Below are 115,343 nucleotides of genomic sequence, written 5' to 3' on the forward strand. Positions count from 1 at the left end.
GTTCCTTTTTACCGTGTTTAAACATATGTAGCACCGCCCTGTGAAGAATTGTATAGTTACCTTTATTATAACGTAGTCTTGGTATATTTTGGACACTTTTTTACCCTTTTTGGGGGCTAACCATTAAAATGTATTTTACAATATTCGATTAACGTTATCATATCAGTGTTTTACAGGGTTGTTTTTATTAAATTGTGTTTTTTTGTATCTGATTATAACCTTAACTATTCATAATTTACGGTGGCGGGACGGTGGCAGAATAAATTAATATATCCTATACTTCACCCCAAATTTCTCACACACAGACCTTAATTTCTGTTTCCGAACATCCGACGACGAATACCAAATCAATGTCGGTGTATGATTGTAATTTTGAAAAATTACTTGGCTTAACGTTTTGTATTTCTCAATCTTTTTATAATTCCTAACCATTGCCTGCCGGTTGTCGATTTCCACAAAATGAAATTCGCCTTTACTTTTGAACATAGCATCGGGTATTAATTTATCGTCATTAAATTTAACAGGAACCTCTTTTCGCCAATCATCCGGCATACCTAAACGAATATACAAATCATTACGCATTACCGTATGGGCTATCCATGATTTTTTCGGCTCCGGTTCACTGCTGCCTATATTCCGTCTTCCGCCGTTGGTCAGATAGTACACTTTTTTATCATAACGTATGGAGCCAATTAATTTATCCTTTTCCATGCGTGACAGGATCCGTTGCGCGTTTCTGTCGCCGGCCAATTTGTTTATAACCTGCAACTGCTCCCTGGTTGCATAAACCAAGTCATCCAATCTCAATAGTATTTGTTCTTCTCTCGCCCGTTTGCGCTCCTGTTGTGCTAACATAATCACTCAACCTTTCCAAAATTTCGTTATCACTGACATATGGAACTTGTAAAGTTTCCTTGTGAGTTGACCGATAAATCGCTCTGCCTACTTGTTCAATATCTTCTGCTCCCTGCTCGTCGATAGCAACGCGGGAAGCAACTTCAGTAGGTAGCCGGAAAGTAATTTTAGCGTCTGCATTTTGCTTAATCTCGCGTGGCAATGTATCTGATGTGGGATACTGTGTCGCAAATATCAACCGATAGCCTAACGCTCCAGATATACGCGCTATTTCTGACAAAGCATATTGGCAATATTTATATGGTTTCTTTTCGTCTTTATCTAAGTGAGACGGAGGCACTAATTGCGCTCCTTCATCCACAATGATAAACTTTCGCTTGCTTATATTCGTATCTAAAATGTTTGTATACCCGTTTTGTCTAAAATAGGTATAATCACCCTCGATTGATTTTAAAACGTCCAGGATCGTATCTTGTGCTTCAGATACATCGCTTGCCACTTGTTTCACTTGTTTCAACTTTTCATACTTGCTAAATTCCAGACCACCTTTTAAATCAATGATATAAAATTCAGCGTCATCTGGATGAGAATGTATTAAATGGGAAAAGATTAGTTTTAATAATGCGGTTTTTCCGTGACGAGTCATTCCTGCAATCGTCATGTGTGGTATTTCATCGAAAGAATGCAGCATTGTTTTAGAGTGGTTTTGACCTATAGGAATAGTCCAATCGTTTGTAGGCTGCCAGTTGTATTTTAAGCGACGCGGTAAGTTGTTTTTGTATACCTTGATGTGCAGTTTACCTTTAGCAAAAGAAACGCTAACAGGCTTATTTAACGTCTTTTCGAGTACATTTAATTTGTCGTCGTCAATCAGTCCATAAGGAACGTGATAGCTATATAATGTGTAAGTATCTGATTTATGTTTTTTAAATAATTTCGGTTCATGATCCCCGACTGTGTACCCGATATTTTGAAACGTGTGTTGTATCTTTTCCTTGTCATTCTTAGACCATTTAGAAGCAGCATAAATAACAAACGCGGACAACCCAGCACCGATAATCGTTTCCAATTTCGCACCTCCTATATAGTGACGAATATGCGGTTGTTGGTGTATCAATAGTTTGATAGTTATGGATAAGCATTAAAAATATAGGCAATAAAGGGAAAGAATGAACGTAAGTGAATGAGTGACCGGGCGAACTTAAGCGCGTACGCCCACCTGTATACCGATGCGCATATTCGTTTATCTATTCTTAGTATATACAGATAAAGCTGAAATTATACATTTATTTTAGATTTTTTTCTAATTTATTTTAGAAGGAAATTAAAACAAATTGTGGAATACTAAGTATAGGTGATGCTGAATGGAATTATTGATTGCTAAATTAATTGAGGACTCAGGTTTTAAGAAACGGTACATAGCAAAGCAAATCGGTGTGAATGAAAATACTTTGACCAATTGGATCAACGGTAAGTCTTTCCCGCGCCTAGACAAAGCCGTCCACCTAGCCGACATACTTAATTGTGATATCAAAGATTTGTATGGGAAATAAAATCTTGAAAAAAAGTGTTGACATGTAATGACAGTTAGTATATAATGAACTTAACAAATCAAACAAGGAAGATGTCAAATGGCAAACCTGAATATACGAATAGACAAAGAATTACGCGATCAATTCAAAGAAACAGCTAAGAAAAACGCACATAACTCATCTGAATTAATACGACAGTGGATTGAACAATACGTCAAAGGAGGTTTAAAATGAGCTTGAAATCACTACTCTACAAACTGCTCAAATACTCAAACGATGCCAACGCTGTCAAGAAAGGCAAAGTCGGCAGACGTATTGGCAGACGCGCGGCGGGTAAAGCAACTGGTAAGGCATTTGGTAAGATATTTAAATGAGGTGATAAATCGTGATTAAAGTTGGCAAACAATATAAAATCAGTGAAGATAAGCAGGAGTTTGCTCCACAGTTTCATGATATTTTAGGCGAGAAGGTTATAGTGACTGGTGAGAAGGAATACGGAAAATATCCAATAAAATTTGTAGATAACCCGAATTTGTATGAAATCGCTCAAAGAGTACGTGGTGATTTGTTGGAATAAATAACCCCGGGATAGCACCCGGGGACTTTATTTACTTAGCTTTTAGTAAAGCCTTTCTTGTCGAAGGTCCGTATATTCCATCTTGCGTCAGTCCGTGCATCGACTGAAAACGCCGCACTGCATCTTTTGTATTAGCGCCATAGATACCATCGATGCCATGATTTTTAGCTGATTTATTCGGATAAAAATAAACGCTCGCCAGTGCTTTTTGCACCTTGCGAACGTCTGAACCGCGATCACCAACATTCAATACACCTGTTGGCAGACCGCTTGATTTGCTATTTGAACTGCCGCCAGACGATTTGTTACCAGCCAAAGACTTATATACCTCTTTGCCCGCTAATCCGTCCACAGCTAGCCCATAATAGGACTGATAACGTGTGACAGCGTCTTTAGTGTTTGCACCGTAATAACTGTCTACGCCATTATTTTTAGCGCCTTTATTCGGATAAAACGGCGGGTTGTTGCTTGCCAGTTTGTTTTGACATTGCCGGACTGGTTTGCCGTATTCACCGCGGCCTAATGTTTGGCCAGTCCAGTTGCCGGTGACTTTTGTCCATTTGCTATCTTTTTCCACTGTGTGCGATTTTTCCTTGTGGTCTGGCGTGTGGACTTTTCCAGTGTCTGCATTTTCAAAGTCCTCATTCAAATAACGCTGTATAGCCTTTACATGCACCTTTGCCATGTCGTCTGTATACTCGTCCTGTTTACTGCCAAATACCAATTCAAAATCAGCGTCCGTGTCCATAAATCCGTTTTCTGTCAAAACAGCCGTCATATTTGTTTCACGGTTGATGTGAAGGTTTGTCCAACTACCAACTTTACCCGCGTGCAGTCCGTTTCCGTGTGTGGAATAGCCAGCCTTTTTTACTTCATCGACATACAATTCAGCTAGTTTTTTAGAGTCGTTTGCGCTATGCCAGTAAAAAGCACATCGTCCATTGCCGCCGCCAGCGTTTGCATGAATTGACCATACTAAATCAACGTTTTCGCGATTATATAGATCGGTACGTTGAATAAGCGGTACGTCGTTTCGCTGTGCTTTTTGTCCTTCGATAATAGTATGACCTTGTTCTTTTAATAGCTTTTTAACTTTAAGTCCTAGCTTCGTATTAAAATCGTGTTCCGGGTATCCCTTTCCACCATGATATACACCTTTGTCTGGCGGAAACGTATCGACACCATGCCCATAGTCTAAACCTATTTTTGCCATATTATCTCACATCCTTTTTAGCCGTATTCTTACCCAACTCAAACAGCCCGGTTGCCGCCAGCCCGCTTACCGCGCCAGCCCACAATCTCATACCCATTTCTGCGTCTATAAAATAAGCAGCCGCACCGAGTAGTACCCCGACACAAACTGCTGCTAGTGGTGTATATTTTTTATCAATGCCCGTTGATTTCTTGATTGCCTCAACTACCGCCGCTGTGATAGGTGCAATGATTGTTGCGATTGTTAATATTTCTTGCATAAATAGTACCTCCTAAATAAGTAATATGGCGGTCACCACACCGCCGATAATCGTAACAGCGAGACCACTACCAAATTTCCATGCAAAGTCCTGCATACGGTCCAACTGTTCGTCTTTGTCGTCTCGCAATTCTTGGCGCAAATCTTTGACATCTTTTTTTAAATCGCCAACGCTGTCGTTTAACGTTTGCAGACCATTTTTGGTAATTTCTTGATTGGTCTTCAAGTCGTTCATTTCCCGATCGACATTAAACCGCCATTTTTTTAAATCGCGAATATCCTCGGTATTGTTCTTGACGTTTTGCTCAATGAGTTCCACGTTTTGTTCACCCACTTTATACCTCCATTCGGAGGGTATTTGTAATTGACCCCCATAAATGTAAGACTTTCTGCGTATACTTTTGACTAACTCGCTCATTTCCCCATAGTGAGCGAGCCAGAGGGAGCCATTATCTCCCTCGCTATCCCCAAAATAAAAACGCCTTATTCGGCGCTGTCCATTTCCTTAACTTCTTCTTTTCGATAGCCTTCTAATTCCTGATGTAATTCCGTTATGACTGCATCCCGATTGGCTATTTGCATCGACAAATCCGCAATCTGATTGACTAGCGATTGATTGATGTAATCTTTATTGGGTTGTTCCATTAACTTACCTCCAATTTATTTTCTAAATTATCAATTCTTTGTTGCTGATATTTTAAAGCCCCCGCTATAACAGCGATATAATTACCTTCATTTATTGACTTTTTATCCGAATCAGTTATTTCATCGGGGGAATCTTCGGCTATCTGTCCGTAACTTAAAACATTATCAACATAGCTTCCATCGCCCGAATTAATTATTCTGTTAAAACTTTTTAAGTTTATTTCATCAAAAATTGCTTGAAAGTCAGAAGGATTCATATCTGTGATATTAGTTTTTCTCGATCTCGTCGATTCTTCATGCTTGTAAACGTAATGAATGTGATTTGTGTGCACCCTCCACAAACGAGCCGAACTCACCCCTACATAACCTTTTCCACTGGTATCTGGTTCTATAATAGGATGCTGGCTTCCATCTGAATCATACCTGCTCGTTAACTTCCAGTATCTGCTGCCGTCATCCATTACAAATCGATGTTGCTGTGCGTAATAAAGAGTATTTTGACCGGAATGAAGTTCCATAGACACTGCGTTGCTGTCGCTACCGATTATGAAATGGTCGTTAACGTTCATGCCAACGCCAGCAGATATATCCCCATTTCCGCTGAAAAACCTAATTGTAGCCGGGTCTGATTGTCCTTTTCCGGCTAAGTCTCGTATGCCAAGATGAATTCTGGTATTCCCGTTACTGTCAAGTGACTGAAACCCGGAATCATTAATCCCGATTGTCTGAATTCCATTATAAGCGCTAATACGAACCCTGTTAGCATCAAGACTTCCGGTTGTAACCACACTCGCATTAATCCCCATTCCAGTAATCGCATTTTTAAATGTCGCCCCGCCGTCATCACTGACGCCAAGTCCAGCCGAATTAAACAATGTAACTAAATTCGGATCGTTCTTATCAACCGCCAATATCCCGTTATCACTAAATTTCAATTCCGTTTGTGCGGATTGTAGCGCTTCTGTCGCTTCTGCTACGGCATTATCTAACACGCTGTAAGGTAGCTTAATTTTACCTTCCAACAACTGATTAATGCTATCCGTCGCCGCTTGCAAATTAGACTGATAACGTTTCGCCAATCCTTGTGAGCCAAACGTCAAATTTAGCGCTGTAACTTCACCTTCCCAATTCTTAGTTACGGACATATTGACAACGCGCACTTCCTCGTCCAGTCCGATGCGTTCGTCAATAAGGAATGTCCTGTCACCTAATTGTGGTTGGGCTAATGCGTAACCTTGTTTCCGCAAATCGTGTATGTCAGCAGAGACTGATATTTTCAGAGATTCATCGACTAATATTTGTAGTTGCTCGTCCATCGTTTCCACTGTGGTTATACTGCCATTTTTAATCGGCGGCGCTTCACGTATACCGATAATGTCAGCCAGTGGAGAAGTGTATTCCCGTATCAATCCGGCGTTATTTTCCGCATCCTCATTTCCGCCTTCTTCATAATCACCGTAACCCTTGGCATAGGTATACATTTCAGCTGCGTCTATCTCTTGTACGATATTTGAAGCGTTTAATTTATACCGATATTGAAACTGCGTATCTCGTCCGATTTGATTTTCAAGGTATATCGTATTGCCAGATATTCGGAATTCCGCTTTGTAGCGTTCTAATCCTTTCTGGAACATACTCAACCGCGTTACGCCGTCGCCCAATCCCTCGAAGTCCTGCGCATAAAATGTGCCGTTAAGGATGTAATTATATCCGCTGCCATTAAACACTAATGAAAAGTATTCAACGTCCGTCATGTGAGTGTCATATCTCTCATAGATTCGCTGTGTGTCAAAGTCATCAAAAAACAGGGGTATTGCTTTTATATCGACTTTCAGCAAATCCCCTGTTCCTTGACGCTTGGAATATATGATTTTGTATTCTGTTCCATCATGATCGGCAATAACCCACATTTCAGCTATATCATGTATAAATTGACGATTCACTTTTGACGGCAGAATTGTTGCGCTGAATTGCTGATTGCTGTTCAGTTCTCCCTCCCATGTGTAGGTGAGTTGCGCGGCGTATTCGTTGCCGGATAAGTCACGTACATACATTTATTCACCTCCAAACAAAAAGACCGCCAAAATGGCAGACTTTATATTTTGTGTGTCGTTTTTTGTTCCTAAGCCGTCATTTTTTTTAACACCCTTTTTATCAGCATAGGCTGTGTTTTTTACCTTCCCAACAACATAAACTCCAATACGTGATTTGTTCAATAAGAAAGTCAAAAACACGGCAGTTGACACAGTGACTAAAAATGTAATCGCAATATAAAGAATCAGGTTATCGTTAGGAACTAAACCATATTTCACAATTAAAGATATTAACAACGGATGGAGTAAGTAAATACCAAACGAGTATCTGCTGATCAACATAACCAGGTTAGGTACTTTATTCATCTTTGATGCCAAGTAAATCAAAATACCTATGATCGACATAGTGTAGAAGACAATATCAAACCTTTTTGAGTGTATACTCTCAAATCCTAGTATAAAATAATCAAACATTAATAATGAAACGGATAAAGCTAGAACGGTTATTATTTTTCCGGCATTTCTGGTAACCTTATGTTTTATCAGATCGTAATTCCTACCACAATAAAAAGCAACAGCAAAATAAAAAATCCAACCAAAGAACAATAATTTAAATCCATCGTTCCAAAAATTCAATATATGTTCATTTGCTGATGGAGGCAAGCGCAAAACATTAAATATACCTAAATAACCAATATTGATAATTAGAGATACTCCTAATATTAACCACGGTGAATATCTGTGAGCAATATATTTTTGAAAAATAAAATGTAAAATATAGAACTGAAATATGATTAATACAAAGTATCCGTGATAACCGCCCAGTACATTACCAATCACATCTGATACAAATGAAGATATAGTAAGCTGATTTGCATTCCATAAATTAAACCAAGCATAGATTATGGCCATAATAATATAAGGGGTCAATATAAACTTAACTCTCTTGCTGAAAAACCCATTCGGTATTTTATCCTGATAGGAATTGGCAAGCAGTAATTCGGAAATAAAAACGAACGTTGGTGTACCAAACATGAGAAAAAGTTGCACTATTCTTAACATGGTCTCGTTGTGTCCATCAGCAAATAACAATGAACTGGATATAGCATGTAGAAAAACTACAGCTAAACAAGCAATAGTTCTTAAAAAGAATATTTCATTAATTACTTTCTTGCCCTGTCCCACTATTACGATCTCCTTCTGTCACCAAACTATGCGTTTTTTAAAGAGAGGTTTTGTTTTTGTTTTAACAGGATCTTTTATTTTGACATTAATATAATGAGCAGTAATAATTATCCCAAAAATTATCCAAGTATATTTCTGCGCTTCGGCATGACTAGCAATTGATAGTATCATCCAAGTGGTTATTAGTGTTAGGCACAACCATCTGTATGGGTTTCTTTTTTCCAATTTGAACGAAAAGGCCAAAAGTATGGATAGCATGATTACAAATATCCCCATGCCAATCAAACCATTCTCAGTTAAAATTGATAAATATGAGTTATGTGATGACATCTCCTCACCATATACCGCAGCTGCCTCTTGATAAGAACCCGCTCCCGCCCCTAAAACAGGTCTTTGAGAAAATGTCTCTAAGCCGGATTCCCATATAACAGTTCTACCGTTGAGGGTTCCACCTGCAAGTTCATCACTAACAGTAGAAAACCTTTCTAGTTGTCCTGGAGGTAATTGTGAAACAACAAACCAGCCAATAATGACTAATGATAATGTAATTATTTTACGAAATCTAATCCGGTATTTGAACAATAGCCAAAAAGAACAAATTGCCACAAAAATCAATAACACCATAGCTGTTCTTGAACCGGTAAGAAGTATCGCGAAAGCCCCGGCCGGAATAAACAAAGAGTATAACTTTGAACCATTTACGGTCAAATACATCGCCATTGCTAATCCCAAAGACCATATTATCCCTAATGAGTTAGGATTGTAGCCTTCTATAAAGAATCTAGTCGATACACCCATTTGAATACTGCCGGTTAGGTATTGATAGATTGATTGTATTGCGATGACAGAACAACCCAACACAAACGATTTAATCAATCCGTCAAGCCTTTCTTTAGTACAGGCAAACTCATATATAGCCCAAGCGATAAAAGCAAGCTGCAAAAACAATACGCTTTTATCTAATGCATCCGCAGGAACTGATGCCCAAAAGTACGAAGCAATGTTCACAAAGATAAACAATATCAACAATACAAAGAACAAGGGCAACTTTTTAAACTCTTTTTGTAACAATACAGTAAAAACAGCAAGACCTGCTAGCGCTATCCCGACTGCTTTATTTAAACTACCTATTCCTGGGATAATAAAGTGTTTTTGAATTGGCATGGTGAAAATAGTCAACCATAAGAGTACATATGTTAATTTTTGAAATAAAACAATCAAATCAATGACTCCATTCTGATAGAATATATACTTGATTCTACCATACTATTTCCGGAATAGGAATGACGTAATTCTTAATTGATTAAGTTTTGATAACCCATATATAGCCAATTCAATTGTGCTTCTGTCCCAAGTGTGACCACTTCAGAACTATATTGTGTATCACTTTCTTTCGGATGCATTGTGTGGCTTATCTCAAATATACCTCCGGTAATACCTAGACTGTTAACAAATGGGGGTGTGGATCCTCCAGTACCGGGACTTGAATGCCCAAAAAATATATCATTTCCTTGTGGGAATGATTCATCTGCTATTTTCCATTTTTGAGACAGATGGGAAAAGTAATAACTTGCCATATTTAATTCACGTTGACTTTCGACAATGTTCCACATAAATATATTCTGATCAGATTGTGAACTGAAATTATGAAAATCGGCATAAAAGTCGACTTTGTTATTATTTAAATAATCCGCAATAGCAATGCTTTCCGGCTCTGTCAACGGTTCACTTCCTCCATACCCTATATCGCCCGGTGTTCCTACGGTAAACCCTGTAGGGAAATTTCGGTTAATGTCCACGCCATTAGAGTTTATTTTGCCGTTAAAAGTAACTGGATCATCTGAATTATCAATACCGTACACATTGACAAGAGGGACAACCGTGAACTCAACATTCCAGCGAAATACTTCTAATACATCGCTATTCCGCCAGTTCTCACATATTTGCTTCATAGTCTCATACAAGCACCACCAACCCGCTTTTTCACTCCCATGCACACCAGAGATGATGAAAAATTGCAGGAGGTCCGTTTCCATATCAGTACGGAAAATATTCGGTTGCTCAGGTCCAAAGGTGTATTTATAAATTTCCTTCCCTGTTGACTCGGTAGCGAACAATTCCTTTGTGATATAAGTCGGATAAGCACTCATTAATGCATCGTATAAAGCATACATACTCGCCGAATCTTGCTCGTGTATTTTATGTGTGCTGTCAGGGCTGTTTACGCTTTCCAGAGCAGGAACGTCATACATTTCTTGGCTTCGCAATGTTTTTACTGGTTTATCTTTTTCTACTGAATCGTCTATTGTTCCCGGTAAATATTTTTCATTTATCTTCGGTTCAATACCAGTAGAGGTATCTCCTTTTTCCACTTTCAAACGGGGTTCCTTTCCCGTTTTGGACACATAAATAAAAGCGAATTGGCTTTCAGACGTTGTTGTAAAAGTATATTCTCTTTCCGGAACAGTAGTATCGCCCATGACGATATTACTGTCCAAATTAAAAATGTCGAAATCACTAAATTCAAAGGGTCTGTTCGACAACCCAATCCTAAAAGCGTCCGTTATATCAACATTATAGCTTTTGGCAGTATACGTTGTATCCGGTTCAACAGGAATTATCGCAAGACTCCCTTCTTCCCCAGATAGAGTTCTGCTTACACGCATACCGCCACCTGTAATCGGGTATAATATCCACGGTTCATAGTTGCCGTCGAAAATATTGTTATCGGCGAACATGTCGGTCAATATATCGTTGTTTTCTTTTGACAATTCGCTGATGCTAGTTAATTCATCAACAACATCAGGTTTAATATTTTTTATAGCCTCATCAATAGCCAGCTGGCGAACATTATATAGTTCTTTGAAGTTTTCATTAATGGCATTTCGGTTGTCCCTATCCCATTGTGTGCTTATATTCTTACGTGCCATGCCTTCACTCCCTTATAGGTAGTAGAACCTAAAGTCAAATTCAAATTTGGCAAACCCCTCGGATATTTCAAACTCATTCCAACCGGGATCTAATTCAATATATTGCCTATTTGTTTTTCTAAGATATTGCAGCCCATTTTTTGTGATATTCGGCCCATCCATAACAATTCTGTCAGGCCTCTTCAATTCGTAGTCTGACACACTAAACGTTGTTCCATTCGTCACATTTTTTAGTTCCATGCTAGAAACATCATCACCAGGATATGGCTCATAAGGAGTTGCTTCATCACCGGATTCAACCTGCACCATTGTTGGCGGTGTTTGGTCTTGTGCTATCATTGCATATAGATAATGGTCGCCTTCCGGGATTGTCAAAGTATATTCCCGTTCCGGAATAGTGTATTTACCTTGAACGTGAATAGGCCTTCCCATATCAAATATGCCGGCATTATCGAACTCCGGCACTGTTGGTGCTGTTGCAACAGTGAAATGATTTGAGTTTTCCGTATCATGAACCTTGATTGTGTAGGTTTCGCCAGGCGTGACAGGAACCATTAATGTGTGTTCTGCCCCTTGATAATTTCTTCTTAAATAAGCCGTGGTTTCCGAACCTGAACCATAATTGTATATATACCAATCGTGGTACGTTCCGTCGAATAGATTATTGCTTTCATTTTCTGCAATCTCACTAATCGTTATTTTCAAGTCCTGCTTAAACGGATGTATCGCCACATTACCGGCATTATAAATCCGAAACGACGTGCCTGTGTGGGTGTAGATTAAACTGTTCGGGTCTGTGATTAACCCCATACCAAATCCCCATAATTCATCATTAGCATCAATTCCGTTTTGGTGTATGTCTTGCGTTGTACCGATTGATTCGGCGTAGGGTAATTCTGTTGTTTCAAGCGACATTTCACCTTCACCCATTGTTAATGTCTGCTCAATGTCAAAGCTGCCAGAAACACGAACTAAATAACGCTTACCACCTACGTAGACGTTATGGCTGTCTTGACTGATGATACGATCACCCACACCGTCTACAGCACTTTCATTTATATCCACAAAGTCATATTGCATCGGCTTTGGTCTACGCAATTCGCGTATAAAAAAAGAATCGGTATCAAGTACCAATTCATACAGCTTATCCCTTAATAATGGATAATCGAGTAAGTCATCCGCTCGTATGTGGAATGGCAATGTGATTGTTCTAGTACCATGTGTCGCACCATAATCCACCCTGCCCGCTCTACCTTCGACTGTTCCATATTGGCTGTCTATCGTGATTGAACCAACTCTAAAATCATCAATCTCAATGTTAAAATCAGAAAGCAAAAAGGAAGTGCCATCTGATTTTGTTATTTCTGCATCCATATGACACCTCCCTAGAATTTGTTTATCGTGCTGTCTATTGCGTTACCTTCGTTTACATATGTGCGTATCCATTCGGCATCTGCTTCATTGCGGACAATGATTTGAATAGGTTGTTTCTGCACTTGCACATCAGCATTAACAGCACTCTGTACTTGCGCGGCGCTCCCGCGTCCCAAACTTCTTAGGCTCGATGTTATTTGTGATGATCTCACCTGTAGTTTAGGGTTATAAGCGTTTCTTGTTGTTGCTGCCAATCTCTCACTCGCCCGCATAATCGGTCGTTTTGCGCGATTTATCGACTGGCCAATTGGTCCTGCAAAGTCCATTTTATGAATATCTTTTAATGGGCCGCGTTTTGCAGGAGAAAACGGCCATAAATCTCGGACCCTTCCAACGATTCCCTCAACTTTGCCGACAATCTTGTCTTTCATATTCATGATGCCGTCGATCGCAGACTGGATGATAGCCTTACCGGAATCATATAAGTTGAGTCCACCAAAAAAGTCAAGTATGCTGCCGCCTATATCTTTGACCTTTCCAAGCGCATCCTTCATTTTTTGGCGTATAGAATTAACGATATCCGTGAATTTGTTTTTGACTGTGCTAACAATGTTTCCAACGATATTCGAAAAGAATGACTTAATGCTTCCCCAGATATTTGAAATCAAGTCTCTCGCTCGCTGCATCTTATTGCGTATGTTGCTGACGATTTCTAAAAATTTATTGATGACCGCCGAAACAATAGATGACAGTAAATTGACAATAAATGACTTGATTGTAGACCAAATATTTTTCAAGAAATTCCACGCAGCCGTGATCTTGTCCACTATCGCCTGACGTATTTCAGCAAATTTTTTAGCTACGTTTTTTGCAATTTTTATGGCCGCATTAATCGATGCAGACTTGATTTTTTGCCATGTTGATTTTAACCAGTTCCAAATTTTTGAAAAGGTTTTCTTTGTCCACGCCCAGATTTTATCCCAATTTTTAATGATGATGGTTGCTAAAGCGATAACGATTGATATGACAATACCAACTGGGTTTGTAAACCTAATAAGAAAACTACCAATACGTACGATCATCGGACCGAGTCTGGTAAAAGCCGAAAGTAGTTTTGTGCCGACACTCATCCATAATCTCTTGAAGAAAGGCAGTACTTTAGAAATAGCCCCGCCTATACGGGAAAAGAACGGCCCAATTTTAGAAATAACCTTTGTCACACTCGTAAAAGCCTGTCCCACAAGCAAAATAATCGGTGTCAGCGTCGTTATGACACCCATAAGCGATATTCCCAATGCAATTAACTTGCCGACAATGGGATTGCCCTGCATAAGCCCGTTTATCCATGAAAAGAAGCTGTTGGCCATGTCAAGTATCTTGGAACCTAATGGCGCCATACCTTTACCTAATTCGATAATAAAGGTAGTCAAGTTTCCGATAAGTGACATGACTTTCGGTGTGTTCTCTTTGACAAAATTAATAAATTTATTGAAAGCCTCTGATTCACTCAGACCAGCCGCCCAATTGGCAAATTGTTCAGTCATGCCAATTAAGCCTTCTTCCATATCCTCACCAAGCGGGCCAAAAGCTTTCATGAGCTCCATAAAGCCGTTTAGCACATTGCCTGCTATTGTACCCCAATTTGCGATAGCTGAAGTGCCGCGTGTAGCAAAGAAGTCTATGAAGCTTTTAAATTGGTCTGTTTTAGCAAAAGCATTGAATCGATTTAATAAATCTGTCAGAACGTCTGCTACCGGTTGAATGATCGGTTTCAGGCTGTTTAGTAGAGTTGTCGCTGTTTTAAGTCCTGCTGTGAACACCTGAAAAACAGGCTCCTGTGTCACTTCAAGAAACTCAGACCACGCGGATTTAAACTTATTGACCTGTTCCATGGCCGACCGTTGTGCTTTGCTCATGCTGTTTAATATGTTTTTGCGCTCGTTAAGAAGTTCATTAATTTTTTCTTGATTCGGATCCAACGATGCCTTTTCTTCCTGGATCTTCTCGTTGACTTTATTGACTTCTTCCATGCTTTCGGCCAGCTTTTGAGCATTACCTACCGCCGCTATGCCGAATGCCCCAGCTGCTCCACCTGCTGCCACAAAAGAAGAGGCCAGTGCACCGATGCCACCGGTTAGCACGGCAATAATAGGTGATAGGGCGGGGATGGCTGAAATAAAACCTCCCATGAAGGTACTTCCTGCCACTTCACCAATCGAGCGCATGGTCGTTGCGATACGATTCATTTTGTTCATGAATTTTTTAAATTCTGCGTCTATATGGACAACAATTCTATCCCGTGCAAGGTCTCTGGATTTTCGGGCGACCTGCTGGGCTTTTCGGAAAAAACTGGTTGTGTCAGCATCAATCTCTTTTTCGGCTGATTGCTGTGTAAACGTCTGCATCATTTTCCGCGCTTTTTTTATATTCCGCTGTAACGGTTTGGTATCTGCGTCCAGTTCAGTGTCTTCAACACTTTCAGATTCACGTTTGAAGCGCTGTGTCACATCGCGCGCTGTCTGTATCGCTTTTCTGTACTTGCTGACGTTAGCTTTTAACTCAGCTTCAATTGAATAATTCGCCAAATCCTCACCCCTTTCTGTTTCGTTTTGCAGCTAGTTCAGCAGGGGATAGACTTTTGCTTTCGGGCTTTTTCTCTTCCTGCCTTGTAAAACCTTCGCTCACTTCTCTCAACGCTTTCTCATAATCAAAGAAATCTTTAAAATCCTTGAATACATATTCCTCTCTCGGCTTCTTTTCTGTCCCTTTATTTTCTGTGGCGGATGCGTTACGGTTCAGAAATGCAGACAAGTGCATGTTGTACAGTTCATCGACTTCTTTATAATCCTGTGCGTAGCGTTTGTAGTGGAATTCTGTCAGCGTCATCATTTCTGCATCACGCAATCGATCTATACCTTCAAACTTACGCAAGGCTTCAATGATGATTTCGTTGTATGTTAACCCTCTTCCTTCACCGCTTGAATTGTCTGACCCGCTTCCTTCTCCTTCGTTTCGTCCGGTACGAGGTTTCGGGTCATAGGTCGCTTCCCCAATTCTTCAATGATTTGTTCACCAAATGCTTCAAAGCCTTCATTTTCAGCAATACTGTCCAACACCTGTTCCAGATCCTCATAGGTTTTAGGGGCTTTTTTATCGTGTGAAGAGGCTGCTTTAATTACCTTTGACAGTCCGATAATATTACCGGATTGTAGTTTCGGCACTAGCATTTCAAGACCTTCGCCAAGATTAGCGCCCTCGATTTCAAAACCTAATGCTTTATCAATTTCAGTTAATGTGCGCAGGCCGAATGATAGCTCAATTTCGCGGCCATTAAAGTTAATATGCATATATTAATCCTCCTGTTCATAAGTAAAAGAGCAGACTTTCTAAGCCTGCTCTTATGCCACTGTGGTTGTTGTAGTGGTGGAAGTGTCTCCGTCTGCCAGCCCATCATCTGCCGGGTCAGATTCCAGTACATCGTGGAATACATACGACAGAGTCTCCAGGTCGCCTTCCGGTAAAGTGACGCGGCCTTTTTGCCGCCTGCCATACGCTAGAAATGTGCCGGAAATTTCAGGATTGTCTTCTGATCCGTCTGTAGTTTCCCATTCTGTAACATACCCCTGCCGATATTCAGCGCCAAATGTCGGGTCGCCCGATCCGCTATCTTCTTTGTCAGACAAGTCAACCTCCCACATTTCTACCGGATATCCGTCCGGTTCTTCATCAGTTCCGTAAATAGAATCGTCCAGCATCTCAAATGTCGGATCGTCAGTTGATTGAAGCGCTGTGATGCTGATTTCATCCTCTAAAGCCGCTGAGCCTTGAACATTACCATCTTTCGTCGGCGTGGATTCCCTGTCACGGGAAGCTGCTTTTGAGTGTTCTGTCTGAAAAACCAGTTTAGCCGCTTGCGCCGCTTCACCGAGTTTGCGAAAATATAATACTTTGTGTACGCCATTTGCAATTTCAGGCATTTCATAACCTCCTAATAAATTCTGTATTCTGCCGTAATAATGCTGTGCAATAAATCGTCGTCTGTGCTGTTATCGTAAATCGTGTTGGCATTAAGTGTACTGTATTTCAAATAATAGTTTTCTAGCTTTGAGAGCTTCCTTAAAGCCATTTTCAGCGCGTAAACCATACTGGAATGTTCAGCCCGATTGTTTGCATAGCCCCACACATGAATTGTTTGGGCCAGTGTACCGGTGATGACTTGTTTATTATCTACCACATCGTCTTCTGTTGTCTCTGCTACATGAACAAAAGGGTATGCTGTCTCAGCATTGGGGAGATAATCATACGTATCGTACCCCAGTGCCAGTGATGCACTGAAAATAGCGTTGTATAGCTGTATATCAGGTGCTTGCATTTACTTCACCAACCTGTCCAAGTCAGCCAGAAACTGTTTCCTTTGCTGATTATAAGCGTCAAATAAAAATAGGGTACCGCTCATAAAGCGTGTTCCCCATTCGATAAATCCACTGTGTCCGGACTTGGATAACGTTGTATATTGCATTTTGCCCGTTTTCTTTGTTTCTAAGTTGCGGACAGTGAAACCTGTAGCATAGCCTTTATTGAACCGCTGCTGACCGTTCTTTTTTGCCTGTCCTGTCATTTCAATCGTGTTATTCCTTGTGATTGTGTCGACATCATCTTCTATTTCATCGTCCATGCGATCCAGTTTTGCCAGCAACGCATCCAGTCCGTCTAAGTCCATTCTGACACCCCTTCCAGATAAAAAACGCTCTCTGACCTATGAGGAACGTGCCTGAGAATGTTATATTTCTGTTCGCCAATCTTGGCTTTTTCAGCAGTGTCTTTATACGGCCGCTGCAGTCTTGCTGTCGCTACTTTATGCTTATATGAACCAAACACCGCCTCGGTCTTCTCCAGGCTGACAGCAGACACGTGAGCAGGCAATGTGACGCCCTCATCAACACGGACACCGTTCTTCCCTGTCTCCGGGTCATAGCCTCTACCTGTTATTTTGTGCAGGGTTATCCTGTCTGAATATCGCATCAGAAGAACATCACCTTTCCAGCGCCGTCATTTTTAGGAATGTACGTTTCTAGGATTGATAGGTAAGGTGCGAAATCATCTTCAGTGAACGAGACAGAGTGGCCTTCCACCGACTCAGAGGACATTCCCTCACTGCCTAAACGCTGAAATCGTGCCACTGTCATCTCTTCAACAATGAACTGCAGTTCATCTGGTATTTCTGTCATATCGGCGTGCTGCTTGAGCCACACTTTCAACCGTGATTCAACGTTTTGGATTAATAAATTAATAACATCATCCTGCAGCTGGTCATCAATGCCTAATACAGTTTTGACATTTTCCAAAGTGGCCATGAAGCTCACCTACTTTTCTTTTTTCTTCCTTTTGTTTTGCGGTTTCGTTTCAACCGCATGTCTTTAGTGCCGTTTTTCTTCATGATTCCACTTCCTTAATCAACGGCTTTCCGGCGTTATTATCAGAGGACGTCAGTTCCTTAATACGCGCTTCTTCCACTTTTTTATTGGCTGGTTTCGGATAACGGTCGCCGACAAAATACTCTTTATCGTCATTTTTATCTCTGAAACCGGCTATCACCTCATATTTGGCCATGTCCAAAACCTCCCTTATGGCTTTCACGTACTCATAAGACGCTTTTTCATGATTAACAAAAGACAGATCATCCTGAAACGGTGTACGATTCACGTATTGCCCTTTGAAGAATAAATCCTTGTCTGACTTCTGGACACCTGCATTGTGATAAATTTTCTTGTTGTAGTACGCCTCGATATTGTCCGTCGGCCATGAAAATTCCAGGTCCTCATGTGTCTGTACATCAATTCCAAAATGATAAACATTCCACAGCTGTGACCACATCTCTGCGGTCCATTTCTGTATATCGGTTTGTGATTCACTCAGCAGTTTGTAAAGCGTGATCGAATCCTCATAAACTTTTTTCCAATATTCATATGACGGATTTTTAATCACCCACTGCGCACCGGCAATTGGCTTGCTCTTTCTAATTAAATGAGAATCAATCCCTATTGCGTGGCACATCTTTTCAATCAACTCAGGGTCTTTACTGTCGATATAGTCATTACCGATATAGCTAGTGCAGTCGGATGCATACCATGTTTTTGCTGTTGGTTTTACATCCGGAGTATCCCGCAGCAGAACATCGCTGTCCATGTAGAAATAGCTGCCGTTTTCACGGTCAGAGTTTTCTTCCAGGTATTTCATCCACAGATAAGGCTTAACAGCAGGAATGTATGATTTATCCCTGTCGCTGTCATTATAGACGTGCACCTCAGCACCCATATCCTCAAAGTATTCAGGGATGCTGTTGTCCCCTTGCGTAAACAAAAGGACAATATCACGCACCCCTAACTTTTGGAGCCTGGTAATACATACTTCCAATTCCCACTTGAATCGATTAATAGCAGGTTGACAAAGTATATACCTCATATATTATGCACTCGTCGTAGTTGTGGTTGTTGACTCTGCTTCTGCAGTGCGGAATTTGAACTTAACAACACGAATAGCTTTTGGATCATAAACACGCTTCCAGTTGCTGCCGTTTGCAAGTTCAGTGTTCGTAGGGAATTCATTTGTGACAGATGATTCAGTCCACTTAACGCCGCGCGGGTGCAAGATGCCGATATTACGGTTTACCAGAAAATCTTCACCGGAAGATGATTTGGAATTCCGGAAAGTTTCTGTCGGCATGATGTCTGGATGCGAACCGTTACCTTTCGCAACAGCTCCGCTGCCGAACAAGTACATAGAGCCGGTTTTATCTGACGTATCATAAGGCATTCCGTCATCCACGATTACACGTTTATTCATAAAAACTGGAATGCGGTCAGACTGATCGGATACCTGTACGTACTCAATCAGGTCGAGTTTTGCAAGATATGCTTCAGCAGCAGAGTGCATCATAACTCCGGTTAATAGGTCCTTCGCGTCTCCCATCTTCTGCCCTGCATCAATAAAGCTGTCGCCGTCCAGCAGCGCGTCTTTACCAGTTTCACCGGTGATATCAAGCACTTTACCGGACATGTTGGAAGCTTTAAAAATACCGTCAAGTGTAGCCAATAGCATGGCCTGATCCTGTCGGTTCCAGTAGCTTGCAACAAGGTCCGCGATAGCACCTGCCGGGTCATCACCGGAAAGTAAAGCGGAAAGTCCGTTAGCTCCCCACATGCGGGCGCGCCCTTGTTTACGTGCAACGTCGCTGCTGGAAGTGATTTTTCCAGCTGTCAGGTCGCCCTGGTCTTTAATGGTTTCTGCATCCCCCGATAGATCGTTCCAAAAAGGCATATTTACAAGCGTATTCGGCCCACTTGCCAATTGATCGAATTCACTGTTGTTTTCGATGATTCCGCTTTGAATTAAAGCAGATTTTTGCGTAGACCTGTGAATAACATAGTCGTTAAATACTTCCGGTTGAATTACATCTCCAATACGTGTTACTGGCATTTCTCATCATCCTTTTTCTTTTTATTTGGCTGCTGCCTTCAATTGTTTATATTTCTCCGGATCTTCTTTATAGAGCCGGGTTTGTTCAGTCAGATTGAAATGATCTTTGCTGAACGGATTCTTGAAATCTGTACCGCCGCCGACTTTTGGCGTATCCTGTCGCAGCTGTTCTTTCACTTGAGCATTGACCGCTTCATCGAACGTTTTCTTAATGCTTTTGATTGACTCTTTAATTTTTTCGTTATCTTCAAGCGCAACAAGTGAATGCGCAAAATCGACAGGCAGGCTATTTTCTTTCAAATCTGCTTCAACTTCTGATGTAAGCTGTCGCATATTCAGCTCACGTTCTTTTTCTTCCAATTTTTCCATGCGTTTCTCGTAATCTTTTTCCTGTTGTTGCTGTTTAGTGAGCTTGGCGTATTCCTCACCTTGTTTTTTGGCATTTTCTTCGATAGTCTCTTTTTCCTGGTCGAATTTCTTCTGCTGATTTTTGAGCGCGGTGTCAACAGCTTTACTGATTGCTGAGTCCAGTTCAGATCGCGTAAAGGTGTCCTTTTTATCCGGGTCTTTATCATCCGGATTATCCGGGTCATCACTTTTGTCGTTGTCTGGTTTATTGTCCGGATCATCGTCCGGATTGTCGTCACCATCAGCGAAAAACTGCAGGTTTAACGGCAGTAGTTTATTTTTCTTGAAAAAATCCGAGTCTAATACATTTATAGCTTCATTCGTCATTTTAAATTTTCCTCCCATCCAGTCCTTAACGTTTAACTTTTCCGCACATAATAAAAAAGCCCCTGACAGTCAATAAGCCCATCAAGTGCTTTTCCTTATGGTTGTATTCAGTTAGTCGATAAAGCCCGGGTAGTATGTTTTATAATTGCGCCATACTTGTTCTTTAATGTCTGCAAGTATGGAAAAAGACAGGTTGCTAAGATATTCCTTTTGCCCGTTTTTCAATCTTCTTTTCTAACTTACTGGCAACCTGGTTTATTTGAATCAATTCTTCTAATTCAGCCAGTTTTTTGCTACGCTTTTTCAATATTTTTGTTCGCAGATATTCGTTATACACTGACCAAGTAAAATAAATGAATATGACAACGCAAGTTGCGAAAAATACGTATGTCGAAAGTTCAAGCATCGTACCGATCATCAAATCACCGCCCTTTCACACTGCTTTACCTGCAGCTGGCAGATGTGGATCACCTCTTGTCATTTATGCGGTACAGTCTTTCCATCCGGCGGTTTCCTTCTGTACGATTGCCGCCGCAGCACTTCTTCTTTGGTGAGTTTTGCCTTCTCGGTTGTTGGTTTCTGTTTATCTTTGTTTTGCAGCTCTTTCAAGATAAGTTTCAAGGTGCGGTCAATGGATTTGAGCAGTTTGTCGTCCATAAAAGACCTCCTGTAAAAGGGATTATATACCTAAATGCCTTTTCATTTCTTTGACATAATCTTCATAGTCTTTATTAAGCTTGTCTTCTTCTCCAGGATCCGTAGATCGTTCATGAATCGCCATCATTTCTGATTCGTGATACGCATCCAACACTTCTTTAAAAAGTTCGTAAGCTTTTTCTTTATCCATGCGGTCACTCCTATAAAGTGTATTTGCCTTCCCGTTCAGCAAAGAAATCCTCGCGCCATTCACCTAAACTTAATACCGTGCTTGACCTGCAGTGTGGATGTAGAGGTGGTGCATTAATGCCGGGTTTCATGTCTGACACTTTAAATGTTTCACCGTTCAAGTTCCTGCACCGTCTGCTTGTCCGGTGGTCCATCATGGCCACAAATTCATAGTGCAGCTCCTCGCCATCCCCCGCTAGTGCTTCATACGATAGCTTTTGTGACTCGACTTGCACCCTGGCAGTTTCGGTGATTAATAGCCTTCTAGCTTCATAGGCGCCTACGTCAAAGCGTTCTCGGATTCTTGGTACAAATCTATCAGGATGAACACCTCTGATAATACTGCTGTTGATGATTTCATCCAATTCACTACGTAATTTTTCCATATCGCCCCATATACGAGTTGACCAGGTGGCACCATGAAATGAAGCGCCGACAAGCGACTGTAATGTTGCCTGGCTGATTGCCATGTTAACGCCTAAAATGCCGGCCTGTCTTGCCACTTCATCAATTCCTGCCTGCTCCAGGTAGGACTGGAACGTCTTGACCTGATCGTCTGCCATAGCGACAAGATGTGCATTCAGGTGCATCATGAGAAGCTCCTGCCTGTTGATGTACATTTTCGTGTTATAAGTGGACAGCTCGCGATTGGCTTTATCGCTGAAATTCTTTTCTCTGACATACCGTGCTGCAGTTTCTTGAAAGTCTTGCACATCCATCTGTGAGACACGCTGTTTAGCTTCTGCTTTAGTCAACTTATTCCGTTTTGCGTATTTCTCCCAAAACGCCTGAATATCTTCTTCTGCTGCTTCCATAGCCACGTTAATGATGCGGCGCAGCTCTTTAATAACTTCCTCGTCCTTCATCTGCTCACGTGATATGTTTTCGCGTTCGCGCTCGATCCAGTATTCGCTTGCCATTAGCTTTCAACATCCATATAACTTGATGCCTGCCTGGTTCGCTCACGTTCTGCTGCAAGCCTCTTCTGTTCTTCCTCAATGTCAACTTCAAACGGGTACTGTTCCAGTTTCGTTTCGTTTGACACTTCCCCGCCCAGGCTATTGAATATATCAACCTGTTCTTTTGTGTTTTTTGGGAAGTTAGGCGTGAACTCGATCATAATGTTTTCCAGAGCACCGGCCGGTAATTCGGAGCCGGTGGCAGACACATTATTAATTAATCGGTACCTGTTACGCATTGACCGCTTGAAATAGCGCTCTTTGGTTGCCCGGATCTGTTCCAGCCCAAACAGCTTGTACTTCATCGCCTCACCGGTTTGCTGTCCGGCAAAATTTTCATCGTTCATGTCCGGCGTGTTTGTGAATTTATGGATGTCAGACTCGATTCTTGTTTTATACGCTTCGCTGCCGCTGACATCGTATTGCTTATAGATATAGTCCGCTTCAACGTTTTGTTCCTTGCCGTCCTGATCTGTTCCGGGCTTCAGGAAAATAATGTTGCTTTCTTTCATTTCCTTTGCTTCATCAGTGCCCAATTCGACATCGCCGATAATCTTGAGCATGGCATCATTTAAGTCTGTCATGTAGTTAGCTGTATCTGATTGCGCAGCGTCATATAAATCAATCAAATCCAACACGTTTTCATAGTCGCCTTGCCGGAATCTATTATTCTGGTACTCAATGATTGGTACGCCGCCGAAATAGTGTTTTTCTTCTTTTTCCAGGCTGTACTCAGCTGTGTCTGAAGCAGCGTGATAGGTATTTATTCTGTTAGGTGTATATAGCTCAACAATCAGCCTGCTCTCATCTGCAACCTGCTGTGTTCGGTACCTGACACCTGCAATAGGTTTCTGTTCGACAGTATCGTCATGGATGATAAAAGTGTCCAGCGGCGACAGTAGAATAAAACGGTTCTGGTCATTCTGGTCTCTGAAAACCAATTCATAAGCCCGGCCGTAAACTGAGCAGTCAAGCGTCAATTCACTGTTCAAAGCATCTGCTTCATTCGTGTCGTTCAGTTCTTTGACAATTTGCTGTACATTCTCATCTTCATGCGTAACCTTGATTGGGTTGCCAGTAAGGTAGCCTACCACAAACTGACTGACATACCTTGCGTGATTATGTGCAGCGCGGTGATCGGCCATATGTTCTTCTTTCCGGCGTTTCCGCTGCAGAATAGTCCGGTTATATCCCAGGTAATAATCATCAAGCTCACTCAGCCGGGGCACTTGATTCGATTGATGGTGATTCACAAAATCCGCTAAGTCTTTCGTATTTTCCAGCAATGTCTCAATATCTGGATAGGTGTATACTTTATTAGCTTCCGGATCGAATCGTCTTTTAGTCTCTTTTGCCATTATTTACACCTCCAGTTTTTATGCATTATTTATGCAAATTTATCGTTGACAATCGCCTTACAAAAAGCGTCAAATCAGCAATGTATAAAATATTTATAAATTATAAATTAACAGCTTATGAAAAACCTTCATTTCTTGCTTGTTGTGACTTTTAGTAAGTTTACATAATTCATGTTCTGGGAAGCTAATTCGTATAATTATGCATTTACAGTCCAAGGCTCTTTAACGCTTTGTAAGTGTCGTTGTCTTTTGGCTTTTTCAGGTGGAACTGCTCCAGACTGTACCGTAACGCATCAATGATATGGTTATTGGCATCTATTGGCTCATTAAGCCAATTACCTTCTTTGTCCTGGTCAAATGTATACGTGTTGAATTCTTCTATGGTGTGCTCGCAGCTGGGATGAATATACACTTTAAAACCTTGAATAAATAAAATCCCCTGCCTTATACTTCCTGCACCTTTCACCGATGCTCGCAGCCGCCCGACACCTTTATTTCGTAATTCCTGAATCAACCGTTTTTCAGCAGAATCACCTGTGATTGGCGATTCGAGTAATCCTTTTCGCTTCAGCATGTTGTAAATATCAGCTGTCAGCATAGCTTTTTCATAATGCTCGTCATAAATCCAAATTTCTTTATTTTTCAAATCAACCACACTGCTTACTTCCGTTGTGGGGTCGTTCGTATAGCCGTAGTCCATTCCGTGTGCGGTCACTTGTATCTCTTTAATTTTCTGGATCGGGTCAAACTCTTTAACCTCAAAATTCTCGAACACAAGCCCCTCAGCAACGCCCCATTCACCATCTGCAACAATACGGGCGCGCCTTGGATTGGTGCGGTATAAATCCAGATATCTTTGTCTGTCATCGCCATCCAGCCACTCGTTACACCGGAATGTTGTTGTAATGGCAAACGTGTCTCTTTCCCGGGTCTTTTCGTCGAAAAACATCGGCTTGAGCCAGTGCCGTTCAGACCACGGGTTAAATGTCAGCGTAATCTGCTTGAAAAATTCCGGATCGTCATAAGTACCCCGGATAGACTCAACAACAGTCCGTAGCTTATCTTCTGTTTCAATTTGATAAGCCTCTTCTACCCAAACCCATGATAAAATACCGACATCAACCGTTATTGACGTAATTTTCAATTCATCATCCAGACCACGGAATAGTATCTTCTGTCCGGTAGGTTCGTAGGTTATCTCCGGCATGCTTTCGTTAAATTTAAAAAGGTGGGAAACCTTTAACCGGTTGGCCGCCCATTTTAGATCTGTATACGTGGACTGTTTATTCGTATTGGAATACCGCCTGATGACTAGTAAGTTGGCCCATTCATATTTCATAATTCGGTGAATAAAGTTCAAAGCCGTATTCTTGCTCTTTTTGCTACCGCGGCTGCCTTTAACAGCTCGATAAAACTGTTTGTTATGCCAAAACTTATTATAGCCACTGCCGATTGCTTCTCGGACTGATACCCGTGGCTGTTTAATCGTCATCTTCCGGCACATCCTCAACGAAAACCGGCGTAACGTTTTCGACCTGCTGTTTTTCGGTCCACATGACATATCGCTTGCCTAATAACTCGGCTGCTTTGATGCGGTCTTTGGCCGATATGTCTATGTCGTCAATTTCTTGCGCACCCTCACCAATTCCGCGTAATGTCTGTTCTGTCTTTTCGCCACGAAAAACACTCGTCAGGAATTGCAGTATTTCATCCTGATCGGCTATGGACTCTTTTTTAAGTTGTTCCAATCGTTTGTCAATATAGGATCTCACGTTAGCCTTTGTTAGCAGCTTACTACCCGACGCTCTGGCAGCCGCATCCTTTTTCACATTCGGATAAGCAACTTTGTATGACGCCGATATATTCCCCGTCCGGATATATTCGTCCGCAAATCGGTTCTGCTTTTCTGTCATCTTAGCCATATCACATCAGCGCTCCCTCCCACATTCGTTATATAAATCATTTATGTAATCAATTACTTCTTTATCGTCATGCATACCCACTCGCACCCACCCCTTGCGATTTAATCATATGCCCGGCGTTACCCGCTTACTTCGCATCACCGCTACTAAGCATAATCGTTTTGGATATTATATTTTCCCTTTGCACCAAAATTAAAAGACAGCCGGACGCATCCGACTGCCTTGAGTGTATGCCGAAGCGATACACCGCGATTCAGTTATTTTAATTCACCGTTCCCTTGGATTCCTAAGAATATAATGTTTCCACCTTTTGTCATTTCCATTTCACTTATAACACCCGCGCCACTATACCAATTAGAATCATCATCAACGGCTTCTATATCCATTAAGGAACCATTCATTGTCACCTGTATATCAACGTTCTCAGCTTCAATCCACCAATCAATATACGTTTGAACAATGATTCTATCGTTATCGCCAACGTCGAGATATTCTTCTTCCTTAACTAACTTAGCGTTGCCGAATTTGGTTGATTCACCGTCTAGAAATAATTCTGCTAACTTTATCGTTTTCCTTCGATTGCTCATTAGCATATTCCTTTCATGATACTAATATATCATGCTTTGGCAATATTTTCTGTATGTTGTGTGTAGGTTTTAATTCTAGCCCATTTTTCACGTATATATTGATGCGTGTACATCAATTCGTCTGCAATTTCTTGATGTGTTTTATGCTCCACAATGCGTTTGTAAGCAATCTTATAATCTATACCTGACAGCTTCTCCATAAGTATGTCCATGCGTACCTTCGCATATTCCAGATGTTTCAATCTATCTTTGAGTTGATGGTATGAATTTATTTTTTTATCTGTTTGATACAGCGAAGCATTTAGCCCATATTTGTGAGTTCCTTTGCTATCCAATGGGATTCCTTGTTCTTTATCCATATCAACGCCTGTCCAGTACTCGATTTCACGTTTGGTAAATTCAACCTGATCTTTAACCAATTCAATTTCGATAATTAAGTCTGAATAGCTTTTCATGATTTGCACTTAATCACCCTTCCGCCATTGATTTAAGCATGTGGTAACTCTTGTCGTTTTTGTGTACTTCTGCATGACATGAAGCGCACAATAAGGTTAAATTTTTGACTTTATTTTGTCCTCCGTCTGCATAATGCTCTATATGATGATAATGTAACTTCTTGTCCGAACCACAACTGGAACATTTACCTTTGTCTCTACTCCACACAGCTACTTTGACAGGTTTTGGGATTGTTCTACTGTCATAAATCTCTTTTGATTGCCCGTTCATTATTTTCCTTAATTGCTTAATATGATGATTCTTTATTTTCAATTCCCACATATAACATTTTGCTGTATCTTTTGACACTGGACTTTCAGATTCCATTTCTTTTATTCTGGGAACCGTCACCAACATTTTAGACGCTAATTTCTTTCTGCTAATTCTCCGATAATATCTCATGGCAACAAGATCGGTATTCGTTATATTACTAATCTCGCCTTTTTTCTCACCAAATCTAGCATTCAATTTTTCTTCATCATAATCTAAAATCTTACTTTGAGCATCTTCTCTTGCATGTTGCAACTGTTCTTGGTCGTAATAAAATTGACCGTTTCTATATTCGAAATCGACTTCATATAAAGCACATAGTATAAAATCAGGTACTTTGTTTTTGAGTTCAGCCTGCTTTCTTCTGTTATATTCTTCATTGGTTTCTTTTCGTTTTTCATTCCTAATCTTGTTTAATTCCGTTCGTTCCATACCCGTTAACCTCAAACCTTTTGAGACCACAAAGTTATAGTATTCGTTCACTTCAATCCCGTAATAATCTATCATTTCTGCTACTGAAATACATTTTCTATATTCAACTCTTATCATTGAACGCAAATCCTCTTTTGTTAATTCTTCCTTTGTTTTATTAACAAAATCAACCGTCCCAATCATTTTATAACCTCCTGTAAGTTATTCCTGATATAAGCAATGGGGAAAACAAGTCAGGATACTTGCGTTCGGTTCGTCAACCTATTCCCCATACCTATATTATAACATAATGAACGCTGTCATGTCAGTGTTTTAAGGTGTTTTTTCGTCTCACTCAATCACCTCACAGGTACATTTTTCCGTTCATTCTGATTATCTTAAAATATTTTCGTAGTCTTGGAGTCATCTCCCTAATATTTGATTCCGTAACCATCATTGTTGCTTCATATGATTTGTTGAGATGATCTATAGTGCCATCATTTGCTTCTGGCTGTTTTATTTCTAACTCTTGTATTCCTTCCAGTTTTTGTGGTTCACCGCCATCGACAGAAAAATATAATTCTTCACCTTTTTTAATCACTCAATCACCCCTAAAACAAGTAATACAACCACCGCAACGATGATTAGTGCGTAGTCCATCAGTAAGTCCCGGATTCTTGTCTAGCATGGTTCTCCTTATTCTTGTTGTAATATTCATTGATGACATCTTCTTCTGTAAAACCTAGCTGATACCCTAACTTAATTAGATAATTTAAGACCTGCTCGATATTCTTTTCAACGGGTAATCTGGTAATCATGTTGGTTAGGCCGATTGCTAGAATATTTAAGTCATTCTCCCCGGGATCAACATATTCGTAATCGCTCAGCCCTATATCATTAGCGAGTGAAAGAGCAAAGTGGATACTGTCAACATACTCCTCAAGTAATTCATCACGATTTGGCTTTTTGACACTCCAATACTTGAATACCTTACTTTCATTCATACACTCCCACAGTTCACAGATGAGAGCAGAAGCCTTCTGTACACTTAAATTCGATTCTGTCAGTCCGTGCTGTTCTAATATTTTATCGTCAAGTTGTTTTTGTATTGGTCTTAATTGTTCTAGGTTCATTCTGATTCCTCCAAATTTAAGTTTTAAGCCATACTGTGGGCTTATCTATAATAGATAGGTAGTCTAGCCCACAGCGTGCTTTATTTTGCATTAAAGTAAATCGGAATCCACTAATATCAAACTACCTTCCTCGAAACCATTTAAATCTCTTTCCGATTGTGTGACCGATTCATTTTTCCCTGCTTTATGATATATTGCAAGAGCGTGTCTGTACGGTACGTACTTACATTTTGATGCTTTGATTTTATATTGTCTCCGTCTAAATCCCGTCGGATCATCACCACCCGGGAACTCATCTTCAATATCTGCTATGGCATGTTCATACAGCTTTATCGCTTCATCAAATCCGCTCGCTTTAATTAGAGCCTTATACGGATGGTTAAAGTTAAAATACCCTGGTTCTACTCTACTTGTTTCCTGTTTTTCGTTCATAAACACCACTCACCCTTCCTGTGTGCTTTATAAATCTATTTCGAGTAGTTTGGATCATGATAGACTAAAAACATCACACAGACCGTTTATTTTGCCTTATTTGACGTTTAAGACTATTGACCTCAGCTTGCAGTTTCGTATTTTGAATTTCCAGTTGCCGCACAACATCATGATTGCCTTCAATTTGACTGATTTTATCCAATAGACGTGAGGTCTTCATGTTTTCATTTTTATATCGGGCGTGCCATTTTTTGACTTTTTCTTGCAGATCATTTATTTTTTGATCGCGATTGGTCATTGATTATCACCTCGCAGTGCTTGGTTAGCGATAATACACCGATTGGTCAAATCCTCGTAAACTGTCAAATCTAAACGTATAGGTTTAGCTATTTCTTGCAACGCTTCCCGAAAACGTTCATTTTCGGATTCGAGTTGTTTAACACGTTCAATAAGCCATTCGATATTAATCGGCATACCGTTTTTGTAATCATGTTCGATTTGTTCTAGTTTGTTCATTCGTTATCACCTCGCACGGCATCGCTCCTATCTAGGCGTTGTTCGGCAAAGCAGACGACTTCGATATGTCCGGAATCTGGTGTGACATCTGACCCTCGTACATACATACGCCCATTATGTTTATTTGCGAGAATATCACCTATTTTTAACTCCCACACTTCACGTCCATGTTCAGCCCACCATCTCCGATCTTTTTCCGCTGCTATTTCAGATTCGGTTGCGTGTCGAATGACATCGTAACCTTCAAGTGACAAATGTAAATCTTCGCCATGTACATTTCTTACATCAACTGTTAAATATCCGCTATCGATACCCGTTATCACGCCCGTGCATTTGTGTCTTCCGTTATCATGAAACGCAATTACCCATTGACCTTCTTCAAACTCCGGTTCTACTTCATAGCCGATGTAAAGGGCTCGTATTAACGTTTCCGTTCCCATTTCATAATTAGATAAGGGAAAGGAATCTCTATAAAAATCCAAAACATGATCTCAGATAATCTGCGGCTTGTTCCCATTTAATTCAAACAGTTTCCGTTCAATCGCATCTGCTTGCTCCTGCGTAATCTTCACTTTTTCACTCATACACTCACCCCTCCATTTTCCTAAAATGATTATTCCTGTAATGCTCAAACATCTTCGTTTTCTTTAAGCTTAATGCCTTGGTCTGACAAACAGTTTCCGTCTTCCCTAATGCAAACGACAGCGTCCTCGAATCGTCATAATCGAAAAACATACACAGATATTCGAGTTCTTCTTCTGTCCATTTCTGGCCTTGCTTAAAATGAAAATCAGGGTGATACCGCATGCGGTTGAATTTATCGTATTCATACCCATCGACTATCTTGTCAGTCCGTGCATCGACTCGTATTCGCATTCGGCAGCGCTGGCAGATACCTTGTCGTTTTCCGTCACGTTCGTGGCAGTGTTGGCATATCATTTGCCGTCATCTCGCATCCACTTCTCCGGATCATACGCTCTAATCGCTTTAATCAATCGGATTATGCGTTTCAATGTTTGCCCCTCCCGCTGTTACCATTTTGCGGACTGTACACGTAACGTCTGCCGGATACTTCTATCACTGTTGGTTTTTCGCCGCGCATTTTGACCACAGAGACGATGGGACGGTACTTCATACCTTTCCAGAATTTCATGTTATATCACATCCACATCTTCGGTTGATGGTCGCTCCCCTAATTTATCAACAACAGACTTTCTCATTTCAGCTATTTTTCGATCAAAGTTCTCTGTGGACGAAACCCAATTAGCAGTGACTTCACCCATTTTTTTCAAAAACTCCATCGTATCTTTTTTTGTCGTAGTTTGGGCCATGATTGCGGGTGTCATTTTAATATCAAATAACTTAACCCCGGAGATAATGTCAGAAACGTTGACGCTGTCTTCCTTCGGTATAGCGCAAAAATAATATTTCCCTACTTGTATTTCATGGCCAATTGCCGGTATCCACCTATCTCCAGCCAAATAAAAACGTTGTTGTTGATCATTCACTTTTATTTCCATCAAAACCACCCCTTAAATAAATCGTAATATACCCTTTGCCAATAGCTACTCAACTTCCCATCAAAATTTATCGTCGTTGATTGTTTGCGGTATTTGCTGATTTTGAATTTGATTATCATATGCGTCCTTCCAAAGCGTCCAACCAGTGATCTATTTCAGGGTCATCCGTCAGACGGCGTATTTTGTTGGCAATAAATTTCCGCTTTTCCTGCTCTGCCACAAGGTATTTGTAGCCGTCAACCATTTCCTCGCTGCACATAGTCAACCAATCCCTGCCTTCTAATGGATCAAGTGGTTGTCCGTATTTCTGAATACCTTTCCGTTCTTGGGTGTTTGCCATTTCAGCGAATTTTTGTTTTGTGTGTTCTAAATGCGTTAAATCCAATCAAAACACCTCCGTTATTTCGATAATCGCGCACGGGCTGTCTGAGTAATATTTCTCAGCCCATAGACCTACTACCTGACTATCATCTTTGTATATAATGCCATTCAGTGAATCCAAAATAGCCTTACTGTAATTGTCGATGTCTGCTTTAACGATGGGTCGTTCAATTCCATCATTCATAGCCTGTCTGCGCTTCTTTGTTGTGGACTTGGGTATTTGCCTGTAAATCTTTAATTTAACGCCCAGAGCGCTTTCTATTGGCTTATTTGGCGCATGCTGTTTAGCTATCGTTGCTACATACTTTTTATAATCGGCAGAGGGCTTAGGGTCATACATGCGTATGCCCTTCCCCATCTTGACTGCTCTAGGACGAGCTTGTGCTATCGGATCGCCCGGAATGTTTATTTTAATTGTCATGTCGTCAATTCCTTTCAGAATATTCTTTAAAATGGTAAACCCTCATCCGAGATGTCAATTGGTTCTGCTTCGCTTTTCGGGGGATTTTCCGCCCTGCTGAAAGCATTGTTATTGTTTGGTTGATTACTAGATTGATTGTTTTGCCCACCTTTTGATTCAAGGAAAGCGACTTGATCTGCTAATACCTCGGTTACAAAAACGCGCTGACCTTGCTTATTTTCATAATTGCGAGTCTGTAAGCGTCCGTCCACTCCAATTTGATTGCCTTTCGATTGATAGTTCGCTAGGTTTTCAGCTGTTTTTTTGAAGCAAACACAATTAATGAAGTCGGCTTCGTTGTCCTTAGAAAACGCTCTGTTCACCGCGACTGTGAAGTTGCATACAGCAACGCCGTTTTGTGAATATCTAAGTTCAGGATCGCGCACTAATCTTCCGGTAATTATCGTCCTATTAATCATTTAAAAACCTCCCAATATTTGTGGCGCTTTTCTGTTTTGTGTAATCGACTTGAATGTCATATCCTTACCGTTATAATTCATCAATTCCGATTTATCGCACGTTCGGACTTTTTCTGCATAAAACAAATTCTGTGAAGCAATGAACACCGCTTGTTTTTCATTGAACGCATACACATATAGCGATTTTTGTCCATTTTTCAGTTCATAGATGTATGGGTCATATTTGATATTCATCTTCTTTTTGTAAGCTGCCAGTTCTTTGTTCATTCGGATGCTGTGTTTTTCTTTGAAGTACAAATCCAGTTCGTGTGCATCGTCCGACATGCTTACTACTTTCTTTTCAAACACCAGGAACATAATTAAAGCCTGTAAATCTTCGAACTCAAAAGACTGTTCAAATAGTTCTTTAATAGTCAGTCAAATCACCCATTTTCCCAGTTGTTTTGTTGTAATAGACTGTTGCTGTCCCAGTTGGTCCGTCCCGGTGCTTTGCGACTATAATTTCTAATTCGTTATCGTCTTGCTCTTTGTTGTAATAACTATCGCGGTAAAGAAACATAACCGCGTCTGCATCTTGTTCAATACTCCCGGATTCCCTCAAATCAGATAGCATCGGGCGCTTGTCTTGTCTTTGTTCCACGCCCCGCGATAATTGGGCCAATGTGACGACCGGGCAATCATATTCTTTTGATATAGCTTTCAATCGTGCGCTGATGTCGGACACCTTGGCATGGTCTGAGTTAAATTTCCCCGGATTATGAATAAGTGTCAGATAGTCAATAAAGACAATTATTTGCTTACCTTCATGTTTGCGCTTGGCCCGTCTTATCTCTGACCGGATATTCGGAATTGTCTGCATCGGTTTGTCATAAATCTCATAATCAAGTGCATACAATTCATTAACAGCTTGTTTCCAGCTTTCTTTTTTGCTTTCAATCAACTCACCAGGATTTCTTGTAAGAAACAAATTGATGTTGCCTACTGTTGCTATCAACCGTCTGACAAGGCTTTTTTCGCCCATTTCTAACGAAAACATAAGAGGGACAAATCCATTCATAGATGCTGATAGCGCAAATTTAAGCATTGTTGCCGTCTTGCCCATTGACGGCCGAGCGCCCATGATATAGCTTGACTGGTTGCGGAAACCGCCTAATAATCCATCTAAATCCTTTAATCCAGTGGGAACGCCGTTTCGATCAATCTCCATGTACGGTTCATCCGCTAGCTGTTTTAGTGTTTCTTGCTTGTCCTGCCCTTTAGCCAAATTGACATCATCCAGCTTTTGTAGTTCTGAAATCAATTCATCATTGTTTGAATCACGCGCCAACCAATCTTTTGCAATTCGTTCCGATTCACGCTTTTTATAGTCATCAATAAAGGAACGTTCATAGGATTCAAAGTTCTCAATATCGCCAGTTGCTTCTAATTGTGTGATAAAGTCAGGGCCGCCCATTTGTTGTATGTAATCGTAGTTGTCTGACAAGAGCGTGACCTGATCTATTGCTTTGTTTTCTTCCGCAAGTTTAAGCATAGACTGAAATAACAGCTTGCTAGATTCGTCTTGAAATTGATTTATTTGAATAACCGTTTCTTTGACAAGGGTATTGTCCTTCAAGAAACACCCTAATATTTCACGTTCTAAATAATTCATAACAGCCCGTTTTCCTTCAGCATTTTTTCATGTTCGATTTGATCGTGAGACTTTTTGAAAACCGGAGTACGAATTTCCGCAATTGTTGGCGGAAACTTTTCATTTAATATATGACGTTCTGCTTTTTGCATAACCGATGCCGGGTTCTGATCGCTTAACAAATTAGCCCAGTTATCAATCTTCCTTTGCGTTATGTCAAAGCTGTGGTAATTGTCGCTAATCAAGGCCAGCACTTCATAAACTTGTTCTTTATTCATGACAGGTCAAAGTCCTCCTTACTTGGTGTTTTTGACTTTTGGTTTTTAACCTTCATAATCAATTGGTCAAATCGTTTCCGCAATTTATCGGGCGACATGACGTTAGACATTTCAAAATCATCTTGCTGCACCCAATTCATCAAGTACGTAATTTGTTCTTCATTCCTTCCGTCTCTTTCCATCATTAGCCTTATTTCGTTAGCCCACTTTTCAAAGTCAGGCTTTTTATTGTTAGGGTTGTTATCCAGTATTTTTTTATAGAACGATTCAGCCATGGAAAGATGCGTGTCGTCGTAAATGTATTTGCGACTACTACTTTCTTTTTGTTTACTTTCCTTTCCTTTACTTTGTGTACTTTTGCTGTCATTGTGTTGTCTTGATGACGGGTTAATGTCGTCATTAACTCCTAAATCACCGTCAATAAGCAGGTATTCTTCTGTCACATCGACAACTTTTCTGCGTCTGACTATCTCTTGGTAACGTTTTTGTATACCTGACGATGTCAATATGTTGTAATTATCATGTAGTTCTTTGTTGAAAATCCCGCGATTCAAACACTCATTAACGACGCTTTGTACTAATTGATGATCTGCTTTGATTTCATCCGCAAATAAAAGTAGTTCATCTTCTGTCCATCTGCACCAATAACCCTGTGAATAAATCCGTTGCATCAACTTGATGACAATTGCAAAGCCTTCCAGATTGTACTTGATTTCAATGAATTTAAACTTGTCATCTAAATAGACATCTAACGGAAAATAATCCACCCCTTGTTTTGTTGGTCGTGCCAAGTTATCACCTCGCAATCTCACAGACCGCATAATACTTACCTATTTCAATTACCTTATATCCCGGGTATCGCCGCATATAGAAGGACAAATTTTGCTTAAATTCGGTTTTGTCTTTTGAATCTGTCCATATCCACTGCGGCAATATCACCTTTGACCGTTCAATCATTTAAATCATTAGCTTTCTTGTATTCTTCAATGGCTGTCCGTTCATCCCGCCTTAGCGCAATAATCAAATTATCTGTTGACTTAAAAAGGTTCTGCCATTTGCGGGATTCTGATTTCGCTTCTGCTTCTTCAACGCGCAAATAATAAGTGTCTATTTCCGCTTGTGATTCTTTGTTAGATACCGTGCCGTCCGTGTTTTGCATGATCTCTGCCTGCTTTTGTTTTCTTGCGGCATATAACGATCCGTATTGATATAAAGCGTCTGCGTCCAAAAACCCAATTATCATTTGGGCTTGGGAATAAAGCCGGATCATTTTATTTAAGTCCGGCAATATTTCCGGGTTGAGTTGTTCAATTTCTTTATATAGTTGATTCAATCGGATTTCTTTACCTTGATTGGCCATACAGTTCCATCAACTCTTTTCGTTTTTTCATCCGCCAGTTTCTGCCTTCTGCGGTAGAATCTAACCAATGGTGGCAAGTATTACTGTTTACAGATGGGCCACAAACTAGGACTAGGTTGGATGGGTCATAACCAGGGCCATATTGTCCGGCTCCTTTTAAATGCGCCACTTCAAAGGCATATGCGCTCATTCTGCCGCAACACTCACACTTACCCTCAGAACGATATAAAACTTCCTTGCGTGCCTTCTGCGTTATTCTGGTGACATCTGATTGTTTGGGTTTTCGTCTCCGGTGATTAGGGTTTATTTTTGGTACCTGCATATCATAGTCCCCTCGGAAAAATATTCATTTCTCGGCAATGTTCCATGTAATCAAGTCGCTGCTTATGCTCGGTTACTTCCTTTTTAGTTATCGGCACATCAATTTCAAAAAGCTTGTCCGGGTCTAAATCGTTAAAAGGATAATCGGCTGTTTCGTCATCAACTTGGTAAGCGATAATTGATGCCTTATTAAGCTCAAATACGTACACGTAATGGATTAATTGTCGTTTGTAGTGTATTGGTACTTTTTCTTTTAAAAACCACTCAAACGCTTTATATGTGGCTTTTACGTCGCTCACTTTGTCGCCTAAAATGTAATCCGTGTTCGCCCTGGCAATCCCTTTAATCTTTTGCGCTTCACGTTCGCCTTGCACATGGTAAACTGATTCATATAAATCTAATATGTCGTGTTCTAAAATCGTTCCGACTGACATTGATTTATTAGTAAATTCGTCCCCTGGCAATTCTGATAACTTTTTAGCCCACCAGTTTACAAATGTTTTAGATTCATAGTTTTGATAAATCATGTTTGCTTCTGAACCGCCAATGTACTTATAGCGATCATTCGTTGACGTTATCATTCAAAATCACTTCCAACTGGCCGATAAGTATCTTTTTGGCCGAATGGTCATTTGACCGATACAATTTCGACACTTCATCCTTTGAGCTTTGCAACATGTCATAAAGATGTTCTTTTGTACCGACTTTCTGCAAAGACTGTGCAAATAGTTTGGTTATTTGATCGTTGAGCGATTTGCCCTCGTCTTTGTTCATTTCTTTTTGAACTTCTTTGTCATTGTTTAAAACCTGTTCCTCTTTAATCCACAAACCAAGTCCTAGACCGGTATTTATTGCTACTGCTTTAACAAATCCGCGCTGCTTTGCTTTATTAATGTCTAACTGATTCGGTTGATTTACTACATAAATTCCATTGACAACCGGGTAATCTTCTTCATATCGCTCACCGTCAATTTCAACCCACACACTGACGAATGGAGCTTCACCGTTATGATTAAAGAAACACGGATAATTATTTTCATTTTTGTTCATTCCATATTTAACTGTTTCGGCACCGTTTTCATGCAATAATTTGATGCAATTAGCCCACTCAAGATAATCGAGCGTTAAATTGGAATTTTTCTTAACTGGCCTTTTTGCAACTTCGTCTGTTAAATCTAATTTGAATAATTCATCAAAACTTTTCAGAGCCACGTTTATCTCCCCTTATAAAAAATCAGATTGCTTCATTCCGTTATCCTTCATAATCTCCCGTTCAGACCGCGGGTGTTTCACAATGTTTGTCGCATCCTCACCGCTTAAATATGCGTCAATCTTGTAATCTAGCAATTCAAGTTCATCAACCGGAAAAGCACCATCAAGGAAGACAAACCCGACAGGTTCAGTGCCGTCCTCAATCATGGTCTGTATCTGTTGGAACGAATCTGTTAATTCATATAATTTACTCATCTAACTTCATCCTCCAATTCCTCTAAATACTCCAATCTGTGTTTATCGACCAATTCATATTCCCTAGCATCAGCTTGAAGTGTCACATCACCGTTAATTTCGTTCTCGAAATCAAAGTCAAATCGTTCATATGTTTCAGGTAAATCAAGTTCAAAATTTACTTCTGCATCCATATCGTAATCAAGCAAATTATTAATCAACTCACGTACAGTCATTTAATTACCTCCTATAAAAAGTCACTTTGCTTATGCCCAACTTCCTTCATCTTCCGCTCATATTCGGTCGTCCGATTAACTTGTATATGATTAGCTGGCTCATGACCGCTCATGTACCAGTCAATCTTGTATGACATGAGTTCCAGCTCCTGACTGGAGAACTTGTCCATATATCCGTAGCAAACTAATGTGCTATCGTCATAAACAAACACGCCGCTTGTGACTGCTTTATATTCAAAGTCCAAGTCATTTGCTTCACATTTGTTGGCTATGATTCCGATTTGCATGTTGACCCTCCTTTCGCATATAATATTGGTAAGTTTATTTATTAGATGGATCGCTGATTGCCGTCAGCGGTCTATCAATCATATTTCTTAACTTGTGGCATACTCTTTTGAACAGGTCTACTTAAAGGTCCGCTAGTTGCCATCCCACCAGATGGATCAATCCCATTATTATCGCCTGTAAAGCATTCAAACACTTCCTCAACTTCACCTTTGTATTCAATTCGGATAACTGGCGTTGCCCAATCAGAACTGTCAATTCCTGCTACTTTTTCAATGTTGTCTAATTCCACAATGTACGCACCGTTTTCAAAAACAACATTAGCAGTCCAAAACCAATCTTCACGCATCCCTAAACTCGCTTCGATGATTGAGTCTTTCTTGTTTTCTATAATTCTTTTCGCTTTCTTAAAATCATATTTTTTGATCATTATTGATTCCTCCTTTACATAAAATACATAGCAACCGAAACAGCAATCATGACCAGTAATGCACCCGCTACATTCATTTGAAAATCGTCGATGTTATACAATTAATCACATCCGTTATTTATGGTCTTTAAGAATGTTAAATACTTCGTGTAAGAACAAGTCATCTCTATCATCAGAGTGTGGGAAACCTTTTTCTATCAATCTTTTTTCTAATAGATTCAGCAGTTCTGTATTCGTCACTCCATCGCCTCCCGTTATATACTAAAAATCACCCAAGCCCACAAACCCAAACAGACTGCAGCACGAATGACTTTTTCCATTAAAAATACTGCCTGTTTTGTTCATAATTATTGTCGCGCCGGATTTTCTTATCGTTGAGCATTTTTAAAACTTGATAAGACGATTCAAGTTCTCCCATATATTTATCCTTATCGATAAACACGCCCTTTTCCGCACAATCCTTCATTTTCAGAGCAACTTGAATCATGTTGTCCACTTCGTCATAAACCATGACCATATCTTCTTGCTCGTAATGTTCGTCTATTGGCATTTAACTGACCTCCACATCATACCCGCGCTTGCGCAAAGCAATTTCTAGCGCACCTTGTGCATGTTCGGGTATTAATTCTGTTTTTGTGCCATGTTTGGCAGAAGCGCTCATAATGACATAAAACTGATGCAAAAATTCCTGCTCAACACCCTTCTCTACGGCTTCCGCTCGGATTTGCTTCATTTGTTCGTTCATGTAATTCACCCTTTTCTATTAAACAATTTAATTTGGTTGATTAGATTCATTTCGATTTCAGAATTCCTCTTTCTCAATCGCTTGCCGATCAAGAACACATCAATGATTGCCCATATGCCTAATGTCGCCCAATTTAGGAAAAGCATTGCGAATGCATATCCTGTGTCACCTACATAAAATCTGTGACCGCCTATGCCACCAAGGAAAAACCACAATGTGTATGTCACCCATTTAGGTTTTTTAGCTTCCTCGAATTCACCCTCTAGTGCCGCCAATTCTTCTGTTGTCATGCTTTGTTTTGCTTGAATGTTTTGCATTTATCCCAACTCCTTTACATTGTTTAAATCTGAAAAGTCCTTACCGGCATTTCGCTTCATGAAGTCGTCTAACTCAAAAGTGGATATTTTCATGCTGCCAAGTTTTAACCCTTGCAGATGGCCATGATTGATAAGGTTATAGACTTTATTGCGATTGACGCCGAGCAATCCGGCAGCTTCGGTTACCGTTAGTAGTTTATTCAAGAAATTGCCTCCCTTTAGATGCTTAGAATCTTCTTAATGTGCTTTGCGTGTTCTTGTGCCTTTGGTCCTGTTTTACGGCCATGTATGATGTCGGACAAGTAAACACTTGAAATGCCTATCAAATTGGCTAACTCTTTTTGACTCATTTTTTTCTTGAATAGCTCCGACTTAACTTTCACCGCTAATTCTTCTGACATGATTAACCCTCCTTTTGTTCTTCTCTTTCAATAAGTGGAAAGATCCCTTGCTCTTTTAACAATGAGTAAATGAACAACCTTCCCTTTTGCGTCCATTTGGTTTGCACTCTGGATTTATCTGCATCAATTACATGTGTAGTAGTTTGTGTATAACCTTTGTCCTGGTGTTTTGCGTAAAGTAACCAGATATCACCTTGTTTGTATTGAACACCTAGTTCATGAAGTAACTTATTCAGTTTAATAGCACTCATCCCATAGTCTTTAGCTATCTTTGATACAGATAGGAGTGATTTATTTTGTAGTACCATGTCGTAATAAGAAGCTTTAGGCTGCAACTCATTATTTTGTTGAGTAAGAACAAGGTTTTGCGTCTCGAGCTGTTCAACTCGTTCATTGAGATAGTCCATTGCGCGTTTCATTACCATTTCTGGACTATTCCATTTGCGCTCAAGATCCAAGAAATATTGACGGGCTTGCTTACCTCTTTCGTTCCGTTGAAGCATGGAAATTTCTTTTGCCATATCAATGGTCAGGTGATGATCCATATATGTTGTTTCGTTACCTTGAGCTGTTGCTTTTTTTTGAGCAATAGGTCTATAATCAAGGTTTTCATCAAATCCGTATTTCATCATTCTAGGAAACCAATCCTTATATGCTGTTTTAATCTCCAAAAAATCATGCAAATCACGGCCACTAACTAAGATGCGGTCTTTATCGTTGATGGTTGGAATTAATTCAGACATTTTATCTCTCCTTTTTTGGTATAATATCCCTATAAGGGAGGTGTTAATATTGGAATTAAATCACGATTGTGTTCGATCAGTACTAATTGAGTTAGAAGATAAATTAACCCTGAACGGTCATATGCACTTGGCTCAATTGGAAAAAACCGATACATTTAACACATACGGACATGACGTTTCTGTTTACGCTATCCTTAAACTTATTGAAATCGGCTATTTAAACGGAAATCATAAGAATGCCGATAATGAGTTACACTTTTTGTCCGTTTCTTCTTTAACGTGGCAAGGACACGAATTTTTGGATAATATCAGAGACAATATTGTTTGGTCGAAAACAAAAGATGCTTCCAAAAAACTGTCCGGCAATGTTTCAATTACAATGCTTTCTCGCATAGCAAATAGTGTTCTTGATAAAATGTTAGGATTATGAATAACCCTCTTCTTTCAGGAACGTTGTAAACTTTTCCATGAACTCAGTGAATTTTTCCGGTGAATAATCCTTGCTGTAAAAATCAATTTCCAGAATCATTTTTGCGGGACTGAGAAGATTTTCTGAATCAAAATAATTCGGGTTCTCAGTCCTGAAGTTGTTTATTAATACTTTAGTGTTTGCTTCACTATATTTATTTGGAGTATGATATTCTCCCACTCCTCTCACCTCTTTTCCTCCACTCACACCCAAGCATCAAGATTTGAAGTCTTGGCGTTACCTATTGGCGCTGCTTAGGATTTAAACGATCCATCGTCGCATGCTCCGCTCGTTCAAATATTGATACTCAGGTGCGAATAGTTTTTATAATTAAGCTACAAAACTAGCTAACTGTATTGACAAAAAATATCCAATAGTATACTATTAAAGCATAGCTAAATAAGACTTAAAAAAAGCCTGTAACAATACATTTTTCTGCTCCCCAGCGTCAAAATTGTATTTTTTGTAGGTTGTGTTTTTGTTATCTTTTAGCTGATTAAGTAGCTTATGTGAATATAATAATACAGTTGGATACTTTAGTCAACCATTTATTATCCAAAAGTATAATTTATTTTCTATAAGCGGATAGGAAGGTTGAAATTATGCTATTTGAAAGGGTTAAAGAATTAGCGGAACAACGAGGCGAGAATTTAAAAACAGTAGCTCAAAAACTCGGGTTTAGCGAAAATGCTTTTTATAAATGGAAAAAACAAAGCCCGAAATCAGAAACATTAGAACTCACGGCCGATTACTTCGACGTATCCACTGATTATCTTCTCGGCCGAACAGACAAAAAACGATATTATGATCTAACCGAAGAAGATGAAAAGGACATTCAAAATGAATTGCAACGAATGATTGATAGTATGAATAATAAATCCGGTTTCGCTGCAGCAGACGGTAGTACTATGGATGAATTAAGTGAAGAAGACAAAGAATTATTACTGGCATCCTTAGAACAGTCACTACGCATAGCTAAAAGAGTTGCTAAACAGAAATTCACGCCTAAAAAATATAGAGATTAGGAGTGCGATGGATGAATATTAAAAGGAAGGTCGGTCAATTAGTTAAAAAACATGGTACGAATAACCCCTTTGTAATTGCAAAGGAAAAAGGTATATTAATAAGAAGACTCCCTTTAGGAAGTTTATTAGGTTACCATACAAGAAAGTGTCGTGTATCCATCATTCACATCAATGAAGATTCATCTCAAGAAGAACAATTATTCACATGCTGTCACGAATTAGGACATGCTGTTCTGCACCCAGAAGTAAATACGTCTTTTCTAAAGTCACATACTTATTACTCAACGGATAAGATTGAACAGGAGGCAAATCTATTTGCGGTTGAACTTTTGTTTCAACAAGGAGGTGGTCAATCTATCACCATTAAAGAAGCCATTGAACAATATGGTATACCAGAACAACTTCTCATTAAAATTTTTTATCATTAAGATGGAACATATATTCTTACTAGGAGGGGTAACATGCAAGGCGGAGTTCGCAAACGCTATGGATCCTGGTATTATTATTTCGACCTAAGCACCGTAGACGGTAAGCGCAAACGAATTGAACGGAAAACAAGTGCGTCGACTAAAACAGAAGCTGAAAAGGTGCTACGAAAAAAACTTGCCGAATATGATAATGAGGGCGTTTTCTTTGAACCGTCTGATACTTCCGTTCATGACTATTTTCAATTCTGGATTGAAGAATATGTAGAGATCAATCTGAAATACTATACGGTCATGAATTATAAAGGTATAGTCAAAAACCACATTAACCCTGCTTTGGGCGATTTGAAACTACGTTCATTAACGCCAGAAACACTGCAAAAATTTATTAATGATAAGCATCGGGCGGGGTTTAAACATAGGACGTTATCTTTAATCCGAGCTGTGCTGCAACGTTCGCTGAAACAAGCTGTATTTCCTTACCAATTATTAAAAGATAATCCGATGCAGTATGTGGAGCTCCCCAGGCAGGAACAAAGAAAGCCCACACGGGATGATTTAAAAATATTGGACATGCAGTCCATCAAAAAAATTACAAGCCATCTGACAGAAGATAATACACTTTACTTGCCGTTTCACATCGGTTTAAATACCGGCGCAAGGTCAGGAGAAGTGTGTGCTTTGAAGTGGTCCAGCGTGGACTTAAATAAGGGTATGATTAAAATAGACAGCACGATGGTAGATCATGGGGGTAGGTGGGATGTAGATTCACCTAAAACTGCGTCATCTTATCGTGATATCAAAATAGGTGATACGCTCATTAATATCCTGAAACGTCACAAAACATGGCAGAAGCAAAACAAATTAAAGTACGGTGAGTTTTACTTTGATAGTGATTTTGTCTGTACAAAAGAAAATGGGCAGTTCATAACACCTACCCACATTAAATATTACGTTAAAAAGATGAATAAACAATTAGGCATCAACATGCATTTCCATGGATTAAGGCACACCCATGCCACTTTATTGCTAGAACAGGGTGCTCCTGTTAAAGATATACAGAAGCGGTTAGGGCATAAGAAAACCAGCCTTACATTAGATACCTATTCACATCTTACAGAAAAAATGAGTAATCAAACCGTGGATATTTTTGAAAACCTTATGAATGAATAACTGCCACCCAAAATTCAATTACGGTGGCAGGACGGTGGCAGAAAGCTTATTTTCAACTTTTAAAACCCTCATAAACACTGATATGATTGACTTCTTTGTAAAACACCTCTATAATAATCACTTGTGGATTGTACGTTTAAATCATGTATGATCGGGCGGGAGAGGGGCAGTAAAATAATGGTGACATCATATGTCCTATCAAGACAGCATGACGTTTCAGGATACCGGCAGAAAGTGGCGTACTGAAATAATTGCCGGCTTAATCGGTTATCTAACAACATTCTATATTGTGGTAGTGAATGGCACGATTCTCAGTGAAACGGGTATATCATTGGAAAGCGGCATGATCGCAACAATCCTTGCGAGTTTTGCCGGTACCACTCTGATGGGCTTATACGCGAAATTGCCATTAATCATCATTCCGGGTATGGGCATTAATGCATTGTTTGCCTATTCAATTGTTGAAAGTGCCGGTCTTTCATTCCAGGAAGCTTTAGCGGTTGTTCTTGTCGCTTCTATACTTTTTCTTATTACAACGTTCACAAAATTGGGATCGTTATTAAAAGCGGCTATCCCTGAATCGTTAAAGCATGCCATTACCGTTGGGCTTGGCTTTTTTCTGATTCTAATCGGTCTGGAAAAAAGCAGCCTTATTGTCAGCGGAGAACAAACGATTATTGCCATTGGAGATTTTACGTCACCTGTATTCATTGTCAGTTTGCTGACCTTATTTATTGCGATATTTTTATTTATGAAAAATATACCGGCAAATTTCCTATTCACAATGGTTGCCGGAACAATTCTCGCTTTTATATTCGGGGTGGATCCAACAGGGAAATCGATTCATTTGAATATGGATCATATACTGTTTTTCCCTTCATTTGCAGCCGCAGATGATCTGGATTTTTGGTTGGCTGTTTTTCCCTTAACCATCATTCTTATATTTGAGAACATGGGGATATTGCACGGACAACTCCACATGCTGAAACGGCAAAATAGTTACAGCAAGGCTTACAAGGTCACTGCCTGTTCAGCATTATTGAGTGCATTCTTTGGGACGTCACCAACCGTTTCAGCAGCTGAGAATACAGCTATTATCGCTTCTAATGGCAAAACTGGAAGAACCGCTGTCACAGCAGGACTATTATTTTTGGCAACATTATTAATCATTCCATGGATATCCATGATACCCAGTATGGCCATCAGCCCGATTTTAATTATCGTTGGTGTATTGATGGCACAAAATCTCCGGAATGTTCCGCTGGACGATATGTCAGAAGCACTGCCGGCATTTTTGATTGTTGCGATGATACCATTCACGTACAGTATTGCTGACGGCATGGCGTTCGGGTTCATCGCCTATCCGATTGTGAAAATCGCGATGGGCAGGCAGAAAGATCTCTCAGGAATACTCGTGGTTATTTCCGGTTTGTTCCTGTTCCATTTTGTCATGAAAATTATCGGGATTTAAAAATGGCCCCCTTTAGAGCACAAGGGGGCCATTTTTAACCTTCTAATAACGTCAGAAAGTATAAATTATGGATGACCTTATAAAAAACTTCGGCACCCGCTATAAGACGTGGCGAATGCCGAGTTTTCTAACTACTCAACTGCAAAAATAAACGAATAAATCGGCTGATTACCTTCGTGAACTTCTATTTCAACGTCCTCGTATTCATCCTCAATATATTTCTTGATTGCTTCCACATCTTCATCACTGGCGTCTTCACCTTGTAATATGGTAAGGATCTCAGCATCCCTTGTAATCATTTCAGCAAGCAGCGCTTTAACGGTTTCGATTTTATCCTGACTTGTAGCTTTAATCGATCCATCTGCCAATCCCATGAAATGATCTTTTTCAATCTGCATACCATCGATTGTCGTATCGCGGACCGCATATGTAACCTGTCCTGTTTTAACTTCGTTGCCGGCAGCTTCCATCAATTGACGATTCTTATCAATAGGAGTTTCCGGATGGAATGCCAAGAGCGCGCTTATACCTTGTGGAATAGTTTTGGTCGGTACAACCGCGGCATTCACCCCAGCTAGTTCTGCCGCTTGTTCAGCTGCCATGACAATATTTTTATTGTTCGGCAAAATCAGGACATTACGTGCATTTGCTTCCTCAATTGCACTTGCGATATCCTGAGTGCTGGGATTCATCGTTTGTCCGCCTTCGATGACAACTGAAGCTCCAAGACTTTCAAACAGTTCTTTAATTCCGGACCCCATTGCCACAGTCACGATCGCATATTCAGTTTTTTCTTTTTGTGCCGTGTTTTTATTTTCACCAATAATAGCTGTATGTTGATCCCGCATATTTTCAATTTTCATATTGGTTAAGGCGCCATAACGCTGTCCAAGTGTCATCACTTCGCCCGGATATTCCGCATGGATGTGAATTTTGACAAAGTCATCATCCGAAACCACTAGAAGGGAATCACCGTATGCATTTAGTTCGTTACGGAACGTCTCTTCATTAAACGGATGTTTTTCCAGCTTGTCCGGTTCAAATCTGACCATAAATTCTGTACAATACCCATACTCGATTTCAGCAGTGTCCATGAAGTCCTGGGCGATTTTATGATGCTCAGCATTGACCATTTCATCCATTTCAATGTCATCTGTATCTGACTCGGGAACGTCTTCACCTTTCAATGCCGCCAGAAATCCTTCATAAATCGTGACAAGCCCTTGACCCCCGGAATCGACCACACCTACTTCTTTCAACACAGGTAATAGGTCAGGCGTGCGTTTCAGTGATGCCTTTGCTTCTTTAACAACCTTATCCATTATAGCGATTATATCCTTTTCGGATTCCGCTGTAGAAACAGCTGTTTTAGCTGCATCATTGGCAACGGTCAAAATAGTCCCTTCAACTGGTTTCATAACCGCTTTATAAGCTGTGTTCACGCCGCTGTTAAAGGCCTCGGCCAAATCTGTGGCTGACAATGATTGCTTCTGCTCCATCCCTTTTGCAAACCCGCGAAACAACTGGGACAAGATTACGCCGGAGTTCCCGCGCGCACCCATAAGCAGTCCTTTTGAAAAAGCGCCGGCGACCTCTGAAATATGTTCACTGTTTAATTTTTTGACTTCATCCGCTCCGGAAGTGATTGATAAATTCATATTCGTGCCGGTATCACCGTCCGGAACGGGAAAAACATTTAAAGTATCTATTTTTTCGGCATTGTTTTTCAAATGGTGCGCACCTGAAAGTATCATTTGCGTCAACATCGCACCATTTAGCGTTTCTAATGTCACAATACTTTCCTCCCTCATAACAGCAATAAGCAATAAAGGGGTTATTCCACGTTACTGTGCTTATTCTTTAGCAACCCGAACACCCTGAATATAAATATTCACCGAATCAATTTCAAGTCCCAGCGATTTGCTAAGTGTATATTTCACTTGAGATTGCACATTATGCGCAACTTCTGAAATTTTTGTCCCATAACTGACAATGATATACATATCAATATGAAGGTGGGTTTCCTCTTGTCTGACAATAACACCTTTTGAGAAGTTTTCTTTCCTAAGAATCTCAGCGATACCGTCCCTTATTTGGCTTTTCGATGCCATGCCGACAATACCGTAGCATTCAACGGCTGCACCCCCCGCAATTGTAGATATCACTTCATTTGTTATGGTTACCTGACCATCGTTGGTATTCAGTTCTATGGACATTATGATCCTCCTTTAACATCACACTCATTATCGGGTGTTCTTCAAAAAATCCAGTTAAAAATAACCCATTAAATTTCAGCATGAACCTTATACCACTCAAGCGCCTGAATGCACATTCCATTCACAGGCGCCATCGTTTTGCATCCCCGGATCGTCATTATTTTGAACACATATTATAGGGTTATTTTACTATAACCCTGCATTTATGGAAAGTATTTACGTATTTGCCTCTTATAACAATGGATGATTAGCTTTGTTCTGTCAAGGAATTTTTCTTTATCCTGTATATCATCAGCACCCGGAAAACAGCTCATAATATACTGAAAGTAGTATACGAGCTGTGTTCCATGCAGATTCTGTAAAGCCCTTTGCTATACTACAGGCTTGCATGCCAGTAATTGCATTGCGGGAACAATTATGATAAATTGGATAAGTAATTGCAGGAAACAGTTTAATCAGGAGGGATTACAATGGCTAGAAAATGTACCGTGACCGGACGTCAAACCCGCACCGGAAACAATCGTTCGCACGCTATGAATGCAAATAAACGCAATTGGAAAGCTAATGTACAAAAAGTCCGTATTATGGTAGACGGCAAGCCAAAACGTGTTTATGTGTCTGCCCGCGCCCTAAAATCAGGCAAAGTACAACGTGTTTAATAATACTAATTAGCGTATGACTAAAAGCATCCTTTATAGGGATGCTTTTTTATTTCAGAAGATAGAAATGAAAATCTTTAATTGAACTGCCCACTTTCCCACAGGATGACTACAATACCTTAATGGGAAAGCCTGACGTAGCAATATGCGTTGAAGCATCGATAGGGCTAAACATTATATACTTTCTAGTGTGATAAAATAAGCTTTTGCCAATAACATGACAAAAGCCGACTAACCCCGGTTCACTTGTCTTTTTTGAAAACACCGGCGATGACTCTTACAAATCCGCCGATAAACCTTGGGAGCTTAATAGTATAAAATTTCATGAGTTCTCCGCCTCCTCTGTTTACAAACAAAGCTATCAATAAAATCGCACTTACAGGACATCACGACTCTTTATTACTAATAGTATGCCTTCTTCGTACGAAAAAGTACCAAAATCTGAAATAAGCTTGTTTGAAATGCAGAGTGTCGATCCCCACGCAATCGTTTCATTGGTTAACGGATAATAAAACCCCTGCAGTGTCAGACCTCTCACACATTCTGTGCAAGGGACAAACGACATATTCGGATAATTTCTGTTATAACTAATTTTATGCGTGCCCGGCTCAAATAATTCGATCAGGTTTTGACTGTCCACAATCAGCCCCTTAATCTTCCGATTCATTATGGAATAAAGCAGTTGGACATTGATTAATTCGTGATCAAGTCGTCCTCCCGTTACGCCGAACAAATAAATTTTTTCCGGGTTTAATGCATAAGCTTGGTCCAGCGCAATTTCCAGATCTGTCTGATCTTTTTCAGAGGGATATTGTGCAAATACTTCTGCCTGTTTTCGCACTACAGTTTTATCTTTATCATCCATGGAATCAAAATCGCCGACAGCATAATCCGGTGTGATATTATTCTCCATTAATGTCAGAGAACCCCGATCAGCACCAATCCAGACATCTATCACATTTTCGTAATCTTGGAGTTCCGGCACCAGTTGCTCTGGACCATTCCCCATAATACCAATATGTAACACAGGTTATTCCGCCTTTCCAGCTGCCTGGCGAATTCCTGCGATTGCCTGCTTTCGATCAGATTTGCTGAAAATGGCACTTCCGGCAACCAGCACATCGGCACCGGCCTTTGTGCATAATATTGCCGTTTCACGATTAATACCGCCGTCAACCTCGATTTCGAAATGTAATTGTTGCTGTTTTCGCCAGGCGGCAACTTGTTCTATTTTTTTCACTGTATGGCCGATGAATGATTGACCGCCAAATCCCGGATTAACACTCATGAGCAGCACCAGATCAACATCATGAATAACATCGCGGATTGTCTCAACAGGGGTCGCCGGATTAATTACAACTCCTGCTTTTACCCCATGATCCTTAATCAGTTGAATCGTCCGGTGTAAATGCGGGCATGTTTCCTGATGAACCGTAATGATTGATGCACCAGACTCGGCGAAGACAGCAACATATTGATCCGGGTTCTCAATCATCAGATGTACATCTAGAGGAAGATGTGTATGCGGCTTAATGGAGTCAGCGATGAGTGGGCCAATTGTGATATTTGGAACAAAATGGCCATCCATCACATCAACATGGACATAATCCGCACCGCCTTTTTCAACATCTTGTATTTCTTTACCGAGCTGAGAGAAATCAGCTGCTAATATGGAAGGTGCAATTTTTATCATTCTAATACCTCGGCTTTCGTGATTTAATTTCGTCTAAAAAACGCAGGTAATGGCTATAACGACTTGACGAAACCTCCCCGTTTGATACCACCTCTTTCACCGCACAGCCAGGCTCTTTGTTATGAAGACAGCCACGAAATCTGCAATTTACTTTCAGTTCAGCTATTTCCGGGAAGCAGTCACCTAATTCTCCGGAAGTGACTTCATTGAAGTCAAGTGAGCTGAATCCTGGTGTGTCAGCTACAAGACCATTACCTGCTTCGACCAATTCGACATGTTTTGTTGTATGTTTTCCTCGGCCCAGACTTTTGGAAATATCATCCGTTTTGAGTTCAAGCGAGGGGTTTATAGCGTTTAATAACGATGATTTTCCAACGCCCGATTGCCCGGCGATGACTGAAACCTGACCGGAAAAATGACTTTTTAAACGGTCAGGTTCCTCCAATTCTCTGGAAGAAATTAATTCGGTTGAATAACCGACTTCCTTATATAGGTCTTGATAAGCTTCAATCGATTCCAACTCCTTATCGGATAAGAGATCCTTCTTCGTGATAACAATAACCGGACTGATTCTCTTGAGTTCGGTGAGTACTAAAAAACGATCCAGCAAGAGCGGATTGAAATCTGGCATAATGGCTGAACTGACAATGATTGCCTGATCCACATTCGCCACCGGCGGACGATTCAGCATATTACGTCTTGACTTGATGGAAAAAATATATCCTTCTTCAGGATGAGTCCCATCAAATTCCACAAAATCACCGACGAGGGGTGTGATCTTTTGTTTACGTAGTACACCACGTCCTCTGCATTGAATTACCTGATCACCACTTTTGACGTAATAAAATCCACTAATTGCTTTCATAATTCTGCCTTCAGCCATTTATTCACCTTCCGCTTCTTCATAAGAAATTGACTTGTCGATAACTACTTCATCATCACGCATAACCCGATAATCTGCTACACTGTCAGGGGCTATGGTCAATGATATTGTAAATTCCCTGTCTTCGGTTATCTTGTATTCTTCATAGACTTCTGAAAGCGAACGGTTATTATCACCAATGTAAATTTTAACCGTTTGTTCTATCGTTTTATCATTATCATCATTTTCCTGCTTCGGGTTGTAGGTTACCGTAAAAGTTTCTTCATGATTGACAGGTGGTTTTTCCTCGGGGCCTGATGAAACGAAAACATTAATGGTATCACCCGCTCCAACTTCACCTCCTGCTTCCGGTTCTTGACGGATTACCTCACCTTCAGGAGTGTCGGAAGAATTTTCTTTCTTAATTGAAGCGTTCAACCCTTGCTCCTCCAAGGACTTAATGGCCTCCTGTTCACTCATTCCTTTCACGTTATTTAAACTAATTGGCTCAGGTCCTATACTGACGTCAAAGACCACCTCAGCTTCGTCCGGTATAACTTCAGTTCCCGGAGAAGGGAAAACATGCTTCATAATGTCACCAGCATTATAATCGCTTGAGTACGATTCATTCGCAGAAACATCCGTGAATCCCTGATTCTCGAGTATTCGCTTTACTTGATCAAAGCTCTGGCCAACATAATCATCAAATGCCACTGTTTCTTTGCCCTTGCTGACAACAATTGTAACGGTCTCCTCTTCCGTTACGGTACTGCCGGCTTTGGGATCTGTTCGTATCACATTATCCTCATCAACCTCATCTGAATACACCTGACCACGCTCTGTATTCAGGTTTAGTGCATGTAATTCATCTAAAGCTTCTTCGTACCGCATACCACTAACATCCGGTATGTCAACATTTTTAGGCTGAAGCACCCCAGGAATAAAGAAGAACACTGCCGCGCCAGCTGCCAGCAATAAAAACACACCAAAGATGAACGGCCATTTTTTTCTTCGCCGTTTTTTTTCAGGCTTCTTACCAGGAGTTGTATTATTCCCGGACGTATACGCTTTTGTGGTATCATTTGACGGGCCGGCAATTGTATCATCGGTCTGTTCCCCTTCAATTTGATTATCGGTTATAATCGGTATAGCCTTTGTCTCTTCCCCCTCTTCTGCCGGAGGGACAAATTTTTCTTCATTGAGTCTTTCCGGATCCAATGCCGTTTCCAAATCACTTTCCATGTCATATACTGAATCATAACGATGAAAAGGATTTTTGGCTGTGGCTTTTAACACAATGTTTTCTACGGATTGCGGAGTATCTGGATTATACTGTTTTACCGACGGCGTATCATTCTGCAAGTGCATCAACGCAATTGAAACCGGTGATTGCCCTGAAAAAGGAAGCGTTCCCGTTAATAACTCAAACAGGACAATACCCAACGAATAGATATCGGATTTCTTGGTTGCCGTCCCACCGCGGGCCTGTTCAGGAGATAAATAATGGACAGACCCCAGAATGGAATTGGTTTGGGTAAGAGCTGTTGAGCTCAATGCGATCGCAATACCAAAATCTGTCACTCTGACTTGACCGTATGTATCAATTAAAATATTCTGCGGTTTAATATCCCGGTGTATGATATCGTTGGCGTGTGCCTGGGTGATCGCTGATGTAATCTGTGTCATGATATCCAATGCTTCTTCCACATCAAGCGGTGCGTAATGTTGTATGTATTCCTTGAGAGTTAACCCGTCTACATATTCCATCGCCATGAATAAGATATTGTCTTCTTCACCGACATCATAAATGCTGACAATATTCGGGTGGGACAAACTTGCTGCTGATTGTGCTTCCCGGTCAAAGCGGGCAATGAATTCTTCGTCATTGGCATAATCGAGACGCAATACTTTAATTGCCACGTTACGGTCCAAAATCGTATCTTTTGCAAGATAAACGTCGGCCATACCACCGCCGCCAATGGATCCTTTTATCCTGTAACGTTCATTCAGCAGATGCCCGTCCAGCATTAGGCCTCACCCTCTTCCACGCACTTTTCATGATGCACAATCACGAGTGAGATATTATCCTCGCCGCCACGCTCATTGGCGAGTTCGATCATATCACGTCCAACTGACCTGACATCCTCTTGTTCCTGAATGAATGATGAAAGTTCTTCATCCGTCACCTTATTGGTCAGCCCATCAGAACAGAGCAAAAGCTTACTCTCCGACCGCCATTTTGTTGATTGGGTATCAGGGGTTATATCAGCTTCAGTTCCCAGTGCTTTCAGCAATACGTTCTTGCGCGGATGGTGTTCAGCATCCTCTTCACTGAGCTCACCGGATCGAACAAGCTCATTAACCAATGAGTGATCTTCCGTTATTTGTTTGAATTCCCCATCTGTCAACTTATAACAGCGGCTGTCACCAATGTGAGCAACAGCAACAAATTCATCTGTACAAATTGCTGCGACAACAGTCGTTCCCATCCCGGCACATGCCTCATTATTTTGAGCGTGTTCCAGAAGGGCTAGATTCGCTTCTTCAAAGGCGTCCTTTAGCCATTTCTCAGATGCTTCAGATGACTGAAAGCTATCAGCCTGTTCCCATTTATTCTGAATAAAGGAGGTGGCCATTTGACTGGCGACATCCCCTGCTTGATGGCCGCCCATCCCGTCAGCAATGATTGCCAGCAACTGCCCTGTTTGATTATAAAACACGCCGCCGTCATCTTCATTATGTGGTCTGATACGTCCCTGATCTGTTTGAAAATATGCTTTCACTTTGTACACCTCTCAGCAGCAAACGTGCCCTAATAACCTGCACGCTGATTATATTCGCTTCATCCTGGTCAGGAAAAAGCCATCGGTTGAAAATGTCTGCGGAAATAATTGCAGCCCGATTTCGGAGAGCCCCGGTGAATACTGTGTCATGGAAGGGAGCTGTTCAAAAAAGGCTGTGTCTGTAACAAACTCCGGATTTTCGATCAAAAAGGCTTTAACAACGTCATCATTCTCTACTTTATCAATTGTACAAGTACTGTATATTAACAGTCCGCCTTTTTTCAATAATGGCGCCGCATTCTTCAGTATCTCTGACTGAATCTTTGCTAAACGGTTAATGTCATCCGCCGTTTTATTATATTTAATATCCGGCTTGCTGCGGATAACACCGAAGCCCGAACATGGTGCATCAATCAGAATACGGTCAAAACTTTCTGTTTCATGTTTTTCCTGTAGTTTACGGGCGTCACCGGGTTTGGCATCAATAATCGTTAAATCAAGCTCAGCTGCTCTTTGGCTTATTTGTTTTGCTTTTTTGGCATGAAGGTCATAGGCATGGATTGATCCCTTGTTTTGCATTTTTTCGGCAGTATGGGTCACTTTGCCTCCCGGCGCACTGCATGCGTCCAGAACGGACATGCCTGGCTCAACATTAAGCATTTCTGTTACAAGCATTGAGCTTTGATCCTGAATAGTGACATAGCCTTCCTCAAAAAGCCTTGTCCGCAATATATTACCATAATCAACTATAATACCCTGTTCGGAAAAAGCTGATGGTCTTATGTCAAATCCGAGTTCATGCAGTTCATCCATTGCGGCTTGGCGGCTTATTTTTAATGGTTGTATGCGAATCGATAATGGTTTTCGCTCCAGATTAGCATGACACATATCCCTTGTCATATCATAACCATACATATCTAGCCACCGTTTAACAAGCCACTCCGGATGACTGGTTTCAACTGTCAGGCGTTCCGTTTTGTTTTCAATGGCGTTTGTGTCTGGGACACCTTTGCGTTGCATGCTTCTTAGCACACCATTGACAAAGGACCCAACCCCCTTATGCCCCCGCTGTTTAGCAATACCAACAGCTTCATGAATGATAGCATGATCGGGAATCCTGTCCAGAAAATGCATCTGATAAACAGACATGCGCAAGAGCATGCGCACCCACGGTTTAACCTTTTTCTTTTTATCGACAAAGGCTTCTAGGTAATAATCCAGTGTCAGCTTTCGTTGAATAGTTCCATAAACAACCTCTGTCAAAAGAGCTTCGTCTCGTTCCGGAATGTTGCGGGATTTAATTTCCTGATCAATTAACAGGTGGCTGAAACCGCTGTCCTGTTCGATGCGCACGAGCAATTCAACGATTGCTTCTCTTACCTGAGAGTTTTCCATCTAATCCCCCATTACAATACCTGTCTTTATCCGGTCAGGTTTTCCTTGCAAATATTGATTCACCGTCATCCGTTTTTTACCTGCAGGTTGTATTTCCGTTATCCGAACACCTTTTTGATTACCGCATACAACGATAAAGGCTTCATTATTCGGGATGTTAACAATTTCGCCGGGACTTCCTTTATAGGTATGATCATCTCTTTCGGCCCACCATACCTTCATCTGATCACCCCTATAAGTCGTGAACGCAACAGGCCAGGGGTGCAACCCTCTAATCTGATTATAAATAACATCATGCGGGTTCTGCCAATCGATCCTTTCCTGATCGCGCTTAATGTTAAAGGCGAATGTCGCCAGCCTCTCATCCTGACTTTCAGGAATGATATTTTGGGCAAATATCTCGGGCAGTTTGTCAGCCAAAAGATCAGCACCCGTTACTGAGAGTTTATCATGCAGTGTCCCGACATGATCAGTGTCCGCAATTTTCACCGACTGCTGGGCGATAATGTCACCGGCGTCCAGTTTTTCGGCCATATACATGAGGGTGATACCCGTTTCCTTTTTTCCTTGTAAAATAGCGTAATGAATCGGAGCCCCGCCCCTGAGCTCAGGCAATAATGAAGCATGAACATTGATACAGCCGAATTCAGGAGTTTCAAGCAGTTCGATCGGCAAAATTTGTCCATAAGCTGCTGTAATGATAATATCAGGTTCATAAGCGAGAACTTTTGAGTATTCATCTTTTAGATTATCCGGCTGGAACACCGGAATATCAAAGTGTTCAGCTGTTTTCTTAACAGGAGAAGATGTGATGACCTTTTTCCTGCCTTTAGGCCGGTCAGGCTGTGTCACAACCAGAACAATGTCATAGTCTGTTTGTATAAGTCGTTTCAAAATGGGCACAGAAAAATCCGGTGTTCCCATAAATACAAGTCTTTTCATTAGGCGCTACTCCTTTCCGGCAGACTCTTTTCCGTAAGCATTACAGTCCTTTTAACACCCACCCACAAAATACATTCAAATCCTATTTTGGCGTATTTTCATAACGCTCAGCTTTGGCTACATGAGTTGGTATGGCTGCATATCTGCCGATATCTGCAAATCGTCTTTACGCATTTCTTCGTCAAATTGCCGAATAATTTTATAGATTAATGTTCGCAGTTGAGGTTCTTGTTTATATTTTACCATGCATTGCCAGCGATATCTATCCTTCACCCGTGATATTGGTGAGGGGGACGGCCCCAGGATGACGGTATCCTCCCCAACATATGTCCTTAAGGTTTTGACAATTTTTTGGGTGGTTTGAACGGCTGTCACATGATTCTGATGCGATACTGTGATTAATGCCAGAAAGACATATGGTGGATATTGAAATTTTTTGCGTACTTTCATTTCATGTTGATAAAACTGAATAAAATTATAATGACTTGCCATTTCAATACTGTAATGTTCGGGTGTATATGTCTGTACAATAACCTCACCCGGCAGTTCATGCCTGCCCGCCCGGCCGCTTACCTGTGTCAAAAGCTGAAATGTTTTTTCGGATGAGCGAAAATCCGGCAAATTCAGCATCGAATCAGCTGTCAGGACACCGACAAGTGTCACATTCTCAAAATCAAGCCCTTTTGCAATCATTTGCGTTCCCAGCAGTATATCCGCTTCTTTATTGGCAAATTGAGTTAAAAGTTTTTCATGGGCACCTTTTCTCCGTGTTGTGTCCACATCCATCCGCAGGACCCTGGCCTCCGGAATCAATTGGGTCAACGACTCTTCTATGCGCTGTGTCCCCGTTCCGAAAAAACGGATTAAATCGCTGCTGCATGACGGACAATACATCGGCATGGGTTCTTCAAATGAACAATAATGACACTTTAACCGATTATTGTACTTATGGAATGTCAGTGCAATATCACAATGCGGACATTCTTTTACATGCCCACATTCACGACACATAACAAACGTTGAATATCCGCGCCGGTTTAGTAACAGGACAATTTGTTCACCGCGTTTGATCCGTTCTTCCATATTGTCTTTCAGACTGCGTGAAAACATCGACCGGTTGCCAGCATGGAGTTCATCGCGCATGTCCACTATATTAACTTCCGGCATCGCTTTGTCATTGGTCCGTTTATTTAAAGTCGTCAGTTGGTAAACACCTTTTTGGGCCCGCGCGTATGATTCCAGTGTCGGCGTTGCACTTCCCAGGATGACTGGGCACTGATGATTTTCACCCCTATGGATAGCAACATCGCGTGCATGATAGCGAGGCTGATCTTCCTGTTTATAGCTGTTTTCATGTTCTTCATCAATAATGATGATACCAAGATTTTCAAACGGGGCAAAAACAGCAGACCTGGCACCGACCACCACTTGAACCTCTTTGCGATGGACACGCCGCCATTCGTCGTATTTTTCCCCGTGGGATAAGGCACTATGCAGCACGGCGACATTCGATCCGAATCGACCTTTGAACCGTCTGACCATTTGTGGCGTCAAGGAAATTTCAGGGACAAGGACGATTGCTTCTTCTCCTTTGTCAATCACATCCTGAATAGCTTGCAGGTAAATTTCTGTTTTTCCGCTTCCTGTAACACCGTGCAACAGAAACACATCATGCCGGTCTTCATGAATATGTTGTCTCACTGGTTTGAGGGCCTTTTGCTGCTGTTTTGTAAGCGTTAGGGCTGCTGTTTTTTCAAACGCCTGATCGTCATGCGGATTCCGGTAGACTTCTTTCTTAAGTGCAGTCAGCAAATTTTTGTTCTGTAAGGCATTGATAACAGCTCGTGTCGTTCCGAATTTTTTCAGTATATAATTAAGTTCGATTTCTTCCGGTCTCTCAATAAAAAAAGCAAGGATCTCCTGCTGTTTTTTGGCTTTATTGGACATATCCTGTAGCGCTTCCTCCAGCAAATAGACTTCCCGTGCCGGCTTCAGAAACGTGATATGCTTTTTGGTAACCCTTGATTTGACCTGGTAATGAACAGCAATATCACCGGCCTGTATTGCTTTTTGTACCTGATAAAAACTGACTCCGGCGTTTCCCAACTCTTCATACGAAATAAAATCCCTTCCGGCAAAAAGGACTTCCAACTGCTCTGAAAGCGATTCAGTTGTCAATCGCTCCAGTTCTTTTTTATAGTTTGCTTTTAAAACCTGTGGAAGCATTGCCTGGAAGGCCGTAATATATAAACTGATGGTCTCTTCTGCCAGCCATTTGCCTAAATCAAGTAATTCCGGAGTCAAAATAGGCGTCAAGTCAAGTATGTCAATTAATTCTTTTAAATGATCAAAGTCGGATTCACCGGTTCTTGCAACAACATACCCCATTACTTTTCGGGAACCAAACGGAACGATGACCCGCATTCCCGGGCGCAGCATTTCTTGAAACCGCTCAGGTATCTCATAATCAAATGTCTGGTTAATGCTGCCTGCCGGAACATCTACAATTACTTTGGCAATATTCACGTTGTTTCATCCTTCATATCACGGGCTATTAGTTTCAGTATTTCTTCAGCAATCTCCTGCTTGGATCTCAACGAAAGTTCTTCTTTTTCCCCGGATTTGTTCACATACGTGACGACATTCGTATCCCCGCCAAAACCGGCGCCTTCAGCAGCCACGTCGTTGACAATAATAGCGTCAAGACTTTTCTTATGCAGTTTGCTGATGCCGTATTCGATCGGATTGGCTGTTTCAGCTGCAAATCCGGCTAAAAATTGGTGATCTTTCACTTCGCCCAGTGATTGCAGAATGTCCTGTGTTCGTTCCATCTCAATATACCAATCATCAGATTGTTTTTTCATCTTGTTATCATAAATATGCTTAGGGCGGTAATCGGATACAGCTGCTGCCTTAATTACGATATCGCTCGTCTGGAAGTGCTCATGCATCTTTGTATACATCTCTTCAGCGGTTACAATATCTACCCGTTTGATGCGTTCGTTGCTGGTCTGTAAGGTGACAGGCCCTGCGACAAGCGTTACATCAGCCTCTAAGTGCGCTGCCGCTTCAGCTAATGCAAATCCCATTTTTCCGGAAGACCGATTTGTTAAAAAACGGACTGGATCGATTTTTTCCTGAGTGGGGCCTGCCGAAATCAGCACTTTTTTTCCTGCAAACAATGCCTTTCCCCCCTGATGCTCTGCAACAGCCGAAATGATGCTCTCCGGCTCTTCAAGACGCCCCTTGCCGACATATCCGCAGGCAAGATATCCTGCGCCGGGTTCAATAAAATGGCACCCCCGGGAATCAAGCTTTTTCATGTTGGCAATAACGGCTGGGTGTGCATACATATGAACATTCATCGCTGGTGCAATATAAACACTCGATTGGGTTGCAAGGAGCACGGTGGAAAGCATATCGTCGGCAATACCATTTGCCAATTTGCCGAGGATATTCGCAGTCGCCGGTGCAAGCAAGGTGATGTCAGCCCAGTCTGCCAGATCAATATGAGCAATTTTGACAGGATCCTTTTCGTCAAACGTATCAATGTACACGGGGTTCCTGGACAATGCCTGAAATGTAAGGGGGGATACAAATTTCGCAGCATTTTCCGTCATAATTACTTTTACATCAGCGCCCTGCTGGTTCAATTTACTTGTCAGAGCACATGCTTTATATGCAGCGATACCGCCTGAAACCCCCAGCAGTATATTTTTATTTCGGATCATCGTACATCCCCTCGTTCCCTAAAATATGGTTGCCACAATTACTACTTCTAAAACTTAGACCCCCGCAAACAAAAAATAACAGCGAGGGTCATCAGGTTTACTTACTATCTTCTTTTACATACAGCTTTTCAGCCATAATCTCTTCAAGTGCCTGCCCAACATATTTATTCGATTTCGGATCGTCAACAAGTACTTTTTCCGTTTCCTGGATTTGGCGTGCCCGCTTGGCAGCAATTGTTACAAGGGTATATTTGGATTTTATTTTCGTTTGCAAATCGTCAATAGACGGCTCGAGCATCATATTAGTCATCCTCCAATAACTTCTTATATTGTTTAGCAATTCGATCACGCTTGCAGTGCTCACTCTGAATGATCGATTGAATCTTAGTGACGGCAGTATCAACATTATCATTGACGACGACATAATCATAAGCATCCATCATGTCGATCTCTTTCCGAGCTTCTTTCAGCCGCCTGAGAACCAATTCCTGTGATTCTGTTCCCCGCTCAACAATTCGGTTTTTTAATTCTTCCAGACTGGGCGGAAACAAAAAGATAAAAACACCTTCCGGAAAATTCTCCTTCACCTGCATAGCACCCTGTACTTCAATTTCCAGGAACACGTCTTTGCCATCCTGCAGTGTGTCCTCCACATACTTACGCGGTGTCCCGTAATAATTATTGACAAAACGTGCATATTCCAAAAGCTGTCCAGCCTCAATCATCTGTTCAAATTCCTCATTCGTCCTATAAAAATAATCGACGCCTTCCGCTTCACCAGCGCGCATTTCTCTAGTGGTCATGGAAATCGAATACTTAAGCTCATTAGCACGCTTAAAAAGTTCCCGTCTCACAGTTCCTTTCCCTACGCCTGAAGGTCCGGATAAAATGAATAAAATGCCATTTTCATCAATCACAGCGCTTCCTCCTAGTTATTCTCGTCTAAAACTTCCTCATGACTGATTACACGCTGTCCGACCGTTTCCGGCTGTACAGCCGACAATACCACATGGTCACTGTCTGTGATAATAACAGCACGTGTCCGGCGTCCATAAGTTGCATCCACTAACTTATTATTGTCACGCGCTACTGTAATAATTCGCTTAACCGGTGCTGATTCCGGCGAAACAATCGAGATTACCCGATTGGCCGAGACCACATTTCCAAATCCTATGTTAATTAACCGTAAACTCACGTTAGCTCCCCCTTAGATTTCTGTCTGTTTTCATCAAACACTGGCGTCACTCTATCATTATAATAAATCTATTATAGTGTAAATAAAAACGAAAATACAACCATTTACTGTATAAATTAAACTTATTCTTGTATTTCCTCAGTATTGTGTAAAACCATAGAAAGAAATATAACGTGTCTGTATTTCCAAGTTTTCATTATAACAGTGTATCGCGTATTAGAAAAACTCGGCATTCGGCTCGCCTTATAACGAATGCCGAAGCTTTTCTTATAAAGTCACCCATAATTTATACTTTCTGACGTTAAAATAAAAACCCTTCCTGAACAGAAGGGTTTTCAAGTTATCATTTTTTGGTAAAGCCAAACAGAACACTCGGCAGACAACTGAACGCAAGTACCATCACCCAGTCCTTTAGATTCAGCGCTGTTGTATGGAATATCGGCTGTAAAGATGACCAGTAGATGACAACCAGTAACAGCAATACCGATGATAAAACTGCCAAAACAAGATATTTATTTTCAAACGGGTTACGTGCAAAAAACGAATGTTCGCTCCGGCAGTCAAATACATGAATAAGCTGAGCCATAACCAAGGTGGTAAAAGCGACTGTCTGGCTGTAAATCAAGTTATCAGGATTGCCCTGATAGGCGAGCATAAATGCAATTAGGGTAACAAGACCGATCACAATACCGCGGCTGACAATTTTGAATCCAAGCCCCCTGGCAAAAATACCTTCTTTTGGATTCCTTGGCCCGCGTTTCATGACATCATTTTCTGATTGATCCAATCCAAGAGCCATTGCAGGCAGCCCGTCTGTTACAAGATTGACCCACAATATCTGAACCGGTACCAGCGGAAGCGGCATGGCCAGCAGCATGGCAAATAACATAACCAGAATTTCGCCAACATTGGATGCTAATAAGTAACGGATAAACTTGCGTATATTCTCATAGATATTACGGCCTTCGATAATGGCCGATTTTATCGTTGCGAAATTATCATCCATTAAAATGAGCGAAGAGGCTTCCTTGGTCACATCCGTCCCGCTTTCACCCATACTGATTCCAATGTCACTGGCTTTAATTGCCGGGGCATCGTTAACACCGTCTCCTGTCATGGCAACAACATGGCCTTCTTCCTGCAAAGCCTTCACAATTTTTAATTTATGTTCAGGCGTAACTCTGGCAAAAACATAAACCCGGTCAATAATATTCTGCAGCTCTGATACGGACATAGTGTTCAGCTGATAGCCATTGAGAACCACTCCGTCCTCCGGGAGCAGGCTCAGTTCCGAAGCAATGGCCCGGGCTGTTTTTTCATGATCACCGGTGATCATCACAGGTTTAATCCCGGCGTCCCGGCATTCTTCAATTGCTGTTTTCACCCCTTTTCGCGGCGGGTCCATCATCCCATATAAGCCTACGAGCGTCAGGTCCTTTTCCAATACCGCTGAATGAAGGGATTCCTCTTTTGCCAACGGCCTCATAGCAATCGCCAGTGTCCGCAATGCTTTATCTGCCATCTTGTCTACTGCAAGGTTCATTTCCTGTTTGTCTTCAGTTCGCATCAGTTTTCTTCCTTGCTCTCTCATAACGTAATTGGAGCGGGGCAACAATACTTCAGGTGCTCCTTTTGTTATCAGGAAACGCATTTTATTATCATCTTCCACCACTATGCTCATCCGTTTCCGATCTGAGTCAAACGGCAGTTCCTTGACAACACGATAATTATCGTAAAGCTGATGCGACAGCCCCAGCTTCCTTGCTGCAACCAGCAGTGCACCATCTGTTGGGTCACCGTCCACATAATACTTCCCTTTCTTCATCATTAACGATGCATGATTACAAAGCATGCCATACAAAAACATCGATTCCAGATTTGGAAAATTTCTGTCCACCATATCGTTATTAAGAATAACATTTCCTTCTAAATCATAGCCGTCACCTGTTACATTCAACCATTTTCCATTCAGAAACACTTCTTTTACCGTCATTTGGTTTTCAGTCATGGTGCCAGTTTTGTCCGAACAGATGATTGAAGCGCATCCCAGCGTTTCAACGGCCGATAGTTTCCGCACAATGGCTTTTTTCCTAATCATGCGCTGAACACCCAGTGACAGTGCAACCGTAACGATGGCCGGCAAGCCTTCCGGTATGGCAGCCACAGCCAAGGAAACACCGGCCAGGAACATATTATATACCGGGTGACCTTGATAAACCCCAGCGAGCACAACCAGAGCCGTCAGAAGGAGCGCAACCGCAATTAGAATCTTGCCCAACTCAGCAAGTTTATGTTCAAGCGGTGTCGTTGTTTTTTTTGTTTTAACCATAAGTGAGGCAATTTGTCCCATGACCGTATTCATTCCCGTTCCAACGACAATGCCCCTGCCTGATCCCCGTGTCACTAACGTACTCATGAATCCCATATTTACCTGATCCTGCGCATCAAGCTTGTCCCTTGCAATACTGGCGGCGTGCTTCATAACAGGCAGAGATTCACCGGTCAGTGCGGATTCCTCCGTTTCCAGACTGCTGGATTGTGTTATTCGAATATCAGCTGGAATTCTGTCCCCGCTTTTAATTCTTACAACATCGCCAACAACCACGTCCCGCGAAGGAACCTTTTCCCATTTACCATCACGGAGTACGGCTGCAATGGGTGCCGACATTTCTTTTAATTTGGCAAGCGACTTTTCAGCTTTCTGTTCCTGAAAATATCCTAAAAATCCATTAACCAGAACGATGATCATAATAGCTATTGCATCAACATATTCACCAAGCATCCCGGCGATTAAAGTAGCAGCAAGCAATATCAGCACCATAAAATCCTGAAATTGTTTCAGAAAAATAAGCCACTTGGAAACATTTTTCTCGGATGCAAGCTGATTCGGACCGTACTGTTTCTGCCGCTGACCTGCTTGTTTATCTGACAGACCGTGCTTTGTAGTCACATGCAGTTTTTGCTCGACTGTATCGACATCCATCTGATACCATTTCATCCAGCATACCCTCCAGATTCATCTTAGGACACTCATTTTTAAACCTTCCGGCAGCCTTCATTGTTGCAGACTTATTGAGCGTTATTCTGTATACCCATACCTATGCAGACTCGTCCGGAAACATGCTATAATGGATAGAAAAGTAGGAAGAGCCCGTGTGCAGGAAGAGGTGGTTACATGCCATTTGATGGTATTGTTACCCGCGCGGTAACAAACGAAATAAACGAAAAAATCATACCGGGGAAAATTGCAAAAATATATCAGCCGACAGACAATGAACTGGTTTTTACGATAAGAAGCCATGGGCAGAACCATTCACTTCTGTTATCAATTCATCCTGTATATGTCCGGTTGCATTTAACAAAAGATTCATATAAAAATCCAAAGGAACCGCCGATGTTTTGCATGCTGCTCAGAAAGCATCTTTCAGGAGCGGTTATCAACTCTGTCACCCAATACGGAATGGAACGAATTATCACGTTCATGGTACAGTCGCGGAATGAGATCGGAGATATCACAACCAAGAAACTGATCATTGAGTTGATGGGTAAACATAGCAATGTGATGCTGCTTGACGCAGAAAAAGGACACATTTTGGATAGCATGAAGCACATACCCGCTTCACAAAACCGTTATCGTACAATACTGCCGGGTTTTGACTATAAGCTGCCGCCAAACCAAAATAAATTAAATCCTTTGGAGATCGACAGTGATACACTTATCCGTAAACTGGACTTTAATGCAGGAAAAATCGAAAAACAAATCGTCCAGGCTCTGACTGGCATATCTCCATTTATAGCCAATGAAATTATTCATCAGGCTAAGCTTGGCAATATTGAAACCTACAAGGAAAAATTTGAAAACATGCAGGAACTAATCCGAAACAACCGGTTCACACCTGCCATTTACCGCAACGGGAAAGAAGATTTTCATGTACTTCCACTTACGTATCAGAGCGGTAAAATAGAATCGTTTAACGATACGAATGCGATGCTTGATTCCTTTTACTCCGGTAAAGCCGAGCGTGACCGAGTCAAACAGCAAGCAAAAGACTTGTATCAGTTTATAAAAAACGAACGCGACAAAAATACGCGCAAGCTGAAAAAACACGAAAAAACGTTAAAGAAAGCGGAAAACGCAGTAATCTATCAGCGGCTTGGCGAACTGCTGACAGCGAACATGCACCAAGTAAAGTCAGGGGATGCAGAAGTTACCGTTATTGATTATTATGACCCTGACCAGAATAACATGACGATAGAGTTGAATCCGAACAAGACACCGAGTGAAAATGCCCAGAGTTTTTTCAAAACCTATCAGAAGTTGAAAACATCAAAAGAAAAAGTGCAGCAAGAAATTAAAAAAGCTAAGAGCGAGACAATCTATCTAGAACAGCTACTCCAGCAAATTAATGCTGCCCGTGAGGCAGATATTGCGGAAATACGCGATGAACTGCGGGAAGAAGGATACTTGAAGAAACAAAAACAAGGTAAAAATAAAAAGAAAATACCCAAGCCAAGTCCGGAGAAATTCATGGCTTCCGACGGCACTGTCATCTTAGTTGGCAAGAATAATAAACAAAATGACTATTTAACAATGAGATTGGCACACCGCGATGAGACCTGGCTGCATACAAAAGATATTCCCGGATCGCATGTAATTATCCGTTCAAGGGAACCGAGCGACAATACATTGCTTGAAGCGGCGCAGCTTGCCGCCTATTTCAGCAGATCACATCAGTCATCCTCTGTCCCTGTTGACTATACGAAAGTAAGGCATGTGAGAAAACCCAACGGTGCAAAACCCGGTTACGTGACTTACGACAGGCAAAAGACTGTATTTGTCACACCCGAAAAAGATACAGCGGAGAAATTAAAAGACGGATAATCCCTATGAGGAGATATTACCCGTCTTTTATTAGAAAAACTCAGCATTCGCCCCGTCTTATAGCGAATGCCAAAAGCTTTTCTTATAAGGTCATCCATAATTTATACTTTCTGACGTTACTAAATAGACTCTTCTCGTAAATACTGTTGCTTTTCATTCTCCTGGTTGATATAAATCACAACACAACTTTAAATAGAAGTCAGTACGTCTTCAACCGCTCCGGAAATACACTCCGCTAAATTTGGTTCACAGAATCTTTATGAATCAAACTATTTTAAGCCGGATAAAACTGGATTTCTTAAATATCAAGTCTAACAGCTGGAATATGCGAGACCCCAACATAGTGTTGATTGGAGCGGAGGGCAGGAGACTCCTGCGGGAAAAGCAACAGCTGAAGACCCCGCAGGAAGAAGTTTTCTTCCGAGGAGGCTGAAGCGTTGCCCGCGGAAAGCGACTGCCCGAAGCGGAAATCAACCCTGTCACTACGTCGCAGTTTATGGATTTTACGCCAGAATAGTTTGTGGCGAGAAACCTTTAATTCTTTGTCAACTCGGTTTTTCAACTGCTTTAGGATTCAGGGTTACGTCGATATTACCGCGTGTTGCTTTCGAATACGGACAAGCTTGATGTGCATCTTGAGCCAGTTCTTCTGCTTCTTCCGGGTTTACCCCTTCGATTTCGATGTGCAGCGTAGCCGCAATTTTAAAACCACCGTCTACAGGATCCTTCATAAAATCAACTTCGGCAGTCGTTTCTGATTCGATTTTTTTATTTTGATTTGAAGCCACAAGATTAAGTGCACCGTCAAAGCATGCCGAATATGCTGCTGCAAATAATTGCTCCGGGTTTGACCCTTTATTTTCTTTATCAGTTGCAGGATTGACCAAATTCAGATCGATTAACCCATCGGCTGACCGAACATGTCCATCACGTCCATTTTTGGCAGTCGCTTTTGATGTAAAAATAACATCGTTCATTTGTTAAGTCACTCCTTTAACGTATTGTCTATTATCTATTTTCCTTATTCTTCAGCATGTTAAACAATATTTAAAGAGGTTGTTCAAAAAGTCCGGTAAACATGACACTTCGAATTTCTTCGTTGGCTTGTTTCTCCACCGCTCATGTATCTAAAGGCATACATTCCGCTGCTCGAAACTGCGCCGCCTCGAACTTCTTGGTCCTTTTTATCCTCCTTTATGAACACGCACTTAAAGGAATTTTTTATCTAATATTGCTGACAAAAATCGATCAACTTGTGGCAGCTTTCGTACGCCTTCCTGATAGCAAACCCAAGTATCCCGGGTGACAGGCTGGCCATCCAGAATGAGCGGAATGTGCGGGTAATATGCCATCAAGCTGTCCGAAACACTCTTGGGAAGTACCGCCATTCCAAGGCCTTCCTGCATAAACTGCCTGCACGTTTCAATCTGATCGACATGGAGCATTTTTATCGGATTTATCTGATCCTGATGGTGATAGAGCCAATTATCTACCAGCTCATGCATGCTGTCATCGCTCTTGAATGAAATCAGCGGTCGCTTTTTCATTTGACCAGTTGGAAATGGCTCTGTATCGAACATGTAAAGCGGATCTTCGAATAGTAGTTCACTGACGGAGTCTTTTAATTTTTCGCCCCGAATGATACAAACATGGTAGTTTTTGTGTTCACGTTTAATATCTTCACTAATACCTGTGACCAGATCAATCGCTACTTTTGGATACGCATTGGTATAGTCACCAAGAATAGAAGGCAAAAAACGTTGACTGACCAGCGAAGAGCACGCAAGCGACAAGGAACCTTGTACCTCACCGCTGGATTGGGCAAGCATATTTTTAATCGCCTTTTCCCCCTCAACGACTTTGCGGGCATGTTCCATAATCATTTGACCGGCAGGAGTAAGTACGAGACTTTTTGATGTGCGGATAAACACCGGCTCGCCAAAATATTCCTCAATATATTTCAAACGCTGTGTCACAGCAGGCTGAGATATGAGAATCGCTTTTGCCGTACCGCGGATAGTGCCGACTTCTTTTAGCTTCAACAATAGTTCATAGTCATCTATTTTCATAATGCATACCTCATTTGATAAATAATGGTTATACGTTATGATTATAATACAAATGAATACTTATGCATATAGGATGCTGCCTATTCAAAAAAGTTAAACACTGAGACGCCACTGTTCCAATTCGTGTTGTTCAGCCTTGCTGATAATACCATCCAGCGATAATAATTTAAGGATTTCATCATAACTTGTAATGGCCTGACATGTTAATTGTGCGTCAGTAAATTCCTGCTTCGCTTTTTCAAGGCCATACGTGAATATAGCCAGTATCCCGAGTATGTTGGCACCCGCACCTTTCAACACGTTGGCAACTTCAATCGACGAGCCGCCTGTTGATATGAGATCCTCAATAACGACAACTCGCTGCTCTTTTTCAATCTTACCTTCAATTTGGTTTTCATTGCCGTGGTCTTTCGGTTTCGATCTCACATAAACCATAGGAAGATTCAGTTTTTGAGCAACTAAGGCTGCATGTGGAATACCGGCAGTTGCGCAACCAGCGATAACATCCGGTTTCCATTCCATTTGTTCAATTTGTTCAACGAATGCATCTGCAATTTTACTCCGAATGCTCGGGTATGACATCGTCAGTCGATTATCACAATAGATGGGCGATTTAATACCAGAGGTCCAGGTAAAATAATGGTCAGGTCGGATCTGTACAGCGTTTATATGAAGCAATCCCCGTGCTATTTCATAACTTAACCCCATATAACCACTCCTTTTCCACTTTTTCATACGCCGCTTTTGGCTCTTTGGCATTCGTGATGGTCCTTCCGACAACGAGCATATCTGCGCCGCCTTCACGGGCAGCAGCTGGTGTCGCAACCCGTTTTTGATCATCATCCGGAGACTCCGCGAGCCGTATTCCCGGTGTTACGGTCAAAAATGACTTGCCGCACATATCCTTGATCTTCTTGGCTTCATGAGCTGCGCAGACTACACCATCTGCACCGTTTTTAGCAGCCAATTCAGATAAATGCAGGATATTATCTTGCAGATTTCCTTCTATCTTCATTTCACGGTTTAAGATATGATTATCCATAGATGTGAGTATGGTGACGGCGAGTAATTTTGGAATTACGCCGACTGCTACACCTGCCATTAACCCTTCTTTTGCCCGCTTAATCATATCACCTCCTCCAAGTGCATGAACATTCACCATGTCAACACCAAGTCCGGCCAGGTTTTTCATAGCTCTTTCAACAGTTATTGGGATATCATGAAGCTTCAGGTCAAGAAATATGTCATGACCATTTTGCTTCAACAGTTCAATCAATCGGGGGCCTTCACGGTAAAAGAGTTCCATGCCAACCTTGACCGGAACGCCTTGCAGTTCATTCTGGTCGATAAAACTTCTTGCTTCATCCAACGTTGGAAAGTCCAGCGCCAGGAATATTTTGTTCGTCATCTTCTATGCCCCTTTCCAACAGCGTCTGTAACGGATGTGAATCCGTATTGTTGCAATACATATGGCAAGTTTTCAATGATATCGGGGCAAGCATTTGGATTTTGAAAATTTGCTGTACCGACAGCTACAGCGTTCGCTCCTGCGAGTAGAAATTCCAATACATCTTCAGCTGTTGAAATGCCGCCCATACCTATAATTGGAATTGAAACATACTGCCTTGCTTCATATATCATCCGGATGGCGATAGGTTTGAGCGCTCTGCCCGACATGCCTCCCGTTTGATTCGCCAATAATGGTTCCCTGCCAGTCAGATTAATTTGCATGCCCGTTATCGTATTGATCATAGATAGGCCATCCGCCCCTGCTGCTTCAACCGCCTTAGCCATCCCCACAATGTCCGAAATGTTGGGTGAAAGTTTAACATAAACAGGCAAATGACTGACAGCCTTAACCTTTTCAGTTACGTCAGCCGCCATGTCAGGATCTGTTCCAAACTGAATGCCGCCTTCTGTCACATTTGGACAAGAAATATTTAATTCCAGTGCCTTCACTGCCTCAGCATTGTTGAATGCTAAAGCTACCTTCACATATTCATCAGCTGTGCTTCCTGCGACATTGGCAATAACCGGCACATTATACTTGGCAAGGAAAGGGACTTCATTTGCTATAATTTTTTCCGCACCGGGGTTCTGCAATCCGATGGCATTCAACATTCCGGATGGTGTCTCGGCAACCCGTGGTGTTTTATTGCCATAGCGGGCGTCACCAGTTGCGGCTTTCATGATCACCGCGCCAAGTTTTTTCAAATCGTAAAATTCACTATACTCCCGGCCAAATCCAAAACAACCAGAAGCAGGCATCACAGGATTTTTTAAGTTCAAGCCGGGAAGTTCTACACATAATTGCGTCATAACACCACCTCATTTGCTGCAAAAACCGGGCCATCGGAGCAAATTTTCCGATAACCTCCTTCAGTATCTGAGGGTATGACACAGGCAAAACACGCGCCAATCCCACATCCCAATCGTTCTTCAAGCGATATGGTACCTGACTGATCTCCCAATTTATTTATAACTGACTGGAGCATTGGAATCGGACCACAGGAAAAATAATGATCAAATTTTCCACTTTGATCCAATACATCCGTCACCAACCCCTGATAGCCATAACTGCCATCATCGGTCACAATGTATGTTTTCCCAAGCTCCTGAAATTTTTCTTCATAAAAAACCTGGTTTTCTGTCTGGAAACCAAGAATAGCTTTTACGTGAATACCACTGTGCCTGAGTTCTTTACCTAAGCAATATAAAGGGGGGATACCAATGCCGCCGCCAACCAATAACGCCGAGCTCATCGAGGTTTTATATGTGAACCCGTTCCCAGCTGGACCAATGGCACTCACGCTCATACCAGCTTCCAAAGAAGCTAACCGCTTTGTACCATCTCCGATCCGTTTAAACAAAATAGTAATGGTACCTTTATCACGGGCAACCTCCGCTATGGATATAGGCCTTCTTAGTGTATGACCATCCACAAATAAATGCAGAAACTGTCCCGGCACAGCCGCTGTCGCAATATATTCATTCGCCAGCGACATTTCAAATATATCCAAAGCAATTTCACGCACTGATGTCACAATCATTTCTGTACACTTCTTCATATCAAAACCGCCCGTCTATCAATCATCGGCTGCGCGCTGAATGTTGTCGCATCAATGACGTTCAATATGGCCGCTGCAGTATCGAGATTGGTCATACACACGATACCATGTTCCACTGATTCACGCCTGATCATAAACCCGTCAGAACGCGGCTTTTTGCCTGATGTCAGTGTATTAACGACAATCTGTACCTCACCATTTTCAATAACCGAGAGGACATTTTGTTCTGAAGATCCGATTTTTCCAACGTGTGTCACAGGAATGCCCGCTTTATTCATATAAGCCGCTGTACCTTCTGTTGCAAACAACTGGAATCCAAGGTGATGAAATCTTTCCGCGATTTGAAGGCTTTCAGATTTATCCTTATCTGCCACTGTCAGGAGTACAGCGCCTTCCTGAGGAACGGACAATCCGGCTGCGATCAAGCCTTTGTAAAGTGCTTTTTCTAGCGTTTGGTCATGACCGATTGCTTCACCTGTCGATTTCATTTCGGGTCCCAATATAGTATCAACACTGCGTAGCTTTTCAAACGAGAAGACAGGCACTTTGACAGAAATAGTATCCTGTTCGGATAAAATCCCGGAATCATACCCCATGTCGGATAATAGCTCACCTAAAATGCATCGTGTCGCTAGATTAGCCATCGTTACACCGGTAATCTTACTCAGAAACGGAATTGTTCTGCTTGCACGCGGATTCACTTCAAGTACATAAACATCATCTTCGCGTATTATAAATTGAATGTTGATAAGTCCTTTCACACGTAACTCACGGGCTATTTTTTCTGTTGCATCCATACACTTTTGTTTCACAGTCTCACTAAGCCGCTGTGGTGGATAGACGGCAATAGAGTCACCTGAATGGACACCCGCCCGCTCAATATGCTCCATAACACCGGGTACGATAACCGTTTCACCATCACTGATGGCATCAACTTCCACTTCAATTCCTGTAATATATTTATCAATCAGGATAGGATGCGCGTTGTCCGCTCCATTTGATTTAGCCAAATACTGATGAAGCTCATCATCGTCATAAACAATTTCCATACGGCTTCCCCCAATGACATATGAAGGCCGTACCAGTACGGGATAGCCGATATTATGTGCCGCTGCTTCAGCCTGATCGAGTTTTGGCACAGTTTTTCCTTTCGGGCGCAGTAATTTCAAGTCATTCAGGAGCTGTTCGAATTGATCTCTGTCTTCTGCCTTGTCAATTGCCTCCATATCAGTACCTAAGATATTTACACCGCGTCGCTTAAGCCCTTCAGCCAAATTAATCGCTGTCTGACCACCGAACTGAACAATCACCCCTTCAGGTTGTTCAAGATTTATAACATGCATGACATCTTCCAGTGTGAGTGGTTCGAAATACAGCTTATCCGAAATGCTGAAATCAGTTGAAACTGTTTCCGGGTTATTGTTCATAATAATGGCTTCATAACCCATCTCCTTAATCGCAAGGACAGAGTGCACCGTTGCATAATCAAACTCAATCCCCTGACCAATCCGAATTGGACCCGATCCAAGAACAAGTATTTTTTTCCGATCTGATTTCAGTGACTCATTTTCATCTTCATAACTGCTGTAAAAATATGGTGTTTCCGACTCAAATTCCGCAGCACATGTATCGACCATTTTATAGACTGGAGCTATATTATTGTCCATGCGTAAATCATAAATATCATCGACGGTTGCACGCCAGAGTCTCGCTATATGTGTATCCGAGAGCCCTGATTGCTTGGCTTCTATTAAAGCGTCCGGCAGAAACCTTTTCTCACTTACCTTGGTTTCCAAGTTAATCAGTTGCTCAATCTTAGCTAAAAAGAATCGGTCTATTTTCGTCAGCTCCCAGATCTCCTCAACCGTTAATTCCCGCCGGAAAACTTCGGCCAAGACGAACAGCCGCTCATCATCCGCTTTTATTAGACGGTTTTTCAATTCCTCAACGGGGGCATCCGCCAAATTAGGTAGCCATAATTCTTCTGCCCCGACATCAAGCGACCGGACTCCTTTTAGAAGTGATTCCTCAATAGTGCGACCGATTGCCATAATTTCTCCGGTTGCTTTCATTTGTGTGCCAAGGTAACGGTTGCCGGTTACGAATTTATCAAACGGAAAGCGCGGAATTTTTGTAACCACATAATCAAGAGCTGGTTCAAAACAGGCGTACGTTGTCCCGGTAATCGGATTAATGATTTCATCCAATGTAAAGCCTGCTGCAATTTTAGCTGCCATTTTGGCAATCGGATAACCGGTTGCTTTGGAGGCAAGCGCTGAAGATCTGCTCACTCGCGGGTTCACTTCGATTACATAGTAGGTAAAACTGTCGGGATCAAGCGCCAGTTGAACATTGCACCCGCCTTCAATATCCAGTGCTCGGATAATTTTCAATGAGGCGTTCCTCAACAGCTGATTTTCACGATCGCTGAGCGTTTGGGATGGTGCCACAACAACTGAGTCACCAGTATGAATCCCAACCGGATCAACGTTTTCCATATTGCAGACTACAATCGCCTGGTCGTGCTTATCTCGCATGACTTCATATTCAATTTCTTTAAAACCGGCAATATTCTTTTCGATTAAACATTGATGGACAGGAGATAATGCCAGGCCATTGCGTGTAATTTCTTTCAGCTCCCTTTCGTCATAACACATGCCGCCGCCTGTTCCCCCAAGTGTATAGGCAGGACGTACAATCACCGGATAGCCGATATCATGTGCAAAATCATAAGCTTCGGCAACTGAATGAACAATTTGGCTGTCTGGGACGGGCTCATTCAATTCTCCCATTAAAGTCCGGAATTTTTCGCGATCCTCTGCCTGTTCAATGGCATTGAGCGGTGTCCCCAGCAACTCGGTATCATATTCACCCAGAATGCCTGTCTGTTCCAATTCCACAGCCAGATTGAGAGCGGTTTGTCCACCGAGTGTTGGCAGGACCGCATCAGGCTGTTCTTTCCGAATAATTTTAGTCAGAAAGTCAATCGTCAACGGCTCCATATAAATTTGATCTGCTACCGTTACGTCTGTCATGATAGTCGCCGGATTGGAGTTAGCTAGGACAACTGTATACCCTTCCTCTTTTAGTGCTTGACATGCCTGTGAACCGGAATAGTCAAATTCGGCTGCCTGTCCGATTACAATCGGCCCTGAACCGATTACGAGAATTTTTTCAATGGTGGTATTCTTAGGCATATGCATTCTCCTTTTGTTTGGATTCTGAAATCATCTGTATAAAATCATCAAACAAATGCAGTGTATCCTCAGGCCCTGGTGAACCTTCCGGATGGTATTGCACCGAAAAGGCTGGGTATTTTTTATGTCTGATTCCTTCCACCGAATTATCATTCAGTGAAAACTGAGTTAATTCCAACTCTGTTCCCGTTAATGACTCATGTACGATCGCATAACTGTGGTTTTGTGATGTCATAAACGTTTTATTTTTCTCCATATCTTTAACCGGCTGATTAGCACCACGGTGACCCAACGCCATCTTCTCCGTGTCAGCGCCACAGGCAAGTGCAAACAGCTGATGTCCTAGGCAAACTCCAAATAACGGGATTTTCCCCAAAACCGATTTGATCATTGCGACCGGCCCAGTAACATTCTTCGGATTACCCGGTCCATTGGTCAGCATGATACCGTCAGGCTTTAATCGCAGGATATTTTCTGCACTGTAATCATAGGGAACCACGGTTATGTGGCAATTCCGCTTCGTTAATTCACGTAAAATACTATGTTTCATGCCTAAATCCATTAAAACAATCCGCTTGCCTCGACCTGGCACCACATAAGGTTTGACAGTGGATGTGGTTTTGACTTGATCGGTTTGGTCCGGCATGTTTTTCACCATTTCGGTGAGCTTCTCAGTCGGATGAAACGTATCTGTCACCATCGCCTTCATTGTTCCATATTTACGGATGTGTTTCGTCAACTTTCGTGTATCAATTCCTGAAATACCAGGAATATCGTTTGCTTTCAAATAATCATGCAAGGATTCATCACTACGGAAGTTTGACGGATGCTCACTTATTTCTTTAACAACGAGCCCATGAATAAATGGGGTTACTGTTTCAAAATCGTCACGGTTAATACCGCAATTTCCAATGAGCGGATAAGTCATCGTCACAATCTGACCGCAGCCTGAAGGATTCGTCAGAGCCTCTTGGTATCCCGTCATTCCCGTATTAAAAACAACCTCTCCCGTCGAATCAGTGTCAGCTCCAAAACCACTACCTTCGAAAGTTGCTCCATCCTCCAAAACCAGCTGTCGTTTAGTCATCCAATCTCTCCTCATAAACAATTTTCCCTTCTGCAATGGTAGCTAAAGGAATTCCCTGTACTTGCCAGCCATGAAAAGGTGTGTTTTTTCCTCTTGAATAAAATGATTGCTTGTCAACAAACGCACGTTTATTCAAATCTACTATTGTCAAATCAGCCATTGCACCTTCCTGAAGCACGCCATAAGGCAGCTGAAATGTGTTAGCCGGCTTAACAGTTATCCAGTCTATCAATTCGCTCAGGGTCACTATTTTCGTTTTGACTAGGTGTGTATATAACAGTGGAAAAGCCGTTTCCAGACCGACAATACCGAATGGTGCGTGACGAAATCCTGATGCTTTTTCCTTTTCTGCATGGGGTGCATGGTCGGTTGCAATAAAATCGATAGTTTCATCAAGTAAACCGTCGATTAATGCCTGCTGGTCAGCTTTACTGCGCAATGGCGGATTCATTTTAAAATCAGCATTGTCTTCTTTAACCGATTCTTCGTTCAACAACAAATGGTGTGGCGTTACTTCAGCCGTTACTTGAATACCAGCCTTTTTCGCATCACGAATAATGCGTACTGATTCCTTTGTACTCACATGGCAAACGTGATAGTGGCAACCCGTTTCCTCAGCCAACAGCACATCCCGGGCGATCTGGATCGACTCACTCAATGATGAAATGCCAGGCAATCCGAGACGTTTACTTACCTCCCCACTGTGAACGACACCATCATACACAAGTGAATTATCTTCGCAATGCGCAACAACCGGCTTGCCATTGACTGCAGCTTCACGCATCGCCTGTAGCATGAAATCAGCTGTCTGGATACCCACACCATCATCAGTAAATGCAAATGCACCGTTCTCAGCAAGATCTGATATGTCAGTTAATTCCATACCTTCTAAATTTTTCGTAATGGATGCGTAAGGCAGTACACGCACACAGGCATCCGCCTTTATTTTATTCAATAATATCTGGAGCGTATCCGTATTATCTGGTACAGGGTTTGTATTCGGCATCGCACATACCGTTGTAAAGCCACCGCGTGCTGCCGCTTCTGTACCGGTTTTGATTGTCTCCTTATGTTCTCCTCCTGGTTCACGTAAATGTATGTGAACATCGAGAAAACCCGGAAATACCATGTTTTGCTGACAATCGATCCGTTTATCGGCATCTGTATTAATGTCAGGCGCTATTTTTCTAATTTTGTTCTTTTCTATTAAAATATCACATTGTTCTGTGTCATTATCACGTCGCAATTGTCTGGCATTTTTCAGTAAAATTTTCATGATTGCCTCCCCATTGATTCAGCAGGATTGTTATAATGGCCATTCGCGTGTATACACCGTTTTCCATTTGTTTAAAAATTCTTGAACGATCGCACTCAACTAATCTGGTATCCATTTCAACACCGCGATTAACCGGCGCCGGGTGCAGAACAATCGCATGATTCTGCATTCGCCGTTCACGATCAATTGTAAGGCCATAGTCGGTGAGGTATGTTCTAGTTTGGTATGGAACTGATGCATGGCGCTCATGCTGGATTCTAAGCAGCATCACGACATCACAACTGTCACATGCTTCATCTATTGACACGTATGGAATATCCCATGATTCATCTTCAAAGCCGGGTGCTGCTGCAAAGCATACATTTGCCCCCAGGGTCGTCAGTGCATAGGCATTGGAACGTGCCACCCTGCTGTGCTTAATATCACCCGCTATAGCTATATTCAAATTTTCAAATGAGCCGAACTCCTGATAGATTGTCAGCAGATCAAGCATCGATTGAGTCGGATGCTCCCCTTTTCCAGCACCGGCATTGATAATTGGGGTTGATATTCTTCCAACCAGTTGATCATGCCAATGATCACATGCATGCCGGACAACCAAAAGATCAGCTCCGATTGCCTCATATGTGCGTGCCGTATCATAAAGCGATTCTCCTTTCACCACACTGGAACCTTCTAAATGAAAATCCAGTGCGTTTATTCCCAGATTCTGTTCCGCCACCTGAAAACTTGTCTTTGTTCGTGTGCTTGGTTCAAAAAACAAGTTGGCTGCAAACTTCCCGCCTTGTATAAAATTCTGTTTGAACCGCATAGCTTCAGCTGTTTCCAGAATGTTATAAATCGAAGCGGCAGAGAGATCACGTGTTGATATAAAGTCCTGCATGATTCATCATCCTTTCCAAAATTGTTTTTAAATCAGGCAGCGTCATCGCGATTTTGATTATTCTTAATGTCACTGTCATCAAACATTGTTCCATTGCCATATCCACTTTCTTTACCGGGTAAGATAAGGTTCAATAAAACACCCATGATGGCCGACAGTGCCATGCCGGCAATTTGCAGATTATCTGATAATTGAATAAATGCCCCGCCGACACCGATTACGAGAATGACGGATGCAATCACAAGGTTTCGCTTATCACTCAGGTCCACTTGGTTATCAATCAGCATTCGCAAGCCATTTGACGCAATTATTCCGAACAATAGAATCGAAACACCGCCCATGACTGCGGATGGGATTGAACTGATAATGGCCGTTACAACCCCGACAAATCCAAAGCAAATTGCCAAAACAGCAGCTCCACCTATGACGAACACACTGAACACCCTAGTGATTGAGAGAACACCAATATTTTCACCGTACGTTGTATTCGGCGGCCCGCCCAGAAAAGAGGCAATCATAGTTGCCACACCATCACCGAGAATCGAACGGTGAAGACCTGGCTTTTTAAGGAAGTTCCGTCCGACCACTTTTGACAGCACCATCTGATCACCGATGTGTTCAGCTATTGTTACAAGTGCTACAGGCACCATCAGCAATACAATTTCACCGCTGGCAACGTCAAACGGTGCGTAATGCACGAACGGTACAAGAAAGTCAGGTGATTGAAAGATTCCTGTCAAAAGTTCGCCAATTGACCCTGCAGATGTTATAGTTGCCCATTCCGCTGTTATTTCCGCGGTATCAACGACACCCTGGAAGATGGCAAATACATAGCCGGAAACAATCCCAATTAAAATCGGTATCAGCCCAAAGAATCCCCGGAAAAATATTGATGCTGCGATGGTTACAGCGAGCGTGAACAACGCAACACTAAAATGTGTACCACTGTATACATTTTCATCCAGACCCGGTACATACATGGACATATCAATTGCAGTTGAAGCAAGGCCCAGGCCGATTACAATAATAACCGGCCCGACAACAATCGGCGGTAAAATCCGCATCAGCCAATTCAGACCCAAAAATCTGATAAGCACCGCAACAACACCATAGACAACCCCTGCCAAAAAAGTTCCAATCATTGCCCCGGATGGTCCACCTGCAGAGCTGGCACCAATAATCGGTGCAATAAAAGCAAAACTTGAACCAAGATACGCCGGAATTTTTCCTTTCGTGATCAATAAATAAGATAATGTTCCCAGACCACTTGAGATAAGCGCTACTGCCGGTGATAACCCTGTCAGAAACGGAACCAGTATCGTCGATCCAAACATCGCGAATAAATGCTGTAAACTTAGCATCACCCACTTCTGCAATTTTGGCTTTTGCTGAACATCCATTACCATTTCCTTGCTCATTTCAATTTCCTCCCTTAATGTATTGAAGTCCGGATCTTGTCACTTACTTAAGACACATTAGAAAAACTCAGCATTCGCTTCGCCTTATAGTGGATGCCGAAGTTTTCTTATAAGGTCATCCATAATTGATACTTTCTGACGTTATAAATCGAGTAGGTGACTAGCCATTATTTGGCTAGTCGACCTCTCACACCACCGTACGTACGGTTCCGTATACGGCGGTTCAATAGCTTTAGTGCACTTTCTTGAAGAGACGGTTTAAATCTTTTAAACCGACCTTTGGCTAACAGTTCCTACTGCCAAGCCTGTAGTGGACTTTCACCACCAAGTTATAGCCCATACCGGGCGCACTAAAAAAACCTCTTTGCGAAAGGCCGCAAAGAGGTATACGTGTGTTGTGAATACACGTTTCCATAGCGACCTTTTAAATCTCTCTGGATCTAATTAAAGGTCAATCTTTTCATTTTTCGTAAATACTTACTTCTTCCTGCTGATCAATTTCGTTCAAGTGAACTACGATGATTTCATCCTCAGAAGTTGGAATATTTTTGCCAACATAATCTGCCCTTATAGGCAGTTCACGATGTCCACGGTCAACTAGTACTCCCAACTGAACCTGGGATGGACGTTCAATGTCCATAACGGCATCCATTGCCGCCCGGACCGTCCTGCCTGTGTAGAGTACATCATCGATTAAAATGACCTTTTTATTTCTTAGTTCCACTTCAATCTTGGATGCTTTCAACTCAGGATCTTCGTTGGAGCTTATCTTCTCAAGATCATCCCTGTATAATGTAATATCCAATTCACCCATTGGCACTGTTATGCCTTCAATCTGTCTAATCTTTTCCTGAAGCCGCCTTGTCAGAGGAACACCCCTTGTTTGAATCCCTATCAAAACAAGGTTGGCACCGCCTTTGTTCTTTTCGACGATTTCATGTGCAATACGCGTCAAAGCTCTCCCCATTGCAGGCTCATCAAGCAGAACTGTTTTTTTCTGCAAGTCCATCACTCCAGACATAAAAAACCCTTCTCTCCAGTGAGAAAAGGGTTCGGACATACGCAGGCGCACGTAACTATTTCCCGTTACCTTATTAGCCTCACTGGACTATATTAAAGGTTCCTAATTCGTTTGAACTAATTATGTCAGACTTAATGCAGATTGTCAATATATATTTTCAGGTGGGAACTGGGCCAACAGCTCCTGAAAATAGGACGGTGGTTCCACCTCGAAATGCATTAGCTCATCTGTTCTCGGATGATTAAACGACAAATATTTAGCATGCAGCGCCTGGCCGCCGATTACCATTGTTTTTCGTTGTCCGTATTTTGGGTCGCCGACAATCGGGAAACCAATATATTTCATGTGGACACGAATTTGGTGTGTACGTCCTGTCTCCAGCTGACATTCAACATGTGTAAAATCTTTATAACGGTTCATAACCCGAAAATGCGTTATAGCAGACTTCCCGTTTTCGCGGACGCCCATCTTTTTCCGATCATTACGATCTCTGCCAATCGGAGCATCTATCATGCCTGTTTCGTGTTCAATGACACCATGCACTATCGCCTCATACCGCCGGTCAATATCTTTTGCCAAAAGTTGCTCTGCTAGCTTATTGTGGGTGTGATCATTTTTAGCAACAACTAAAAGGCCGCTCGTATCTTTGTCAATCCTATGGACTACACCCGGCCGTTCCTCGCCGTTAACATATGACAACGCGTCACAATGATACAACAGTGCGTTCACAAGCGTTCCATGCTGGTGACCCACTGACGGATGAACAACCATCCCTTTTGGTTTATTGACGACTATAAGATCGGTGTCTTCATATTGCACTGACAGTGGTATATTCTCCGCACTGACTGCCAACGACTCTGACTCAGGGACGGTCCATTCGATCACATCGCCATTCTGGCATTTATGATTAGCCTTCACTTGCCGTCCATTCACATGGACATGCCCATCTGTTATCCATGACTGGATCTCTGATCGGGATACATCCGTAATCATGTCCGAGAGTAATTTATCAATTCGTTTATTCGCTTCAATGTCTGTTACATTATACTTTTGCGTCATATTTACGCTTTTCCTTTCGTTCGTCAATAATGGTAATGATAAGGACTAAGATGACGCCAACTACCAAAGATGAATCCGCTATATTGAATATCGGATAGTCATAGCCAAGAATGTTGAAGTCAAAAAAATCCACCACTTCTTTTCGGAACAGCCGATCAATGAAATTTCCGATTGCACCGCCGAGAATCAAACTTATTGCAATTGCCAGGGGTTTACTCTCTCTAGCATGTTTTTGCATGAAATATATAAGACCGATAACGACAATGACTGTAATCACGTAAAAAAAGCCCATTTTCCCCTGCAGGATTCCCCATGCAGCTCCACTATTACGATGTGATGTTAAATTAAAGAAATTCCCAATAACCGTTATCTGTTCACCAAGTTCCATCATGTTCACTACAATCCACTTGGACAACTGGTCAATTACGACAACAAACAGTGCCAGTATGTAATATATAACCATTCCATTTCCTCCGTTTGTCTTATCTCTTAGCTTTTCGTAAAGTACATTTTGGTCCTTTTCATAAACCTTATTGCTCTCTATTCCTCACAGTCGATATAAACTGCGACATACTATGAAACCATATTTGAGTGCTATAATACCGCTCCGGAAACACACGCCGCTTTCCACGGAGGAGTGTATTTCCTCCCCTAAATGTGACCGAATAATTCTCAGGACCATTGAAATATTTAATTAAAAGACCACCATCAGCGTAGGCAGATTACGAAGACTCCTGTGGGAAAAGCACGTGTCTGAAGACCCCGCAGCGGTGGTTTTCCGCGAGAAGGCTGAAGCCGTGCCCACGGAAAGCGAAGTAATCTGCCGGAGCGCTATCATAGTACTCAACCATTAGCACTTACGTCGCAGTTTATGGATTTTGTGACAACAAGCGCAATTTTTTAGTTAACAGCACATTTTGTTTACATTTTAAGGGGACCATAAGTATTTTACCACAAATAACTCAAAAGCGCCTTATCCTATTAAGGGATAGGCGCTTTTGCTTTTAGGCACTGTAATGCTCTTTAACGATAGCGGCACAGCGTGAACACAAATCCGGATGTTCAAGATCACTGCCAACCGTTTCAGAAGCTGTCCAGCAGCGGGCACACGTTTCACCGGGGTGTTTTTCCACTTTCACAGCAACATAACGATATTCTTTCGCATCTGGAGCATCCTCCGTTATATCCGCTCCCGATACAATGAAAAGCTGATGCACATCGGAAATGCCATTAAGCACTTCTTGTGTTTGGGCATCTTTCGGTACCACCGTAATTTTCGCTTCGAGCGATTTTCCGATAACCTTATCTTCCCTGGCCTCCTCCAGTGCTTTCAGGACATCATCACGGATGTTCATAAAGTGATCCCATTTTTCATAAAGCTGATTAAACCCAACAATTTCTCTTGGATTCGGAATGTCAGTCAATTGGACACTTTCTGCTTCAACTCCCGGGATATACTCCCACATTTCATCTGTTGTATGCGGGATGATTGGTGTCAAGAGTTTCACCAAGGTTGTCACGATCTCGTAGTAAGCTGTCTGGATACTGCGACGGTGATGGTCATTGGCTGCTTCGATATATAAAATATCTTTAGCGAAGTCAAGGTAGAACGAACTCAAATCAACTGCACAGAAATTATGAATATATGAGTAGATCGGTGAGTACTCATAAACGTCATAATTGTCTCTTACATTCTTCACCAAGTTCTGCAAACGGTGCAGCATATAACGGTCAACTTCTTCCATTTCCGCCTCAGGAACAGTGTCTTCCATTGGATCAAAATCAGCCAGATTGCCAAGCATAAACCGTACTGTATTACGGATTTTGCGATAGCTTTCAGAAATTTGCTTAAGAATATCATGCGATATCCGAACATCTGCCTGATAGTCAACTGATGAAACCCATAAACGCAAAATATCAATGCCGAGTTGTTTTTGGATTTTTAAAGGGTCCATAACATTGCCAAGTGATTTACTCATCTTACGGCCATTGCCATCCAACGTGAACCCATGGCTGACAATTGTTTCGTAAGGCGCTTTGCCCGTAACTGCCACTGCTGTCGAGATCGATGAGTTAAACCAGCCACGGTATTGGTCGCTCCCTTCCAGATAGAGATCGGCCGGGCGTTTGTGGTCTTCACGTCCCATCAAAACAGCTTCATGGGAGGAGCCTGAATCAAACCAGACATCCATAATATCCGTTTCTTTTGTGAATTTGCCATTTGGACTATGTTCGGATGTAAATCCTTCAGGCAATAGATCTTCTGCCTCTCGTTCAAACCAGATGTTTGAACCATATTCAGCAAATAACTTGGAGACATGTTCAATTGTTTCGTCAGTAATAATCGGCGTTTGATTCTCGGCATAAAACACCGGCATTGGCACGCCCCATGTCCGTTGCCGGGAAATGCACCAGTCCTCGCGATCGCGCACCATGTTATACAAGCGTGTTTCACCCCATGCCGGGTACCAGTTGATCCGATTGATTTCATCAAGAATATCCTGACGGAAATCTTTTATGGATGCAAACCATTGTGAAGTCGCACGGAAAATTGTCGGCTTTTTTGTGCGCCAGTCATGCGGATATGAGTGTGTAATGAACGTCAGCTTTAGCAGTGCACCGGCTTCATCCAATTTTTCAGTAATCTGTTTATTGGCCTTATCATAAAATTCTCCTTCAAAGCCTGGTGCTTCATCGGTAAAATAACCCTGATGGTCTACCGGTGACAGGGGGTCAATACCATACGACCGTGCCATATAGAAATCATCTTCGCCGTGTCCGGGTGCTGTGTGAACACAACCTGTACCGGCATCTGTAGTCACATGATCACCTAGCATTACAAGTGAGTCACGGTCATAAAACGGATGTTTGGCAATGATTTTATCCGCTTCATACCCCTTAAATGTTTTAATGACTTCCGGGCTTTCCCACTCCAGCTCCTCCGTTATTGTTTCCAGCAATTCATGAGCAATCACAAATTTTTCATCCCCGACAGCAACAACGGCATACTCCAATTCCGGGTGGAGTGCAATGCCTAAGTTTGCCGGAATCGTCCAAGGGGTTGTCGTCCAGATGATGAGTCTTTCATCCCCGTCAAGAATTCCTTTGCCGTCTTTCACATTAAAAGCGACATAAATGGAAGGTGACCGTTTATCATGATATTCAATCTCCGCTTCTGCGAGAGCCGACTCAGAAGATGGTGACCAGTAAACGGGTTTGAGTCCCCGATAAATGTAACCTTTTTTAGCCATGTCACCAAAGACTCTGATTTGTGCTGATTCATAATCTTTGTTCAGTGTAATATAAGGGTTATCCCAATCGCCACGGACGCCAAACTTCTTAAATTGTTCGCGCTGATTGTCAAGCTGCCCAATGGCGTATTCAGCACACTTTTGCCGAAATTCGGCAATACTCATTTTTTTGCGATCAACTTTTTTCTTTTTAGTTAGTGCTGTTTCAACTGGCAGGCCATGTGTATCCCAGCCCGGGATATAAGGTGTATGATAGCCGCTCATTGATCTGTATCGGGTAACAAAATCCTTCAATATTTTGTTTAGTGCATGCCCTATATGCAGATCCCCATTGGCATACGGTGGCCCGTCATGCAGAATGAAGAGTGGGCGGCCCTTTGTCCGTTCCAGATCCTTTTCATAAATCCGGTTTTCTTCCCATTTTTTCTGTCGCTCAGGTTCTTTATTTGGCAAATTGCCGCGCATCGGAAACTTGGTCTTAGGCATCAGTAATGTGTCTTTATAATCCAATCTGATTTCCTCCTATTCATCTCATAAACCTTGAATTGTAGAAAAACGCAACATTCGCCTCATCTTATAGAAGATGTCGACGTTTTTCTTATAAGGTCATATAATTTATACCGTCTGACGTTAAAAAGCCTTCTCAATCCCAAAAAAAGGGACGAGAAGGCTCGCGGTACCACCCTTATAAATTTAAAATCGCAGGTTAATCAATTTAAATTCACTTAAGATCCGTAACGTGAATAAACCGTCCATCCCTACTTGCTTTCAGAATGAATACTCGGGAGTGATATTCAGAATGTAATCCGCACCAGGCTTTCACCGCCCCTGATTCGCTCCAGCAGAGTGACATTCATACTGTCTCCGTCATCATATGTCATATTGATATATGAGCATTATATGTAAAATATATTAGCACGTCAAGGTCTATGCCTTTGATTCAGCATAATCAGGCGCTTTTTCCGTCGCCTCATCAGCTTCATCGGTCTCTTCGTCGAATAAATCTTCCCAGTCATTTGCGTCAATGACATCCAGTTGTGCTTCCACAAGCATTTTCAAACGGGTACGGAAAACTTTAGCCTGCTTTTTCAGCCCCTCAATATCCATTTCAATTCTGCGGGATTTTTCCAACGCCTCATTAACAATCCGGTCGGCATTCTTTTCAGCCTCTTTTATAATCAGCTTTGATTCTTTCTGCGCATTTCCTTTTAATTCCTCAGCCGTCTCTTGCGCAATCAGAATAGAGTTATTAAGCGTTGTTTCAATATTGGTGAAATGTCCCAATTTTTCATTCAGTCCATCGACTTTTTCCTGTAAATCTTTTTTCTCACGAATCGTCATTTCATAGTCTTTGATAACCTGATCTAAAAACTCATTGACTTCATCTTCGTCATATCCGCGAAAACTTCTTGTAAATTCCTTATTATGAATATCCAGTGGTGTTAATGCCACACAGGCCACCTCCTTAAGTGGTTTAACCGATAGATAATTTTATATTATATATTAAGGCTGTTCACCAAGATCTGTAGTTGACAAATCAGATGTCATTTTGTCGTAAGCAGTCGCTTCAGAAAAACACGTCGCTTTCCGTCGCTTGTCCTCAGCCTCCTGAAAAAGAAGATCACTTTTTCTGCGGGGTCTTCACATTGCGCATTCCCACAGGAGTCTCTGTGTTTTTCCTCCGCTAGCTCGTTTTATTACCATATTCATACATTCATTTCAACCATAGATTTTGGTGTTGACTCTATATTAATTCGACAAAAAAGCTAAAAATCCTGCAAATTTATTCCGATTATTTTAATCGTGCCGTTGTTATGCTGATGTTGTCTTTTTTTGTCCGACCATTGGTTGCAACCAACTTGCTTCTACCTTTGCCCCTTAAAGAAAGCATATCCCCGGATTCAAGCATTAATTTGCGGTCATCAGAAACTTTATGGTTCACTTTCACAAGACCTTTGGCAATGAATTCAGCTGCGTCTTTACGGGACAGTTTGTAAATGGCCTTGATAACTGTGTCAAGCCGCAATGAGGACACAATATGGTTGAACTCAACCCAATTGACATCGTGTTCCACAAGGTAAGAAAGCGGTTGTTCTTCCAGGTTGATCCGTGTCCTTTTGATGGCTGTTAAGTTCGCCAGTACAAATGACGCAACTTCTTTGGCCATCACAATTTGAATCAGTCCGTTTTCAGCCATAATGTCGCCTACTTTTTGCCGTTTGATCCCCAACGATAAAAATGCGCCCATGACATCACGGTGCTCAACTGAAACAAATTTGTCATGGTAAGACCCCTGCAGTAACGTGAGCTGAAAAGAGGGTGCTATCACTTCATCGTACATTGGTGCAATAATTATCCGCCGCCGTTCAGCATGATCACTGCCTCCATATTCGTAAACCTTTAGCTCTTCTATGCTTGTCTTGGCAAGTGTCTTAACGATTTGCTGTTCTCGCGGATCAAGGAAGTCCGTTACCTTCATCACGTAAGTGTTTTCCACCCGATCTATCCATGATAGTACCTGATCAATAAATGCATGTTCTTCTTTTCTGTAATGCTGATAAATGTCCAATGTCATTCACCCATCAGAACCAGCTAAACAGAACAGGCAGTCCGAAGGCTCTTGCAAAATACAAAACAAAAATAGCCACGATCGGGGACAAATCGATCATGCCAAGCGGCGGTACAATTCTGCGGAAAGGTTCAAGATATGGTTCGCATATTTTGGCCAAAAAAACGCCAAATGAGGATTCACGTGCTCCCGGAAACCAAGACATAAAAATATAAATAATCAGAGCAAAACTGTAAAGCTCCAATGCCAAATATAAAACATTAAGTAGTGAGTGCATAGTCTGCTACCATCCTTTACTATATTCATCTTCTTCAGCAAGTGATTCAGTAATGGATCCCGATACATCGACATTATCGGCTGTACATAAAAATGTTCCGGCACCAATTTTTTGAATATCACCGCTAATCGCATATACAGTGCCGCTCAAAAAATCGACAATCCGTTTGGCCTGCTGATGATCAACACGCTGAAGATTGATGACGACCGCCCGTTTATTGACAACATTGTCGGCAATTTCCTGTGCTTCGCTGTAATTACGCGGTTCATAAAGCACAACTTTCGATGTCGGCCCCTGCATACTTGTTAAACTGACAACATTCCCGTTGCTGCTTGTCTGATGTGCTGCCGATTCATGATTTGCTTCTTCTTGCTCATCAACATACTCATATTCATCTTCCATTGTGAAAAAGTTTTTAATTCTATTTTTAATGCTCATCAATTCACCCCGTTATTAAGATCCAACCAGATCAGACCCGATTCGGATATGTGTGGCACCCTCTTCAACAGCAATCTGATAATCATTGCTCATGCCCATTGATAAGTATTCACATGGTGCATACGCAATGCGTTCGGCCTGTATGTCTTCTCTAAGCGAAGCCAATTGTCTGAAAATGTTTCGTAATTGTTCCTGGTCATCAATATGCGGCGCCATTGTCATCAACCCCACTATCCGGATGTTGCTGTACACTTCCAGTTCCCTGATAAACGGCAATGTGTCCTCAAGTGAAATCCCATGTTTCGTTTGTTCCCCGCTCACATTCACCTGGATGAAACAATCAACGGGCTTTGCTGTTCTTTTGTTAATTTCTTTGGCAAGCGACTCCCTGTCCAATGAATGGATAGCATCGACCTTGCCGATCACTTCTTTTACTTTTCTGGATTGCAGGGTACCAATGAAGTGCCATGATGCACTGTCTTGTATGTATTCATGTTTCTCCAGAAAACCTTCCAAACGATTTTCGCCAAGGTTCGTAATCCCTGCTTCAATTGCTTCTCTTGCTCGCTCTATTGTAACATATTTCGTCACACCAATTATGGTTATTTCGTCGGGTTTTCGATTACTGTTTTGACAGGCCTGTTCAATCTTTTGCCTAATATGGCTCAGATTTTCTGCTACACCCATTATACCCTTCATCCTCCCCCATTCAATCATTTACCGTAACCAATATAGCCCAGCATCCTACCAGTTTCCCCCTGATCACGCCGATGCGAGAAAAATAGCTGATTATCACGGAATGTACAATAATTTGTTATATCTATATTATGACGCAAAACACCCTGTTGTAAAAGGATTTCTGCATTCAATTGCTTTAAATCAAGCAAAAAACGGTTATTTCCCTGAACAGTGACCGTTTTGTCAAAAAGTGCCTGTGGAATGTGGTTGATAACACGCTCATCCACCTCATATACATCGTGTGATATACTCGGTCCAATTGCGACACATATATCAGCTGTATCAGCACCGGCTGTTTGCATTCGTTCAACCATCTTTTGTGCAATATGATGTACAGTCCCTTGCCAGCCGGCATGAGCAATACCAATATATCCTGTCAATGGATCAAGAAAAAAAATGGGGACACAATCAGCGAAAAAAGCAGTACATAATAGCCCTGTTTGACTCGTGAGCAGGCCGTCAATCTGCCTTAAGGATGTATCGTATGCTGTTGATCCTTTTCCTTTATCACACTCTGCTACGGTGTGAATGTTCGTCCGATGCGTCTGCTCACCGGAAACCCACGACCCCAATGGCATTTGGACGATGTCCGCAAGCTTTCGCCTGTTGGAAATCACATCTGCTGAAAGGTCCGGTACGTGCAAACCGAGGTTGAAAGTATCAAAAGGCGGTGCTGAGAAACCACCATTTCTTGTTGTGAAACCTGCTTTCAGACCCGGAATCATCTGCTGCCATTTTTTTAATTCCAACGTTGACTCCGTCAGTTTCTGAAATGGCTCCATCATTTGTCTTCCTCCTAATTGGCACTATTTGCTTATTCCATTCTATCATATTTATGACATTATTCGAGTAATTCCTGTTCAGAATAAAGGGCTGGTTGTTTAACCTCTTTAACCAATATAACATCCGTACCAATCACCTCAACGTTTTTCCAGGGAATAATAAGTTCATCAGATTTTCCGAATACGCCCGATTTTTTATCCTTTGCGATAAGTACCAATGCCGTAATTCTGCCGTTATTCCCGTCGATTTCCAAATCGGAAAGTTGCCCTAACCGCTTGCCGTCATTCGTTACAATGACTTCCTTAATTTGCAGTTCAGATAACGTTACCACAAGCTTCACCTGCCTCTTACTAGAGATTTATATGCAGGCGAAGGAGTAAATTATTATATTTCCCTCTTTTTTATTTTGTTTGAATTCAATCATGGAAATTGAGTTTAGAAAAACCGGACATTCGCCGGTGAGACGAATGCCTTCGTTGCACTTATGCATTGAGAAAGAATTCAGACCTTCTTAACTGCAAAAAAAAGACCCCAAATTTACTTTGGCGTCAATTATAAGCTAATCCTTATGCAGTTGAGTGTTTATTCGAACATTTCTTTGTTCATTTGGTCGATAGCTGCCTTTTCAAGTCTTGAAACCTGAGCTTGTGATATACCGATTTCATCAGCTACTTCCATTTGGGTTTTTCCCTGAAAAAAACGTTTATTCAAAATGGTTTTCTCACGATCATGCAGTTGATACATTCCCTCCTTCAGCGAAAGTTTATCAACCCACAGTGAGTCTTTGTCTTTATCATCACTCAATTGATCCATAACATATATCGGATCGCCGCCATCGTTATAGATCGGTTCGAATAACGACACCGGATCCTGGATAGCGTCCATTGCAAATACAATCTCGGAATGATCGACATCCATTTCTTCAGCTATTTCCATCGCTGTCGGTTCTTTGGATGTTTTACTGATTAATTTTTCCCTGACTTGAAGGGCTTTATAAGCTGTATCACGCAAAGAACGCGATACTCTGATTGGGTTGTTATCGCGCAGATAGCGTCGTATTTCACCTATAATCATGGGGACGGCATAGGTGGAAAATTTCACATTATGTCCCAGATCAAAATTATCAATTGATTTCATAAGTCCGATGCAGCCAACCTGAAATAAATCATCACCGTATTCACCGCGATTATTGAAGCGCTGAATCACACTTAATACCAGACGTAAATTTCCGTTGACCAGCTCTTCCCTTGCTGTTATATCACCAGCCTGCATTTGCTTAAATAATTCACGCATTTCATTGTTTTTCAGTACAGGTAATTTTGATGTATCAACTCCGCAGATTTCTACTTTATGTTTTGTCATATTCTACCCTCCCGGTTGGAGATGCTGTTCATGAGCAGTATCTCCCCATAGGAGTTTTTTTATGCAATCTGATGATATATATAAACCGGTTCAATATGGCTGTAATTCCCGCAGGAGTAAGTCACACCATTTTATTAAATTCTTTTTGCAGGCGTCTTATAATTTTTTTCTCCAAACGTGAAATATAAGACTGCGATATACCCAGCATATCGGCAACATCTTTTTGCGTTTTCTCTTCCTGACCGACCAGACCGAACCGGAGTTCCATAATTTGTTTTTCGCGAGGGTTCAACTGTGACAACGCACTTTTCAACAAATGTTTATCGACATTCGTTTCAATATCTTTGGTTATCACATCTTCATCTGTTCCCAACACATCTGAAAGTAACAACTCATTCCCGTCCCAATCAATATTTAACGGTTCGTCAAAGGAAATTTCCGATTTGAGCTTATTATTTCGCCTCAGATACATTAATATTTCGTTTTCAATACATCTTGAAGCATATGTAGCAAGTTTAATCTTCTTTTCTGGATTGAAGGTATTAACTGCCTTAATCAGACCGATTGTACCGATACTGATGAGGTCTTCAATATTAATACCAGTGTTTTCAAATTTTCGTGCAATATAGACAACAAGGCGAAGATTGCGTTCAATCAGCATTGCTCTGGCAGACTTGTCACCTTTAGGGAGCAATTCAAGCAGACGGTGCTCTTCTTCTTTGGATAAAGGTGGCGGTAGTGCTTCACTTCCACCGATGTAATAAATCTCATCTGTTTTGAAACCCAATTTAAATAGTAGTTTATACCACCATAATCGTAAACGAAGTCTTAAAAATTTCAAATCAAGTCTCTCCTTTTGGAAGTTTTGTCATTTAAAAGATTACAGGTACGGCAAAAATGGGTACGATATTAAGCCGAAGCGGGTGTGGCCATTTTTATAATTTGCGGATGCAACAAGCAATGATAGGACTGATCTTTTGTTAAGCCGGCAAATTGGATGCCTATCAGTACTTTGCGTGTCACGATTTCTTGTTCATCATAAACAATTGTGACCTTATCAGGTTTAATCGCCAGCATAAACGTACGGATGCCTTCAACACCCTGGAACGGAACAATTTGAATTCTGTTTTGCCACTTCTCAGGGATCTTTTCAAAATCAAGGGTTTCATGAACTTTTTCCAACAATCTCCATTCCTCATCCGAAAACCACTGTTTTAATAAATATTCATCACCAATAATGACCGGTTTTTTCGTTAATGGATCTGTCAGTTGATTACCACTATCGATGTAAGCTGTCGTCGATTGACTTATCTGCCGAATTTGAATCGTAGCCGGACATACTTGATCATAACGGATTTTCTCTGCAGCATGCTTGTCCATACGCGACTTAGTAAAATACCAAATGACAGGGAATCCAATGACAACAAAGAGCCAACTGATCGGGTCACCATAACCGCTATTGAATGTCAGAACCCCGTTTGGGGAAAGACCAACCGGATCTTGGAATAGAAAGTGTACGGCGATCAATCCACCCCCTATAGAAAAAGTTGTGAAGTAAAATAAGAGCAATAATTTAAACATCTGATAAACTGAGTAAATACGAAAACTGCATATAATAATAATAATTGAATACAACAGCTTTCCCATCACGCTTGTAAAAAATGAATCAGGGTAATAAATAGATAGCGGAACCAATAATGAAGCGACAAATGCACCGAAAAGAATTCTCAATCGTTTTGTACTATCCTTTGCCAGAGCTTGTGTGAGCATCAGTAACATCATATCCAAACATAAGTTCAGCAGCCAGACAGCATCCAGATAAATGGTCACACGTTGTTCTTCCTTTCCTGAAAAATCCCTTAACTGAAAGTATAGTGGTATTGAACAGCAAAGTCTGTCAATTCATGAAAAGCAATTGGGGCTAATTTTAACGACTTATCAGCTTATTTGTCATATTGCGTGAACAAAAGACTTTCAACAGTCTAGACTTCGTGAGGCTATAATATTGATTTCAGATTCAGACGCCCTTTTACTTTAATGTAACTGTTAATGAATATGTTCAAAAAACAAAGATTCTTTTCTTTCTAATAGTATGTTGTTTTTAGCACAAAATCCATCAACTGTGGTGTAGCGCTATGTTGTTTTCCGTTCCGGCCAGTCGCGCACCTTAGGGGAACGCTTCAGCCTCCTGCACAGATCTCAGCTGCCAGCAGAAACGATCCAGACTAATTGCCTCCCCTGTAGTTCTGCTGATGTTCCCGCTCTTCTGCTGATGTTTCCGCTCTTCTGCTGATGTTTTCACTCTTCTGCTGATGTTTCCGCTCTTCTGCTGATGTTCCCGCTCTTCTGCTGATGTTTCCGCTCTTCTGCTGATGTTCCCACTCTTCTGCTGATGCTTCCCGCTCTTCTGCTGATGTTTCCGCTCTTCTGCTGATGTTTCCGCTCTTCTGCTGATGTTCCCGCTCTTCTGCTGATGCTTCCGCTCTTCTGCTGATGCTTCCGCTCTTCTGCTGATGCTTCCGCTCTTCTGCTGATGTTTCCGCTCTTCTGCTGATGCTTCCGCTCTTCTGCTGATGTTTCCGCTCTTCTGCTGATGTTTCCGCTCTTCTGCTGATGTTTCCGCTCTTCTGCTGATGTTTCCGCTCTTCTGCTGATGCTTCCGCTCTTCTGCTGATGTTTCCGCTCTTCTGCTGATGCTTCCGCTCTTCTGCTGATGTTTCCGCTCTTCTGCTGATGTTTCTGCTCTTCTGCTGATGTTTCCGCTCTTCTGCTGATGTTTCTGCTCTTCTGCTGATGTTCCCGCTCTTCTGCTGATGTTTCCGCTCTTCTGCTGATGTTTCCGCTCTTCTGCTGATGTTTCCGCTCTTCTGCTGATGTTTCCACTCTCTATACTCTGCTGCGTCGTTAGAGAAGCTCATTAAATCTTTCTTAGGTATCCCTTATACTGTGTCGCAGTTTATATCAACTGCGAGGGATAGAAAAGGAACAAAATAGACGAAAAGAGCTAAAGAACAAAATAGACGAAAAGAGCTAAAAAAAAAGCAACCAGATTCACTCTGATTGCCTCTTCAAAAATTATGATTCTATTAACGGTTGCGATTGCGATTACGCAGAAATGTAGGGATATCCAATTCGTCATCCTGTGTATTTGGACGACTCTGCTGGTTTTGCACTTGTTCACGCTCACGCTCACGCGGCGGTTCTTCCGAAGGTCGTGTCGCTGCTTGCTGATTTTGATTGATCACGGGACGCTGACGCGGCTGATTCTCTTCCTTTCGACTCTCATCAAAGCCAGTTGCAATGACGGTTACAATAATTTCGTCTTTGAGGTTTTCATTAATCACCGAACCAAAGATAACATTCACTTCATCATCGGCAGCCGACGTGACCAAATCGGCCGATTCCTGAACTTCATAAAGACTCAAATTGGAACCGCCCGTGATATTCATTAATATACCATGCGCACCTTCAACAGACGTTTCCAGAAGTGGTGAGGAAATTGCTTTTTTGGCAGCTTCGGTTGCACGATTTTCACCTGTGGCAATACCGATGCCCATCAAGGCAGATCCCTTGTCAAACATAATCGTTTTCACGTCAGCAAAGTCCACGTTGATCAACCCGGGCTTTGCAATCAAGTCAGATATGCCTTGCACACCTTGACGTAAAACATTATCCGCCTCACGAAAAGCTTCAAGCATTGGCGTATTCTTATCGACAATTTCAAGAAGGCGGTCGTTCGGAATAACAATCAGTGTGTCTACACTCGATTTCAGTGAGTCAATACCTGAAGTCGCCTGTGTTGATCTCTTTTTACCCTCAAATGTAAATGGACGTGTTACAACCCCCACTGTCAACGCACCGATCTCCTTGGCTATTTGAGCAATCACCGGCGCTGCACCTGTCCCGGTTCCGCCGCCCATACCGGCTGTCACGAAAATCATGTCCGCACCCTGGAGAGCCTCTTCCAACTGTTCTTTATTTTCTTCGGCTGCTTTTCTGCCAACTTCCGGATTGGCACCGGCCCCTAGTCCGCGTGTCAATTTTCCACCGACTTGCAGCTTGGTCTCCGCTTTAGACAAATCCAAAGCTTGTGAATCTGTGTTGACGGCAATGAATTCAACGCCTTCAACGCCATGCTCGATCATGCGGTTAACGGCATTGCTCCCGCCGCCGCCAACTCCAATAACTTTTATCGTTGCCAGCTGATCCATATTTGTTTCAAACTCTAACATACAATAGTTCCTCCTATTATGCTGAATTACGATGCATTAAATACTGTTCTCTGATGATCGGTCATATTTGAAAAACTTCTCAGTACCTACTCCGATCCCTTTATCCGCTTAATCAAAGAAATACTTGAATAAATTCGCAATCCCTGATTCTTTTTTCTTGGTTTTAACCGCTTCATTGGAATTGCCCGATTTTTTTGTTCGTTTTGGTTTCGCTTCACCTTCATAGTCTCCTACAGAAGTTAAAAGCTCTTTCCCCTGTATTTTCGCATTACGATAGGCGAATTGCAAGATACCTACACCTGCAGTAAACTGAGGTTCTCTTACACCTATGTAGTCAGGAATTGCAACCCGTACATTTGACTGAAATAAATCCTGTGCAAGTTCCATAACGCCCGGCATTTTCATTGTACCACCTGTCAGAACATACCCACCAGGTAATTGCTGGTAACCCATACGACGTATTTCCCGTTCTGCATAAGCATAGATTTCTTCCAGTCTTGCTTCAATCATGTCGGAGATTTGCAGTTGATTATACGTTTCACGATGATTGCTGCCAATAATTGACGCCTCAAATGTTTCATCTTCCCGAGCATCATTATAGAAAGCATGACCATAGTTCTGCTTAATATTCTCTGCTTCTTCAGTTGATGTCTTTAACCCAATGGAGAGGTCTTTTGTGATATTATCGCCACCCAATGGTATAGAACTCGTTCCGGCCAAATGGTCGTTTTCGAAAACCGAAACGGTTGTGGACCCACCGCCAATATCTATTAAAGTAACGCCCAGATTTTTCTCATCGCCGGATAACGCCACTGTTCCGCCAGCAAGAGGCTGCAGGCAAATATCAGAAACTTGCAGATTGGCACGCTCCACACACTTCAGCAAGTTATGTAAAACGGTTTTGGAGCATGTGATGATGGTTCCTTCCATTTCAAGTCTCACACCAATCATGCCACGCGGATCGGTTATTTCATCAAGCCCATCAACAATAAATTGCTTCGGTATGACATCAACGATTTCCCGCTCTGGTGGAATGGAAACAACTTGTGCACCATCAATCACCCGAGTAATATCTTCGTCACCAATTTCCCTATTTTCACTCTGAACAGCTACAACACCGTGACAGGGCTGCAATTGTATTTGATTTCCGTTAACGCCGACGACAACACTGTCAATTTGCATACCGACCATTCGTTCTGCCTGTTCCACCGCATTTCGGATTGAGTGAACAGTTTGATCAATATCAACAACTGCACCTTTTTTCATGCCATTTGAATGTGCAGTACCGACTCCGATAATATTCAAAGAGTCATTTAACACTTCGCCAATAATTACTTTGATTTTTGATGTACCTATATCAAGACTCACTAGTATTTCGCTGTTGTTCAAGGAAAGGCACCTCCTGATTCAGAAGCATCTGATATATTGCCTTTTTATTTAATCAGATGATTTATTCTCTTCCATTCTATTAAAAGCCTATAATCTCTTATTTTAAAGGAATAAGTAAAAAAAGAAAATATATATTAAGTAATTCGCTAAAAAAATCGTGAAATCCTTTTATTTTCGTGATTTTTTTCAAGGAATATTTCTATTCTTCATTTTCGTTACCGGATTCTTCCTCCTCAGAATTTTCTTCTTCCGACGTGGTGAATTTCTCAAAATAGGTTCCGGCACCAATATGTATAATCCCTTTACTTTCCGTATCCAGCTGTGAAACGATTGATGGATACACACTCATATTATCGGCAAAATTCCTGATGGTTCCATCAACTATATAGCCGTCATTCATATACAGCTTAATTTTACGTTCATTGTCATCAGTCGGCTGCCAATGAATTTCCGATATCAGTTTTAAAATACTTTCCGGCAGACGCTTCAGTTCATGCGTCATTTCCGTTAAATAATCTTCATCCGAAAAATCGATCAACAATGGTGCATCACCACTTGCTGTCTGCTGTTCTTTGTCTTTAAGAATTTGACCCGTTCCCAATATGGGATAATAACTCTCATTTTGTACGGCATAGCCAACGTGATTGAATTCGGTAACTGTGATATCAACCTTCCAGGGAAGCCTTGCGTTAACATCAGCTTTATGAATAACCGGGTTTCCTTTGATTGCCCGGCTTGCTTCAGCTTCATTAATAGTCCATATATTCTTACCTTTGGCAATTCCGCTTTGCTCAATAACCTTTTCATCCGATACAAATGAATTTCCGGAAACTGCAATTGTTCTCACATCACTCAGCGGAGACTGCAGATAAACAATGATGGAAATTAATAAGAAAAAAATAGACAAGTAAAATATGAGACGGCGGTTTGCCTTTTTTTTACGTTCCTGTTTCAACGTTGGTATACGATCTTCAATTGAAACTACATTTTTTTTTCCCATCCCTACTTCTTCCCTTATCTTATCGTTATGGTTGTCAAGAAGAAAACGGCACCTTCCAATGCCGCTTCCTAACTGTTATTTGGATTATATCACACAATTCGTATAAACACGTAGTAAACTTGTCCCATATTCGAAAATCTTTGCCCATAGCGAGCTAAATTTTTGAATATCTGCTGATATTCAATAAAATCCCCGCCGAACAAAGCGTTAATGTTAAGGACGAACCACCATAGCTTAAAAATGGCAGTGTTATACCAGTGACCGGGATTAGACCAATTACAACACTGATATTAATCATGACCTGAATGGTCAACATTGATACGATGCCGAGCGCCAAAAAACGTCCATAAGCATCAGGTGCTTCGAGGGCCGTTTTCATTCCACGCCAGAACAGCAGGGCAAACAACCCCATCACAAAAGTGCCACCCAGAAATCCAAGTTCCTCACCTATAATAGCGAAAATAAAATCATTTTGCGGTTCAGGCAAATAAAAATATTTTTGAATGCTTTCTCCTAGTCCAAGCCCCATCAACCCCCCCGGTCCAATAGCATACAATGACTGGATAATCTGGAAGCCATCTCCTAATGGATCCTCCCATGGATTAATAAATGCTGTTATCCGGCTGATTCGATACGGTGCCGACAATATCAGCAGCAGAAGCGCAACAATACCTGCACCCGCCAGCCCAAAAAAATGTAACAGTCTGGCACCGGCAGTATAAACCATGACCATACATGTACCTACCAGCACAATTCCAGTGCCAAGATCAGGCTGCAGCATGATAAGTCCAAATGCCGTAAATACCAAAACAAGAGATGGAAAAAACCCTTTTTTGAAAGACGTGATATTTTTTTGCTGGACAGACAAGTACCCTGCCAGAAAAATGATTAGCCCAAGCTTCATAAACTCGGATGGCTGTACACTGAATGCACCTACGCCAATCCAGCTTTGCGCCCCGCCCCGTACCATACCGACTCCAGGGATGAGCACTGCGAGCAATAACAGAAAACAGACGAGTAAAATGACTTTGCTGTATTGTTTCCACGTGCTGTAGGGGATTGCCATAAAAAATAACATTCCAACTATCCCAATACCACAAAATAAAAGTTGACGCTTGAGATAAAAGAACTGGTCCGCATACTTATAGTCGGCCCAAACATATGACGAACTGTAAACCATAACAGCTCCGATAAGCAGCAGAAACACTATAACGGCCAATAAGGTGTAGTCCGGTGCATAGCGGGTTTTAAACAACTTTCGAAACAAAAAAACACCCCGTTTCCAGATTGGATGGAATAGGGGCTAAATCGTAAATTAATGGTTAGACGACTTCAGCATGGCATACATGATTGCAGTAGACTAGCCCCTACAATAGTGTATGCACAGCTTGTATAAACATGTCACCGCGTTCTTCAAACGTCCGGTATTGGTCCCAGCTAGCACAGGCCGGGGACAAAAGTATAACATCCTTGTGGCCGGACAGTTGAAATGCCTGATTCACAGCATCATCCATATTACCGGCCATTTTTATAGCAGGAACGCCTGCTTCCAGTGCCGTCCGTTTCAGTTTATCCTGTGTTTCACCGATCAGAACAAGGCCTTTCACATTCCTTAAATAAGGTTTCAAATCATCAAACTCATTGCCGCGGTCAAGCCCTCCTGCAATTAGAACGACAGGCTGTTTAAATGAAGAAAGTGCTTTTTGCGCCGCAAGCATGTTAGTTGCTTTGGAGTCGTTATAAACCAATCGATCACGAACGTTGCCAACGAATTGGAGGCGGTGTCTGACACCTGAAAATGTTGTCAGCACGCTATGTATACCTTCATTCGTAGCTCCACTCAATTTTGCAGCGCAAATGGCAGCTAGAATATTTTCCAGATTATGATCGCCTGCCAGTACAATATCCCGTTTTTCAATCACTTTTTCATTCATAAAATAGAGCGCTCTCTCATCCGCCCATGCACCGATTTCCGGCTGCTTCTTCAATGAAAATGGAATTTTAACCGATTTAGCTGGTGTGACAGCTTCTGCAATAATCGGATCATCAGCATTATAAATAAGATAATCATCTTCTGTCTGATTGGCAAATATATGGCATTTAGCATTTTTATAATTTTCAAATGTCTTATGATAATCAAGATGTGCTTCGAAAATATTCAGCAGAACAGCTATTTTCGGCTTAAATGTCTTAACGCCCAGCAATTGAAACGATGATAGCTCCAGAACCATTTTTTCATCTTTATTCAACGATTGAGCAACCTCTGTAGCCACATGCCCAATATTCCCGGCAATACGCGCCTCCTGATCACTCGCCTTAAGTATTTCGGCTGTAAGCATTGTTGTCGTTGTTTTCCCATTTGATCCGGTTATACCTATCATGGCTGTCTCAGAGAGATTTCCGGCTAGTTCTATTTCGGTGATAATGGGAATATTTCGCCGGTTTGCTTCGTGCAGGAGAGGTGTATCATACGGTATCCCCGGATTTTTAACGATGATTTCCATCCCATCCAATACAGATAACGGATGAGAACCAGTGATCACTTCGGCGCCCATTGATTTTAATTTATCCACATCCGCATCATCACTATTGGCATTTTTATCATTCACGCGAACCTGTTTCCCGTTTTGCAGTAACAGCACAGCTGCAGCCGTACCACTTTTTGCCAGACCTAATACGAGTACCTGATCATAAGGAAAATTCGTTAATTCTTTCAAGCTATCCACACCTCGATATACACACCAAGCACCGCACATATCAGTCCTACAAGCCAGAACGTGGTCACAACACGCCACTCAGACCATCCGTGCAGCTCATAATGATGGTGAAGCGGGCTCATTTTAAATATTCTCTTGCCGGTTGTTTTATACGATATAACCTGAATAATAACCGAAAACGTTTCAATGACAAACACACCGCCGATGATAACCAAAATAATCTCCAACTTTGTCAGGATAGCTATAGCGGCAAGACCACCGCCTAAAGCCAATGAACCTGTATCACCCATAAACACCTTAGCCGGGTGGGCATTGAAAACAAGAAATCCCAGCAGTGCACCGACTGTTGCTAATGAAAAGATGGCAATCTCATTCTGCGGAAGCCCATACCAAGCCAGGACCCCAAAAGCACCGAACGCAATGGCAGCAGTACCAGCGAGCAAACCATCCAACCCGTCGGTTAAATTCACAGCATTGGATGCGCCTACCAGCATAAATACAGTCAGTAAAGCATAGCCCCATCCAATTTCCCACTGAATGGATGTACCCGGAATTTGAATATAGGTTGCATAATCGTTATAGTGCAAAATGAAATAAAAAATAAACGCAATGATCAATTGACCTGCCATCTTCTGTTTTGATGTCAGCCCAAGATTCCGCTTCATGGCTACCTTAATAAAGTCATCCATAAAACCCAGCAGTCCGTATCCGGCCATCACAAAAATAAGTAGCCACAACTCATAGCCGAACGAGCCGGCGCTGTATTTGCTGACCATGATCATTGCCGTTGCAACAACGCTGATAACGATCATAATTCCGCCCATCGTTGGTGTTCCCGTCTTTTTAACGTGTGATTTCGGACCTTCCTCCCGGATGCTTTGCCCGAACTTCAGGCGACGTAAAAATGGGATGAATATCGGTGATGAAAGGACGGTAATCAGAAATGCTATTGCGATTGTCATAATTAATACGTACATATTCACTGTTTCTCCTCCTCTTGCAGCAACCGTCCATGTTTATTGCGATGGATCAATAACTTGCTTAACAAATGATTCAAATTGCATGCCTCGCGATGCTTTAAATAAAACCAATGTGTCTTTGGTTATATATGCATTCAGTGCGTCCAAGAGTGTTTCCTTTGATGTAAAATGCCGGCAATCAATTGCAGGAGTCTGTTTAAAAACTGCCGACGATATCTCATCTGCGTCTTTTCCAAAAGTTAATACAGCTGTCATCGATTCATCAATACTGTCCGCAACTGTGCGGTGAAGTTGTTTAGAGTTTTTTCCCAGTTCAAACACATCACCTAAAACAAGAACCTTTTGCCGGAAGCCTTCCAAATGTTTCACAGCATTTATACTTGCCTTCATAGACGTTGGCGAAGCATTATATGCATCATTGATGATAAATGAACCATTTTTGCCATTCATCAGTTCAAACCGCATCGATGTCAATTCCAATTCTGTCAATGCCTGCTTCACAGTCTTTGTTGCTATATTAAGCAGTCCCCCGATTGTGACAGCAAACGATGCATTAAGTGCATGGTGACTTCCAAGCAACGGAATTGTGTAGCTATCGTCATCTGATAATTCAAACTGTGTCGACTGCTGTGAAATAGTTATGTTTGTGATAGCGACGTCATTATGATCTTCAAATCCGCATGTGATAACACCGTCACGTAGATGGATGTGTCTTAATAATGGTTCGTCACCATCAATCAATAAATAACCGTTTTTTGTTATCCCTTCAATAATTTCCAGTTTCGCCTCGGCAATTCCTTCCCTTGATCCCAAATATTCAATGTGAGATTCCCCGATATTTGTAATAACGGCATAATCAGGCCTTGCTATCTTTGTCAATGTTTCAATTTCACCAAAATGATTCATGCCCATTTCTGCGACTAATACTTCTGTATCCGGCGGCATGGATAAAATTGTAAGTGGAACCCCGATTTGATTGTTTAAATTGCCTTGTGTATAGTGTGTTTTAAACGAGGCTCCAACGACTGAAGCCGTGATATCCTTAGTCGTTGTCTTGCCGTTCGAACCTGTTATAGCAATAACAACAGGGTTGACTTTTTCACGGTAAGCCTTTGCTAATTCCTGCATTGCAGCTAACGTATCTTCAACAAAAAACACCGGAAAATCAGCCGGCAAAAAATCCGGCAGCCCCTTCTTTTTATCCCATAGTGCAGCTGAAGCCCCCCGATCAAAGGCATCTTTCATATAATCATGGCCATCAAAGTTCTCACCTTCCAAAGGCACAAACAATGATTCATCCAGTTTTTTGCGGCTATCTGTTGCAACCTCAGCCACCTCAATATTATCCATTGCTTGCCCCCTATAATTTGGAAATAAGGTTGCAAGCCATTTCGTTGTAAACAACATCGTTAATTCTCCTTAGCCTGGATTGCTTGTTTGGCAACTTCCCGGTCGTCAAAATCGTATCTGGTCCGGCCAATATCCTGATATGTCTCATGACCCTTCCCGGCAATCAGCACAATATCACCTTTTTTAGCGAGATTAATGGCATGAAAAATCGCGTCTTTACGGTTTTCAATCACCGTGTAATGTGCTCCGCTCAAGCCATCTGTCATATCATCCAAGATTGCCTGCGGATCCTCTGTCCGGGGATTATCAGAAGTGAAAATGGCTCTATCGGCATATTTGAGTGCGATTGAAGCCATTAGCGGACGTTTTGTCTTGTCACGATCACCGCCGCAGCCAACCACAACATAAACATTGTTCTCAGCGAATCCTTTAATCGTTTGCAGCACGTTTTCCAGAGAATCCGGCGTATGTGCATAGTCAACAACAGCAGCATATTCATGGTTCCCTTCCACTGGCTGAAATCTTCCGCTCACACCGCGCATATTTTCAAGTGCTTCCTTAATGATCTTAAGCGGTATACCAGCACTTATAGCAGCAGCGCTTGCCGCTAGCATATTATAAACGTTGAATTTACCGATAAGGCTGCTGTTTATTTTGACAGATCCCATTGGCGTATGCATCGTAAATGATGTTTTCGTAACGTCGAGATCGATGTCTTCTGCCCTTACCTGTGCACCTTTTTGACATCCGTATGTGACAACATGCTGTGCGGTGCTCTTTTGCAGAAAAGCGCTATTCGGATCATCGTCGTTTATAATCGCAAACTTACTTTGCTCATCGTTATAAGTATTCCCCAACTGTGCAAACAAAAGACTTTTTGCGTGTAGATAATCATTCATATCCGGATGATAGTCTAGATGATCTTGTGATAGATTCGTGAATATCGCAATATCAAAATCACAGCCATGAACACGCCCCATATCCAACGCATGGGAGGATACTTCCATAATAGCTGTATCGACATCTTCTTTCTCCATTTGGTGAAACGTTTTTTGTAAAAAAAGAGCATCGGGTGTTGTGTTATGTACAGAATAAGCGTCCTGCCCTATCTTCATTTGGATTGTACCAATAAGGCCAGTCTTTCGCTTGTATTGCTGGAAAATTGACTCCAGCAGATAAGACACCGTTGTCTTGCCATTTGTTCCGGTGATGCCGATTAACGGAAATCGGCGTGTTGGGTAACCATAATACTTTGACGCAAGCATTGCCATTACTTTTTCTGTATCGTCAACCCGGATGACCGGAATGGACGTGTTCACTTCTTTCTCTGTCAGTACAGCAGATGCCCCGTTGGCTGCAGCCTGTTCGACGAAGTCATGACCATCGACTGTAAAACCGTTGATACAGATAAACAAATTGCCTCTGTCAACGTTTCTGGAATCAGTCTCAATACCGCTCACTTCCATATCGTCCAGTGAAGTTGATGTATTGTAAAATGGTAAAACGGATAATAACTCTGATAATTTCATTTCCAAACATCCTGTTCTGCAATGTAATATTCCTGGCTACGGCTTAGGATCGGTTTCTCTCAGTTTTTTTCCATCTCAAAGACCGGAAATCCGACAGCATATGCCAGTTTACTGGTTTTATATGCACAAAAATGTTTAACTATCAACATTTCAGCAGTTAGCCTTTTATATTATAGCAAAAATCCAGCCTGTTCACGATGAATTTTTATCAGAGAGATAAATTCTTATTTTTTCGCCTTGTTCGACTTTTGTTCCCGGGCTTGGTGCCTGGTCAATAATATACTTGCCGGAGCCGCTTGTTTGAATGGATAAATTCGTCTGGTACTCAGCCAATTCATGTTTATTCAAACCGATTAGATCCGGAACTTCTACCTTTGGTTTATCAGGCCAAGTATATTCTTTTTCCGGTCCGCTTTCTCTCGGTTCAACCCCCATTGCACGCAAACTGTCTCCGATGATGGTTCCGACGATTGGTGCTGCGACAACACCGCCAAACTGAGAAGTGCCTTTCGGATTATCCACTGCAACATATACCACAATTTCCGGATCGTCAGCCGGTGCAAAGCCCATAAATGACACGATATAATTGTTCTTTAAGTAATTGCCATCCGGGCCGACTTTCTGGGCAGTACCCGTTTTACCTCCTACACGATACCCGTCAACATATGCTGAGCGGCCGGTTCCTTTAGCAACAACACTTTCAAGCGCATGCCGAACCTCCTCTGATGTGGAGGCTGAAAGAACTTTTTCCCTCAATTTCGGCTTCACCCTTTCGACTGTCTCACCGGTTTGTGGGTCGATCCATTCCTTTGCAATAAACGGCTGGTACAGCTTCCCGCCATTAATCGCAGCAGATACCGCCATGACCTGTTGAATCGGCGTAACGGATACACCTTGACCAAAGGAAGTTGTCGCCAATTCAACTGGACCTATATTTCCCGGTTCAAACAATATGCCATTCGCTTCTCCACGCAAATCAATGCCTGTTTTTTTCCCAAACCCGAAATCTTTAATGTAGCTGAACAGCTTTTCTTTGCCCAAGTCAGTTCCCATTTGCACAAACCCTGGGTTACAGGAATTTTGTACCACTTCGAGATAAGTCTGCTCGCCATGACCTCCACTTTTCCAACAATGCAGCTCTGTTCCGCCTACGGATATGTCGCCATCATCATAATAAGTGTCTTTTTTAAGGTCTACCATATCCTCTTCAAGAGCAGATGCAAGTGTAATAATTTTAAAGGTTGATCCTGGCTCATAAGTACTCCATATCGGTAAATTACGGTTATATATATCCGGATCCACATTCTGGTAATTCTCCGGTTTAAAATTCGGGCGTGAAGACATTCCCAATACGCCCCCTGTATCAGGATCCACTGCAATGGCCATAGCGCCATCGGGATTATATTGTGATACCGCAAGATCAAGTTCTCTTTCCATAATGGTCTGAACTTTGGAATCAATCGTTGTTTTTAAATTCAGACCATCTGTCGGTGCTTTATAATCATCAGCAATTTGTTCAAGTTTTTTTCCTTTGGCATCGGAATAAAATGACAAGCTCCCCTCTTCACCATTCAATTTATCATTATAAAACAATTCAAGTCCCATTAAACCCTGGTTATCGATACCTGCAAAGCCTAAAACATGCGATAGATCATCCCCAAACGGGTAATGGCGCTTTGAATCTTTAGCCAAATAGATTCCATCCATGTTCAATGTCCGGAATGCCTCTTCCTGTTCCTCACTGATCTTCCTACCTTCCGGATGCACGCGTGTATAAACAGCGTCTTTCGTTACATAATCATACGCCTCTTGCTCAGAGACCTCCAATATGTCGGCTATTTTCCCAGCTGTGTTCTGCGGGTCTTTTATCTGCTTAGGAACAACAATGACAGATGGTGCCGAGACATTTTCTGCCAGCACTTCATCCCGCCTGTCCAATATTCTTCCGCGTTCGGGTTCAAAAGTAATATCCCTGCTCCAAGATTCATCGGCACGCTTCATCAGGTCATCCCCTATTATGAATTGAACAAAACCCAGTCGCGCATCGATTATAGTGAAAAACAATAAACCGATAAGAAAAACAGTGATCATTCGTTTTCGTACGGTTACAGAAGAAATACGCTTCATATTTAATCCCCTTTTCATATTCATAGGTAGGCTTGTATTCACTATATGAATCCTGAAAATGGAATAGAACTTTGCATGTCAAGCCGAAATAGCGAACCACGCCCTGATAAAAATCGGGGCGTGGTATACTCACACTTCAAAAATCATTCACTTGTCTCACTTGACTGATCAGTCTCTTCGTTGTCAGAGTCAGGCTGTTGCAACTCGACACCCAAATAATCGTTCTTTTTAAGAGAGGTACCTTTCTCAATGCTTTGCTTCGTGACATAGCCATGGCCGATCGGTTCAACATCCAGCGACATTAATTCAGCCAACTGCATGACATCTCGTAATGACCAGCCGGTAAGGTCAGGCATTTCCGGTTTATCCGTGATGAGGATAATCCGGTCTCCCGGAAGCAACACTTCGCCTTTAGCAGCACTTGCTTTTTTAATGGTTTTTCCGGAACCGATAACCGACACATCCAAGCCTTGCTGGTTAAGTTTCTCTTTAATTTTAGACGTTTCTTCTCCCGTCATTTTCGGTAGCTTAACTGGCTCAATCTGTTCGCCTTCATCTTTATCAGGTTCGATATTCAAGTAGTGCAGACCGTTCTGCATGACATTTTTGAATATAAATGACACTGGCTCCGAACCATGCTCAGTCGGCTCAATATCGGGCTGTGTAACCGATACATACATCATCAGCTGGGGGTCTTCCTTGGGAGCCATTCCAAGAAATGAATACATATAGTTCCCGTGGCCGGTTAAATAGCTACCGTTTTCTGTCATTTGGGCTGTCCCAGTCTTGCCCGCAACGGAATAGTCTTCAAGTTTATATTCCTGTCCTGTTCCGTTTTCGGATGAAACGACCGAACCCATTAAATCCATCATTTGGTTGGATGTTTCTTTTGAGATTGGTTTACTCGTCACTTCAGGAGATTTTTCTTCGATTGTTTTGCCGGTTGCCGAGTCAACCCTTTTGGATATGACGTAAGGCTTGATCATTTCACCTCCATTAGCTATGGCTGATGCCGCCTTCATTTGCTGGATAGGTGTTACAGTGCTGGCTTGACCAAAAGCTGTCGTGATTTTATCACGCGGATAATTATAAACGAGCTGTCCTGCTTCCTCACCCGGTAAATCGATACCCGTTTTTTCATCAAAGTCGAATGCTTTTAAATATTCCAGGTACTTTTCAGTTCCTAATTTTTCCCAAACCAGTTTAGAGGCAGCAACGTTGGATGAGCGGGCAAACCCTTCATCATACGTAATGGAACCCCAACCTTCTCCGCCGTTATGATCGCGAACGGCACTTACACGATCACTTATTTTATATGTGCCTGACTCGAGCCATCCATCTCCGTTATAAACACCTTCTTCAATCGCAGCGGCCCATGTAAACATCTTCATTGTAGAGCCCGGTTCAACAGGTGTCGCTATCACGTCATTATACCAATTTTCCACATCGGATGGATTATTGGGATTATAGCTCGGACGGTTGCTCATTGCCATAATTTCACCGGTTTTCGGATCCATTACAACAGCCGTCATGCGCTTAGGCTCGTATGTTTCATCCATTTGCGTCATGACATCCTCCAGCAAGGTCTGGATCTTCTGATCGATCGTTAAATAGACATCTCCGCCATCTTCCGGCTGGTTAATTACTTCCTCCGGATCTAACAGCTTATCATTATACTGATCACGCTGATACGAAATAGACCCGTCTTTTCCACTCAGAAACGTATTCATCTGTTTTTCGATTCCGCTAACACCTTTGATTGTTTTATCATCTTTTTGAGCGAAACCAATAATGTGGGATGCAAACATTCCGTTCGGGTAAAAACGGAGTGATTCCTCCTTAAATGTGATGCCCGGAAGTTCGAGTTCTTCAATTTTTTCTTTCGTATCCTGGGAGAGTTCTTTACCGGCGCTCCCAAATTCTACTTGAAACCGATCCTCCTGAATGCCTTCTTCCATTTGTTTCGCTAAATAACTTTTATCAGCTTCTAATAAAGGAGCCAGTTTTTCTGCAGTCTTTTCCGGATTTACGACGTGAAGCGGCTTTTCTTCCTGTTGTGTGTGTGATTCCCCCACAATGGCCTGAATTTTATATGTAGGACGATCATATGCTAATGTCATCCCATTACGGCCATAAATTTTCCCTCGTTCTGCATCAAGTGTATACGATGCAGTCCGCTTTTCTTCAGCCCATTTTTCGAGTGAAATACCCGCAATATCCCCAGTAGCCTGAATGTATAGGAACCTTCCGGAGATAATCAGAAATACGCCGGCAAACAAAACAATCAAAATACCGGACATAATATTTGTCTTTTTGTTTTTTTTCATCATACATCAGCCTTGCTTAGTTGTTGTGATACGCTGTTGCTTGTTTCACCCGTGCATCTTGTATTTTCAAACCATTTTCTTTTGCGATTCTGGTTATGCGCTCAGGTCTGCTTAATTGTTTTTTTTCATAAACAAGCCCCTCATTGGTAACCTTTTGATGCTGAACGGTTTGCTCAAGTGATTGCAATTCCCTGTTCAATGTATCGGTTGAAGAGGCAAATGACACAACGTAAATACTCGCTGCGATCAGCAGGGCTCCTGCTCCGGAATACAAAACCTTCTCACCTTTTGTAATCCAGTTCTTCTTATGTACCTTAACCGTTTGTTTTTCCTGTTTTCCTACACTTGGTGAATATGACTGTTCCCAGCTGCGGGCAAGGTTTTCACTCATGATTTTTTCCACCCTTCTATATATGAAAATTCTTCATTCCACTCTTGTATTTTTTCGCTGATACGCAATTTGGCTGAGTGTGAGCGTCTGTTTTCTCCAAGTTCATTTTCACTTGGCACGATCGGCTTTTTATTAACGAGTTGAAATGGCGCCTGATGGTCTTTCGGTAAAACCGGTAAATTTCTTGGCACAGGTTTTGCGGTACTCCATTTTTTAAATGCCTGTTTGCAAAGCCTGTCTTCCAGTGAGTGAAACGTTATGACAGCAATCCTTCCTCGGATGCCTATCACACGCGCCGCCTGATGAAGCGCATCATTAAAAGCTGACAACTCATCATTTACTGCAATTCGCAAAGCTTGAAAGATCCGTTTTGCCGGATGCCCTCCTTTTCTCCGGGCAGGGGCGGGAATTGCCTCTTTGATGATTTCAACCAATTCAAATGTCGTTTCAATTGGCTTGTCTTGTCTAGCGCTCTCAATTTTTCGCGCAATTTGTTTGGAGAATTTTTCCTCACCATAACTAAAAAAGATTTTCACCAGTTGATTATACGGCCATTCATTAACCACTTCCCTGGCATCCAATCGCTGATACTGATTCATACGCATATCAAGTTTCGCATCATGCTGATAGCTGAAACCTCTTTCACCACGATCAAGCTGCGGCGATGAAACACCAAGATCAAATAAAAAACCATCAACCTGTGTCACTTGGTGGAGACCTAATTGTTCCTCTATTTCTCTGAAGTTGGCATGAATAAAAAGTGCACGATCTTTATATGGCTGCAGTCGTCTTTCGGCTGCCTTTAGCGCATCTGCATCCTGATCAAATGCTATCAGCAATCCGTTTTCATTTAACCGGGAAACTATGCGCTCGGCGTGGCCGCCACCCCCGACGGTACAGTCCACATATGTACCATCTTTTTTGATAGCCATCCCATCCAGCACTTCTTGTTGTAATACACTGTAATGATTAAACATAGACGTCCATCCTGTCTTTACTACGTTTAAATGTCAAAGTCCATTAGATTTTCGGCAATTTCACCGAACGATTCTTCAGAGTCATTGAAATATTCCTCCCAATTTTCATTTGCCCAGAATTCAACCCGATTGGATACACCTATCACGACACATTCCTTGTCGAGTCCGGCATATTGACGCAATGGCTGGGGAATGTTTATTCTTCCCTGCTTATCCACTTCACATTCAATTGCCCCAGAGAAGAAAAATCGTGTAAAAGCTCGGGCATCCTTTTTGGTTAATGGGAGTTTTTTTAGCTTTTCTTCAAGTAATTTCCATTCATCCATGGGGTAAGCAAACAAACATTTATCCAGTCCACGGGTGAGGACAAAATTGTCACCAAGGTCTTCACGGAACTTTGCTGGCACAATAATACGTCCTTTTGTATCGATATTGTGCTGGTATTCACCCATGAACATAGAGTACGCCCCACTTTCTTACACCCCATGTTACCACATTCCCCCACAATCTACCACTTATTTTTAAAAGTTTTTTTCATTAAATTTAAAAATGGGTCTAATGCGCTATAATCCTTGAATGAAAGCTCTATTTTCAATTCCTCATTCAGTGCCAAGACAGCACGGTCCAATCCGTTTGGGGACATTTTTAGTTAGAAAAACTCGGCATTCGCCTCGTCTTATAGCGAATGCCGAAGCTTTTCTTATAAGGTCATCCATCATTTATACTTTCTGACGTTATAAAAAAACCACCTTCCTTCCACTCATTCTAAAAAAGTGGAGGAAGGTGGGTATTATAAAATAAAACGTTATTCAACAAGGACGCTGCTCGTCAGGAAATTTTAAAATGATGACTCATTTAAACGTATCATGCTATAAATAAACAATATGATGCGGGGCCTGAAACGAACATGATTGCTTTGCCATCTTTCCAATAAAATCATCACCATATTCGTTCAGCCAGACAAGCGGATTCCATATTCTTTCCTGCAGTCCATTTTTGGGATGAAGCGTGTTTTGAATCAGATCAAACTCCTTCAGGTATTTGGTATGTCTTTCTTCCATCGCTTTTATAATGCGCTCTTCGAGAAACTTAATATCTTCATTCAAATAGTACAGATTTTTATCAGCTAATTCACCTAAATCAGAACGTATTTCTTTGGCAATATTTCTTAATGGTTTATGCGCTGTATCAACAGCTTGCTTGATTTCAGCTGCAACATGGTGCACTGGCGGTCCTCCTTGATTTGCCAACCATTCGATTTTAAGAGACTCAACGCCGTGATTAATAGCACTCTCCTCATTGATCGCAAACTTTCGCAATGATTTTTCCACAGGAAGATCAATAAATGTAAAGGACAAACGCGGCAACACCGGCGGCATTTCCATATCAGCTGCCTGAAAAGCAGGCTTTAAAGCCGACCAGTAGCCAACTTCTCCCGGGCCGCCGATAAATGCCAGTGTCGGGAATAAACATTCCTGCATAACAGGTCTTGTGACGACATTATTGCTTAACTTTGACGGATTGTGCTTTGCTGTTTCAAGGAGCTCCTCTGTTGTTAAAAGAATTTCCTGCTGTTTACCCGCCCAGTTCCCTTCATCGTCTCTTGTAAGCAGTATCCTGTCATGACCATCATGATAAAAAAGATGGGCATCATCAGGCTCTGTCTCCAACGAAATAGCGTAACCTTTTTGGTTCAGCTGTTGGATTGCCGTATAGACACCTGAACTGATTTTCTTCTGGTTTTTTATCAGCATTGTAAAATGCTCTTGTTCCATTTCCCGCATTAAGGGATCTCCGGAATCGGCAAGGACAACGCCTTCATCATTGAACAATTGATAAATAACCCGGGCGAAAAAGTCCACATACGTAGTTGAATCCCGCAAACAATCCAGTATGGTCCGATATAAATCTTTTGTATGTTCTGTCTCGGACAACTGAGCGAATAGTTGATCAATCCATTCACCGGCCGCGGTTTGATCAATTTTAATATCTGAAACCGGTTGTTTGCCAGATGTCTGCTGCTCCAGTTTGTATTTTTTCATACTGTTATACTCGGGCAAATAAATATGATTAATTTCAGCAAAATCGTGGTCTTCACCGGCTATCCAAAAAACCGGGATAACCGGCAGTTGCAGTGTGGATTCCTGCTGTTTAGCAAACTGGATAATAGATACGATTTTGTTGATGGTATACATCGGTCCTGTCAGAAGACCCGCCTGCTGGCCTCCGATAACAACCACACTGTTATCCTGCTTCAATCGCTCTATATTACGATATGTAGCTCGGGGAGCATCCCAACGTCTGTTCATGGTATTCAATGCTTCTGTCAGGTTTTTGCGATCAATTTGTTTTTTTTGTAACGCTTTTGCCCTCGACTGGTATGTTGATTCCAGATATGGATCATAATCAAAATGCTCCAAAATCCCGGAATGGTGGTTTCGATAATCATCTATCAATGCATTTTGCTTTTGTAGTATAATCGGCGTGATCCGCATCGGTCGCATGCTCCTTTAACAGTAATCATATATGTCCATAACACATTTTACATAAAACAAGGGGTGATTGCATTCAATCTGTTTTAAAAGTTCTTTAAACCACGGCATTTACACGTGAACATCCCTTTCAAAAAATACGAAGAATAATTCCTGTTAGTGTAAGCAGGCAGTACAGCAGAAGAAACAGCAAAAAACAGATACGCCAAAAAACTTTCAGCACCTTTTTGAAGACTATTTCCGTATAGACTTTCCATTGGATAACCACAATAATGGCGAACAGCATCAGCATAATCAATAGAATTATTCCAAAATATGAATTTCCAAAGATTGTTTTAAACATCGCTATAACAGCAATAATATATAAAAGTGTTGTCCAGTTTACTGCAGTATGAACTGCTTTCTGGTTTTGTCTTGACGCTTTCCGGCCAATTACATAAACAATTACTGTCGCAAGTACCGGAAGTGTAATAAAGAAGCCAATAAAGTAAGCAATCAGATTCCATATCATGTCCCGCTATCCGTCCCCTTTTCTATGTTCCAGCGAACCGGTTATTGATATAATGATAACAGAGTGAACAGCTCCTTGCTGCCGGAGATATTTTCTTTCATTCCCTTTCAGGCTTTTTTATATTATAATTAATAATAAAGAATTTCTAAATAATTATGTTCGAAGGGGGAAGGACAAAAATGAAAAATGAAGTCGAAAAACTCTTAATCAATTATAAAACATTGGAGCAATTTAAACGATTTAAAGAATACGGGAACCAGGAGCTCTCCATGATGGAAGATCTTCAAAATAATATCGTTGAAAATAACAGCGAGTCACCATTCTATGGAATTTACGTTGGCCATCATCTGATTGCCAGAATGAGCTTATATAAAGTCAGTGCAAAGTACGATGCCTATTTTAAACCGCCGCAGGATTATCTGGAGCTATGGAAATTGGAGGTTTTACCGGATTATCGTGGTAGACATTACGGCAAAGCGCTGGTTGATTTCGCCAAGAGCTTCCAACTGCCAATCAAGACAAATCCACGGATTAATTCACATGGATTTTGGGAAAAAATGGGATTCCAAAAAGCAAAATACGAAATGGAGAGGGACCTTGGGGAAAATCCACTGATTTGGATGCCAGAGGGAGTCGAGGAAAAAGAGCAGTAAATACTTTCTGATATTAAAATAAAGACATGAATGGCGTATACCAATCATTCATGTCTTTATCATTCATTTCCGCTGTACCCAGGCCCATAACTTCCCCATTTCTGTCCATGCCTGCTCATAACGATTTAATTGTGCCTTCAATGCTTCATTCTCTTCTATCAGCTGTTGCTGTGCTCCCACGTCTTCACTGCCGTATAATTGTTTATTTCCATTGGAATGATTGCGCATCTTTTCCAGCAAGGATATAGCCGCATCTATCGGATCCGACTCACCGTTAACTGTTGTGTCGTATTGAACCAGCATCTTTTGCCGGTTATTCTGCTTTCGATCTTTTTTGGCGCTTTCAATAGCTTCCTGATATTGTCCGCGGATAGAGGCGTTCCAACGAAAACCGCATGCCGCCGATGTTCTGGAAAGCTGCTTTGCGACATCTTTAAATGCTTCAAGCTGAGTTTTTCCCTCTCTTATATGACGAAGAACTGTCTCTGCCAATAAAATATCTTCATCCTTCGTCCATGCATCCTGTCGTGTTGCATTCATAACATCCCTCCTTATGCGTTTGCTATCAATGTATGCAAAAGGTAGGCGTGGTAGAATCGTTCACGATTAAATTTTACGGAAATTACAATCTGTTCTTCACACCAGGGCTTAATGCATCAATCTCCTGTCCATGTATGTATTATGTAAAGGTGAAGGAAGGCACACTACAGCTTTAGTGCTGAAGCCGGACGTAAGCAATATTTGACAAAGCATCAATAGAGGTAAAATTGTATACCTTGTGATATCAACACAAAAACAGATCACTTCTGCAGTGATCTGTCTGGAATTAACTTACAATATCAATTTAATCATTGGCGACGACTTCTCTGCCATCATAATGCCCGCATGATTTACATACATGATGCGGTTTTGTCAGCTCACCGCAATTCGAGCATTCTACCATGCCTGGTACGTGCAATTTTTTATGCGTGCGACGTTGATTTTTCACCTTTTTAGATGTTCTTCTTTTTGGTACTGCCATGCTTACACCCCCTTCAATCGTGCAAGGAATGGAAGATTCTATTCCTTTTCCTCTTTATCTTCCAGCAAAGATTCCAGTTTCCTCAAACGCGGATCTGGTTCTTGCTCTTTTTGATCCTCTGACATTAATTCCCAGCCTTCCCCTTGAAAAGGAGCCTGGCTTTTGGCATCAGCATTATCCGTGTACACACGGTAAGGAACTTCCAATAAAATATTTTCCTTTATTAATGGTGTTAAGTCAAGTACTTCCCCATCAATAGGATGAATATCATCATCTGAGTCATCTGTTTCGTATGGTGCCTCTGTAAAAACTTCGGTTGTGTTTATTTCAAACGGATAAGGCACGTCCACTAATGTACGGGCACACGGTAAAATCATTGTGCCATCAATAGCAAATGTAAAAAAAATGTCGTCACCCTGATCCGTCGCCGTTCCACTAACGTGTACAGAGCCTATTTGTCGAATATCATTGTTCATCGATTCCAGTTCGGAAACATCAACATGGTCATCAAAAACAAAAGGTTGATGGCTTGCATTTCTTTTAATTTGAGCTACCGAAAATTTCATAGTATCACCTCAAGGCAACAAAAGTTATTTTAAAAGGAAAATAGCATTTTGTCAATATATTTTCTTTACACTGATCTTATAATCAGTATTCCCTTTTCATCAACAACGAACCATGCACTGTGAGACTTTTTTTGATACAATAAAGTGAAACTTCATTCAGTGGAACGTTTTCTCCCTAATTGCTTCATCTGCTAAGCTGCTCACCAGTTATATGCAAGATACAATGAAATGATGTAGAAAGGGTTGGGATACATGCAAGCTTGCGGATTAGTTGTTGAGTATAACCCATTTCATAATGGACATGCCTTTCATATAAAAGCAGCAAGACAGGCTTCTGGAGCCGATTGTTTGATTGCTGTTATGAGCGGATCATTTTTACAGCGCGGTGAACCGGCCATTATGGATAAATTTCACCGTACAAAAGCAGCGTTGTCGTCAGGCGTCGACATCGTACTGGAGCTTCCGTATATATATGCCGTTCAGAACAGCGACTTATTCGCTCAGGGTGCTGTACAGACACTGCATGAAATCGGCGTTTCAAGCTTATGTTTCGGGAGTGAATCCGGGGATATATCCCGGTTCACCAGCAGTTATAATGTGCTTCAGCAGGAGCAGCCAGCCTATCAAACAGTCCTTCAGAAAAACTTGAATCTTGGACTTTCCTTTCCGGAAGCAAGCCGGCACGCCTATCAACAAATAGGCTTAGCCACATCAGAAATGGATTTGACCAAACCGAACAATATTCTCGGCTTCAGTTATGTTAAAGCGATTTTGGACCATAACCTATCCATTAAGCCCTTGACCATCACCCGTATTAAAAGTGCCTACCATGATCAAGCTATTACAGGCTCAATCGCAAGTGCAACAAGCATCCGTAAAGACCTTCTCAGCAAGGGACACATATCCGAAAC

At 41.7% G+C, this 115,343-nt stretch carries 137 protein-coding genes and 1 other annotated feature (1 of these 138 running past the window's edge); of the genes, 13 read left to right on the forward strand and 124 right to left on the reverse strand.

What is annotated here, in order from left to right; translation table 11 throughout:
* Positions 1-264: 264 nt before the first annotated feature.
* Both IEW67_RS02730 and IEW67_RS02735 read right to left on the reverse strand, forming a co-directional pair.
* On the reverse strand, positions 265-855 hold the full coding sequence (locus tag IEW67_RS02730; RefSeq protein WP_188631526.1) for a replication-relaxation family protein: 591 nt from the start codon (positions 853-855) through the stop codon (positions 265-267).
* On the reverse strand, positions 794-1,924 hold the full coding sequence (locus IEW67_RS02735; RefSeq protein ID WP_188631527.1) for an FtsK/SpoIIIE domain-containing protein: 1,131 nt from the start codon (positions 1,922-1,924) through the stop codon (positions 794-796). The genes IEW67_RS02730 and IEW67_RS02735 overlap by 62 nt, the downstream gene beginning before the upstream one ends.
* 295 nt (positions 1,925-2,219) lie before the next feature.
* Between IEW67_RS02735 and IEW67_RS02740 the strand changes: the two genes are divergently transcribed.
* The 4 genes from IEW67_RS02740 (at position 2,220) to IEW67_RS02755 (ending at position 2,964) form a co-directional block, all read left to right on the forward strand.
* Positions 2,220-2,408 (forward strand): helix-turn-helix domain-containing protein, encoded by a 189-nt coding sequence (locus IEW67_RS02740; protein ID WP_188631528.1) that lies wholly within the window; start codon positions 2,220-2,222, stop codon positions 2,406-2,408.
* Positions 2,409-2,486: 78 nt separating this feature from the next.
* Positions 2,487-2,621, forward strand: coding sequence for a ribbon-helix-helix domain-containing protein (locus tag IEW67_RS02745; protein WP_188631529.1), 135 nt, complete (start codon positions 2,487-2,489; stop codon positions 2,619-2,621).
* A gap of 2 nt (positions 2,622-2,623) precedes the next feature.
* The gene (locus IEW67_RS02750) at positions 2,624-2,761 is read left to right on the forward strand and encodes a hypothetical protein (RefSeq protein WP_188631682.1); all 138 of its coding nucleotides are present in this window, start codon (positions 2,624-2,626) and stop codon (positions 2,759-2,761) included.
* Between the two features lie 11 nt (positions 2,762-2,772).
* Positions 2,773-2,964 carry a hypothetical protein gene (locus tag IEW67_RS02755; RefSeq protein ID WP_188631530.1) on the forward strand — a complete coding sequence of 64 codons (192 nt, stop codon included), beginning with the start codon at positions 2,773-2,775 and terminating at the stop codon, positions 2,962-2,964.
* A gap of 31 nt (positions 2,965-2,995) precedes the next feature.
* On the opposite strand, the gene IEW67_RS02760 is transcribed toward IEW67_RS02755, so the two are convergent.
* From IEW67_RS02760 to IEW67_RS03050, 61 genes are all read right to left on the reverse strand, one after another.
* Positions 2,996-4,177: an N-acetylmuramoyl-L-alanine amidase gene (locus tag IEW67_RS02760; protein ID WP_188631531.1), complete on the reverse strand. Its 1,182-nt coding sequence runs from the start codon at positions 4,175-4,177 to the stop codon at positions 2,996-2,998.
* A gap of 1 nt (position 4,178) precedes the next feature.
* On the reverse strand, positions 4,179-4,436 hold the full coding sequence (locus IEW67_RS02765) for a holin (protein WP_188631532.1): 258 nt from the start codon (positions 4,434-4,436) through the stop codon (positions 4,179-4,181).
* Positions 4,437-4,448: 12 nt separating this feature from the next.
* Positions 4,449-4,769 carry a hypothetical protein gene (locus IEW67_RS02770; protein ID WP_188631533.1) on the reverse strand — a complete coding sequence of 107 codons (321 nt, stop codon included), beginning with the start codon at positions 4,767-4,769 and terminating at the stop codon, positions 4,449-4,451.
* A gap of 149 nt (positions 4,770-4,918) precedes the next feature.
* Positions 4,919-5,080 (reverse strand): hypothetical protein, encoded by a 162-nt coding sequence (locus tag IEW67_RS02775; protein WP_188631534.1) that lies wholly within the window; start codon positions 5,078-5,080, stop codon positions 4,919-4,921.
* Positions 5,080-7,134, reverse strand: a complete 2,055-nt coding sequence (locus IEW67_RS02780) for a phage tail protein (protein ID WP_188631535.1) — start codon at positions 7,132-7,134, stop codon at positions 5,080-5,082. Before IEW67_RS02780 ends, IEW67_RS02775 begins: the two co-directional genes overlap by 1 nt.
* Entirely contained in the window at positions 7,135-8,298 is a 1,164-nt protein-coding gene (locus IEW67_RS02785; RefSeq protein ID WP_188631536.1) for an acyltransferase family protein, read from the reverse strand. It lies immediately after the preceding gene.
* A gap of 18 nt (positions 8,299-8,316) precedes the next feature.
* Positions 8,317-9,519 carry an O-antigen ligase family protein gene (locus IEW67_RS02790; protein ID WP_188631537.1) on the reverse strand — a complete coding sequence of 401 codons (1,203 nt, stop codon included), beginning with the start codon at positions 9,517-9,519 and terminating at the stop codon, positions 8,317-8,319.
* Positions 9,520-9,593: 74 nt separating this feature from the next.
* Complete coding sequence (locus IEW67_RS02795; RefSeq protein ID WP_188631538.1) at positions 9,594-11,228, reverse strand: M14 family metallopeptidase; 1,635 nt, start codon at positions 11,226-11,228, stop codon at positions 9,594-9,596.
* Positions 11,229-11,240: 12 nt separating this feature from the next.
* Positions 11,241-12,602 carry a phage tail domain-containing protein gene (locus IEW67_RS02800; protein ID WP_188631539.1) on the reverse strand — a complete coding sequence of 454 codons (1,362 nt, stop codon included), beginning with the start codon at positions 12,600-12,602 and terminating at the stop codon, positions 11,241-11,243.
* Between the two features lie 11 nt (positions 12,603-12,613).
* Positions 12,614-15,187 carry a phage tail protein gene (locus IEW67_RS02805; protein ID WP_188631540.1) on the reverse strand — a complete coding sequence of 858 codons (2,574 nt, stop codon included), beginning with the start codon at positions 15,185-15,187 and terminating at the stop codon, positions 12,614-12,616.
* Between the two features lie 4 nt (positions 15,188-15,191).
* Entirely contained in the window at positions 15,192-15,506 is a 315-nt protein-coding gene (locus IEW67_RS02810) for a hypothetical protein (RefSeq protein WP_188631541.1), read from the reverse strand.
* A 53-nt stretch (positions 15,507-15,559) separates the two neighbouring features.
* Entirely contained in the window at positions 15,560-15,949 is a 390-nt protein-coding gene (locus IEW67_RS02815; protein WP_188631542.1) for a tail assembly chaperone, read from the reverse strand.
* 51 nt (positions 15,950-16,000) lie between these two features.
* Positions 16,001-16,579: a phage major tail protein, TP901-1 family gene (locus tag IEW67_RS02820; RefSeq protein WP_188631543.1), complete on the reverse strand. Its 579-nt coding sequence runs from the start codon at positions 16,577-16,579 to the stop codon at positions 16,001-16,003.
* Between the two features lie 11 nt (positions 16,580-16,590).
* On the reverse strand, positions 16,591-16,974 hold the full coding sequence (locus IEW67_RS02825) for a hypothetical protein (protein WP_188631544.1): 384 nt from the start codon (positions 16,972-16,974) through the stop codon (positions 16,591-16,593).
* Positions 16,975-17,322 (reverse strand): HK97-gp10 family putative phage morphogenesis protein, encoded by a 348-nt coding sequence (locus IEW67_RS02830; protein WP_188631545.1) that lies wholly within the window; start codon positions 17,320-17,322, stop codon positions 16,975-16,977.
* A complete protein-coding gene (locus IEW67_RS02835; RefSeq protein WP_188631546.1) occupies positions 17,313-17,624 on the reverse strand; it encodes a hypothetical protein in 312 nt (103 codons plus the stop codon). The genes IEW67_RS02830 and IEW67_RS02835 overlap by 10 nt, the downstream gene beginning before the upstream one ends.
* A complete protein-coding gene (locus IEW67_RS02840) occupies positions 17,624-17,956 on the reverse strand; it encodes a phage head-tail connector protein (protein ID WP_188631547.1) in 333 nt (110 codons plus the stop codon). The genes IEW67_RS02835 and IEW67_RS02840 overlap by 1 nt, the downstream gene beginning before the upstream one ends.
* Positions 17,957-18,035: 79 nt before the next feature.
* A complete protein-coding gene (locus IEW67_RS18445) occupies positions 18,036-19,064 on the reverse strand; it encodes a hypothetical protein (RefSeq protein WP_188631548.1) in 1,029 nt (342 codons plus the stop codon).
* A 3-nt stretch (positions 19,065-19,067) separates the two neighbouring features.
* A complete protein-coding gene (locus IEW67_RS02850) occupies positions 19,068-20,078 on the reverse strand; it encodes a major capsid protein (RefSeq protein WP_188631549.1) in 1,011 nt (336 codons plus the stop codon).
* 21 nt (positions 20,079-20,099) lie between these two features.
* Positions 20,100-20,813: a capsid assembly scaffolding protein Gp46 family protein gene (locus IEW67_RS02855; protein WP_188631550.1), complete on the reverse strand. Its 714-nt coding sequence runs from the start codon at positions 20,811-20,813 to the stop codon at positions 20,100-20,102.
* Positions 20,814-21,009: 196 nt separating this feature from the next.
* Entirely contained in the window at positions 21,010-21,231 is a 222-nt protein-coding gene (locus IEW67_RS02860; RefSeq protein WP_188631551.1) for a hypothetical protein, read from the reverse strand.
* Between the two features lie 59 nt (positions 21,232-21,290).
* Complete coding sequence (locus IEW67_RS02865; RefSeq protein WP_188631552.1) at positions 21,291-21,470, reverse strand: hypothetical protein; 180 nt, start codon at positions 21,468-21,470, stop codon at positions 21,291-21,293.
* A gap of 22 nt (positions 21,471-21,492) precedes the next feature.
* Entirely contained in the window at positions 21,493-21,660 is a 168-nt protein-coding gene (locus IEW67_RS02870; RefSeq protein WP_188631553.1) for a hypothetical protein, read from the reverse strand.
* Positions 21,661-21,670: 10 nt separating this feature from the next.
* Positions 21,671-22,618: a minor capsid protein gene (locus tag IEW67_RS02875; RefSeq protein WP_188631554.1), complete on the reverse strand. Its 948-nt coding sequence runs from the start codon at positions 22,616-22,618 to the stop codon at positions 21,671-21,673.
* The gene (locus IEW67_RS02880) at positions 22,618-24,015 is read right to left on the reverse strand and encodes a phage portal protein (protein ID WP_188631555.1); all 1,398 of its coding nucleotides are present in this window, start codon (positions 24,013-24,015) and stop codon (positions 22,618-22,620) included. The genes IEW67_RS02875 and IEW67_RS02880 overlap by 1 nt, the downstream gene beginning before the upstream one ends.
* Positions 24,016-24,220: 205 nt before the next feature.
* Positions 24,221-25,507, reverse strand: a complete 1,287-nt coding sequence (locus IEW67_RS02885; RefSeq protein ID WP_188631556.1) for a PBSX family phage terminase large subunit — start codon at positions 25,505-25,507, stop codon at positions 24,221-24,223.
* On the reverse strand, positions 25,497-25,937 hold the full coding sequence (locus tag IEW67_RS02890) for a terminase small subunit (RefSeq protein ID WP_229671650.1): 441 nt from the start codon (positions 25,935-25,937) through the stop codon (positions 25,497-25,499). Before IEW67_RS02890 ends, IEW67_RS02885 begins: the two co-directional genes overlap by 11 nt.
* Before the next feature lie 257 nt (positions 25,938-26,194).
* The gene (locus tag IEW67_RS02895) at positions 26,195-26,524 is read right to left on the reverse strand and encodes a hypothetical protein (RefSeq protein ID WP_188631557.1); all 330 of its coding nucleotides are present in this window, start codon (positions 26,522-26,524) and stop codon (positions 26,195-26,197) included.
* A 29-nt stretch (positions 26,525-26,553) separates the two neighbouring features.
* Positions 26,554-26,988, reverse strand: a complete 435-nt coding sequence (locus IEW67_RS02900) for a hypothetical protein (protein ID WP_188631558.1) — start codon at positions 26,986-26,988, stop codon at positions 26,554-26,556.
* Positions 26,989-26,992: 4 nt separating this feature from the next.
* Complete coding sequence (locus tag IEW67_RS02905; RefSeq protein ID WP_188631559.1) at positions 26,993-27,904, reverse strand: HNH endonuclease; 912 nt, start codon at positions 27,902-27,904, stop codon at positions 26,993-26,995.
* A 160-nt stretch (positions 27,905-28,064) separates the two neighbouring features.
* Complete coding sequence (locus IEW67_RS02910) at positions 28,065-28,301, reverse strand: hypothetical protein (protein WP_188631560.1); 237 nt, start codon at positions 28,299-28,301, stop codon at positions 28,065-28,067.
* Between the two features lie 58 nt (positions 28,302-28,359).
* Positions 28,360-28,833 carry a dUTP diphosphatase gene (locus IEW67_RS02915; RefSeq protein WP_188631561.1) on the reverse strand — a complete coding sequence of 158 codons (474 nt, stop codon included), beginning with the start codon at positions 28,831-28,833 and terminating at the stop codon, positions 28,360-28,362.
* A 90-nt stretch (positions 28,834-28,923) separates the two neighbouring features.
* The gene (locus IEW67_RS02920; protein ID WP_188631562.1) at positions 28,924-29,265 is read right to left on the reverse strand and encodes a YosH family protein; all 342 of its coding nucleotides are present in this window, start codon (positions 29,263-29,265) and stop codon (positions 28,924-28,926) included.
* A gap of 73 nt (positions 29,266-29,338) precedes the next feature.
* Positions 29,339-29,563, reverse strand: coding sequence for a hypothetical protein (locus IEW67_RS02925; RefSeq protein ID WP_188631563.1), 225 nt, complete (start codon positions 29,561-29,563; stop codon positions 29,339-29,341).
* Positions 29,560-29,781, reverse strand: coding sequence for a hypothetical protein (locus IEW67_RS02930; protein ID WP_188631564.1), 222 nt, complete (start codon positions 29,779-29,781; stop codon positions 29,560-29,562). The genes IEW67_RS02925 and IEW67_RS02930 overlap by 4 nt, the downstream gene beginning before the upstream one ends.
* Positions 29,778-30,263 carry a hypothetical protein gene (locus IEW67_RS02935; protein WP_188631565.1) on the reverse strand — a complete coding sequence of 162 codons (486 nt, stop codon included), beginning with the start codon at positions 30,261-30,263 and terminating at the stop codon, positions 29,778-29,780. The genes IEW67_RS02930 and IEW67_RS02935 overlap by 4 nt, the downstream gene beginning before the upstream one ends.
* 106 nt (positions 30,264-30,369) lie before the next feature.
* Entirely contained in the window at positions 30,370-30,657 is a 288-nt protein-coding gene (locus IEW67_RS02940; protein WP_188631566.1) for a DNA-entry nuclease, read from the reverse strand.
* Positions 30,658-30,790: 133 nt separating this feature from the next.
* Positions 30,791-30,934: a hypothetical protein gene (locus tag IEW67_RS02945; RefSeq protein ID WP_188631567.1), complete on the reverse strand. Its 144-nt coding sequence runs from the start codon at positions 30,932-30,934 to the stop codon at positions 30,791-30,793.
* 1 nt (position 30,935) lies between these two features.
* A complete protein-coding gene (locus IEW67_RS02950) occupies positions 30,936-31,301 on the reverse strand; it encodes a hypothetical protein (protein WP_188631568.1) in 366 nt (121 codons plus the stop codon).
* Positions 31,302-31,416: 115 nt separating this feature from the next.
* Positions 31,417-31,686, reverse strand: coding sequence for a hypothetical protein (locus tag IEW67_RS02955; protein ID WP_188631569.1), 270 nt, complete (start codon positions 31,684-31,686; stop codon positions 31,417-31,419).
* Positions 31,687-32,103: a RusA family crossover junction endodeoxyribonuclease gene (locus IEW67_RS02960; RefSeq protein ID WP_188631570.1), complete on the reverse strand. Its 417-nt coding sequence runs from the start codon at positions 32,101-32,103 to the stop codon at positions 31,687-31,689.
* A 26-nt stretch (positions 32,104-32,129) separates the two neighbouring features.
* On the reverse strand, positions 32,130-32,561 hold the full coding sequence (gene ssb / locus IEW67_RS02965) for a single-stranded DNA-binding protein (protein ID WP_188631571.1): 432 nt from the start codon (positions 32,559-32,561) through the stop codon (positions 32,130-32,132).
* Positions 32,562-32,885 carry a hypothetical protein gene (locus IEW67_RS02970; RefSeq protein WP_188631572.1) on the reverse strand — a complete coding sequence of 108 codons (324 nt, stop codon included), beginning with the start codon at positions 32,883-32,885 and terminating at the stop codon, positions 32,562-32,564.
* 82 nt (positions 32,886-32,967) lie between these two features.
* Positions 32,968-34,212, reverse strand: coding sequence for a replicative DNA helicase (locus tag IEW67_RS02975; protein ID WP_268238639.1), 1,245 nt, complete (start codon positions 34,210-34,212; stop codon positions 32,968-32,970).
* The gene (locus IEW67_RS02980) at positions 34,209-34,469 is read right to left on the reverse strand and encodes a replicative helicase loader/inhibitor (RefSeq protein WP_135110773.1); all 261 of its coding nucleotides are present in this window, start codon (positions 34,467-34,469) and stop codon (positions 34,209-34,211) included. The genes IEW67_RS02975 and IEW67_RS02980 overlap by 4 nt, the downstream gene beginning before the upstream one ends.
* Complete coding sequence (locus IEW67_RS02985) at positions 34,466-35,260, reverse strand: DUF4373 domain-containing protein (protein ID WP_188631574.1); 795 nt, start codon at positions 35,258-35,260, stop codon at positions 34,466-34,468. Before IEW67_RS02985 ends, IEW67_RS02980 begins: the two co-directional genes overlap by 4 nt.
* Positions 35,261-35,418: 158 nt before the next feature.
* Positions 35,419-35,829, reverse strand: coding sequence for a hypothetical protein (locus tag IEW67_RS02990; RefSeq protein WP_188631575.1), 411 nt, complete (start codon positions 35,827-35,829; stop codon positions 35,419-35,421).
* Positions 35,813-36,151, reverse strand: coding sequence for an HNH endonuclease (locus IEW67_RS18090; RefSeq protein WP_229671651.1), 339 nt, complete (start codon positions 36,149-36,151; stop codon positions 35,813-35,815). Before IEW67_RS18090 ends, IEW67_RS02990 begins: the two co-directional genes overlap by 17 nt.
* 1 nt (position 36,152) lies before the next feature.
* Entirely contained in the window at positions 36,153-36,731 is a 579-nt protein-coding gene (locus IEW67_RS02995) for a YqaJ viral recombinase family protein (RefSeq protein WP_188631576.1), read from the reverse strand.
* A complete protein-coding gene (locus IEW67_RS03000) occupies positions 36,712-37,362 on the reverse strand; it encodes a Sak single strand annealing protein (RefSeq protein ID WP_188631577.1) in 651 nt (216 codons plus the stop codon). The genes IEW67_RS02995 and IEW67_RS03000 overlap by 20 nt, the downstream gene beginning before the upstream one ends.
* A gap of 12 nt (positions 37,363-37,374) precedes the next feature.
* A complete protein-coding gene (locus IEW67_RS03005) occupies positions 37,375-37,617 on the reverse strand; it encodes a hypothetical protein (protein WP_188631578.1) in 243 nt (80 codons plus the stop codon).
* Positions 37,614-37,832 (reverse strand): hypothetical protein, encoded by a 219-nt coding sequence (locus tag IEW67_RS03010; RefSeq protein WP_188631579.1) that lies wholly within the window; start codon positions 37,830-37,832, stop codon positions 37,614-37,616. Before IEW67_RS03010 ends, IEW67_RS03005 begins: the two co-directional genes overlap by 4 nt.
* An 11-nt stretch (positions 37,833-37,843) precedes the next feature.
* Complete coding sequence (locus IEW67_RS03015; protein WP_188631580.1) at positions 37,844-38,119, reverse strand: hypothetical protein; 276 nt, start codon at positions 38,117-38,119, stop codon at positions 37,844-37,846.
* Between the two features lie 74 nt (positions 38,120-38,193).
* Positions 38,194-38,547 carry a hypothetical protein gene (locus tag IEW67_RS03020; RefSeq protein WP_188631581.1) on the reverse strand — a complete coding sequence of 118 codons (354 nt, stop codon included), beginning with the start codon at positions 38,545-38,547 and terminating at the stop codon, positions 38,194-38,196.
* Between the two features lie 114 nt (positions 38,548-38,661).
* Entirely contained in the window at positions 38,662-38,787 is a 126-nt protein-coding gene (locus IEW67_RS18310) for a hypothetical protein (protein ID WP_268238640.1), read from the reverse strand.
* A 79-nt stretch (positions 38,788-38,866) separates the two neighbouring features.
* Positions 38,867-39,097, reverse strand: a complete 231-nt coding sequence (locus tag IEW67_RS03025) for a hypothetical protein (protein WP_188631582.1) — start codon at positions 39,095-39,097, stop codon at positions 38,867-38,869.
* Positions 39,098-39,292, reverse strand: coding sequence for a hypothetical protein (locus tag IEW67_RS03030; protein ID WP_188631583.1), 195 nt, complete (start codon positions 39,290-39,292; stop codon positions 39,098-39,100).
* A gap of 5 nt (positions 39,293-39,297) precedes the next feature.
* On the reverse strand, positions 39,298-39,609 hold the full coding sequence (locus tag IEW67_RS03035; protein WP_188631584.1) for a TM2 domain-containing protein: 312 nt from the start codon (positions 39,607-39,609) through the stop codon (positions 39,298-39,300).
* Positions 39,610-39,813: a helix-turn-helix domain-containing protein gene (locus tag IEW67_RS03040; RefSeq protein ID WP_188631585.1), complete on the reverse strand. Its 204-nt coding sequence runs from the start codon at positions 39,811-39,813 to the stop codon at positions 39,610-39,612.
* Positions 39,814-39,827: 14 nt separating this feature from the next.
* The gene (locus IEW67_RS03045) at positions 39,828-40,010 is read right to left on the reverse strand and encodes a helix-turn-helix domain-containing protein (RefSeq protein ID WP_188631586.1); all 183 of its coding nucleotides are present in this window, start codon (positions 40,008-40,010) and stop codon (positions 39,828-39,830) included.
* Between the two features lie 2 nt (positions 40,011-40,012).
* On the reverse strand, positions 40,013-40,753 hold the full coding sequence (locus tag IEW67_RS03050) for a phage antirepressor KilAC domain-containing protein (protein ID WP_188631587.1): 741 nt from the start codon (positions 40,751-40,753) through the stop codon (positions 40,013-40,015).
* A 49-nt stretch (positions 40,754-40,802) separates the two neighbouring features.
* On the opposite strand from IEW67_RS03050, the gene IEW67_RS03055 reads away from it, so the two are divergent.
* Positions 40,803-41,183 carry a DUF2513 domain-containing protein gene (locus IEW67_RS03055; protein WP_188631588.1) on the forward strand — a complete coding sequence of 127 codons (381 nt, stop codon included), beginning with the start codon at positions 40,803-40,805 and terminating at the stop codon, positions 41,181-41,183.
* Here the strand turns inward: IEW67_RS03055 and IEW67_RS03060 are convergent.
* A complete protein-coding gene (locus IEW67_RS03060; RefSeq protein ID WP_188631589.1) occupies positions 41,178-41,402 on the reverse strand; it encodes a hypothetical protein in 225 nt (74 codons plus the stop codon). The two genes, IEW67_RS03055 and IEW67_RS03060, sit on opposite strands and share 6 nt — an antisense overlap.
* A gap of 422 nt (positions 41,403-41,824) precedes the next feature.
* Here IEW67_RS03060 and IEW67_RS03065 point away from each other — a divergent pair, with 422 nt between their 5' ends.
* The 4 genes from IEW67_RS03065 (at position 41,825) to IEW67_RS03080 (ending at position 45,316) form a co-directional block, all read left to right on the forward strand.
* Positions 41,825-42,247: a helix-turn-helix domain-containing protein gene (locus tag IEW67_RS03065; RefSeq protein ID WP_188631590.1), complete on the forward strand. Its 423-nt coding sequence runs from the start codon at positions 41,825-41,827 to the stop codon at positions 42,245-42,247.
* Between the two features lie 11 nt (positions 42,248-42,258).
* Positions 42,259-42,675, forward strand: a complete 417-nt coding sequence (locus IEW67_RS03070; protein ID WP_188631591.1) for an ImmA/IrrE family metallo-endopeptidase — start codon at positions 42,259-42,261, stop codon at positions 42,673-42,675.
* 33 nt (positions 42,676-42,708) lie between these two features.
* The gene (locus tag IEW67_RS03075; protein WP_188631592.1) at positions 42,709-43,845 is read left to right on the forward strand and encodes a tyrosine-type recombinase/integrase; all 1,137 of its coding nucleotides are present in this window, start codon (positions 42,709-42,711) and stop codon (positions 43,843-43,845) included.
* A 190-nt stretch (positions 43,846-44,035) separates the two neighbouring features.
* Positions 44,036-45,316 (forward strand): NCS2 family permease, encoded by a 1,281-nt coding sequence (locus IEW67_RS03080; RefSeq protein ID WP_229671652.1) that lies wholly within the window; start codon positions 44,036-44,038, stop codon positions 45,314-45,316.
* 131 nt (positions 45,317-45,447) lie between these two features.
* Here IEW67_RS03080 and fakA read toward each other — a convergent pair whose 3' ends face one another.
* The gene (fakA, locus tag IEW67_RS03085; RefSeq protein WP_188631593.1) at positions 45,448-47,109 is read right to left on the reverse strand and encodes a DAK2 domain-containing protein; all 1,662 of its coding nucleotides are present in this window, start codon (positions 47,107-47,109) and stop codon (positions 45,448-45,450) included.
* A gap of 60 nt (positions 47,110-47,169) precedes the next feature.
* Positions 47,170-47,532: an Asp23/Gls24 family envelope stress response protein gene (locus IEW67_RS03090; RefSeq protein ID WP_188631594.1), complete on the reverse strand. Its 363-nt coding sequence runs from the start codon at positions 47,530-47,532 to the stop codon at positions 47,170-47,172.
* A gap of 470 nt (positions 47,533-48,002) precedes the next feature.
* On the opposite strand from IEW67_RS03090, the gene rpmB reads away from it, so the two are divergent.
* On the forward strand, positions 48,003-48,191 hold the full coding sequence (rpmB, locus tag IEW67_RS03095; RefSeq protein ID WP_188631595.1) for a 50S ribosomal protein L28: 189 nt from the start codon (positions 48,003-48,005) through the stop codon (positions 48,189-48,191).
* A gap of 242 nt (positions 48,192-48,433) precedes the next feature.
* Here the strand turns inward: rpmB and spoVM are convergent, their stop codons facing one another.
* The 14 genes from spoVM to IEW67_RS03165 form a co-directional block, all read right to left on the reverse strand.
* The gene (spoVM, locus tag IEW67_RS03100) at positions 48,434-48,517 is read right to left on the reverse strand and encodes a stage V sporulation protein SpoVM (protein ID WP_010530495.1); all 84 of its coding nucleotides are present in this window, start codon (positions 48,515-48,517) and stop codon (positions 48,434-48,436) included.
* A gap of 50 nt (positions 48,518-48,567) precedes the next feature.
* Entirely contained in the window at positions 48,568-49,218 is a 651-nt protein-coding gene (locus IEW67_RS03105) for a thiamine diphosphokinase (protein ID WP_188631596.1), read from the reverse strand.
* A 3-nt stretch (positions 49,219-49,221) separates the two neighbouring features.
* Complete coding sequence (gene rpe, locus IEW67_RS03110; protein ID WP_188631597.1) at positions 49,222-49,884, reverse strand: ribulose-phosphate 3-epimerase; 663 nt, start codon at positions 49,882-49,884, stop codon at positions 49,222-49,224.
* Position 49,885: 1 nt separating this feature from the next.
* Positions 49,886-50,767 carry a ribosome small subunit-dependent GTPase A gene (rsgA, locus tag IEW67_RS03115; protein WP_188631598.1) on the reverse strand — a complete coding sequence of 294 codons (882 nt, stop codon included), beginning with the start codon at positions 50,765-50,767 and terminating at the stop codon, positions 49,886-49,888.
* Positions 50,768-52,774, reverse strand: a complete 2,007-nt coding sequence (gene pknB, locus IEW67_RS03120) for a Stk1 family PASTA domain-containing Ser/Thr kinase (protein WP_188631599.1) — start codon at positions 52,772-52,774, stop codon at positions 50,768-50,770. It lies immediately after the preceding gene.
* Positions 52,774-53,529, reverse strand: a complete 756-nt coding sequence (locus tag IEW67_RS03125; RefSeq protein WP_188631600.1) for a Stp1/IreP family PP2C-type Ser/Thr phosphatase — start codon at positions 53,527-53,529, stop codon at positions 52,774-52,776. The genes pknB and IEW67_RS03125 overlap by 1 nt, the downstream gene beginning before the upstream one ends.
* Before the next feature lie 48 nt (positions 53,530-53,577).
* Entirely contained in the window at positions 53,578-54,924 is a 1,347-nt protein-coding gene (gene rsmB, locus IEW67_RS03130; protein WP_188631601.1) for a 16S rRNA (cytosine(967)-C(5))-methyltransferase RsmB, read from the reverse strand.
* Positions 54,925-55,866, reverse strand: a complete 942-nt coding sequence (fmt, locus tag IEW67_RS03135; protein WP_188631602.1) for a methionyl-tRNA formyltransferase — start codon at positions 55,864-55,866, stop codon at positions 54,925-54,927.
* 117 nt (positions 55,867-55,983) lie between these two features.
* Positions 55,984-58,392: a primosomal protein N' gene (priA, locus tag IEW67_RS03140; RefSeq protein WP_188631603.1), complete on the reverse strand. Its 2,409-nt coding sequence runs from the start codon at positions 58,390-58,392 to the stop codon at positions 55,984-55,986.
* Positions 58,389-59,597: a bifunctional phosphopantothenoylcysteine decarboxylase/phosphopantothenate--cysteine ligase CoaBC gene (gene coaBC, locus IEW67_RS03145; RefSeq protein ID WP_188631604.1), complete on the reverse strand. Its 1,209-nt coding sequence runs from the start codon at positions 59,595-59,597 to the stop codon at positions 58,389-58,391. The genes priA and coaBC overlap by 4 nt, the downstream gene beginning before the upstream one ends.
* A 97-nt stretch (positions 59,598-59,694) precedes the next feature.
* Positions 59,695-59,898, reverse strand: coding sequence for a DNA-directed RNA polymerase subunit omega (rpoZ, locus tag IEW67_RS03150; protein WP_188631605.1), 204 nt, complete (start codon positions 59,896-59,898; stop codon positions 59,695-59,697).
* Position 59,899: 1 nt separating this feature from the next.
* The gene (gmk, locus tag IEW67_RS03155) at positions 59,900-60,514 is read right to left on the reverse strand and encodes a guanylate kinase (RefSeq protein ID WP_188631606.1); all 615 of its coding nucleotides are present in this window, start codon (positions 60,512-60,514) and stop codon (positions 59,900-59,902) included.
* 11 nt (positions 60,515-60,525) lie between these two features.
* Positions 60,526-60,792, reverse strand: a complete 267-nt coding sequence (remA, locus tag IEW67_RS03160) for an extracellular matrix/biofilm regulator RemA (RefSeq protein ID WP_188631607.1) — start codon at positions 60,790-60,792, stop codon at positions 60,526-60,528.
* Positions 60,793-61,135: 343 nt separating this feature from the next.
* A complete protein-coding gene (locus IEW67_RS03165; protein ID WP_188631608.1) occupies positions 61,136-63,790 on the reverse strand; it encodes a calcium-translocating P-type ATPase, SERCA-type in 2,655 nt (884 codons plus the stop codon).
* A gap of 177 nt (positions 63,791-63,967) precedes the next feature.
* On the opposite strand from IEW67_RS03165, the gene IEW67_RS03170 reads away from it, so the two are divergent.
* Entirely contained in the window at positions 63,968-65,674 is a 1,707-nt protein-coding gene (locus IEW67_RS03170; RefSeq protein WP_188631609.1) for an Rqc2 family fibronectin-binding protein, read from the forward strand.
* 545 nt (positions 65,675-66,219) lie between these two features.
* Here the strand turns inward: IEW67_RS03170 and IEW67_RS03175 are convergent.
* From IEW67_RS03175 to IEW67_RS03375, 41 genes are all read right to left on the reverse strand, one after another.
* The gene (locus IEW67_RS03175; protein WP_188631610.1) at positions 66,220-66,651 is read right to left on the reverse strand and encodes an organic hydroperoxide resistance protein; all 432 of its coding nucleotides are present in this window, start codon (positions 66,649-66,651) and stop codon (positions 66,220-66,222) included.
* A 231-nt stretch (positions 66,652-66,882) separates the two neighbouring features.
* Positions 66,883-67,743, reverse strand: coding sequence for a LysR family transcriptional regulator (locus tag IEW67_RS03180; protein ID WP_188631611.1), 861 nt, complete (start codon positions 67,741-67,743; stop codon positions 66,883-66,885).
* 93 nt (positions 67,744-67,836) lie between these two features.
* Entirely contained in the window at positions 67,837-68,451 is a 615-nt protein-coding gene (pyrE, locus tag IEW67_RS03185) for an orotate phosphoribosyltransferase (RefSeq protein ID WP_188631612.1), read from the reverse strand.
* The gene (gene pyrF, locus IEW67_RS03190; RefSeq protein ID WP_188631613.1) at positions 68,435-69,151 is read right to left on the reverse strand and encodes an orotidine-5'-phosphate decarboxylase; all 717 of its coding nucleotides are present in this window, start codon (positions 69,149-69,151) and stop codon (positions 68,435-68,437) included. Before pyrF ends, pyrE begins: the two co-directional genes overlap by 17 nt.
* Entirely contained in the window at positions 69,148-70,062 is a 915-nt protein-coding gene (locus tag IEW67_RS03195; protein ID WP_188631614.1) for a dihydroorotate dehydrogenase, read from the reverse strand. Before IEW67_RS03195 ends, pyrF begins: the two co-directional genes overlap by 4 nt.
* Positions 70,059-70,811 carry a dihydroorotate dehydrogenase electron transfer subunit gene (locus IEW67_RS03200; protein WP_188631615.1) on the reverse strand — a complete coding sequence of 251 codons (753 nt, stop codon included), beginning with the start codon at positions 70,809-70,811 and terminating at the stop codon, positions 70,059-70,061. Before IEW67_RS03200 ends, IEW67_RS03195 begins: the two co-directional genes overlap by 4 nt.
* Positions 70,808-74,008 carry a carbamoyl-phosphate synthase large subunit gene (gene carB, locus IEW67_RS03205; RefSeq protein ID WP_188631616.1) on the reverse strand — a complete coding sequence of 1,067 codons (3,201 nt, stop codon included), beginning with the start codon at positions 74,006-74,008 and terminating at the stop codon, positions 70,808-70,810. The genes IEW67_RS03200 and carB overlap by 4 nt, the downstream gene beginning before the upstream one ends.
* Positions 74,001-75,095, reverse strand: a complete 1,095-nt coding sequence (locus IEW67_RS03210) for a carbamoyl phosphate synthase small subunit (RefSeq protein ID WP_188631617.1) — start codon at positions 75,093-75,095, stop codon at positions 74,001-74,003. Before IEW67_RS03210 ends, carB begins: the two co-directional genes overlap by 8 nt.
* The gene (gene pyrC / locus IEW67_RS03215; RefSeq protein ID WP_188631618.1) at positions 75,088-76,371 is read right to left on the reverse strand and encodes a dihydroorotase; all 1,284 of its coding nucleotides are present in this window, start codon (positions 76,369-76,371) and stop codon (positions 75,088-75,090) included. The genes IEW67_RS03210 and pyrC overlap by 8 nt, the downstream gene beginning before the upstream one ends.
* On the reverse strand, positions 76,331-77,254 hold the full coding sequence (locus IEW67_RS03220; RefSeq protein WP_188631619.1) for an aspartate carbamoyltransferase catalytic subunit: 924 nt from the start codon (positions 77,252-77,254) through the stop codon (positions 76,331-76,333). The genes pyrC and IEW67_RS03220 overlap by 41 nt, the downstream gene beginning before the upstream one ends.
* Positions 77,255-77,286: 32 nt before the next feature.
* Positions 77,287-78,672, reverse strand: coding sequence for a solute carrier family 23 protein (locus tag IEW67_RS03225; RefSeq protein WP_188631620.1), 1,386 nt, complete (start codon positions 78,670-78,672; stop codon positions 77,287-77,289).
* 460 nt (positions 78,673-79,132) lie between these two features.
* Positions 79,133-79,675 carry a bifunctional pyr operon transcriptional regulator/uracil phosphoribosyltransferase PyrR gene (gene pyrR, locus IEW67_RS03230; protein ID WP_188631674.1) on the reverse strand — a complete coding sequence of 181 codons (543 nt, stop codon included), beginning with the start codon at positions 79,673-79,675 and terminating at the stop codon, positions 79,133-79,135.
* 162 nt (positions 79,676-79,837) lie between these two features.
* A complete protein-coding gene (locus IEW67_RS03235) occupies positions 79,838-80,752 on the reverse strand; it encodes an RluA family pseudouridine synthase (protein WP_188631621.1) in 915 nt (304 codons plus the stop codon).
* Positions 80,736-81,215, reverse strand: coding sequence for a signal peptidase II (gene lspA, locus IEW67_RS03240; RefSeq protein ID WP_188631622.1), 480 nt, complete (start codon positions 81,213-81,215; stop codon positions 80,736-80,738). The genes IEW67_RS03235 and lspA overlap by 17 nt, the downstream gene beginning before the upstream one ends.
* A 541-nt stretch (positions 81,216-81,756) precedes the next feature.
* Complete coding sequence (gene ileS, locus IEW67_RS03245; protein ID WP_188631623.1) at positions 81,757-84,513, reverse strand: isoleucine--tRNA ligase; 2,757 nt, start codon at positions 84,511-84,513, stop codon at positions 81,757-81,759.
* A 144-nt stretch (positions 84,514-84,657) separates the two neighbouring features.
* Positions 84,658-84,883: a binding site (T-box leader), on the reverse strand.
* A gap of 47 nt (positions 84,884-84,930) precedes the next feature.
* Positions 84,931-85,455 (reverse strand): DivIVA domain-containing protein, encoded by a 525-nt coding sequence (locus tag IEW67_RS03250; protein ID WP_188631624.1) that lies wholly within the window; start codon positions 85,453-85,455, stop codon positions 84,931-84,933.
* A 340-nt stretch (positions 85,456-85,795) separates the two neighbouring features.
* Positions 85,796-86,572, reverse strand: a complete 777-nt coding sequence (locus tag IEW67_RS03255) for a YlmH family RNA-binding protein (RefSeq protein WP_188631625.1) — start codon at positions 86,570-86,572, stop codon at positions 85,796-85,798.
* Positions 86,573-86,585: 13 nt separating this feature from the next.
* Positions 86,586-86,849: a YggT family protein gene (locus IEW67_RS03260; RefSeq protein ID WP_188631626.1), complete on the reverse strand. Its 264-nt coding sequence runs from the start codon at positions 86,847-86,849 to the stop codon at positions 86,586-86,588.
* A 6-nt stretch (positions 86,850-86,855) separates the two neighbouring features.
* Entirely contained in the window at positions 86,856-87,287 is a 432-nt protein-coding gene (locus tag IEW67_RS03265) for a cell division protein SepF (protein WP_188631627.1), read from the reverse strand.
* Between the two features lie 15 nt (positions 87,288-87,302).
* Entirely contained in the window at positions 87,303-87,974 is a 672-nt protein-coding gene (locus tag IEW67_RS03270) for a YggS family pyridoxal phosphate-dependent enzyme (protein ID WP_188631628.1), read from the reverse strand.
* 26 nt (positions 87,975-88,000) lie between these two features.
* Complete coding sequence (gene pgeF / locus IEW67_RS03275; protein WP_188631629.1) at positions 88,001-88,810, reverse strand: peptidoglycan editing factor PgeF; 810 nt, start codon at positions 88,808-88,810, stop codon at positions 88,001-88,003.
* A gap of 56 nt (positions 88,811-88,866) precedes the next feature.
* Positions 88,867-89,139 (reverse strand): YlmC/YmxH family sporulation protein, encoded by a 273-nt coding sequence (locus tag IEW67_RS03280; RefSeq protein ID WP_188631630.1) that lies wholly within the window; start codon positions 89,137-89,139, stop codon positions 88,867-88,869.
* Positions 89,140-89,390: 251 nt separating this feature from the next.
* Positions 89,391-90,170, reverse strand: coding sequence for an RNA polymerase sporulation sigma factor SigG (gene sigG / locus IEW67_RS03285; RefSeq protein ID WP_188631631.1), 780 nt, complete (start codon positions 90,168-90,170; stop codon positions 89,391-89,393).
* A 121-nt stretch (positions 90,171-90,291) separates the two neighbouring features.
* Complete coding sequence (sigE, locus tag IEW67_RS03290) at positions 90,292-91,011, reverse strand: RNA polymerase sporulation sigma factor SigE (protein WP_188631632.1); 720 nt, start codon at positions 91,009-91,011, stop codon at positions 90,292-90,294.
* A 68-nt stretch (positions 91,012-91,079) separates the two neighbouring features.
* A complete protein-coding gene (gene spoIIGA, locus IEW67_RS03295) occupies positions 91,080-92,000 on the reverse strand; it encodes a sigma-E processing peptidase SpoIIGA (RefSeq protein ID WP_188631633.1) in 921 nt (306 codons plus the stop codon).
* Between the two features lie 395 nt (positions 92,001-92,395).
* Positions 92,396-93,088 (reverse strand): hypothetical protein, encoded by a 693-nt coding sequence (locus IEW67_RS03300; RefSeq protein ID WP_188631634.1) that lies wholly within the window; start codon positions 93,086-93,088, stop codon positions 92,396-92,398.
* A 168-nt stretch (positions 93,089-93,256) separates the two neighbouring features.
* On the reverse strand, positions 93,257-94,402 hold the full coding sequence (ftsZ, locus tag IEW67_RS03305; RefSeq protein ID WP_188631635.1) for a cell division protein FtsZ: 1,146 nt from the start codon (positions 94,400-94,402) through the stop codon (positions 93,257-93,259).
* Between the two features lie 108 nt (positions 94,403-94,510).
* Entirely contained in the window at positions 94,511-95,791 is a 1,281-nt protein-coding gene (ftsA, locus tag IEW67_RS03310) for a cell division protein FtsA (RefSeq protein WP_188631636.1), read from the reverse strand.
* A 199-nt stretch (positions 95,792-95,990) separates the two neighbouring features.
* Positions 95,991-96,791 (reverse strand): cell division protein FtsQ/DivIB, encoded by an 801-nt coding sequence (locus tag IEW67_RS03315; protein WP_188631637.1) that lies wholly within the window; start codon positions 96,789-96,791, stop codon positions 95,991-95,993.
* 154 nt (positions 96,792-96,945) lie between these two features.
* Positions 96,946-98,058: a stage V sporulation protein E gene (spoVE, locus tag IEW67_RS03320; RefSeq protein ID WP_373288477.1), complete on the reverse strand. Its 1,113-nt coding sequence runs from the start codon at positions 98,056-98,058 to the stop codon at positions 96,946-96,948.
* A gap of 100 nt (positions 98,059-98,158) precedes the next feature.
* A complete protein-coding gene (murD, locus tag IEW67_RS03325; protein ID WP_229671653.1) occupies positions 98,159-99,508 on the reverse strand; it encodes a UDP-N-acetylmuramoyl-L-alanine--D-glutamate ligase in 1,350 nt (449 codons plus the stop codon).
* Positions 99,505-100,485, reverse strand: coding sequence for a phospho-N-acetylmuramoyl-pentapeptide-transferase (gene mraY, locus IEW67_RS03330; RefSeq protein ID WP_373288478.1), 981 nt, complete (start codon positions 100,483-100,485; stop codon positions 99,505-99,507). The genes murD and mraY overlap by 4 nt, the downstream gene beginning before the upstream one ends.
* Before the next feature lie 39 nt (positions 100,486-100,524).
* Positions 100,525-101,838 carry a UDP-N-acetylmuramoyl-tripeptide--D-alanyl-D-alanine ligase gene (locus tag IEW67_RS03335; protein ID WP_308430700.1) on the reverse strand — a complete coding sequence of 438 codons (1,314 nt, stop codon included), beginning with the start codon at positions 101,836-101,838 and terminating at the stop codon, positions 100,525-100,527.
* Positions 101,839-101,897: 59 nt separating this feature from the next.
* Positions 101,898-103,367: a UDP-N-acetylmuramoyl-L-alanyl-D-glutamate--2,6-diaminopimelate ligase gene (locus tag IEW67_RS03340; protein WP_188631640.1), complete on the reverse strand. Its 1,470-nt coding sequence runs from the start codon at positions 103,365-103,367 to the stop codon at positions 101,898-101,900.
* 192 nt (positions 103,368-103,559) lie between these two features.
* Positions 103,560-105,494 carry a stage V sporulation protein D gene (locus IEW67_RS03345; RefSeq protein WP_188631641.1) on the reverse strand — a complete coding sequence of 645 codons (1,935 nt, stop codon included), beginning with the start codon at positions 105,492-105,494 and terminating at the stop codon, positions 103,560-103,562.
* A gap of 143 nt (positions 105,495-105,637) precedes the next feature.
* Positions 105,638-107,821, reverse strand: coding sequence for a penicillin-binding protein (locus tag IEW67_RS03350; protein ID WP_188631677.1), 2,184 nt, complete (start codon positions 107,819-107,821; stop codon positions 105,638-105,640).
* Between the two features lie 16 nt (positions 107,822-107,837).
* Positions 107,838-108,212 carry a cell division protein FtsL gene (ftsL, locus tag IEW67_RS03355; RefSeq protein ID WP_188631642.1) on the reverse strand — a complete coding sequence of 125 codons (375 nt, stop codon included), beginning with the start codon at positions 108,210-108,212 and terminating at the stop codon, positions 107,838-107,840.
* Entirely contained in the window at positions 108,209-109,189 is a 981-nt protein-coding gene (gene rsmH / locus IEW67_RS03360; protein ID WP_188631643.1) for a 16S rRNA (cytosine(1402)-N(4))-methyltransferase RsmH, read from the reverse strand. Before rsmH ends, ftsL begins: the two co-directional genes overlap by 4 nt.
* Before the next feature lie 26 nt (positions 109,190-109,215).
* Positions 109,216-109,647 (reverse strand): division/cell wall cluster transcriptional repressor MraZ, encoded by a 432-nt coding sequence (mraZ, locus tag IEW67_RS03365; RefSeq protein ID WP_188631644.1) that lies wholly within the window; start codon positions 109,645-109,647, stop codon positions 109,216-109,218.
* Positions 109,648-110,058: 411 nt separating this feature from the next.
* Complete coding sequence (gene bshC / locus IEW67_RS03370; protein ID WP_188631645.1) at positions 110,059-111,684, reverse strand: bacillithiol biosynthesis cysteine-adding enzyme BshC; 1,626 nt, start codon at positions 111,682-111,684, stop codon at positions 110,059-110,061.
* A gap of 127 nt (positions 111,685-111,811) precedes the next feature.
* A complete protein-coding gene (locus tag IEW67_RS03375) occupies positions 111,812-112,192 on the reverse strand; it encodes a DUF3397 domain-containing protein (protein ID WP_188631646.1) in 381 nt (126 codons plus the stop codon).
* Positions 112,193-112,371: 179 nt separating this feature from the next.
* Here IEW67_RS03375 and IEW67_RS03380 point away from each other — a divergent pair, with 179 nt between their 5' ends.
* Positions 112,372-112,845, forward strand: coding sequence for an N-acetyltransferase (locus tag IEW67_RS03380; protein WP_188631647.1), 474 nt, complete (start codon positions 112,372-112,374; stop codon positions 112,843-112,845).
* A gap of 63 nt (positions 112,846-112,908) precedes the next feature.
* On the opposite strand, the gene IEW67_RS03385 is transcribed toward IEW67_RS03380, so the two are convergent.
* From IEW67_RS03385 to IEW67_RS03395, 3 genes are all read right to left on the reverse strand, one after another.
* On the reverse strand, positions 112,909-113,385 hold the full coding sequence (locus IEW67_RS03385; protein WP_188631648.1) for an RsfA family transcriptional regulator: 477 nt from the start codon (positions 113,383-113,385) through the stop codon (positions 112,909-112,911).
* A gap of 304 nt (positions 113,386-113,689) precedes the next feature.
* Positions 113,690-113,866 (reverse strand): 50S ribosomal protein L32, encoded by a 177-nt coding sequence (gene rpmF / locus IEW67_RS03390; RefSeq protein WP_135108195.1) that lies wholly within the window; start codon positions 113,864-113,866, stop codon positions 113,690-113,692.
* A 38-nt stretch (positions 113,867-113,904) separates the two neighbouring features.
* Positions 113,905-114,432 (reverse strand): YceD family protein, encoded by a 528-nt coding sequence (locus IEW67_RS03395; protein ID WP_188631649.1) that lies wholly within the window; start codon positions 114,430-114,432, stop codon positions 113,905-113,907.
* A gap of 252 nt (positions 114,433-114,684) precedes the next feature.
* Between IEW67_RS03395 and IEW67_RS03400 the strand changes: the two genes are divergently transcribed.
* Positions 114,685-115,343: the 5' portion of a nucleotidyltransferase gene (locus IEW67_RS03400; RefSeq protein WP_188631650.1), read on the forward strand. Its footprint extends 553 nt past the window's final position; only the first 659 of its 1,212 coding nucleotides appear in the window; it begins with the start codon at positions 114,685-114,687; the stop codon falls past the right edge of the window.

This window comes from Lentibacillus kapialis (assembly GCF_014646635.1).
GTDB classification, from domain to species: Bacteria; Bacillota; Bacilli; order Bacillales; family Amphibacillaceae; genus Lentibacillus; species Lentibacillus kapialis.

Coding starts and splice junctions, on each gene's coding strand:
- IEW67_RS02740 (WP_188631528.1), top strand. CDS start 2,220: ATGGAATTATTGATTGCTAAATTAATTGAGGACTCAGGTTTTAAGAAA.
- IEW67_RS03380 (WP_188631647.1), top strand. CDS start 112,372: ATGAAAAATGAAGTCGAAAAACTCTTAATCAATTATAAAACATTGGAG.
- IEW67_RS03315 (WP_188631637.1), bottom strand. CDS start 96,791: ATGGGAAAAAAAAATGTAGTTTCAATTGAAGATCGTATACCAACGTTG.
- IEW67_RS02930 (WP_188631564.1), bottom strand. CDS start 29,781: ATGAACAAACTAGAACAAATCGAACATGATTACAAAAACGGTATGCCG.
- IEW67_RS03030 (WP_188631583.1), bottom strand. CDS start 39,292: ATGAACGAACAAATGAAGCAAATCCGAGCGGAAGCCGTAGAGAAGGGT.
- ssb (WP_188631571.1), bottom strand. CDS start 32,561: ATGATTAATAGGACGATAATTACCGGAAGATTAGTGCGCGATCCTGAA.
- IEW67_RS03020 (WP_188631581.1), bottom strand. CDS start 38,547: ATGATCAAAAAATATGATTTTAAGAAAGCGAAAAGAATTATAGAAAAC.
- IEW67_RS02840 (WP_188631547.1), bottom strand. CDS start 17,956: ATGGCCACTTTGGAAAATGTCAAAACTGTATTAGGCATTGATGACCAG.
- IEW67_RS02990 (WP_188631575.1), bottom strand. CDS start 35,829: ATGGCCAATCAAGGTAAAGAAATCCGATTGAATCAACTATATAAAGAA.
- ftsZ (WP_188631635.1), bottom strand. CDS start 94,402: ATGTTAGAGTTTGAAACAAATATGGATCAGCTGGCAACGATAAAAGTT.
- IEW67_RS03335 (WP_308430700.1), bottom strand. CDS start 101,838: ATGGATAATATTGAGGTGGCTGAGGTTGCAACAGATAGCCGCAAAAAA.
- IEW67_RS02995 (WP_188631576.1), bottom strand. CDS start 36,731: ATGATAACGTCAACGAATGATCGCTATAAGTACATTGGCGGTTCAGAA.
- IEW67_RS02865 (WP_188631552.1), bottom strand. CDS start 21,470: ATGGACGACAAACTGCTCAAATCCATTGACCGCACCTTGAAACTTATC.
- IEW67_RS03195 (WP_188631614.1), bottom strand. CDS start 70,062: ATGACGCAATTATGTGTAGAACTTCCCGGCTTGAACTTAAAAAATCCT.
- mraZ (WP_188631644.1), bottom strand. CDS start 109,647: ATGTTCATGGGTGAATACCAGCACAATATCGATACAAAAGGACGTATT.
- IEW67_RS02765 (WP_188631532.1), bottom strand. CDS start 4,436: ATGCAAGAAATATTAACAATCGCAACAATCATTGCACCTATCACAGCG.
- IEW67_RS02880 (WP_188631555.1), bottom strand. CDS start 24,015: ATGGCAAAAGAGACTAAAAGACGATTCGATCCGGAAGCTAATAAAGTA.
- ftsL (WP_188631642.1), bottom strand. CDS start 108,212: ATGAGTGAAAACCTTGCCCGCAGCTGGGAACAGTCATATTCACCAAGT.
- pknB (WP_188631599.1), bottom strand. CDS start 52,774: ATGCTGGACGGGCATCTGCTGAATGAACGTTACAGGATAAAAGGATCC.
- IEW67_RS02945 (WP_188631567.1), bottom strand. CDS start 30,934: ATGAAATTCTGGAAAGGTATGAAGTACCGTCCCATCGTCTCTGTGGTC.
- IEW67_RS02795 (WP_188631538.1), bottom strand. CDS start 11,228: ATGGCACGTAAGAATATAAGCACACAATGGGATAGGGACAACCGAAAT.
- fmt (WP_188631602.1), bottom strand. CDS start 55,866: ATGAAAAGACTTGTATTTATGGGAACACCGGATTTTTCTGTGCCCATT.
- IEW67_RS02895 (WP_188631557.1), bottom strand. CDS start 26,524: ATGAGCAATCGAAGGAAAACGATAAAGTTAGCAGAATTATTTCTAGAC.
- IEW67_RS02925 (WP_188631563.1), bottom strand. CDS start 29,563: ATGACCAATCGCGATCAAAAAATAAATGATCTGCAAGAAAAAGTCAAA.
- IEW67_RS03340 (WP_188631640.1), bottom strand. CDS start 103,367: ATGAAATTATCAGAGTTATTATCCGTTTTACCATTTTACAATACATCA.
- spoVM (WP_010530495.1), bottom strand. CDS start 48,517: ATGAAATTTTATACTATTAAGCTCCCAAGGTTTATCGGCGGATTTGTA.
- IEW67_RS02890 (WP_229671650.1), bottom strand. CDS start 25,937: ATGGCTAAGATGACAGAAAAGCAGAACCGATTTGCGGACGAATATATC.
- rpmB (WP_188631595.1), top strand. CDS start 48,003: ATGGCTAGAAAATGTACCGTGACCGGACGTCAAACCCGCACCGGAAAC.
- IEW67_RS02870 (WP_188631553.1), bottom strand. CDS start 21,660: ATGGATAAAGAAAAAGCTTACGAACTTTTTAAAGAAGTGTTGGATGCG.
- IEW67_RS03220 (WP_188631619.1), bottom strand. CDS start 77,254: ATGCAGGACTTTATATCAACACGTGATCTCTCTGCCGCTTCGATTTAT.
- rsgA (WP_188631598.1), bottom strand. CDS start 50,767: ATGGCTGAAGGCAGAATTATGAAAGCAATTAGTGGATTTTATTACGTC.
- IEW67_RS03270 (WP_188631628.1), bottom strand. CDS start 87,974: ATGGGTGTAGCAGAAAATCTGAGCCATATTAGGCAAAAGATTGAACAG.
- carB (WP_188631616.1), bottom strand. CDS start 74,008: ATGCCTAAGAATACCACCATTGAAAAAATTCTCGTAATCGGTTCAGGG.
- pyrC (WP_188631618.1), bottom strand. CDS start 76,371: ATGAAAATTTTACTGAAAAATGCCAGACAATTGCGACGTGATAATGAC.
- IEW67_RS02970 (WP_188631572.1), bottom strand. CDS start 32,885: ATGTCGGACGATGCACACGAACTGGATTTGTACTTCAAAGAAAAACAC.
- IEW67_RS03065 (WP_188631590.1), top strand. CDS start 41,825: ATGCTATTTGAAAGGGTTAAAGAATTAGCGGAACAACGAGGCGAGAAT.
- IEW67_RS03180 (WP_188631611.1), bottom strand. CDS start 67,743: ATGAAAATAGATGACTATGAACTATTGTTGAAGCTAAAAGAAGTCGGC.
- IEW67_RS03050 (WP_188631587.1), bottom strand. CDS start 40,753: ATGTCTGAATTAATTCCAACCATCAACGATAAAGACCGCATCTTAGTT.
- IEW67_RS02885 (WP_188631556.1), bottom strand. CDS start 25,507: ATGACGATTAAACAGCCACGGGTATCAGTCCGAGAAGCAATCGGCAGT.
- IEW67_RS03045 (WP_188631586.1), bottom strand. CDS start 40,010: ATGTCAGAAGAATTAGCGGTGAAAGTTAAGTCGGAGCTATTCAAGAAA.
- IEW67_RS02975 (WP_268238639.1), bottom strand. CDS start 34,212: ATGAATTATTTAGAACGTGAAATATTAGGGTGTTTCTTGAAGGACAAT.
- lspA (WP_188631622.1), bottom strand. CDS start 81,215: ATGGTTATATATTACATACTGGCACTGTTTGTTGTCGTAATTGACCAG.
- IEW67_RS03165 (WP_188631608.1), bottom strand. CDS start 63,790: ATGAAATGGTATCAGATGGATGTCGATACAGTCGAGCAAAAACTGCAT.
- IEW67_RS03025 (WP_188631582.1), bottom strand. CDS start 39,097: ATGCCAATAGACGAACATTACGAGCAAGAAGATATGGTCATGGTTTAT.
- IEW67_RS03385 (WP_188631648.1), bottom strand. CDS start 113,385: ATGAATGCAACACGACAGGATGCATGGACGAAGGATGAAGATATTTTA.
- pyrF (WP_188631613.1), bottom strand. CDS start 69,151: ATGACGAACAAAATATTCCTGGCGCTGGACTTTCCAACGTTGGATGAA.
- IEW67_RS03005 (WP_188631578.1), bottom strand. CDS start 37,617: ATGAGTAAATTATATGAATTAACAGATTCGTTCCAACAGATACAGACC.
- IEW67_RS02820 (WP_188631543.1), bottom strand. CDS start 16,579: ATGCCTGAAATTGCAAATGGCGTACACAAAGTATTATATTTTCGCAAA.
- IEW67_RS02830 (WP_188631545.1), bottom strand. CDS start 17,322: ATGGACTTAGACGGACTGGATGCGTTGCTGGCAAAACTGGATCGCATG.
- rpoZ (WP_188631605.1), bottom strand. CDS start 59,898: ATGATGCTCGAGCCGTCTATTGACGATTTGCAAACGAAAATAAAATCC.
- IEW67_RS03080 (WP_229671652.1), top strand. CDS start 44,036: ATGTCCTATCAAGACAGCATGACGTTTCAGGATACCGGCAGAAAGTGG.
- IEW67_RS03090 (WP_188631594.1), bottom strand. CDS start 47,532: ATGTCCATAGAACTGAATACCAACGATGGTCAGGTAACCATAACAAAT.
- IEW67_RS02940 (WP_188631566.1), bottom strand. CDS start 30,657: ATGCGAATACGAGTCGATGCACGGACTGACAAGATAGTCGATGGGTAT.
- IEW67_RS03010 (WP_188631579.1), bottom strand. CDS start 37,832: ATGACTGTACGTGAGTTGATTAATAATTTGCTTGATTACGATATGGAT.
- pgeF (WP_188631629.1), bottom strand. CDS start 88,810: ATGATGGAGCCATTTCAGAAACTGACGGAGTCAACGTTGGAATTAAAA.
- rpe (WP_188631597.1), bottom strand. CDS start 49,884: ATGATAAAAATTGCACCTTCCATATTAGCAGCTGATTTCTCTCAGCTC.
- rpmF (WP_135108195.1), bottom strand. CDS start 113,866: ATGGCAGTACCAAAAAGAAGAACATCTAAAAAGGTGAAAAATCAACGT.
- IEW67_RS03300 (WP_188631634.1), bottom strand. CDS start 93,088: ATGAGCTTCTCTAACGACGCAGCAGAGTATAGAGAGTGGAAACATCAG.
- IEW67_RS02760 (WP_188631531.1), bottom strand. CDS start 4,177: ATGGCAAAAATAGGTTTAGACTATGGGCATGGTGTCGATACGTTTCCG.
- IEW67_RS03070 (WP_188631591.1), top strand. CDS start 42,259: ATGAATATTAAAAGGAAGGTCGGTCAATTAGTTAAAAAACATGGTACG.
- IEW67_RS02950 (WP_188631568.1), bottom strand. CDS start 31,301: ATGGAAATAAAAGTGAATGATCAACAACAACGTTTTTATTTGGCTGGA.
- IEW67_RS02960 (WP_188631570.1), bottom strand. CDS start 32,103: ATGACAATTAAAATAAACATTCCGGGCGATCCGATAGCACAAGCTCGT.
- IEW67_RS03235 (WP_188631621.1), bottom strand. CDS start 80,752: ATGACGCAAAAGTATAATGTAACAGACATTGAAGCGAATAAACGAATT.
- rsmB (WP_188631601.1), bottom strand. CDS start 54,924: ATGGAAAACTCTCAGGTAAGAGAAGCAATCGTTGAATTGCTCGTGCGC.
- IEW67_RS03210 (WP_188631617.1), bottom strand. CDS start 75,095: ATGACTAAACGACAGCTGGTTTTGGAGGATGGAGCAACTTTCGAAGGT.
- coaBC (WP_188631604.1), bottom strand. CDS start 59,597: ATGATCCGAAATAAAAATATACTGCTGGGGGTTTCAGGCGGTATCGCT.
- IEW67_RS02745 (WP_188631529.1), top strand. CDS start 2,487: ATGGCAAACCTGAATATACGAATAGACAAAGAATTACGCGATCAATTC.
- IEW67_RS02980 (WP_135110773.1), bottom strand. CDS start 34,469: ATGAATAAAGAACAAGTTTATGAAGTGCTGGCCTTGATTAGCGACAAT.
- pyrE (WP_188631612.1), bottom strand. CDS start 68,451: ATGGGGTTAAGTTATGAAATAGCACGGGGATTGCTTCATATAAACGCT.
- IEW67_RS03200 (WP_188631615.1), bottom strand. CDS start 70,811: ATGAAGAAGTGTACAGAAATGATTGTGACATCAGTGCGTGAAATTGCT.
- IEW67_RS03225 (WP_188631620.1), bottom strand. CDS start 78,672: ATGAGCAAGGAAATGGTAATGGATGTTCAGCAAAAGCCAAAATTGCAG.
- sigG (WP_188631631.1), bottom strand. CDS start 90,170: ATGACAAAACATAAAGTAGAAATCTGCGGAGTTGATACATCAAAATTA.
- IEW67_RS02860 (WP_188631551.1), bottom strand. CDS start 21,231: ATGATCGGTACGATGCTTGAACTTTCGACATACGTATTTTTCGCAACT.
- IEW67_RS03260 (WP_188631626.1), bottom strand. CDS start 86,849: ATGCACTCACTACTTAATGTTTTATATTTGGCATTGGAGCTTTACAGT.
- IEW67_RS02825 (WP_188631544.1), bottom strand. CDS start 16,974: ATGCAAGCACCTGATATACAGCTATACAACGCTATTTTCAGTGCATCA.
- IEW67_RS03035 (WP_188631584.1), bottom strand. CDS start 39,609: ATGCAAAACATTCAAGCAAAACAAAGCATGACAACAGAAGAATTGGCG.
- IEW67_RS03395 (WP_188631649.1), bottom strand. CDS start 114,432: ATGAAATTTTCGGTAGCTCAAATTAAAAGAAATGCAAGCCATCAACCT.
- IEW67_RS02730 (WP_188631526.1), bottom strand. CDS start 855: ATGTTAGCACAACAGGAGCGCAAACGGGCGAGAGAAGAACAAATACTA.
- IEW67_RS02775 (WP_188631534.1), bottom strand. CDS start 5,080: ATGGAACAACCCAATAAAGATTACATCAATCAATCGCTAGTCAATCAG.
- IEW67_RS02855 (WP_188631550.1), bottom strand. CDS start 20,813: ATGACGAATGAAGCTATAAATGTATTAGACTCGGATTTTTTCAAGAAA.
- IEW67_RS02920 (WP_188631562.1), bottom strand. CDS start 29,265: ATGAACGAAAAACAGGAAACAAGTAGAGTAGAACCAGGGTATTTTAAC.
- rsmH (WP_188631643.1), bottom strand. CDS start 109,189: ATGTTTAATCATTACAGTGTATTACAACAAGAAGTGCTGGATGGGATG.
- IEW67_RS18090 (WP_229671651.1), bottom strand. CDS start 36,151: ATGCAGGTACCAAAAATAAACCCTAATCACCGGAGACGAAAACCCAAA.
- IEW67_RS03265 (WP_188631627.1), bottom strand. CDS start 87,287: ATGAGCATTAAAAATAGAATTAAAAACTTTTTCACAATGGAAGATGAA.
- IEW67_RS03015 (WP_188631580.1), bottom strand. CDS start 38,119: ATGCAAATCGGAATCATAGCCAACAAATGTGAAGCAAATGACTTGGAC.
- IEW67_RS03350 (WP_188631677.1), bottom strand. CDS start 107,821: ATGAAAAAAAACAAAAAGACAAATATTATGTCCGGTATTTTGATTGTT.
- IEW67_RS02800 (WP_188631539.1), bottom strand. CDS start 12,602: ATGGATGCAGAAATAACAAAATCAGATGGCACTTCCTTTTTGCTTTCT.
- mraY (WP_373288478.1), bottom strand. CDS start 100,485: ATGTACGTATTAATTATGACAATCGCAATAGCATTTCTGATTACCGTC.
- bshC (WP_188631645.1), bottom strand. CDS start 111,684: ATGCGGATCACGCCGATTATACTACAAAAGCAAAATGCATTGATAGAT.
- IEW67_RS02835 (WP_188631546.1), bottom strand. CDS start 17,624: ATGCGATATTCAGACAGGATAACCCTGCACAAAATAACAGGTAGAGGC.
- IEW67_RS18445 (WP_188631548.1), bottom strand. CDS start 19,064: ATGAGGTATATACTTTGTCAACCTGCTATTAATCGATTCAAGTGGGAA.
- IEW67_RS02780 (WP_188631535.1), bottom strand. CDS start 7,134: ATGTATGTACGTGACTTATCCGGCAACGAATACGCCGCGCAACTCACC.
- IEW67_RS03170 (WP_188631609.1), top strand. CDS start 63,968: ATGCCATTTGATGGTATTGTTACCCGCGCGGTAACAAACGAAATAAAC.
- IEW67_RS03175 (WP_188631610.1), bottom strand. CDS start 66,651: ATGAACGATGTTATTTTTACATCAAAAGCGACTGCCAAAAATGGACGT.
- IEW67_RS02915 (WP_188631561.1), bottom strand. CDS start 28,833: ATGAACCTAGAACAATTAAGACCAATACAAAAACAACTTGACGATAAA.
- IEW67_RS03345 (WP_188631641.1), bottom strand. CDS start 105,494: ATGAAGCGTATTTCTTCTGTAACCGTACGAAAACGAATGATCACTGTT.
- IEW67_RS02850 (WP_188631549.1), bottom strand. CDS start 20,078: ATGCCAGTAACACGTATTGGAGATGTAATTCAACCGGAAGTATTTAAC.
- IEW67_RS03375 (WP_188631646.1), bottom strand. CDS start 112,192: ATGATATGGAATCTGATTGCTTACTTTATTGGCTTCTTTATTACACTT.
- IEW67_RS03075 (WP_188631592.1), top strand. CDS start 42,709: ATGCAAGGCGGAGTTCGCAAACGCTATGGATCCTGGTATTATTATTTC.
- IEW67_RS02905 (WP_188631559.1), bottom strand. CDS start 27,904: ATGATTGGGACGGTTGATTTTGTTAATAAAACAAAGGAAGAATTAACA.
- IEW67_RS02815 (WP_188631542.1), bottom strand. CDS start 15,949: ATGCATATTAACTTTAATGGCCGCGAAATTGAGCTATCATTCGGCCTG.
- IEW67_RS02875 (WP_188631554.1), bottom strand. CDS start 22,618: ATGGCAAGCGAATACTGGATCGAGCGCGAACGCGAAAACATATCACGT.